The following is a 90,434-nucleotide window of genomic DNA, read 5'->3' on the forward strand; positions in this document are numbered from 1 at the left end:
TGGTGGCCTTGTTGAACAGCTCGTGCAGCTCCGGGTACTTCTCGAAGTGCGGCGGCTTGAAGTAGTCGGTCCACAGCACCCAGAGGTGGTGCTTGACCAGGTCGGAGCGCTGCTCCTTGATCTCGATGGCGCGGGCCCGGAAGTCCGCGTCGTCGTTGCCCTGGTACTTCTCCTGGATGGCCTTGACCGACTCGGCCTCGATCCGGGCCTGGGCCGGGTCGTAGACGCCGCAGGGGAGGTCGCAGTGTGCGGTGGCCTCCAGCCGCGGGCGGAGAATGCGGGACAGCCGCATGAAATCCTCCCTGGTGGGTGATCGTTCTGGCGACGACGACCCTACCCCTGTGACCGGGGCGCAGCAGGGGGCACGTTGAGGAGATCCACTCTGGAGGGAGGCGCGACGTGCGCTGGCGGAGGGTGACCGTGCGGGGCCCGTCGATGTCCCCCGCGCTCGCCGACGGCGACGTCGTGCTGGTCCGGTTCGACGCGCCGGTGCGGCCCGGTGACGTCGTGCTGGTCACCTGGGACGCGCGGCCCGGTCAGCTGTCGGTGAAGCGGGCGGTGCGTCCGGACGACGACGGCTGGCACGTCCGCGGCGACAACCCGTTCGGCTCGACCGACTCGGCCACGCTGGGACCGGCCCGGGTGCGGGCGGTGGCCCGGCTGCGGCTGTGGCCGCGACCCGGCCGGATCCCGCCCGGCCGCCGCTGACCGTCGGCGTCCGGGGCGGGGCCGACCGGCGAGTCCGGGAGCGCGCCCGGTGGGTCCGGGAAGGTCGCTCACCGGAGCGTCCGGAAGAACCCCCGCAGCTCGTCCACGAACGTCTCGGGCTGCTCCAGCGAGGCGAAGTGCCCGCCCACCTCGGGCCGGGTGAACCACCGGAGGTCGGTGTAGCGGCGCTGCAGCCAGTGCCGGGGCAGCTTCACCATCTCGTGCGGGAACTGGGCGATGCCGGTCGGGACGGCGACGTCGTCCATCCGGCGCCGCGCGTAGCTCTCCCAGTAGATCCGCGCCGACGAGGCGCCCGCCCCGTTCAGCCAGTACTGCATCACGTTGTCCAGCAACCGGTCCCGGGTGATCACGTTCTCCGGGTGCCCGGCACAGTCGGTCCAGTCCCAGAACTTCTCGACGATCCACGTGCACTGGGCGACGGGCGAGTCGACCAGCCCGTACCCGATGGTCTGCGGCCGCGTGCGCTGCTCGGTGGAGTACCCGGTGCCGTAGCGCTCGAAGTCCTTGGAGAACGCGATGTCGCGCTTCTCCTGCTCGGACAGCGGCTGGTCGTCGTCGTCCGGCTTCGGCGCGAGCGCCATGGTCAGGTGGATGCCGTGCAGCATCTCCGGCGCCGCCGTCCCGAGCGCCGAGGTGATCATCGATCCCCAGTCGCCGCCCTGCGCGGCGAACCGGTCGTACCCGAGCCGGTCCATCAGCTGGGCCCACGCCACCGCGATCCGCTCCACGCCCCACCCGGCCACGGCGGGCTTGCCGGAGAACCCGAAGCCGGGCAGCGTCGGGACCACCACGTGGAAGGCGTCGGCCGGGTCCTCGGGATCGGTCAGCGCGGGCAGGACGTCGAGGAACTCGACGATCGAGCCCGGCCAGCCGTGGGTGAGCAGCAGCGGCATCGCCCCGGGGTGCCGCGAGCGCGCGTGCAGCAGGTGCACCTCGACCGAGTCGTCGCCGCCGCCGTCGAGGTCGGTGCGGAACTGCGGCCAGGAGTTGATCTCCGCCTCGACCCGGCGCCAGTCGTAGCGGGTCCGCCAGTACTCGCAGAGCTCGCGGGCGTAGTCCAGCGGGAGGCCCTGGGCCCAGCCGTCGACGGTGGCCGGGTCCGGCCAGCGGGTCCGGGCGAGCCGCTCGCGCAGGTCGTCGAGCTCGGCCTCGGGGATCTCGATGCGGAAGTCGCGCACGCCGCCACCGTGGCACGACCGGCGCCACGGCGTCCCGTCCGCCGCCGCATCGGAACGATCACGAAAGTGCTCACTGCGGCGCGAGCGCGCGGCTGATGCCGCGCGCCGCCGCCCGGACGGCGGGGACCCAGGTGTGCGGGTTCGTCCCGACCGCGGGCACGACGATCGACAGCGCCGCGACGACCGGGCCGCTGCCCTGGCTCACCGGTGCCGCCACCGACAGCGAGACCGCCTCGATCTGCCGGTCGGAGATCACGAAGCCACCGGAGCGGACCTGCGCGAGCAGCGACCGGACGCCGCCGGGGTCGCACACCGTGTACGGGGTGAACCGGCGCAGCGGGCGGGCGAGGACCCGCTCGACGTCGTCGGGGTCGGCGTGGGCGAGCAGCACCAGGCCGACCCCGGTGGCGTGCGCCGGCAGCCGCGAGCCGGACCGGGTGACGATCGAGACGGCGTCCCGGCTGGAGAGCCGCTCGACGTAGACCACCTCGCCCGGGTCCTCGGGGTCCAGGACGGCCAGCTGGACGTTGTGCCGGGTCACCTCGTGCAGGTCCTCGAGGAAGGGCATCGCCGCGTCCCGCAGATCGTGGCTGGCCGGTGCCAGGTGGGCGATCTCCCAGAGCCGCAGGCCGATCCGGTAGCGGCCGTCGTCGCCGCGGTGCAGCGCACCGCCGGCGGCGAGCTCGCCGACGATCCGGTGGGCGGTGGTCAGCGGCAGCCCGGTGCGCTTCGCGATCTCGGACAGGCCGAGCACCGGGGCCTCGGCGGTGAACGCGCCGAGGACGTCCAGTACCCGGGCGGTGACCCCCGAACGGACCGGTCGTGACGCCATGACCGGGCATTCTTCCGCACAGTGGAAGCTGGGTCGAGCCGGGGGCCGCGGGTCGGGGACAGTTTTCCGTATGACGGCACGGCAGGAGTCCAGGACGCAGGTCGGCATCGTGGGGGCGGGGCCCGCCGGGCTCGTGCTGGCCACGTTGCTGGCCCGCGCCGGCATCGACTCGGTCGTGCTGGAGGCCCGCAGCCGCGCCTACGTCCAGGCCCGGGTCCGGGCCGGCGTCCTGGAGGCCCCGACCGTCGACCTGCTGCGCGAGGCAGGCGTCGCCGGGCGGCTGGACCGGGAGGGCATGCCGCACACCGGGATCTCGCTGCGCTTCGCCGAGACCCCCGGCGGGCCGGCCGAGGACCACCGGATCGACTTCGCCGACCTCGTCGGCCGGGGGATCACCGTGTACGGCCAGCAGGAGGTGGTCAAGGACCTGCTCGCCGACCGGATCGACGACGCCGGGTTGCCGGTCGAGTTCGAGGTGTCCGGCGTCGAGATCCACGACGTCACCACGGACGCGCCGTCGATCACCTACACCGCCGCGGACGGGACGGCCCACCGGCTGCGCTGCGACGTCGTCGCCGGGTGCGACGGGTTCCACGGCACCGCGCGCTCGGTCGTGGCGCCGGAGATCGTCGAACGCGTCTACCCGTTCGGCTGGCTGGGCGTGCTGGCGCAGGCCGCCCCCACCACCGACGAGCTGGTCTACTCCCACCACGACAACGGCTTCGCGCTGTACTCGATGCGCAGCCCCGAGGTCACCCGGCTCTACCTGCAGGTCCCGCCCGACACCGAGGCGGGCAGCTGGTCGGAGGCCCGGATCTGGGACGAGCTGCAGACCCGGCTGGCCTGCGACGGCTTCACCCTGAACGAGGGGGAGCTGCTCGAGAAGCCGAGCGTGACCGGCATGCGCAGCATGGTCGCCTCGCCGATGCGGCACGGGCGGCTGTTCCTGGCCGGCGACGCCGCGCACATCGTGCCGCCGACCGGCGCCAAGGGGATGAACCTGGCGATCGCCGACGTGCGGGTGCTGGCCGAGGCCGTCGAGCGGTTCTACCGCGACGGCGACGAGCGCGGGTTCGACGACTACTCGGCGACCTGCCTGCGCCGGGTCTGGCGGGCCGAGCACTTCTCCTGGTTCATGACGTCGATGCTGCACCGCTTCGACTCCTCGACCGAGGCCGGTGACCCGTTCGGCGTCGGGCTCCAGCGCTCGCAGCTGCGCTACACGGTGACGTCCCGGGCCGCCGCGACGAGCCTGGCGGAGAACTACGTCGGACTGCCGCACGGGGCCGTCTGACCCACCACCCACGAGAGAGGACGCCGTCGATGGCCCAGCCGGCCGAACGAACCCCGACGCTCCCGCCGTACGCGCCGGTGCCCGAGGGCACCCACGCGCCGCTGGACTTCCCGGGCTACCGGAGCACCGGGCTGCGTGCCCCGGTCCGGCAGCCGGTGATCCTGCCGCACCGGCTCACCGAGGTCACCGGGCCGCTGCTGACCGGGCCGATCCGCCCCGGCGACGACGACCTGACCCTCGGCGAGCACGGGGAGGCCCAGGGCCAGCGGATCATCGTGTTCGGGCGGGTCGCGGACTCCGACGGCCGCCCGGTCCCGGACACCCTCGTCGAGATCTGGCAGGCCAACGCCGCGGGCCGGTACGCGCACCGGTGGGACGACTGGCCCGCCCCGCTCGACCCGAACTTCACCGGCGGCGGGCGGGTGCTCACCGACGCCCACGGCGACTACTCGTTCACCACGATCAAGCCGGGCGCCTACCCGTGGGGCAACCACCACAACGCCTGGCGCCCCGCGCACATCCACTTCTCGCTGTTCGGGCGGGCGTTCACCCAGCGCCTGGTGACCCAGATGTACTTCCCGGACGACCCGCTGTTCGCCCAGGACCCGATCTACAACTCGGTGCCAGAGGGCGCGCGCGAGCGCATGATCTCCACCTTCGACCTGGACGCGACCCGGCCCGAGTGGGCGCTCGCGTTCCGGTTCGACATCGTCCTGCGCGGGCGGGAGCAGACCCCGTTCGAGGAGCCGCACGCATGAGCACCGACCGACCCGGGCAGCTGACCCCCTCCCAGACCGTCGGGCCCTACCTCGCCCTCGGGTTGCCGTGGCCGGACGGCCCGGACGTCGTCCCGGAGGGCACGCCGGGTGCGGTGACGATCGGCGGGACCGTGTACGACGGCGCCGGCGAGCCCGTCGTCGACGCGATGATCGAGACCTGGCAGGCGGACCCGGACGGCCGGTTCGACCATCCCGACGACCCGCGCGGTGCCCGGACACCGGCGGTCGAGGGCTTCCGCGGGTTCGGCCGGGCCGCGACCGACGACCGGGGCCGCTGGAGCGTGCGCACGGTGCTGCCCGGCGCGCTGCCCGTGTTCGACGCGCTGCCCGTGTTCGACGGGGCCGCGGACGTGCGGGAGGCCCCGCACATCGACGTCTCGGTGTTCGCCCGCGGACTGCTCGACCGGCTCGTGACCCGGATCTACCTCCCCGGGAACGCCGAGGCCAACGCCGCCGACCCGCTGCTGTCGTCGGTGCCCGCCGAGCGGCGCGGCACCCTGGTCGCGGTCGCCGAGGCGCCGGACCGCTACCGGTTCGACATCCGGCTGCGCGGCGACGGGGAGACGGTTTTCCTGCAGATCTGAGGGCCGTCCTTGCAGATCCGAGGGCCGTCCTGGCAGATCCGAGGGTCGTCCGGCAGCTCCGGGGGCGGTCCTGCCGAGCTGGGCGTGACGGTGTGACAACGTTCGCGGGCGTCCGCCTCGTCCGTACCGGGGATCCCTGTCAAGATCGGTGGAGGAGGCGGCGGGAGGACCGGTGGACGCAGCACCCACCCCGGAACGGGGACGACGGACGTGGCCGGGTGCCGGCCTGCGCCGGCTGCGTGCGCGGCACCCGCTGGCCGTCCAGCTCGCCCGTTACGCGCTCGTCGGCGGTGCGGCGACCGCGCTGAACGCCGGGCTGTTCCTGCTGTTCCGGCCGCTGCTGCCCGCAGTACCGGCGAACCTGCTCTCGCTCACCGTCACCACCGCGCTCAGCACCGAGCTGAACCGGCGGCTCGCGTTCGGCGGTGCCCGCGCCCACCGGCTCCGGGAATGGGTGCAGGACCTGGGCACGATCGCCTTCTACGCCACCTACAGCTCCGGTGTGCTGCTCGCGCTGCAGTGGCTGGTCGGCGCGCCCACGCCGGGGCAGGAGGCGGCCGCGGTCGCGGTGGCCAGCGTCGGGGGCGGCCTGCTCCGGTTCGCGGTGCTGCGGTTCTGGGTGTTCGATCTGCGGGATCGCCGCTCCCACGTCGCGGGCCCCCACGACGCCGGCCCTGACGACGCCGGCCCTGACGACGACAGCTCCCGCGACGACGTACGACCGGCTGGAGGTCCTCAGCAGTGTTCGGCGACTTCACCACCTTCGACCTGACCGTCGGCCCGGACGCGGTGCCGATCCACGGCGTCCGGGGCGGGGACGGGCCGCCGGTCCTGCTGCTGCACGGGTTCCCGCAGGCCCACGCGATGTGGGCACCGGTGGCCGAGGAGCTGGCCCGCGACCACACCGTCGTCTGCACCGACCTGCGCGGCTACGGGGAGTCCGGCCGCCCGGAGTCCGGCGACGACCACGCGGGCTACTCGTTCCGCGCGATGGCGGCCGACCAGGTCGAGGTGATGTCCCGGCTCGGGTTCGACGGCTTCGCCGTGGCCGGGCACGACCGCGGCGCGCGGGTCACCCACCGGATGCTGCTCGACCACCCCGAGCGGGTCACCCGGGCCGCGCTGCTCGACATCCTGCCCACGGCCTACGTCTACGGCCACGTCGACCGGGCGCTGGCGACCGCGTACTACCACTGGTTCTTCTTCATCCAGCCGGCCGACCTGCCGGAACGGCTCATCTCGGCCGACCCGGTCGGCTACCTGCACACGCTGCTCGGCGGCTGGGGCTCCGGGCTGGACGCGCACCCGCCGCAGGCGCTCGCAGCCTACGAGCGGGCGTTCGCCGACCCCGCGGCGCGGCACGCGATGCTGGAGGACTACCGGGCGGGTGCGTCGATCGACCTGGAGCACGACGCCGCCGCGGACGGCGCCGGGCAGCGGATCTCGGTCCCCACCCTGGTGCTGTGGGGCGGCGCCGGGGTGGTCGGGGCGAACGCGGAGAGCCCGCTGCAGGTGTGGCGGCGCGCGGCGGTGGGCCCGGACCTCGTCACCGGGCGCGCGCTGCCCGGTGCCGGGCACTTCCTCGTCGACGAGCAGCCGGACGTCGTGCTCGGCGAGCTCCGGGACTTCCTGCGCAGCTGAAAGCGGACACGGGTGGAAGAATCGCCCGCATGCGACGAACAACGCTCTCCCGGGCGGCGCTCGGCACCCTCGCCGCGCTCGCCCTCGTGTTCACCACCGCCGGCGCCTGCGGCCCGGCGGAGGAGGCCCCGGCTCCGCCCCAGCAGCAGCAAGAGCAGCAGGGCGGTGACGACGGGGACGACGACCGCGGCGACGATGACCAGCAGGGCGGCGACCAGCAGGGCGGCGACCAGCAGGGCGGCGGGCAGCAGGGCGGCGAGCAGGACGACAGGGACGACGACTGACGGCGGCCGGGCCCGCCGCCTGACACGGCTGTGGCCCGGCACCCCTGACGAGGTGCCGGGCCACGGCTCGTGCGGAAATCAGCCCTTGATCGCGTGCACGACGCCCCAGGTGAGCTTGCCGGCGTTGCCGCCGTCCACCCAGTGCTGCAGGCCCGCCTTCATGTTGGTGATGTAGGTGTCCGAGATCGCCGCGGCCAGCTCCTGCTCCCGCGCGACGAGCTCCTCACGGACGCGCCCGTAGTGCGTCGGCAGCTGGGCGGCGTGGTCGTGGAAGGTGACCGAGGTGAAGCCGCGCTTCTCCAGCCCGCCGGTGTAGAAGCCGGGGGTGGCCATCGTCGCCAGCTGGATCCGGTCCAGGATCGGCTGGATCGACGACTGGTCGAGCCCGTCGACGGCCATCGGGTCGGTGAACACGACCTGCCCGCCCGGCTTCAGCACGCGGGCGGCCTCGTCGAGGACCCGGTCCCGGTCCCCGGAGTGCAGGAACGCGTCCTGGGACCAGACGACGTCGATGGAGGCGTCCTCGACGGGCACGTCCTCGAACGTCCCGGTGGCGACGCTCACCAGCTTCTCGAGCCCCTGCTCGGTGGTGAGCCGGGTGTTGCGCTCGTTCTCCACCGGCGACAGGTTGAGGCAGTGCACCTTCGCGCCGTGGTTGCGGGCGAGCTGGCGGGCGGCGCCGCCGTAGCCCGAACCGAGGTCGAGCACCTGGGTGCCCGCCCCGATGCCGGCGATCTCGGCCATCCGCGCGACGGTGCGGCGGCTCGCGGCCGCGATCTCCTCACCCGGGGTCTCGTAGAGGCCGACGTGGATGTCCTCGCCGCCCCAGACCAGGGAGTAGAAGTTGTCGGCGTCCTCGGAGTCGTAGTAGCTGCGAGCGGTCTTCTCGGCGGCCTGTGCCTGGGTCACGCCTCGTTCTCCTCCTCGTTGTTCTCCTCTTCGAGGTAGGCCTTCTCAGCGATGTGGACGAAGAAGTCCGGCTCGTCGTCGGAGTAGGTCGACTGGAAGTCGCCGAAGGTCTCGATCTTCTGGAAACCGACCTCGTGCATGAGCCGCCGCGTGTAGTCCTTGCGCAGCGGGAACATGTTGAGGTGGTACTCGGAGCCGTCCGAGAACTCGTAGCGGAAGCGCGCGAGCCCGTCGTCGACGTGCTCCGGCTCGGCGACGACGCCGTCGCCGCAGTAGTAGTACTGGTGCTTCGAGCTGAAGCCGTTGTCCAGGATCGAGTCGTAGTTGCGCTGATCCAGGATCAGGACGCCGTCGTGCTTGAGCATCGCGTAGAACTCCGCGAGTGCCTTGCGGCGGTCCTTCTCGGAGAACAGGTGGGTGAACGAGTTCCCGAGGCAGATGATCGCGTCGTACTCACCGTGGACGTCCCGGTTGAGCCAGCGCCAGTCGGCCTGCACGACGCGCAGGATGTGCCCGCCGAACTTCATGCCGTTGTCGAAGGCCTTCGCGAGCATCTCGGCGCTGCCGTCGGCGGAGACGACGGTCTCGAAGCCCTCCTCGAGCAGGCGGACCGAGTGGAAGCCCGTGCCCGTCGCGACGTCGAGGACGCTCTTCACCCCGCGGTCGCGGAGCTGCTGGACGAAGAACTTCCCCTCGCTCTCGTAGCGTGCCCGCCAGTCGATCAGCTCGTCCCACTTGTCGACGAACGTCTGCACGTACTCGTGCTTGTAGTGGGTGGACTCGCGGACCTCGGTGGGGTCGTCACCGAATTCCTGGACTGTCCTGCCCAGCTCGGGCGTCTCGCTGTCGGTGCGATGGTCGGCCGTCATGTACCGCGTCTCCTCGACACAAGTCGGGTGTTTCGGGGTCACCCGACCGTAGATCGGGGGAGCCGCCCGCGTCCCGCCCCGGGGCGGGGGTCTGGATTCGACCGCCGATGTTGTGTTATACGCAACGAGCGATCCGTCGCTGTGGCCCGGACCACGCCACGGGCGGGTGACCCGCGTCTCCGCTCCGTGCGCTGCGTACGCTCCCACCAGTGACGCAGCGTCCGCGTCCGCGGCGTGCGGCGCGTAACCGGTCGTGGCCGCATCCCGCTGCCGCATGCCGGGGGTTTCCGCCACGCGAAAAACCTGCGAATTTTGTGATGTCGGTCACGCAGTGGATTTTCAGTTCACTCGTTCGCGCCAACGGCGCCCCGCCAGAGCGCTGCGAGCGCGCGTTCCCGCTCCTCCCGGCCCAGGCCGCGCAGGTCCGCGCTTCCCCGATCGGTGACGACCACGTCGACATCGTGCGACGGCGTGGTGACCGGCCCGCCGAGCCGCTCCACCAGGGTGGGACGGCCCCGGTGCTCGGACGCCAGCGCGATCACCGACAGCCCGGGCCCGCGCGCCGCCGCGGCCGCGAAGTCCGGGTGCCCGCCGATCATCCCGGCCGCCGAGCCGGCGACGCCCTCGACGTTGACCTGGCCGTGCACGTCGATCTCCAGCGCGGTGTTCAGCGCGATCAGCGGCGACGGCGCCGTGCTCAGCCGGGACAGGTCGTGGGTGTACTCGATCGGCCGGACCACGCCCTGCTCCGTCCGGCCGTCGGCCCAGTCGTAGAGCCGCCGGCTGCCGTGCAGCGCGGTCGCCGACGGCGTGCCCAGCAGCAGCCCGCGCTCGGCCAGGTCCACGACGGGGTCGGCGAGCAGGCCCGAGTCGACGTGCACCCCGACGTCGAGCGCCGCGACCAGCGCGGTGGCCAGCCGGCCGGGACCGAACTGGATCCGCGCGCCCGCGGGCACCAGCGGGGCGACCCGCTCGGCGATGCGCCGGTCGGCCTCGGTCGGGGGCGGGGTGTCGACCGTGAACGGGCGCCCCTCGGTCTCGCCGAGCACGGTGACGTCCGGCAGCGGGGCTCCGCCTTCGGCACCCGGTGCGTCGCGGGCGACGACCGCGGCGACCGGCACGCCGTCCTCGGCGAGCCCGCGCATCCACGAGGACTCCGCGCCGAAGCGGTACCCGTCGGGGTGCTCGACGACCGTGGCCAGCAGCAGGTCCGGGCGCAGCGGCCCGGCGAGCAGCGCCGGCACCGCCGAGAGCCGGGCCGGGACGCGGTGCGCGGCGCGCGACTCGATCAGCCCGCGGGCGCCCGGCCCGCCGACGACCGTGCGGATGTCGGCGAACGCGTCCGGGTCCAGGTCGGGCGCGGGGCCGGGGATCCAGCCGAGCACCAGCCGCACGCCGCCGGCCCGCGCGGCCACCCGGCTCAGCGGGCCGGTGAGCACGTACGGCAGACCGCAGGCGTCGGCCACCGCGACGCGGGAACCGGGCCGGACCAGATCGCCGAGCGCCCGCTCGGCCGTGCTGTCGACGTCGTTCATGCGCTCATCCGATCACGGGCGTGACCTGCGGGGCCGCGCACCCGCCGCTACGGTCGCCGGCATGGGGACCGATCGGGACAGCGGCGAGTTCGTGCGGGAACCGCTCGGCGTGGCCGAGCGCATCACGGCGGACGGGTCGTCGCCGTGGCCGGTCGAGGCGGGCCGGTACCGGCTGGTCGGCGCGCGGGCCTGCCCGTGGGCGAACCGGGTGATCATCACCCGGCGGCTGCTCGGGCTGGAGGACGCGATCTCGCTGGGCATCGCGGGCCCGCTGCACGACGAGCGCAGCTGGCGCTTCCACCTCGACCCCGGCGACGTCGACCCGGTGCTCGGCATCGAGTACCTGCGCGAGGCCTACGAGAAGGCGGTCCCCGGCTACGACGAGGGCGTCACCGTCCCGGCGATGGTCGAGGTGGCCTCGGGCAAGGTCGTCACCAACGAGTACGCCGAGCTCGAGCGCGACCTGTCCACCCAGTGGCGCGGGCTGCACCGGCCGGGCGCGCCGGACCTGTGGCCCGCCGAGCACCGCGACGAGATCACCGCGCTCGGCGAGGGGATCTTCCACGACGTCAACAACGGCGTCTACAAGTGCGGGTTCGCCTCCGGCCAGGCCGCCTACGAGCGGGCCTACGCGGCGCTGTGGGCGCGGCTGGACGCGCTGTCGTCGCACCTGGCGACCCGGCGCTACCTGGTCGGCGACACGATCACCCAGGCCGACATCCGGCTGTGGGTGACCCTGGCCCGCTTCGACGCCGCGTACCACGGCCACTTCAAGGCCAACCGGCACAAGCTCACCGAGCTGCCCGTGCTGTGGGCGTACGCCCGGGACCTGTTCCAGACACCCGGGTTCGGCGACACGATCGACTTCGAGCAGATCAAGCAGCACTACTACGGCGTGCACACCTCCGTGAACCCGACCGGGGTGGTGCCGGTGGGGCCGGACCCGTCGGGCTGGCTGACCCCGCACGGCCGCGAGCAGCTCGGCGGCCGCCCGTTCGGTGACGGCACCCCGCCCGGCCCGCCGCCCGCGGACGAGCAGGTCCCGGCACCGGCCTGACCCCGGTCACCGGGGGTGCGCGGCCGGGCGGCGCGGGTGCTGCCACGATGGTCGGCGATGCGCGGACGAACCCACCCCGTCACCGGCACCGGCAGGCGCCGGGGCGCCGGGTTGCTGACCGCCGCGGTCGTCGGCGCGCTGGTCGCGGGCACCGTGGCCGTCGCCGCCCCGGCGCTCACCACGCACCGGACCCCGGCGGACGGCGCCCCCGCCCCGGCGCAGCCGCAGGCGTCCCCGGCGAGCGTCGAGCAGCCCGTCGACACCTGCGCCCCGATGGTCGCCGCGCTCTCCCCGCGGGACCGCCTGGCGCAGCGGCTGATGGTGGGCGTCGACGCGTCCGACCCGGCCGGCGCGGCACAGATCGTGCGGGACTCGCAGGTCGGTGGGGTGTTCCTGGGCGGCAACGCGACCGCACTGCTGCGGAACGACCGGATGCAGGCGCTGCAGGACGCCTCCCGCACCCCGCTGGCGGTCGCCGTCGACGAGGAGGGCGGCCGCGTCCAGCGGATCGACGAGCTCGACGGCGACATCCCCAGCGCCCGGCAGATGGCCGCCTCGCGCACCCCGGAGCAGGTCCGCGAGATCGCCCGGGAGCGGGCCGGGCAGCTGCGGGCCCGCGGCGTCACCTGGAACCTGGCCCCGTCGGTGGACGTCTCGGACCAGCCCCGGGCCTCGGTGATCGGGGACCGCTCGTTCTCCGACGACCCGGAGACCGCCACCCGCTACGCGCGGGCCTGGGCCGAGGGCCAGCAGGCCGGCGGCGTGTACGGGGTCCTCAAGCACTTCCCGGGGCACGGCAGCGGCTCCGGCGACTCGCACCAGGGATCGGTGAGCACCCCGCCGCTGGCCGAGCTGCAGCAGCGGGACCTGGCGCCGTACGCGGCGCTCGTGGGGCCCGGCAGGCCGCTCGACGGCCGGATCGGCGTGATGCTGGGGCACCTGGAGGTGCCCGGGCTGACCGCCGACGGCAACCCGGCCAGCATCGACCCGGCCGCCTACCGCCTGCTCCGCGAGCAGTACCGCTTCGACGGTGTCGTGATGACCGACGACCTCGGCGCGATGAAGGCGATCACCGACCGGTACGGGCTGGCCGAGGCGACCGTGCGGGCCCTGTCCGCCGGGTCGGACATCGCCCTGTTCTCCAACGTCACCGCGGCCGGGCCGCTGCTCGACTCCGCCGAGCGCGCCCTCGGCGACGGCCGGATCACCCCGGAGGCCAACGACGCCGCCGCGGCGCGGGTCCTCGAGTCCAAGGGGTTGTGCTCCCGCGCCTGACGGGCGTGCCGGCCGGATACGCACGAGGGCCCCGCTCGTCGTCGTACGGGGCCCTCGGCAGGGAAGGGGTCAGGACCCCATGTCGATGCCGCCGTTCACGCTGATCACCGAGCCGGTGACGTAACCGGCGCGGTCGTCGACCAGGAACTGCACGGCGCGGGCGATCTCGTCGGCCTGGCCCAGCCGGCCGACCGGGATCTTCGCCAGGATCTTCTCCATGGCCTTCTCGGGCACCGCGGCGACCATCTCGGTCTCGATGAACCCGGGCGCCACGCAGTTGACGGTGATGCCCTTGCGCGCGACCTCCTGGGCGAGCGACTTCGAGAAGCCGATCAGGCCGGACTTGGAGGAGGCGTAGTTGGCCTGGCCGACCGAGCCGGTCTGGCCGATCACCGAGGAGATGTTCACGATCCGGCCGAACTGGTTCTCGGTCATGTGGTCGAGCACGGCCTTGGTCATGTAGAACGAGCCCGACAGGTTGATCCGCAGCACCGCGTGCCAGTCGTCCACGGTCAGCTTGCGGACGGTCTTGTCGACCGTGATGCCGGCGTTGTTGATCAGGTAGTCGACCCGGCCGCGCTGCTCGAGCACCTCGGAGACGACGCGTTGGCAGTCGTCCGGCGAGCCGACGTTGCCCTGGTGGACCGAGATCGAGGCCCCCTCGGCGCGCAGCTTCTCCTGCAGGTCCTCGGCGGCCTTCGAGTTGGACGAGTACCCGGCGGCGACGTGGACCCCGGAGCGGGCCAGCGCGGTGGTGATGGCGGCGCCGATCCCGCGGGCCCCTCCGGTGACGACGGCGACCCGCGGCTCCGGATGGGTGTCGGTGGCCTGGAAGGTCATGCGTTTCCTCCGATCGTGTCGAGAGTGCGCTTCATGCCTCGCTGGACGGCATCGGCCAGGTAGGGCCGCAGCTGGTCCGGGGAGACGATCCGGTGCACCGAGCCGACGGACTGCGCCCGCTCGATGGAGTGTTTGGTGTCGAACTCGTCGGCGACCTGGCCGAGCTTCTCCGAGCGGACGTCCGGCCGCAGCGTCGTGAGCTCGCCGCGCAGCCGGGCCGCGGTGGCCTCGTCGCCCGCCTCGGTGGCCTCGGCGATCCGGGCCTCCAGGTCGGTGACCCGCGGGTCCTTCGCGGTGCGGTCGTTGACCTCGCTCGCGAAGACGACCGCGGCCGCGGGCGCGCCGCCCAGCACGGAGGCGTAGGAGCCGGTGATCGCGGCGACCTCCATGTTGTCGTTCAGCGTCCCGGAGAACACCACGAACGCGCCGCCGTGGTAGCGGGAGACGACGCAGAAGACGATCGGGCCGTCGAAGTTGACGATGGCCCGGCCGATCTCGGCGCCGTTCTCCAGCTGCAGCCCGCGCAGCGACTCCGGCGAGCCGTCGAAGCCGGACAGGTTGGCCAGCACGATCAGCGGCCGGTTGCCGGACGCCGCGTTGATCGCCCGCGCGCACTTGCGCGAGGACCGCGGGAACAGCGTGCCTGCGGTGAACTGGGCCGGGCCGTCCACCGGGCGCGGGCCGCGGCGCGGGATCGGCCGCGACTCGATGCCGACCATGGCGACCGGCTGCCCGCCGAGGTGGGCATCGAGGGCGACGACCGACTCGGCGTCGTGCATGTCGGCCCACCGCTCCGCGGTGACGTGGTCGGCGTCGGCGACGCCGCGCAGCACCGAGCGGATGTCGAAGGGCTTCTTGCGCTCGCCGTTCGTCGCCGCCGCCCAGATCTCGCCGAGCGTGGCGAACTCGCAGTTCGGGCCGGAGTGCGGGGCCGTCGTGACGTCCCGCGAGACCGGGTCGGTGGTCGGCGCCGGGCGCGGGAACCGCTCGCCGGGCAGCGTCCAGGTGTGCCCGTAGTGGCGCATCAGCACCGACACCGCGCCGGACAGGTCCGGCGCCCAGAACTGGGCCTGGCCGTTCGGGCCCATGATCCGGTCGTAGCCGCCGATGCCGAAGTTGTCCTCGGCGGAGACGCCGCCGGAGTAGTCCAGCGACTGCTTGCCGGTCAGGACCATGGCCGAGTCCGGCGTCATGACCAGGATGCCCTTGGTGTGCATGAGCATCGTGGCCTCGGCGTTCCAGTAGGGCTGGGCGCCGACGTTGATGCCGGTGACGACGACGTTGAGCTCGCCGCCGTCCTGGGTGTACTCGATGATCCCGCGCAGCACCCGCGAGATCCAGTCCATGTTCTCGGTGCCGGAGTCCATCGCGATCTTCGCGCCGGCCGAGACGGCGAACCACTCGATCGGCACGCCCAGCTCGCGGGCGAGGTCGATCCCGGCCAGCACCCGGCGGCACTCGGGCTCGGCGATGGCGCCCAGCGCCCGGGTCGGGTCGCCGAGCAGCACGACCCGCTTCAGCCCCTCCGGGTAGCGGCGGGTCGGGACCGAGACGACGCCGAGCACGATGTTGGCGGTGTTGCCGCCCGGGGCCCGGTCGACCGGGTGCGGCACGCCGGCCTCGTCGAGGTCGTACTCGGTCCAGGTGCCCTCGCCGGCGTCGACCGGCGCGGTGAGCAGCGGGACGATCTCGTAGGGGTAGACCGCGCCGCGGCGGCGGGCCTTGAGCACCTTCTGGTCGTAGGCGTCGAGCTCGCGCATCGGCTGGGTCGGCGGCTCGTCGAGGCGCACGGTGAGGCCGGCGCCGGGCGGGCGCGACATGCGCAGCAGCATCGACCGGGGGATGCCCGCGCCCTCGCCGTCGGCGACGCCGGAGCTGATGCCGGTGCCGCTGACGCTCCGCTCGGGCGTGCGGAACTCGACCAGCACCTGCTCCAGGCCGAGGTTCGCGGTGCGCGGCGCGAGCCGGCGCACGACCGCGTCGAGCTCGGCCAGCGGCACGTCGACCTCGGGCCACACGTAGAGCGCGATCCGGTTCCAGGACGTCCGGGCGAGGGTCCGGTCCCCGGCCCGGGCGGCGCGCAGCGAGTTGATGCAGGCGTCCAGGGCCCGCTCGAACTGCGGCAGCGAGCGGATCCGGCCGGTCTCCTCGTCGCGCAGCACGGTGAGGTCGCGGACGTCGGCCATCGCGACCAGCCGGTCGTCGGCGGCGACCTCGCGGCCGGTGGCCCGGAACAGGTGCACGTCGAGCGCGGCGGGCAGGCGGGTCAGCTCGAAGTTGCGGAACCGCCACAGCCGCAGCCGGTCGGCGACCAGCGGGTGCATGCCGCGCAACGTCCGGTCCTCGACCAGCTCGCCCGACTCGTCCGGGCGGAAGGTGAACCAGGTGGGCGACTCCGCCTCGTCCGTGCCGTCGCCGGTCACCCGCGGGTTCGGGCGCACCGCGACGGCGACCCGGTGCAGGATCCCGCCCGGCACCCGGCCCAGCGCGGCCCGGACCCGCTCGGCGCGGGCGTCGGGGTCGCCGCCGTCGTCGGCCTTGGTGGAGGTGACGTAGAGGTCGACCAGCGCGGTGCGGTTGCCGGGCTCGTCACCGAGCTCGGCGACCCGGCGGCGCAGCTCGGCGGCCACGGCCGTCGCGGCCTCGGGGTCGTTGTTGTCGATCACCGAGGCGAACAGCGTGCGGTCGTTGCCGAGGTGCTGGTAGCGCGCGGTCAGCAGCGGCTTGCCGGCGTGCTCGGTGAGCTCCAGCTCGCGCAGCGGCCGGACCCGGTAGTAGCGCCGGGTCATCACCTCCAGCAGCACGGCGTCGTGCCGCTCGCCGAACACGCCCAGGATCGGCTCCGAGGAGGCGACCAGGGCGTCGATCCGCCGGGCGCGGTCCGGCACGGCGCCGTCCCCGTCCTGGCCCGCGGCGAGCACGTCCAGGCTCTCCCGGACCTCGGCGAGCGCCCGGGACCGCTCGGCGGCGACCACCGGCGCGTCGAACGCGCGGTAGCGGACCAGCCGGGCGGTGTCGCCGACGACCGGGTGCCGCAGCTGGGTGGCGACGACGACGGCGTCGAGGGTCCGCAGGTACTCCTCGTGCACGGCGGTGGGCAGGCCGGCGACCGACTCGGGGTGCTGCAGCCGCCAGTTCAGCAGCTCCAGCACGACCGGCACCTGCTGCGGGGCGCGGCGGTGGGCCAGGAACATCCGGTACAGCGCCGGGCCGAGGTCGCCGAGAGGAGCGTCAGCGGAACGAGACTGGGCGCTGTCGGCGCTCAGGTCGGTGACGCCGTAGTGCGCCAGGGCCGTGCGCAGCTTGGCCTGGAACGACTCGGGCAGCCCCTCGTCCTCCGGGTCGCGGCTGCGCAGGTAGGCGTAGAGGTACTCCTGCGGGTTGCGCTCGGTCTCGCCGGTCTCGTCGTCGGTCTCGGAACGGTTGCGCGACAGGGCGCACAGGTCGGCGAAGATCCGCAGGACGGCCATCTCGCCGGCGAGCACCGCCGGGTCGCCGGTGGCCAGCGCGGCGCGGGCCGCGTCGAGCCGGCGCAGCTGCGGGCGGGCCTGGCGCTCGTCGACGTCGAAGCCCAGGACCTGGTAGCGCAGCGCGGACAGGGCGTCGGCCGCGGTGGCGGCCGGGTCGGCGTCGGTGCCGGTGTCGGCGAACGCGGAGAAGTCCGCGCGGTCGGCGGCCGGCGTGGCGGAGGCGGCCGAGTCCTCGCCCGCGTCCGCGGCGGGCTCGAGGCGGACGAGCTTGGTGCCGCCGTCGACCTGGGTGTTGGCCGGGACGAGCAGCTCGGCGACGGTGCCGTCGAACGGGGCCCGCAGCGAGGTCTCCAGCTTCATCGACTCGACGATCGCGAGCGTGTCGCCCTCGGCGACGACGTCACCCGGGGCGACCGGCAGCGCGACCACCATCGCCGGGGCGGGGGCGCGCACGATGCCGGCCTCGCCGCCGGAGATGCGGTGCACCGCGCCGTCGACCTCGACCAGGTAGTCGGCGTCCTGGGCGACCGACAGCACCGTCCAGGAGCGGTCGCCGACGGTGAGCCGGCGCTCGTAGGCGCCGTTGCGCTCGACGTCGACGTCCACCACCTGGGTGGAGCCGCCGTCCTGGGCGGAGCCGCCCACCAGCTCGACCCGGTAGCGGCCGGCCCGGGTGCGGGCCACGCGCAGCTTGTAGGACTGCCCGGCCGCGGTGACGTCGGTCTGGTGCCAGGTCTCGTAGCCCACCTCGGGGCGCCCCGCCTCGGCCGAGCGGAACAGCCGGTCCTGCTGGCGGGTGACGTGCCCGTCGTGCGACTGGATCGCCGTGGCCAGCAGCGCGACGTCGAGCCGGCGGGGCGGCGCGTAGCCCTGCGCCATCATCGTGTCGAGCCAGGTGGTCTCGAGGTCACCGGAGCGCAGCTCGTCGCGGTCGAGCAGGTCGAGCAGGAACGCCTTGTTCGTCGAGCCGCCGTCGATCACCGCCGCGGTCTGGCGCAGCGCGCGCGAGAGCCGGGCGCGGGCCTCGTCGCGGTCCCGGCCCCAGGCGATCACCTTGGCGATCATCGAGTCGAACTGCGGGGGGATGACGTCGCCCGCGGCGACGCCGGTGTCCACCCGGATGCCCGGGCCGCTGGGCAGGGCCAGGTGCTCGATCCGGCCCGGGGCCGGGGCGAACTCCCGCTCGGGGTCCTCGGCGGTCAGCCGGGCCTCGATCGCCCAGCCGGAGCCGGCCGGGGCGGCGTCGCTCCCGCCCGCTGCGACCTCGGCCAGCGCCCCGCCGGCCGCCACGTGCAACTGCAGCTTGACGATGTCGACGCCGGTGCACGCCTCGGTGACCGGGTGCTCGACCTGCAGCCGGGTGTTGACCTCGAGGAAGGAGAGCAGCTTCTCCTCCGGCTGGTAGAGGAACTCCACGGTGCCCGCGTTGACGTAGCCGGCGGCGCGGGCCAGCTCGGCCGCCGAGTCGCGCAGCAGCTTCTCCTGGTCGGCGTCCAGCGCGGTCGACGCCGACTCCTCGATCACCTTCTGGTTGCGTCGCTGGACCGAGCAGTCGCGCACGCCGAGCGTCCACACGTCCCCGCCGGCATCGGCGACGACCTGCACCTCGACGTGCCGCCCGCCGGAGACCGCGCGCTCGAGGAAGACCGTGGCGTCGCCCGCCGTGCGGGACGCCTCGGACACCGCCCGCTCGAACGCCTCGTCCAGCTGCTCCGGGCCCGCCACGAACCGGATGCCGCGGCCCCCGCCGCCCGCGGTCGCCTTGACCATCAGCGGGTAGCCGACGGTCGCGGCGGCCGCGCGGGCGGCGTCGAGGTCGGCGACCGGGCCACCGGACCAGGGCGCCATCGGCACGCCGACCGACTCGGCCAGCTGCTTGGAGGCGATCTTGTCGCCGAGCCGGCGCATCACCTCGGCCGACGGGCCGACGAAGGTGATCCCGAGCCGTTCGCACAGCTCGGCGAAGTCGGCCTTCTCCGAGACGAAGCCCCAGCCCGGCCACACGGCGTCGGCCCGGGACGCGCGCAGCGCGCGCTCCAGCTCGGCGTGGTCGAGGTAGGGGCTCGCGCCCATGTGGTCGGGGTCGTCCGGCCCGATCAGGACGGCCTCGTCGGCCTCCCGGACGTACATCGCCCGCCGGTCGACGGCGGTGTGGAAGGCGATCGTGCGCAGCCGGCGGTCGGGACCGTTCTCGGCATTCCACTCGCGGACGGCGTTGATCAGACGCATGGCGGGTTCGCCGCGGTTGACGATGGCGATGCGCGAGAACATGTCGGGTATCACTGCTCCTGATGGCTGCGACGGCGGTGCGGATCTGTTCGGGCTGGGCGGGGTGACTCGACTGTCCTACCGGTGAGGACGGCCGCTGTCACTCTGCCGCCTCGTCCCTCACTCGCCGAACGCGATGCGGACGTCGTCGGAGGTGGGCGCGGCGGCGGGTGCGGGTGCCTCCGCGGCGGCCGCCGGGTCGAGGACCACCTCCGGGGCCATCACGGCCGGATCGACCTCGAGCACGGCGTAGCCGCCGACCGCGCCGGCGCCGAAGCCGGGCGCGAACACCCGGGTGCGGCCGGCCACCACACCGTCGGCGACGGCGTCGAACATGGCGATCGGGATCGACGCCGCGGAGACGTTGCCCATCGACCCGATGTTGAAGTACAGCTGCTCGGCCGAGAGCCCGGCCTTCGCCGCGAGCTGCAGGATCATCGTCTTGTTGGCCTGGTGCGGGACGATCACGTCGATCGCCTCGAGCATCGTGCCGGTGCCCTCCGGGCCGGGCTGCTCGCCGAGCTCGGAGATCATCTGGGCGAGGTAGCGCGCGACCAGCGCCTTGACCTCGGGGCCGTAGACGGTGATGTCGTTGTCGAACTCCGGGTTCGGCCAGATGATCGAGTTGACCTGCTCGACGGGGCCGGAGGCGTAGGTCTGCAACAGGTCGACGTCACCGCGCTCGCCCTCGGCGGCCGGGGCGATCACCATCGCCGCCGCGCCGTCCCCGAAGATCATCCGGGAGGTGCGGACGTTGCCGATCTTGTCGGAGAACTTCTCGACGCAGACCAGCAGGACCGGCCGCTGGACCTCCTGCAGCTGGCGGACGGCCTCGGACAGCCCGTAGGGCAGGCCGGCGCAGGCCGCGATGATGTCGGCCGAGCAGTGCGTCTGCAGCAGGCCGAGCTGCCCGGACAGCCACGTGGACAGCGACGGGATCAGCCGCTCGCTGGTGCAGGTCGCGACGAGCACGGCGCCGATCTCGGAGCGGTCGCGCCCGGAGTGCTCGAGCGCGCGGACCGCGGCGGACCAGGCCAGGTCCTCGATGTCCAGCTCGGTGTAGCGGCGCTGCTCGATGCCGGTCTTGGTGGCGATCTCGTCGGCGCTCATCGGCGACCAGGAGAACGCGGAGTTGCGCACGACGTCGTCGTTGGAGCAGACGTGCTCGCCGCGCACGACCGCCAGCGACTCGACCCGGGGCTGGACCCGGAAGGCCTCCCGCACCCGGACCGGGGGCAGCGGGCTCTGCGGCTCCACCGGCTCCGCCTGCGTGGAGATGCGGCCGCGGCGGGCCGGGCGGGTGCCGGTGGCGCGGTCGAGGAACGCCTCGACGTCGCGGTTGCGCGGGTGGAAGGCGATGACGTAGTCGTCGTCGCCGATCTGCTCGGCGGTACGCAGCTCGGTCGCGGCCCGGTCCCAGGGGTACTGGTTGTGCAGCACCATCGCCCACCGGGTCAGCGCCTCGAGCTCCGGGCGGCCGGCGTGCGCGTCGAGGATCTCGTTCCACGAGTACACCGGGGAGTCCGGGTCGTGGTGCGGCACGACGAACGTCTGCGCGCCCGGGGTGGTGAGGAACTCCTGCACGGTCGGCTTGAGCGCCGGCAGCTCGGTGGCGTGGTGGCGGCGATTGCCGAACACGTCGAAGAGCAGGTCGAAGATGCGGCGCTCGGCCGCGGTGTCCCAGGTGGCAGGCAGCGACGCGAAGGCGTCCCGCACCGCGCGGATCTTCTTGTCGGCGTCGCGCCACGGGGTCAGCGTCGGCAGGAAGACGTCGCCGCGGTGCCGGGGCAGGTCGCGCCAGCGGGTGGGGCGCTTCTCGAACATGGTCATCGAGTACCGGTTGACCCAGAACAGGTTCTGGCTCATGTCGCGGAGCAGCCCGAAGCGGCTCTCGTACTTCCCGGCGGTGATGCGCTCGAGGATGTCGGTCCCGGTAGGGGCCTTCGCCTCGAAATCGCGTCCGACGATTGCGGTGAACTGTTCGAGATCGTCGATGACCGAGAAATCGAGTTCGCCCAGAAAATTGGCGGGAAAGACCAGACGGTCGTGGCTGTTTACCACGAACGGCTTCATGTGACGACCTCCAGGGGTGGCGCCGGCCAGGCCGAATCACCTGGCCGAATGCATGTGCGGCCGTGGTGATCGATGTGTGTGCGGTACCCCAGACGGTATCGGTGAACTGTCACGATCGGAATGTGATCCGGGCCGGGAGTGTGCGCCCTCACGGATTGTCGGTCAACTCCGACTGTTACCGGCGAGAATGTTACCCACCGGTTCTACTGGCGGGTTTGCATTCATTTCCCGTTGTCCGTGCAGGTGACCGGCGGGACGCGGTCCACAATGGACGTGTCACGGCCGGTGTCCGGACGGTCTCCCCGCGTGCACATGCACGCCGGTGCGGTGGGCCGGGCGGCGCGGGATCAGGCCGCCGGCCGGGCCTCGCCGTCGGTCCCGGCGCGGCGCGCGACGGTCCCGCGGGGCGCGTCGTGCGGCCGGGCACCGTCCCCCGCCGGGCCGTCCTGTGTGGTGCCGTGCTCCTCGGGGGAGCCCGGTTCCGCGTTGTCGGGGGCGTTGTCGGGCGCGGGGGTGACGGCGACGAGCAGCGTGGCCACCAGCGCGGCCGCCCCGGCCGCGGCGAACGAGACGGAGTAGGCGGTGCTCGCCGGGAACGCGCCGCCGTCGACGACGAACGCCGTCGTCACCGCGGCGACCACGGCGGTGCACGAACTGGTCCCGAGCTGGCGGGCCAGGGTGTTGAGGCTGTTCGCCGCGGCCGTCTCGGCCTCCGGTACCGCCCGCATGATCAGCAGCGGGATCGCGGAGTAGGCCAGCGCCGCACCGATCGCGGTGCCGGTGGTGACCAGCACGAGCAGCCAGACGGTCCCGGGCATCAGCGCGAAGGCCAGGTTCCCGGCGCCGAGCAGCAGCGTGCCCAGCACCAGCGTCGTGCGCGGCCCGCGCAGCCGCGAGATCTGCGCGGACACGGTCGAGAACACGACCATCGCCCCGCCCATCGGCAGCAGCATCAGCCCGGCGGTGACCAGCGAGAGCCCGAAGCCGTACCCGGTCGACGTCGGCGCCTGCAGGATCTGGGTCGCGAGCACGAAGCCGGCGAACATCGCGAAGCCGACCAGGACCGAGGCCAGGTTGGTCAGCAGCACGGCCGGGCGCGCGGACACGCGCAGGTCCACCAGCGGGCTCCCGACGCGCAGCTCGTAGCGGCCGACCGCCAGCGCGAACAGGACGGCCGCACCGAGCAGGCCGAGCACCGGTGCCGAGGCCCAGCCCCAGTCGTTGCCCTTGGAGACCGCGAGCAGCAGGCAGAGCAGCGCGCCACCGATCCCGACCGCGCCGACCGCGTCGAACCGGCCGCCGGTCCGCAGCCGCGACTCCGGCACCAGGCGCAGGACGAGCAGGATCTGCCCGACCGCGACCACCGCGGCGCCGGCGAACAGCCAGCGCCAGTCCGCGAACTGCGCGACGACGCCGGTGATCGGCAGCCCGATCGCGCCGCCGAAGCCGAGCGACGACGACATCAGCGCGACCCCGGACCCGACCCGCTCCTCCGGCAGGACGTCCCGGATCAGGCTCATCCCGAGCGCGATCACCCCGAACGACGCGCCCTGCAGTACCCGTCCGACGAGCAGCAGCTCGATCCCCGGCGCCACCGCGCCGAGCAGCGACCCCGTGCCGACCAGGCCGAGCGCGACCAGCAGCATCCGGCGCTTGCCGTACATGTCGCCGAGCCGGCCGAGTACCGGCGCCGACACCGCACCCGCCACCAGGGTCGCCGTGATCAGCCAGGACGCCGTCGACGGGCTCACCGACAGCAGCTGCGGGAACAGCGGCAGCAACGGCACGACCATCGTCTGCACCAGCGACACGAGCAGGCCGCACGCGGCGAGCACGATGATCGCCACGAGGGGCCGGGCCGCTGCACCGGGCCCGGTCTGCGCTGATCGACGGACCCGGAACACTCGACCTCCGATGGTCGTGACGGCAAGCAAGAGTGCCCGATCAGATGAGCACGACCGTCACGCCCGGGGCAACACGGAAGTTCGCATTGGCAGCATTCTCACGACCGTCCGGTCGACGGGGTACCGGCATCCGGCCCCCACCGGACCGCCGGCCCGGACGCTCCCTGCCCGCACTCCGGACCGCACCGGCGCGCTGACCGCCTCCGGTCCCCTCGAGGTGCACACGTCCGCCCCCGGCAGGGCGGCAGCGCACAGCCCGGCGTCGGCACCGGCCCGAGATGCGCATTTCCGCCCGGTGCAGGGCGAGAACGCGCTGATCGACGCCGCATCGGTCCTCGAGGTGCACGGTCTCGCCCGCGACCGGGCGAGAACGCGCTGATCGATTTCCGGACGCGCGCCGGGGTGCACGGTATTGCCTCGCACGGGGCACGAGGGTGCTGATCGAGAGCGGCTCCACGCTCGACCTGCACGGTGTCGCCCTGTTCGGGGCGGAACCGTGCTGATCGATGCCGGCCGCGGGCTCGAGTTGCACGGCGTCGCCCTGCTCGGGACACCAGCGCGCTGATCGAGACCGGCGTGCGCACGAGGTGCACGACGGCGCCCCGCGGGAGGCAGAACCGTGCTGATCGAGAGCGGCTCCGCGCTCGAGTTGCACGGTGTCGCCCTGTTCGGGACGGCGGCGTGCTGAGCGACACCGGCTCCGGGGACGAGATGCGCGGTGCCGGCGCGGAGGCCGGCGTCGTGCCGGGCACCGGCGGTGGGCCGGGCGGGTGGTGCGGGGCGGCGGGGAGGATGGGGCCATGACCCGACGCCGATCACTCGCCGACGATCTCTCCGACCGGTTCCGCGAGCTCTGGTCGGAGCGCCGCCCGTGCGTCCTGGTGACCCTGCGCCGCAACGGGACCCCGCACGCCGTACCGGTCGGGGTCACCGTGGACGTCGCGGCGCGGACGGCCCGGGTGATGTGCAGCGCGGGCTCGCAGAAGGCCCGCAACGTCGCGGCCGCGGGGCCGGAGGGTGCCCGGGTCACGGTCACGGTGGTCGAGGGCCGGACCTGGTCGACGCTCGAGGGCGTCGCCGTCGTCGACGACGACCCGGAGTCGGTGCGCGACGCCGAGCGCCGCTACGCCCGCGAGTACAAGGAGCCGCGGGTGAACCCGCAGCGGGTGGTGCTGCGGATCGCCGTCGACCGCGTGCTCGGGAACGCCTGAACGCGGGGATACTCGTCGGTGTGGACCTGCCGGAGACGACCTTTCTCGGCCACAGCACGCTGCGGCTGCGGATGGGCGGGCGCACGGTCCTGACCGACCCGGTGCTGACCGCGGCGATCGGACCGCTGCGACGGGTGGTGGGGGCGGTGGACCCCGCCGAGCTCGCCGCCGTCGACCTCGTACTGATCTCGCATCTGCACGCCGACCACCTGCACCTCGCCTCGTTGCGCCGGCTGCCGCGTGACGCGGAGGTCGTGGTGCCCGCCGGGGCGGGGGAGTGGCTGCGCCGCCACGGCGTGCCCCGGGTGTCCGAGCTGCGCGCCGGGCAGCGCCGCACGTTCGGCGGGCTGGGCGTGACCGGCACCCCGGCCGACCACTCCGGGCACCGCTGGGGTCCCCGGCTCACCCACGGGCCGCAGGCCGAGGCGATGGGTCACCTGCTCGAGGCCGACGGCCTGCGGGTCTACCTGGCCGGGGACACCGGCCTGTTCCCCGGGCTCGACGACGTCGCCGGCCAGGGGCCGATCGACCTGGCCGCGCTGCCGGTGTGGGGGTGGGGCCCGAACCTCGGGCCCGGTCACCTCGACCCGGCCGCGGCCGCCGAGGCGGTCCGGCGGCTGGCACCGCGCGTCGCGCTGCCGGTGCACTGGGGCACGCTGGCGGTCGCCGGGCTCCGGTCGGTGCCGCGCGTCGGTGGTCGCATGCGCGAGCTGCTGGTGCGCCCGCCGCACGACTTCGCCGACGCCGTCACCGCCGCCGGGCACGGCACCCGCACCCTGGTGCTGCCGCCCGGTGCCGCCGCCGGGGCAGTGGCGTCGTGAACGCCCTCGCCGCGGTGCTCGCCGCCCCGCCCCCGGCGGGCGTGGAGTGGTTCGAGGCCGAGCTCTCGCCGGAGGCCGGCCGGGTCGCCTACCTCGCCGTGGGTGGCGGGGTGCTGTTCGGCTCGATCCTGCCGGTGGTGCCGACCGGGGCCATCGTCGGTGCCGCCGCGGCGACGGCGATGACCAGCGAGGCGCTGTCCCTGCCGCTGGTGCTGCTGCTCGCCTTCGCCGGGGCGCTGATCGGGGACGCGGTGACCTTCGCCGTCGCCCGCCGGGGGAGTGCCTCGGTGCTCGACGCGGTCGCGGGCGGCCGGTTCGGCGGGGCCCGTACCGGCGAGCGGATCAGCCGGGTGCGCGGCGCGTTCGCCGAACGCGGCTGGCTGCTGGTGCTGGTCGGACGGGTGGCGCCGGCCGGGCGGGTCCCGGCCCTGCTCGCGGCGGCCGCGTCCGGGATGGCCTGGACGAGGCTGCTGCCCGCGGTCGCAGGCGGCGCGGTGCTGTGGACGCTGCTCTACGGCGTCGTCGGCGTGCTCACCGGCAACCTCACCGACTCGCCGCTGGGGGCGGCGGCGCTGGCGGTGGGGCTGGTCGCCGTCGTCGGAGCGGTCACCGCGCTGGTGGGCCGGTGGCGCTCCCGGCTGCGCGCGCGCCGGGACCACCCGGCCGGGCCCGAGGGGGCCCGACGGCCGCGCACCACCGCCGACGGGTAGCCGGGCGGCGGTTCACCCCCGGCGGCCCGCGCGGGCCCGCAGCGACGCGTCGATCTCCTCCAGGCTGCGTCCCTTCGTCTCCGGCATCAGCCAGTACAGCAGGACGAAGCCCGCCGCACCGATCACCGCGAAGATCGCGAACAGCCCGGACTCGCCGAGCGAGGTGATCAGCGTCAGCGTCGTCGCGGCGATCACCAGGTCCAGCCCCCAGTGCGTGGTCGCGCCGAGCCCGGCGGCCTTGCCGCGCACCGCCGTCGGGAAGACCTCGGAGTTCACCAGCCAGATCGCGATGCCCAGGCTGGCGGCGAAGGCGGCGATGTACACGCACAGTGCCACCACGATCAGGACGCCGACCACGCCGTCCCGGGTGGGCAGCAGGAACAGCACCACCAGCGCCACCAGCGCGGCGACGACGACCGCGACCCCGCCGAGCAGCAGCGGGCGCCGGCCCCAGGAGTCGATCCGGGCCAGCGCGATCCCGGTGACGACGGTGTTGACCAGCCCGATCCCGACGGTCGCGAGGATCGCGCCGGTGTCCGAGCCGAAGACGCCCTCGAGGATGGTCGGTGCGTAGTAGATGATCGCGTTGACCCCGACGAGCTGGTTCACCGCGGCCACCCCGATGCCCAGCGTGAGTGCCGGGCGCAGCTGCGGCCGGCGCAGGTCCGCCCAGCTCCAGCGGGCCTCCTCGCGGGCGGCCTCGCGGATCTCGGCGATCTCCGCCTCGGCCTCGGCCGGAGAGCGTCCGGCGAGCGCGGCCCGGGCCTCGTCGTCGCGCCCGCGCAGCACCAGCCAGCGCGGCGACTCGCTCGCCCCGGCGAGCCCGACGAGCATCGCCAGCGCCGGGACGGCGGCCAGCGCCAGCGGCCAGCGCCAGCTCTGCGCCTCGGCGAACAGCGAGTTGACCAGGTAGGACAGCAGGATCCCGACGGTGATCAGGAACTGGTTCATCGAGACCAGCCGGCCGCGGGACTCCTTGGGGGCGATCTCGGCGATGTAGAGCGGCACGCACACCGACGAGACGCCGATCGCCAGGCCGAGCAGGACCCGCGCGGCGAGCAGCGTCCCCGGGCCCGGGGCGAGTCCCGACAGCACGGCGCCGACCAGGAACACCGCCGCGACCCTCAGCAGCGTCCGGCGCCGTCCCAGTGCGTCGGTGATCGCGCCACCGGCGAGCGCCCCGACCAGGGCCCCCGCCAGCAACCCGGAGACGATCAGCTGCCGGCCGCCGTCACCGAGCCCGAACTCCGGCGCGACGAACAGCAGCGCGCCGCTGATCACGCCGGTGTCGTAGCCGAACAGCAGCCCGCCACCCGCGGCGACCGCGGTCGCCACCCCGACCCCGCGGCCCGGCCGGGGAGCCCGCCCGGACCCGTGCTCGCGGTGCCGCGCCCGCCCGGACCCGTGCTGCTGAGCCCGCCCGGACCCGTCTTGTGCCGCCATCCGGTCGCCCCTCCCGATCGGCTCACGCGACGGCTGCGTCGCGCAACGGTCAGCGCCAGGGTCGCCGGAGCGGTCCGCGGATGTCCACTCCGGGCGCGGACACGGAACCGGCCGGGCGCGGCAGGAGGGAGGGCTGCGCCCGGCCGGAGGCCGGAACCGCTGGGGTGCTGCTCGGGAGTGCTGGTCCGGTGGAGGTCAGTCGCCGAACGGGCTGAAGCCGAACGGGAGCGGGCTGCCCCCGCCGCCCGGGCCCCCGCCGTCCGGGGACGTCGAGCCGTTCTGCGCGTTGGCCGCGGCGGTGTCCGGCACGCTGCCCAGCGTCACCGGCACCTCCCGGGCGTCCCCACCACTGCCGACGGTCAGCGTGACCTGCTGGCCCGGGACGAAGTTGCCCACCCGGGCGATGAGGTCGGCGAAGCTGGAGACCGGGTACTCGTTGACCTTGGTGACGACGTCGCCCGCCCGCAGGCCCGCGGTCTCGGCGGGCGACCCCGGCTGCACCGCGGCGATCTGCGCGCCACCTGCTCCGGAGGCCGAGCCGGACGCCGACACCGACCCCTGGACGCCGAGCTGGGGCTTGGTCGCGACGCCGTCGGACATCAGTTCCTGGGCGACCCGCTTCGCGGTGTCGACCGGGATGGCGAAGCCGAGGCCGATCGACCCCGCGTTCTGCCCGCTGGTCGCGATCGCCGAGTTGATGCCGACGACCTGGCCGGACAGGTTCACCAGCGGCCCGCCGGAGTTGCCCTGGTTGATCGGGGCGTCGGTCTGCAGGCCGTTGTAGACGACCGGTGACCCGCCGTCCTCGCCGCCCGCGGCCACGGTTCGGTTCAGGGCGCTGACGATGCCGGCGGTGACCGTGCCGGACAGCCCCTGCGGCGAGCCCGTGGCGACGACCTGCTCACCGACCTGCACGCTCGAGGACTCCCCGAGCGTGGCGGCCTTCAGCCCCGATGCCCCCTCCAGCCGCAGGACCGCGAGGTCGTAGCTGGGGGAGGTGCCGACGACGGTCGCGCGGTACTGGTTGCCGTCGGACGTGGACACCGTGATCTGGGCGCCGTTCCCGGCGCCGGCCACGACGTGGTTGTTGGTGAGGACCTCGCCGTCGGCGGTGAGGACGACCCCGGAGCCCTCGGACGCGCCCTGCGCGGTGCGGACCTGGATGTCGACCGTGCTCGGGGTGATCGCGGCCGCCGCACCGGCGATCGACCCGTCGGCCGGCTCGGCGGGGGCGGGCGGCTCGGCGGCGCTCGCCAGGGCGGGCGGGTTCGCGGAGCCGGAGTCGCCGAGGACGGCGTAGGCGCCACCGAAACCGACACCACCGCCGATCAGCCCCGCGGCGAGGGCCACCGCCACCAGCCCGGCCCCGAACCGGCGCGGCGGCTTCGGCGGGGGAGCCTGCTGCGGGAACGGCGGGTAGACCGCGGTGGGCGGGCTGCCGGCGCCGTGTGCCGGGACGGTCGGGTGGCCGGCGGGGTCCCCGTCCGACGCCCACGGCGGGCGTGGCTGTGCGGACGGGTTCCCGCCCGGCCGGTGGTCGGTGTCGGTCATGCGGGACGTCTCCTGTGCGCGGGTGTCACCGGCGTGCGCGGAACCGTCGCCGGGCGCACGCTGCTCGGACCGGGTGGGTTCCGGGGCGTCGCCGCCGGGGGAGGTCCGTCCGTCGGCGCGCTCGCCGGGACCCGGTCCGTACTCGGTCATGGCACCACTGTGGGATGCGACCCTGAGACGATCCTGTGACCGTGCTGGGAATCCCGCGGGTGTCGCGGGCCGAGGCCGGCCGGTGGGCCGGGGAGCACCGGGCGGCACGGCGCCGGCGGGGTCAGGTGACGGCGCCGGCCACGGCGAGCACGAGCCCGAGCAGCACCGCCGCCGCACCGCCGCGCGCCCACCACCGCTGGCCGGCCCGGGCGGCGGTGGTCAGCTCCTCCTCGGTGCGGGTGGAGAGCACGAACGGGTGCGCACGGTCCTGCGGGCGCCGGATCACCAGCGGGCCGTCCCGGTCGTCGACCTCACCGAGGACGTACATCCGCACCCCGGGGCGCAGCACCCACTCCTGGTGGCGGTAGCCGACGGTCCGGTCCCGGTGACCACCGAGGAAGCCCGAGTCGCCGACCCCGCCGGAGGGCCCGGCGCCCGGCTCGAACCGGTCGAGCACCTGCTCCACCGGGTCCGGCCGCACCCCGCCCGGGTCGACACCGATGCTGTGCCCGTCGCGGACCAGCGGCCACCCGTGCGGCGAGGTCCGCTCGGAGACGGTCTCGGTGTGCGTGCTGGTCCGCATCCGGCCCTCGTCGTCGCGTTCCCGCCGCTCGAAGCGGCGCTCGACGCGGTGCGCGTGCCAGACGCACTCCACGCCGGCCAGCTCGGAGCGCAGGATCCCGACCGGTGCGGGCGCGGTCTCCCCGACGACCTCGCAGACCAGGCGGAACCCGCCGGGCCCACCGCCCAGGTCGGCGGTGATCCGGGCCCGCTCGAGCAGCTCGGGCACCGCCAGCGTCTCCGCCGCCATCATGGCGTGCACCCGTCGCTGGGTGCGCACGGCCATCCAGAAGCAGCCCCCGCCGGCGAGCAGCAGGACGATCCCGATCCACAGCACGGGCGGGAATCTATCCCGCCGGTGCCGTGGATCGGGCGGATCGTGCGAATCAGTGGCCCGGCTGTGACCGGGCGCCGCGCTCTCAGCCGAGCAGCTCGATGATCGTCGCGTTCGCCGTGCCGCCGCCCTCGCACATGGTCTGCAGGCCGTAGCGGATGCCGCGGTCGCGCATGTGGTGCACCAGCCGGGTCAGCAGGATCGTCCCGGACGCCCCCAGCGGGTGGCCGACCGCGATCGCCCCGCCGAGCGGGTTGAGCCGGTCGGTCTCGGCGCCGAGCTCGACCTGCCAGGCCAGCGGCACCGGCGCGAACGCCTCGTTGACCTCGAACGCGCCGATGTCGCCGATCGAGAGCCCGGAGCGCTTGAGCACCTTCTGGGTGGCCGGGATCGGTCCGGTCAGCATCCGCAGCGGGTCGGCACCGGACACCGCCCCGGAGTGGTAGCGGGCGATCGGGGTCAGCCCCAGCTCGGCCGCCCGCTCCGGCGTGGTCACCAGCACCGCCGACGCGCCGTCGGAGATCTGTGAGCTGTTCCCGGCGTGGATCACCCCGGTCTCGGAGAACGACGGCTTGAGCGCGCCCAGGGTGTCCACGCTGGTGCCGCGGCGCAGGCCCTCGTCGGCGGTGAAGCCGGGCGCCCCGGGGATGTCGACGAGCTGGCCGTCGAACGCGCCGGAGTCGATCGCGGCGGCCGCGAGCTCGTGGCTGCGGGAGGCGTACTCGTCGAGCCGGGTGCGCGAGAAGCCCCAGTCACGGGCGATCCGCTCCGCGCCGACGCCCTGGTTGAAGTCGTTGTTCGGGAACTCGCCGGACTCCAGGTCCGCCCGGTAGCGCTCGCGCACCAGCGGACCGTACGGGCGTCCGAGGTCGCGGCCGGCGCCCAGCGGGACCCGGGTCATCGACTCGATCCCGCCCGCGACGACGACGTCGTACTGCCCGGACATCACCATCCCGGCCGCGAAGTCGAACGCCGACTGGCTCGACCCGCAGGCCCGGTTGATCGTGACGCCCGGGACCGTCTCCGGCCAGCCCGCGGCGAGCAGTGCGTACCGGCCGATCTGCGCGGCCTGGTCGCCGACCTGGTTGACACAGCCCCACACGACGTCGTCGACGACCTCGGGGTCGAGCCCGGTGCGCTCGGCCAGCGCGGTGAGCACGGCCGCGGACAGGTCGACCGGGTGGATCTCGGACAGCGACCCCTTCCGCTTGCCGATGGGGGTGCGGACGGCCTCACAGATGACGGCTTCGGGCATGGGACGTTCTCCTCGGTCGGCGGTGACACTCCGGCTCGTTCGCAACGCTAAGCCGTCGCCGGTGCCCCGCACCAGCGACCTCGTGAGAGTGCGGTCACAGCCCGCGCTGCGCGGTCGAGCCTTCTGGATCGGTGAGGTACGGTCCTTGTCGTACGCGAAGGGGAGTAGCTCCCAACGCTGTGCTCGACATACTGGTCCGCGCCACGGAGCCCGGGCCCGGGTGCAGCGGCCTGTCCACCACCAGGCGAGCGAGACCTTCGATCCGCACCGTGCCGGATCGAGGTCGCTTTTCCCCTCGATCCGGCGTGAGATCGAGGGATGGACATGGACGGATTCCTGATCGCGCTCGCGGTCAGCTTCGGTGCTGTCTTCGTGGCCGAGCTCGGTGACAAGTCCCAGCTCATGGCCCTGACGTTCGCGACCCGGTTCCGGGTGCTCCCGGTGCTCACCGGCATCACCGTCGCCGCCGCGGTGACCCACCTGGTGTCGGTGGCCGTCGGCTACGGCCTGGGCGCGTCCCTGCCGACCGGCTGGATCACGCTGGTCGCCGCGGTCGCCTTCATCGGCTTCGGGCTCTGGAGCCTGCGCGGGGAGCAGGAGGACGACGACGAGCCGCCCCGCAGCGGTGGCGGCTCGGCCGTCGTGACGGTGACGGTGACGTTCTTCCTCGCCGAGCTCGGCGACAAGACGATGCTCGCCACCATCGCGCTGGGCGCGCAGTACAACTGGGTCGGTGTCTGGCTCGGCTCGACCGCAGGCATGGTCGCGGCCGGTGGGCTGGCCATCGTCGTCGGCCGCACGCTCGGCAAGCGGCTGCCCGACCGGGTCATCGGGATCGGTGGCGCGCTGCTCTTCCTCGCCTTCGGTGTCTGGATGCTCGTCGAGGCCGTCTCCGAGCTGACCGGCATCGGCGACTGGGGCGCTGCGCTCGACGCGATCGACCACACGGTGTACGGCTGGGCGGCCCTGGTGCTCGGCGTGCTCGCCACCGGCCTCGGACTGTGGGCCCGCAACCGGGCGCACCGGGCCCGCGGTGAGCGCCGCCTCGACGTCGCCCGTGCCCCGGGCAGTGCGGCGTGGTGGGCGCGGGTCACCTTCGCCGTGGCGGCGGTGCTGGGCTTCGGAGCACCGCTGCTGGTCGCCCTCGACGTGCTCGAGCCCATCTCGGTGCTGGCCCGCCCCGGTGTCGCCGTGGTCGGCGCCGGACTGCTGCTGCTCGGCTTCGCCGTGCTCGCGATCGCGATGCTGCAGCTCGGGACGGTGTGGAAGCGGTCGGCGGCCGAGGCCGGTGCGGCTGCCGGGGGCGACCCCGAGCCCGCGCGCCGGCCGGTGCTCGCGACCGGCGGCCTCTACCGCCGGGTCCGCAACCCCGGGCTGACCGGCCTGATCGTCGGATGCGGCGGGATGCTGTGCATGGCGCCGACGGTGCTCGGGGTGCTCGCCGGTGTGCTGATCCTGGTCGCGGTACAGATCCAGGCCCGCGGGGTGTACGAGCCGGGGCTGCGCAGCGCGCTCGGCCCCGAGTACGACGCCTACCGCAGCCGCACCGGCCGGTTCCTGCCCCGGGTGCGCGGGCACCGCCGGGGCGCCGGCGAGGAGGACCGCACCCGCGTCGGCTGATCCGGGAGCTCTTCCGGGCGGCAGCGCTACTCAGTACGGTGTACGGGGACCGTCTGCCGTACGGAGGGGGAGCGCATGACGATCCTGGTCACCGGCGCCACGGGCAACATCGGCCGTCTGGTCGTCGACCACCTGCTGGAGCGCACCGCGGAACCGGTCCGGGCGCTGACCGTGGACCCGGAGCGGGCGGCGTTGCCCGCGGGGGTCGAGGCCGTCCGCGGGTCGGTGCGGCGCCCGTCCGGCCTGGACGGGGTGTTCGACGGCGTGCGCGCCCTGTACCTCGCGCCGGTGGAGGCGACCGCGGCCGAGGTGCTCGCCCGGGCCGCGGACGCGGGCGTGGAGTACGTCGTCGACCTCTCCGGGGAGCCCGAGAGCTGGTGGGGCTCGGTGACCGCGGCCGTGGAGGCGGCCGGGCCGGCCTGGACACACCTGTGGCCCGGGGACTTCGTGGAGAACGTGCGGATGTGGCTGCCGCAGATCCGCGCGCACGGCGTGGTGCGCGAGCCGTGGCCCTGGCTGGCGAGCACGCCGACGGCCATGACCGACATCGCCGAGGTCGCGGCCGTCGCGCTCACCACCGACGGCTACGCGGGCAGGGCCCTGTCCCTGACCGGGCCGGAGGCGGTGACCCGCTGCGAGATGGTGGCCGCGATCGCCGCGGCCACCGGCGTCCCGATCGGGTTCGAGCGGGTCGAGCCCGAGGAGGCCGTCGCGGCGCTGGAGCCGTCGCTGGGCGCCGAGCACGCCGACGTCGTGATCAACACGATCCTCGGGTTCCTGCACGACGCCGAGCCGGTCCCGAACGGCGTGGTCGAGGAGGTCACGGGCCGGCCCGGCACGACGGTCGCGGCCTGGGCCCGCGCCCACGCCGACGAGTTACTGCGCCCGTGAGTGGTTTTCGCGGTCAGGACCGCGAAAACCACTCACGGGGGTCAGGAATACCAGGTCGGTTCGGGCAGCTCGTCCCGCAACAGCCGTGCCCCGACCTCGCGCCGCTTGTAGGCGACGGGGTCGTGCAGGGTGTGGGTGCGGATGTTGCGCCAGAACCGGTCGAAGGCGAGCCCCGCGGCCGTCGCCCGCGCCCCCAGCCCCTCGAAGATCCCGCCGGTGATCTCCAGCGCGACCTCGGTCGCCCGCGCCTTCACCGCCGCGACCCGCACCTCGTGCTCGCCCCGCTGCTGCGCGGTGACGTTCCAGGCGTCCCGGTGCAGCGCGAGCCCCTCGGCGGCGACGGCGTCGGCGAGCGCCTCGGCCGCCCAGAGCTTCGACTGGTAGTCGCCGTAGAGGTCGAGCTGGTACGGCTCGTCGACGGCCCGGTCGTGCCCGCCGTGCAGCCACGGCCGGGTCACCGTGCGGGTGTACTCGGCACCGGTCTCCAGCGCGCCCCGGGCGATGCCGAGGTAGAAGCTGACGAACACCAGCTGGATCGTCGGGACGTTGAGCGTGTTGTAGACCCGCGGCTGGAACACCTTGTCCACGAAGCCCGCCGCCGACGCCCACGGCACCCGCACGTCGGTGATCGTGACGCTGCCGCTCTCGGTGAGCCGCTGGCCGATGTTGTCCCAGTCGTCGTGGAAGACGATGCCGTCCTGGGCGCTGGGGACGATCGCGAACACGTGCGTGTCGGTGCCCTCCAGGACCCCCTCCAGCACGGTCACGTCGGAGACCCGGCTGCCGGTGGAGAACGACTTGCGACCGTCGTAGACGATCTCGTCGCCGTCGTCGCGGATGCGCAGGTCCTGATCACGCGGGTTGACCGCACCGCCGAAGAACCAGCGGTTGCGGGTGGCGTCGGCCTCCACGGCCTCGATCTGTTCGGGGGTGCCGACCAGCCGGGCGGCCCAGAACCACAACAGGTGGTAGCCAAGCAGCTGGCCGATGGAGCCGTCGCCCGCGGCGACCTCGCGGATCACCCGGTAGGCGGTCGGCCACTCCTGGCCCCCGCCGCCGTGCTCGACCGGACCGAGCAGCGTGACCAGGCCGGCCTCCTTGAGCAGGGCGACCTCGTCGTAGGGGGTGGCGCCGGCGCGGTCGCGGGCGGCCGCGTCGCGCTCCAGGATGCGCCGGACCGCACGGGCCCGCTCCAGCCAGCCGGCCTCGTCGGACGGGGTGGGCGCGGCCGACCAGTCGATCACCTCGGTGACGGTGGTGGAGCCGGGACGGTTCTCGGTCGTGGTCATGACAGAACTCCTCGGAGCAGGAGGGCCCACCGGACACGGGAGCGCGGGAACGGCGCGGACGCGGTCCGGCAGGCGGTTCGACGATGCCGGACGATCACCGGTGGACGCGGGCGCCACCGGCCGCGCCACGACCCGGGACGGGCACGTGGCGCGGGGGCCGGTCAGCGACAGCCGGAGGAGTTCACACGGGCCAGGTCGACGTGGCGTCGACGGGTGAGCCAGGTGAACAGCACGAGTCCAGTCTTCGTGGCCCCCGCCGGGCAGTCAACACCGGCGTGGCCGGAGTGGGACGGGTGTGCAGCTGTCCGGACACGCCGGCCCCGGCGCACCCGCATCCGGACGCGAACGGGCCCTCCGTGGGAGCGATCCCACGGAGGGCCCGTTGTGTGCGACGGAGCGGAGGAGCCGTCAGGCGCCGCTGAGCTGGGGCTCGCGCGCGGCCAGCTCGGCCTCCTTCTCCCGGATGATCGGCAGCACGTTCTTGCCGAAGTACTCGACCTCCTCCTGGAAGTGCAGGAAGCCCAGCAGCAGCAGGTTGGCGCCGCGGCGCTTGTACTCGATGGCGCGGTCGGCGATCTGCTCCGGCGTGCCGATGAGCTGGGTCTTGAAGCCGTCGTTGTACTGGACCAGGTCCTCGAACGACGAGTCCGCCCACATGCCGCGCTTGTCACCGGTGGAGTTCCCGGCCTGCTGGACGGCGTTGCGGAAGCCCTCGACGGCCGGCTTGTTGGCCTTCGCGACGATCTCGCGCAGGGTGTCCCGGGCCTCCTTCTCGGAGTCGCGGGCGATCATGAAGCCGTTCAGGCCGAACCGCACCGGGGTCAGGCGCTGGGCGGTCTTGGCGTGGCCCAGGACCTCCTCGACCTGCTCGGAGAAGCCGTCGTAGTCCTTGCCGTTCGAGAAGTACCAGTCCGACACCGTGCCGCCGTTGCGGCGGGCCGCGGTCGAGTTGCCGCCCTGGAAGATCTCCGGGTGCGGGCGGCCGGGCACGTCGACCGGCCTCGGCTTCAGGTCGAACCCGTGCACCCGGTAGAAGTCGCCGCTGAACTCGGCACCGCCCTCGCCCGCGGTCCAGATCTCCCGCAGCACGCGGATGAACTCGTTCGTGCGACGGTAGCGCTCGTCGTGCTCCAGCCACGGCTCACCCATCGCGGTGAACTCGTCCTTCAGCCAGCCGGAGACCACGTTGAGCGCGACCCGCCCGCCGGTGAGGTGGTCGGCGGTGGCGATCCACTTCGAGAGCACGGCCGGCTGCCACAGGCCCGGGTGCACGGCCGCGATCAGCTTGAGCTTCGTGGTGGCCAGCGCCAGGGCCAGCGAGAAGCTGGTCGCCTCGTGCTGGTGGTCGGCGCCGTAGCTGGCCATGTAGCGGATCTGGGACAGCGCGTACTCGAAGCCGTTCTCCTCGGCGGTGCGCGCCAGCTTCACGTTGTAGTCGTAGCCCCAGTCGGTGCGCTGCTCGATGGAGCTGGTGACCAGGCCACCGGACACGTTGGGCACCCAGTAGGCGAACTTGAGCGGCTCGCCGACCTGGGGGTTCACGGTGGCGTCGAGGTTGCCGATGGTGTCGGACACGGGCGGAGCTCCTGGTGGTCGGTGCTGCACACGGCTGCGGGGGTGCGCGGACGGCGCGCACCCCACGTCGGGCGGAGAGGAAAAAGAGAAGACGGACCTGCGGAACGAGTGATCAGCGACAGGCCTGGCTCACGACGACCAGGTGGTCGACGTGACGGCGGCGCGTCAGCAGGAATCCGGTCACGGCCTCCACCGAACTCCGGGCCCGCACGGTTGTCAACCGGACGCGGGCGAGGTCACGCGGAGAAGTGCCCGGCGTGCTCGGCCCGCAGCCGGTACTTGAGCACCTTGCCGCCGACGGTCTCCGGCAGCGTCTCGACGACCAGGACGGCCTTCGGTGTCTCGAAACCGGCCAGCCGCCCGCGGCAGAAGGCGATCACCTCGTCGGGGTCCGGGACGGCGCCGGCGGCCGGCACCACGACCGCGGTCACCGCCTCGCCCCACCGTGCGTGCGGCAGTCCGACGACCGCGGCCTTCGCCACCGCCGGGTGCTCGTGCAGCACCGCTTCGACCCGCATCGAGGCGACGTTCTCCCCACCGGATTTCACGATGTCCTTGTAGCGGTCGACCATGACCCGCAACCCGTCGTCGTCGACGAGGGCCGAGTCACCGGAGTGGAACCAGCCGCCGCGGAACGCCTCCCGGGTCGCGTCCGGGTCCCGGTAGTACCCGGCGGCCATGACCGGGGACCGGTAGACGGCCTCGCCCGGCTCGCCCCGCACCGGGTCGCCCGCCTCGTCGACCACGTCGGAGGCGAGCAGCCCGCTCGGGACGCCGACGTAGTTCATCGACGGTGCCGTCGCCGTGTGCGTGTCCGGCCAGCGGCTCGGCCAGAACCGGTGGCAGGCGATCGCCTCGGTCTGCCCGAAGATCCCGACCGTGACCATGCCGGGTGCGCAGCGGGCCCCGAGCCGCTCGAGCAGCGCCGGGGCGAGCGCGCCCCAGCCGTAGAACAGGGTGGTCACCGACGTCCAGTCGAGCGCCGGGTCCCGGTCCAGCTCGTCGGCGAGCATCCCGACGAACTGCGGCGACCCGGCCCAGAGCGCGCTCACCCGGTGCCGGTCCACGGCCGCGGCGACGTCGGCCGGCACCGGGCGACGGCCCAGCACCACCGCACCGCCCGCCAGCAGCGCGGCGTTCGGGAAGATCACGTCACCGACGTGGTAGATCACCGGCAGGAACGTGCCGACGACCAGGTCGGTGTCGTGCCGCAGGCCGCGCGACAGCGACAGGGCGAAGTTCAGCCCGGCGGTCTGGGCGTACTGGTGCGAGAGCATCACGGCCTTGGGCAGCGCGGTCGTGCCCGAGGTGAACAGCAGCTCGTACACGTCGTCGCCGTGGACCTCGACCTCGGGCTCGTCCGCCGGATGCGACGCCACGAGCTCGCCGAACGACGGCGACCCGGCGACCGGTCCACCGCCGATCGTGACCGTCGCGCCGACGGCCAGGCCGCGGTCGGCGAAGACCGTCGAGACCCGGGGCCACAGCTCGGCGTCGACCAGCGTGAACCGCGGCTCGACCCGTTCGACTAGTGCGGTCAGGACGTCCGGGGCCAGGCCCGGATTGACCGGCGCGGCGACCATCCCGGCCTTCGCGATGCCGATCTTGGCCAGGTAGGCCTCGACCGAGTTCTCGCACACCAGCAGCACCACGTCGCCGGGGGTGAGGCCGGCCGCGAGCAGCGCGTGCGCGAACCGGTTCGCCACGGCGTCGCCCTGCCGGGCGGTGACGGCGGCGAACTGCTCCTCGCCGTGTGCGCCGGGCATCCCGCGCAGCACCACCTGGTCCGGCCGGCTCCAGGTGAGCCGCTCCAGCACGTCGCCGGCGCAGGTGCGTTCCCAGCGCTGGACCGCGCGCCGGCCGCGCAGCGTGGTCACGTCGATCTCGTCCGGAGCCGGGAGCGCCGTGCCGTGCGCGTGTCGCGGGAGTCCGGTGTCGGGCCGTTCGTGCCGGGCCGTGTCGCTCATGCCGCCGGCTCCTTCGCCGTGGGGGATCACGGGACTATGACGTGACCCCGGCCACTCCGGCAAGAGCTGGAGTAAATGTCAGTTCACTCAGCCGAGGTGTCGGGCGGGTCGACGCCGAGGCAGCCGTGCGCGACTCCGGTCAGCAGCGTCGCGAGATGCTCCGGGGCCAGTCCGCTGCGGAAGAACAGCGTCGACTGGATCGCCCCGACGCAGGCGTGCACGAGCACCCGCAGCTCGCCGTCGGACAGGTCGCGGCGCAGCGGGGCGAGCACGTGCACCCAGTCCTCGACGTGGTGCCGCTGGCGCCGGCGCAGCGACCGGCGCGCCTCCTCGGGCAGCGTGTGCACCTCGCGGTGGTAGACGGCGAGCTCGGCACGGTGCTCGATCGCCACCGTGATGTGGTCGCCGACCAGCAGTGACAGTGCGGACCGGTCGGAGGTCGCGGCCTCCAGTGCGGCCGCGGCACCCTGCTCCAGGCGGGTCATGCCGCGCTCGAGCAGGGCGACCAGGATCGCCTCCTTGGAGGCGAAGTGCCGGTAGACCCCGGAGCCGACGATGCCGGCCTCGGCGCCGATCTCGGCCATCCCGACGGCGTGGAAGCCGCGGCTCGCGATCAGCCGGGCCGCCGCGGCGAGGATCCGCTCCCCGCGGGCGGGGTCGCGGCGACGGGGCGCCGCACCCGGTGCGGCGGGGGTCGAGGACGGCGTTCCGGCCGGCATCTGGTCAGCATGGCAGTCGCGCGGTATGGTGCGCCACAAGTGAACGATCGATCACTGGGGAGTCGGCGTGGACTTCACCGAGACAGACGAGGAACGCGACCTCCGGTCCGCCGTGGCGGACATCGCGGGATCCTTCGGCAGCGAGTACTACCTGCGGTGCGCCCGGGAGGGCCGGCACACCCAGGAGCTGTGGGCGGCGCTGGGCGAGGCCGGGTTCCTGGGGGTCAACGTGGCCGAGGCCTACGGCGGCGGGGGCGGCGGGCTGGTGGAGCTGTCCGCGGTCTGCGAGGAGGCGGCCGCGCAGGGGACACCGCTGCTGCTGGTGCTGGTCTCCGCGGCGATCTCGGCCGAGGTGATCGGCGACTTCGGCTCCGAGGAGCTGCGCAAGCGCTGGCTGCCGGGCCTCGCCGACGGCTCCACGAAGGTCGTCTTCGCGATCACCGAGCCGGACGCCGGGTCGAACACCCACCGGATGGCCACCCACGCCGAGCGCGACGGTGACCACTGGGTGCTCAACGGCACCAAGCACTACATCTCCGGCACCGACGACGCCGAGGCTGTGCTGGTGGTCGCGCGTAGCGGGCGCACACCCGACGCGCGGGCGCTGCTGTCGCTGTTCGTCGTGCCGGTCGACTCGCCGGGCCTGGTCCGCACCCCGCTCCCGGTCGACCTGATCGCGCCGGACAAGCAGCACGTCCTGCATTTCGACGATGTCCGCGTCCCGGCGGCGAACCTGGTCGGCGCGGAGGGCGACGGTTTCCGCCAGGTCTTCCGCGGCCTGAACCCGGAGCGGATCACCGGGGCGGCGCTCGGTGTCGGCATCGCCCGGTTCGCGCTGGCCAGGGCCGCCGAGTACGCCCGTACGCGTCAGGTGTGGGACACCCCGATCGGGGCCCACCAGGGTGTCTCGCACCCGCTGGCGAAGGCCCGGATCGAGACCGAGCTCGCGGCGCTGATGACCCGCAAGGCGGCCTGGTTGCACGACCGCGGGCTGCCGGCGGGCGAGGAGTCCAACATGGCCAAGTACGCCGCCGCGGAGGCCGCGATGCACGCGCTCGACGCGGCCATGCAGACCCACGGCGGCAACGGCCTGGCCAGCGAGTACGGGTTCATCCCGTACTGGGGGATGGCCCGGCTGATGCAGGTCGCGCCGGTGAACCGGGAGATGATCCTCAACCACGTCGCCCAGCACGGCCTGGGCCTTCCGAGGTCGTATTGATGGACCGCGCGCTGGAGCGGAACCTGATCCAGCGGGTCGCCGTGGCGGATTCGCTGACCCGCAGCGCGGCCGCCCGGCCGGACCAGGTCGCCGTCGTGGACGGCGACCGCAGCTGGACCTATGCCGCGTTCGACGCCTGGGTCTCCCGACTCGCCCGCGGCCTGGACCGGCGGGGGTACGCCCGCGGTGACGTGCTCGCGCTGGCGGCGGGCAACAGCGCCGAGTTCCTGACCGTCTACTACGCCTGTGCCCGGCTCGGTGTGGTCTGCGTGCCGATCAACCTCGGCTGGCGGACCGATGAGGTCGCCTACGTCCTGGGCCATTCGAAGGCCCGCGGCATCGTGGTGGAGACCCAGTTGGTGGACGGCCTGGCCGAGGCCGTCACGAAGGCCGTCGACGTGGCGGACGTGATCGTCGCGCCCGGCCTCGGGGCAGGGCACGGCACCGGGCCGGCGGACCGTGCCTGGTCCACGATGGACGCGCTGGAGGTGGCGGGCGACGGCCCGGTCGAGGCGCTCGTGGAGGACCGCGACCCGTTGAGCTACCTCTACACCTCGGGGACGACGTCGTTCCCGAAGGGCGTCGCCGCCTCGCATCTCGCGATCACGATGGAGTCGATGTCGGCTGCACTGGACTCGGGGTGGCACGCCGGTGACCGCTTCCTGGCGATGATGCCGATGTTCCACACCGCGCAGCTCAACGCGTTCTGCACGCCGGCGATCCTGGTGGGGGCCACGATTCACGTGGTGCGCGGGTTCGAGCCGGCGGCGTTCCTGGACACGATCGAACGCGAGGGCATCACCCAGGTGTTCGGGCTGCCGATGATGTACCGGGCCGCTCTGGAGCACCCGTCGTTCGCCGGCCGTGACCTGTCCTCGCTGCGCCGGGCGGTGTACGCGATGGCGCCGATGCCCGAACCGTTGATCCGTGCCTGCCTGGAGGGGTACGGCTGTGCGTTCGCGCTGCTGTTCGGCCAGACCGAGATGAGCCCGTGCACCACGCTGTTCCGGCCCGAGCACCAGCTGAGCCACGTCGGTGCGGTCGGCACCCCGATCACCGGCGTCCAGGTCGCGATCATGGGGCCGGACGGGGCGCTGCTGGGGCCCGGGGAGGTGGGCGAGATCGTCTACCGCGGGCCGTCGACCATGAACGGCTATCTCGACGACGACGAGGCCACCGACGAGGTGTTCCGGCACGGTTGGTTCCACTCGGGGGACGCCGGATCGTTCGGTGCGGACGGCGTGCTCTGGTTCGCCGACCGCTACAAGGACGTGATCAAGACCGGTGGCGAGAACGTGGCGTCGCTGGAGGTCGAGCGCGCCGTCTACGCCACCGATCCGCAGATCGCCGAGGTGGTCGTCGTCGGGCTGCCGCACGAGCGTTGGAGCGAGGCGATCACCGCCGTCGTCGTCCCCGCACCCGGTGCGTCGATCGACCCGGACGCGTTGCTGACCGGGCTGAGGCAGCGCCTCGACGGGTTCAAGGTGCCCAAGGCGGTGCTGGTCGTCGACGAGCTGCCGAAGACGTCCACCGGCAAGATCCGGAAGAACGTCGTCCGGGACCGGTACGCCGGCCACTACGCGGAGGAGGAGGGGCGCTGATGGCGGTGCTGCGATCCATGCTGGACACCGGCTCCGAGCAGTACCGGGTCAACCGGGAGGCGCAGCTCGCCGCGATCGCCGAGCTGGACGCCGAGCTCGAGAAGGTGGTCGCCGGCGGGGGCGAGCGCTACGTGCAGCGGCACCGGGACCGGGGGAAGCTGCCGGTCCGCGAGCGGCTCGAGCTGCTGCTGGACCCGGACTCGCCGTTCCTGGAACTCTCCGCACTGGCTGCGTGGGGCACCGAGTTCACCGTCGGCGCCTCGATCCTGACCGGCATCGGTGTGGTGTCCGGTGTGGAGTGCATGGTGATCGGGCACGACCCGACGGTGCGCGGTGGGGCGATGAACCCGTACTCGCTGCGCAAGACGCTGCGCGCGCTGGAGGTCGCCCGCCTCAACCGGCTCCCGGTGATCAACCTCGTCGAGTCGGGCGGCGCGGACCTGCCGACCCAGGCCGAGCTGTTCGTCCCGGCCGGGCGGATCTTCCACGAGCTGACCGAGCTGTCCTCGCTGGGCATCCCGACGGTCGCGCTGGTGTTCGGCAACTCCACCGCCGGCGGGGCGTACGTGCCCGGCATGTGCGACCACGCGGTGCTGGTCGACAAGGGCGCGAAGGTGTTCCTCGGCGGCCCGCCGCTGGTCAGGATGGCCACCGGCGAGGACGCCGACGACGAGTCGCTCGGCGGCGCCGAGATGCACAGCCGCGTCTCGGGACTCAGCGACCATTTCGCCGTCGACGAGCCGGACGCGATCCGGATCGGCCGCGAGATCGTCGGCCGGTTCAACTGGCGCAAGCTCGGCCCGGCGCCGGCGGGGAAGCCCGCCGAGCCGCTGTACGACCCGGAGGAGATCCTCGGGCTGCTGCCACCGGAGTCGAAGATCCCGTTCGATCCGCGGGAGGTGCTGGCCCGGGTGGTCGACGGCTCCGAGTTCGACGAGTACAAGCCGCTCTACGGGACGTCGCTGGTCACCGGCTGGGCGAGCGTCCACGGCTATCCGGTCGGGGTGCTGGCCAACCACCGCGGCGTGCTGTTCAGCGAGGAGGCGAAGAAGGCGACCGAGTTCATCCTGCTCGCCAACCAGACCGACACCCCGCTGGTGTTCCTGCAGAACACCACCGGCTACATGGTCGGCGCCGACTACGAGCAGGGCGGGATCATCAAGGACGGCGCCAAGATGATCAATGCCGTCACGAACTCCACCGTGCCGCACCTGACGATCAACATGGCGTCGTCGTTCGGGGCGGGGAACTACGGCATGTCCGGGCGCGCCTACGACCCGCGGCTGATGTTCGCCTGGCCCAGCGCGAAGCTCGCGGTGATGGGGGCGACGCAGCTCGCCGGGGTCATGTCGATCGTCGGGCGGGCCTCGGCCGAGTCGCAGGGCAAGCCGTTCGACACCGAGGCCGACGCGGCGCGGACCGCGGCGATCGAGGCGCAGATCGAGCAGGAGTCGCACGCGTTCTACGTGACCGCGCGGCTCTACGACGACGGCATCGTCGACCCCCGCGACACCCGCACGGTGCTGGGGATGTCGTTGTCGGCGGTGCACAACCAGCGGATCGAGGGGCGCCGGGGCTTCGGTGTCTTCCGGATGTGACCTGATGATCTCCAAGCTCCTGATCGCCAACCGCGGCGAGATCGCCTCCCGGGTGCAGCGCACCGCGCACCGGCTGGGCATCGCGACCGTCGCCGTGTTCTCCGACGCCGACGCGGGTGCCCCGTTCGTCCGTGACGCGGACGAGGCGGTCCGGCTGCCCGGCACCGCGCCGTCGGACACCTACCTGCGCGGCGACCTCGTGATCGCGGCCGCCCGGGCGACCGGCGCCGATGCCGTCCACCCCGGGTACGGGTTCCTCTCCGAGAACGCCGCGTTCGCCCGGGACTGCGCGGCCGCGGGCCTGGCGTTCGTCGGGCCGTCCCCGGAGGCGATCGCCTCGATGGGGTCCAAGGTGGAGGCCAAGGCGCTGATGGCCGCGGCCGGGGTGCCGGTGCTGCCGGGCGTGACCGTCGACGACGGCACCGATCTCGCCGAGGCCGGCCGGACCGTCGGTTTCCCGTTGCTGGTCAAGGCCGCCTACGGCGGTGGTGGGCGCGGCATGCGGGTCGTCGCTGCTCCGGGCGAGCTGGCCGGCGCGGTGGACAGCGCGCGGCGCGAGGCCGCCTCGGCGTTCGGCGACGGCCTGGTGTTCCTGGAGCGCTACCTGGTCGACCCGCGGCACGTCGAGGTGCAGATCCTCGGCGACGCCCACGGTGAGGTGGTGCACCTGTTCGAGCGGGAGTGCTCGATCCAGCGGCGGCACCAGAAGATCGTCGAGGAGTGCCCGTCGCCCGCGGTGTCCGACGCGCTGCGGGCCGAGCTGGGCAAGGCAGCCGTCGCGGCGGGCGAGGCGATCGGCTACTCCGGCGCGGGGACGGTCGAGTTCGTGCTGGCGGGTGGCGAGTTCTTCTTCCTCGAGGTCAACACCCGGCTGCAGGTCGAGCACCCGGTCACCGAGCTCGTCACCGGGCTGGACCTGGTCGAGCAGCAGATCCGGATCGCCGAGGGCGCGCCGCTGGGGCCCGAGGTGCGCGACGCCACGATCACCGGGCACGCGATCGAGGCCCGCCTCTACGCCGAGCAGGTCAGCGCCATCGCCGAGGCCGGGGCCGGTGCCGGCGACGCAGACACAGACGCAGACGCAGACGATCCCCAGCGCGAACGCTCACCGAACCCGGCGGCGCTCACCCGATCGGAAGAGCGTTCTCCGGTTCCGCGAGCGTCCGCGCCGGGCGAGCACGGTGGGACCGATGTCGCCTACCTGCCGGTGACCGGGACCCTGCACCGGTTCGCCGTCCCGGACGGCGTGCGGGTCGACAGCGGAGTGGAGGACGGCTCGGTCGTGTCCCCGCACTACGACCCGATGCTGGCCAAGGTGATCGCACACGCACCCACCCGGGCCGAGGCGGCCCGGGTGCTCGCCCGGTCGCTGGCGGGCGCTGCGCTGCACGGCGTCACCACCAACCGGGACCTGCTGGTCGGGATCCTGCGCTCGCCGGGGTTCCTGGCCGGGGACACCGACACCGGGTTCCTGGTCCGGCACGACCCGGTCGCCCTCGGCGCCGGCACGCTCGCCGATCACGGGCGCCGGCACGCCGCCGCCGCGGCCCTGGCCGCCCAGGCCGCGCACCGGGCCGGTGCCCGGGTGCTGGCCGGGATGCCGTCCGGCTGGCGCAACGTCGGTGGGGCCTTCCAGCAGGCCGGCTACCTGCTGGACGACCGGGAGCTGACGGTCGCCTACCGGTTCCGGCGCGGCGGGCTGGACCTGCGCGTGGGCGGGGAGCCGCTCGCGGCGTCGCCGGTGTCGGTCACCCCGGACCGGGTCGTGCTCGAGATCGACGGCGTGCGCCGCTCCTACGCCGTGCACCGGGCCGACGGTGTGCCCTACGTCGACGGTGCCGACGGCGCGGTCGCGCTGGTCGAGGTGCCCCGGTTCGCCGATCCGAACGAGGTCACCCACGCGGGCTCGCTGCTCGCGCCGATGCCGGGTTCGGTGGTGCGGGTGCACGCGGCCGAGGGTGACCCGGTCCGCGCCGGGCAGGCGCTCGTGGTGCTGGAGGCGATGAAGATGGAGCACACGGTCGCCGCGCCCGGGGACGGGGTGCTCGGCGAGCTGCGGGTCGCGGCGGGGGACCAGGTCGAGACCGGGCAGGTGCTCGCGGTCGTGGAGGCGGAGTCGTGACCGTCGAGGGGAGCACGTCGTGAACATCGCGACCCTGCTGCGCCGCGCCGCGGCCGACCACCCGTCGGCGGTGGCGCTGGCGCTCGACGAGGCCGAGACCGGCTACGCGGCGTTCGCCGACCGGGCCGCCCGGTTCGCCGCGCACCTGCTGCGCCGCGGGACGGTCCCCGGTGACCGGGTGGGGTTCTTCCTGCCGAACCATCCCGACTACCTCGTGGGACTGCTGGGCACGTGGCAGGCGGGCGCCGTCGCGGTCCCGCTGAACGCGCTGTTCCCGGACGCCGCGCTGCGGCACGCGATCGCCGACTCCTCCCCGGCCCTGCTGGTGGTCCCGGAGTCCGAGGCCGAGCGGGTCCGCGGCCTCGCCCCCGACGGAACCGCCCTGCTGGGCCTGGGCGCGGAGTTCGACGCCGCCGTCGCCGCGGAGCAGCCGGCGCCCGGTGTCGTTCCCCGGCTCGACGGCGACGACGCACTGATCATGTACACCTCCGGTTCCACCGGGCCGCCCAAGGGCGTCCGGCAGACCCACCGGAACACGTTCGCCCAGGTCGAGGCCGTGATCGATCTTTACGGAATCACCGCTGACGACCATGTCCTCAACTGCCTGCCGCTGTTCCACGTCGGCGGGCTGCAGCTCGCGAGCCTGCCGGTACTGGCCCGTGGCGGCCGGGTCACGTTCATGCCGCGCTGGGACGCCGTGGCCTGGCTGGACCTGGCGCAGCGGCTGCGTCCCACCTACGGCGGGCTGATCTCCACGATGATGATCGACGTCGGGAACCGCACCGTCGACGCGCCCGTGGTGCTGGATTCGTTCCGGATCTGCATGTTCGGCGGGTCGCGTACCCCGACCGCGGCGATCGACCGGCTCGCCGCGGGCACCGGGATCGCCGGTACCGAGATCTACGGCCAGACCGAGCAGAGCGGGCTGGTCGTGTCCTATGCACCCGGCGAGCAACGCACGCCCGGGGCAATGGGCCGGCCGCTGGCGCAGATCGTCGCCACCCGGCTGGTGTCCCCGTCGACCGGCGCCGACGTCACCGGCCCCGGAGAGGTCGGGGAGCTGTGGGTGCGCGGCGACGCCGTCACCCCCGGCTACCGGAACCTGCCGGAGCTCACCGCCGCGCGCTTCACCGACGGCTGGTTCCGTACCGGGGACCTCGTCTCCGCCGACGACGAGGGCTACCTGTACTACACGGACCGGATCGACGACATGATCGTCACCGGTGGGGAGAACGTCTTCCCGCAGATGGTCGAGGAGCACCTGGCCGGGCACCCGGACCTGGCCGAGGTCGCGGTCATCGGTACCCCGCACGAGCGCTGGGTCGAGCAGGTGACCGCCGTCGTCGTTGCGAACCGGCCCGGGGTGAGCGCCGAGGACGTCGCGGCCTGGTGCGCGACCCATCCCGACCTGCGCGGGGTCGCGCGCCCCCGTCGCATCGAGATCGTCGAGGAGCTGCCGCGCACCGGTAGCGGCAAGCTCGACCGGCCGTCGTTGCGGAGGTGGTTCTGAGTGAGCGGTTCCGGAACCGGCGTCGTGCGCTACGAGGTCCACGACGGGGTCGCCTGGCTGACCATCGACCGGCCCGAGGCCCGCAACGCGCTGTCGAGGGACGTCCGCGAGGGGCTGTGGGCGGGCACCCGCCGGTTCGTCGACGACGAGTCCGCGGCGGTGCTGGTCCTCACCGGCGCGGGGGAGAAGGCGTTCTGCGCCGGCGGCGACCTGAAGGAGATGGCCGAGGACGCGCTGACGGTCCCGCCGCCGGACTTCCTGCCCCAGTTCGGGCGCAACATCGACGTGCCGAAGCCGACGATCGCGGCCGTCAACGGCGTCGCCTACGCCGGCGGGTTCCTGCTCGCCCAGCAGTGCGACCTCGTCGTCGCCGCGGAGCACGCGCGGTTCGCCGTCACCGAGGTGAAGGTCGGGCGCGGGTCGCCGTGGGCGGCGCCGCTGTCGTGGCTGGTCCCGCCCCGGGTGGCGATGGAGATCCTGCTGACCGGCGACCCGGTGGACGCGCACCGGGCCCGCGAGGTGGGCCTGGTCAACGACGTCGTCCCGGCCGCGCAGCTGCGGCAGCGCGCCCAGGAGCTGGCGAGCAGGATCGCGGGGAACGCGCCGCTGTCGGTGGCCGCGGCCAAACGCACCGCGTACCTGTCCGCGTCGTGCCCGCGGGAGGACGCCTACGACCGGGCCGAGGAGATCTGGGCGCCGGTCTACGCCTCGGCCGACGCGCAGGAGGGGCCCGCCGCGTTCCGCGAGAAGCGGGCCCCGGTCTGGAAGGGGATCTGAACCGGATGCCGGTCTCGATGGAATCTCTCGCCGCGGACCTCGCCGACGAGTCCGCGGAGCTGCGCGGGCTGCTCGCTCCGCTGTCCGAATCAGACTGGAAACGGTCCACACCGGCTCCCGGGTGGACGATCGCGGACCAGGTGTCGCACCTGGCGCACTTCGACGACGTCGCGGTGCGCTCGGGGACCGATCCGGAGGGGTTCGCCGCGGAGCTGGAGCGGATCGACGCGGCCGGCGGGATCGACCCGGACGCGGTCGCCGCGTCGTACCGGCACCTGTCCGGCGCGGACCTGCTGAGGTGGTACGACGACGCCCGCGCCCGGCTCGTCGAGGTGTTCGCCCGGCTCGACCCGTCGCTGCGGGTGCCGTGGTTCGGTCCGTCGATGAGCGCGGCGTCCTCGCTCACCGCGCGGATCATGGAGACCTGGGCGCACGGGCAGGACGTCGCCGACACCCTCGGCGTCGCCCGCGTCCCCACCGCGCGGCTGCGGCACGTGGCGCACATCGGGGTCGGGGCCCGGCCGTTCAGCTTCACCGCGCACGGCCGCGACCTCCCGGACGCCCCGATCCGGGTGGAGCTCGCGGCCCCGGACGGCGGCACCTGGACCTGGGGCCCCGCCGACGCCGCCGACCGCGTCACCGGCCCGGCACCGGACTTCTGCCTGGCCGTCACCCAGCGTCGGCACCGTGACGACGTCGACCTGACGGTCACCGGGGCCGCTGCGACGGCCTGGATGGAGATCGCCCAGGCGTTCGCCGGGGAGCCCGGCGCCGGACGCCGGCCGGGGGAGTTCGCGTGAGCCGCCCGGTGCGCATCGGCAACATCTCCGGCTTCTACGGCGACCGCATCGACGCCGCCCGGGAGATGGTCGAGCAGGGTGCGGTCGACGTCGTCTGCGGCGACTACCTCGCCGAGCTCACCATGCTCATCCTCGCCAAGGCCCAGGCCCGCGACGGCGGTGTCGGCTACGCCCGCACCTTCCTCACCCAGGTCGAGCAGATCCTCCCGGCCTGCGTCGAGCGGGGCATCCGGATCGTCGCGAACGCGGGCGGGCTCGACCCGGCCGGGCTCGCCGACGCCGTCCGTGCCGTCGCCGACGAGCAGGGGCTCGGCGTGCGGGTCGCGCACGTCGAGGGCGACGACCTCCGCGGCGACCTCGCCGCGATCACGCCGCCGGTCGGCGGGACCCCGGTCTCGGCGAACGCCTACCTGGGTGGCTGGGGGATCGCGCAGGCGCTCGCCGCGGGCGCCGACGTCGTCGTCACCGGGCGGGTCACCGACGCCTCACTGGTCCTCGGGCCCGCGGCCTGGTGGCACGGCTGGGCCCACGACGACTGGGACCCCCTGGCCGGCGCCGTCGTCGCCGGGCACGTGATCGAGTGCGGGCCGCAGGCCACCGGCGGCAACTACCCGTTCCTCGACGAGATCACCGACCGTCGCTACCCGGGTTTCCCGATCGCCGAGGTCGCCGCCGACGGATCGAGCGTGATCACCAAGCCGGAGGGGACCGGCGGGCTGGTGAGCGTCGGGACCGTCACCGCGCAGCTGCTCTACGAGCTCGGCCCGCCCGCCTACCTGGGCCCGGACGTGACCACGCACTTCGACACGATCCGGCTCGAGCAGACCGGTGCGCACCGGGTCGCGGTCACCGGGGTGCGCGGGAGCCCGCCGCCGGACACGCTCAAGGTCGCCCTCAACGACGTCGGTGGCTACCGGAACACGATGACGCTCGTGCTCACCGGGCTCGACATCGAGGCGAAGGCCGCCCACGCCGAGGAGCTGCTGTTCGGCATCCTCGACCGGGACTCCTTCGACGAGGTCGACGTCCGCCTGCTGCGCTTCGACCACCCGGACGCCGCGGCGAACCCGGAGGCCACCGCGCACCTGCGGATCACCGTGAAGAGCGCCGACCGCCGCGTCGCCGGGCGGGCGTTCTCGAACGCGACCATGCAGCTGGCGCTCGGCGGGTACGCCGGGTTCCACACCACGACCCCGCCGACCGACGCGTCGCTGTTCGGGATCTACCGGCCCGCCGCCGTGCCGCGGTCGGCGGTCACGCACACCGTGGTGCTGCCCGACGGCGAGCGGTGCACGGTCGCCGACCCACCGGAGTTCGCCACGGAGAAACCGCAGGTCACACCCCCGGTGCGTAGAGGTGAGCAGAGCAAGGGCCCGAGCAGGACGGTCCCGCTCGGCACCGTCGCCGGGACGCGCTCGGGCGACAAGGGCGGCGACGCCAACATCGGCGTCTGGGCCCGCGACGACGCCGGGCACGCCTGGCTGGCCGGATTCCTCACCCCGCAGCGGGTCCGCGCACTGCTCGGGCCCGAGACCGCGGACCTCGACGTCGAGGTGTTCGACCTGCCGAACCTGCGCGCGGTCAACGTCGTCGTGCACGGCCTGCTCGGCGACGGCGTCGCCTCCGCCACCCGGCCCGACCCGCAGGCGAAGGGGCTCGGGGAGTACCTGCGCAGCCGGCTGGTCGAGATCCCCGAGGAGCTGCTGCCGTAACGCGGGCACGGGCACGGACCGCGCCCGGTGGCCGTCACACCAGCCCGAGCCTGCGCAGGATCCGCTCCACGCGGTCGTTCTCCGACCGCAGGAACGTGCCGAACTCCGGGCCGGGCAGGTAGGCGTCCTGCCAGCCGTTGCGCCGCAACGTCTCCTGCCACTCCGGGGTGCGGACGAGCTCGGCGTGGACCCGCTCCAGCTCCGCACGGCCCTCGTCGGACAGTCCCGGCGGGGCGACGACGCCGCGCCAGTTCGCGAACTCGACGTCCACACCGGACTCGCGCAGGGTGGGTGCGTCGACGCCCGGGACCCGCTGCCCGGCGGTCACCGCCAGCACCCGCAGATCGCCCGACCCGACCTGGTCGGCGAACTCGCCGAGCCCGGACACGCCGAACGCGACCTCACCGCCGAGCACCGAGGCGAGCAGCTCACCGCCGCCGTCGTGGCCGACGTAGTCGACGCGGGCCGGGTCCAGCCTGATCGCCTCGGCCATCAGCATCGGTGCCAGGTGGTCCGGGCCGCCGGGCGACGAGCCGCCCCCGACCGCCGTGCCCGCCGGGTCGCGCCGCCAGGCCTCGAGGAGCCCGCCGATGTCGCGGTACGGCGAGTCCGCCGGGACGACGACGATCTCGGACTCCTCGGTGAGCCGCGCGATCGGTGTCGTGCCGGCCAGGGTGGCGGGCGCGTCGTTCGAGTAGACGCTGCCGACCACGCCCAGCCCCATGCTCATCGTCAGCCGGTCGTTGCCGGCCTCGGCGACCGTGCGCCCCAGCCCCACGGTGCCGGCACCACCGGGCAGGTTGAACACCTCGACCGGTCCGGTGGTGCCGGACTCCTCCATCGCCTTCGCGGCGCTGCGGGCGGTCACGTCGTAGCCGCCACCGGGTGTGTTCGGGACGAGCATGCGCAGGCCGCGCAGCGGGGGCTCCTCCCCGCCCGCGCCGAGACCCCCGAGCGCGGGCGGTACGAGCAGCACCGCGGCGAGCACCAGCAGCACGGCACCGAGCAGCAGCCCGGTGCGCCGTCGCGAGGGCGGAGCACCGGGCGGGCCCGGGCCGGGCCGGGCCGTCGACCGGTTCATGCGCGCATGACACCACGGCCGCCGTGGTCCTGTCGTCCGTGTGCCGGACGGTGCTCGGCGCCGCACTAGCCTGGGCACCATGCGACGTCGCGCCGGCCACCGCGGACGCTCCGGCCGGCCCCTCGCCCGGCAGTTCCTCGTCTGGCAGCTGATCGTGGTCGTGGTGCTGCTCGCCGCGGTCGCGGCGCTGGCGGCGGTGCAGTCCGGCGAGTCGTTCCGGGAGACCCAGGGCCGGCGGATGCTCTCGGTCGCCGAGGACGTCGCGTCCGTCCCGACCGTGCGCCAGGCGCTCCAGCGGCCCCGCTATGACCTGCTCCCGGCCTTCGCGCGCAGCGCGGAGAACCTCTCCGGTGCCGACGAGATCGAGATCGTCGACGCGGGCCTGACGGTGCGGACCTCGCCGGACCCGGACCGGGTCCGGGAGCGCTTCGACCCCGGCACGAGCACCGCGCCGGCCGGGCGGGCCTGGGTGGGTGCCCCGGACGGGCGCACGGTCGTCGCGCAGGTGCCGGTGATCGGCGACCGCGGGGAGGTCGTGGGGCTGGTCTCCGCCGGGATCCGGGCACCGTCGTTCCTCGGGTCGCTGTTCACCGTCGCCCCGGAGTCGCTGGCCCTGCTCGGGCTGGCACTGGGTGTCGGTGTCGCCGGGTCGCTGCTGCTGGCCCGCCGCGTCCGGCGGCAGACCCTCGGCCTGGAACCCGACGAGATCGTCGAGCTGGTGCAGCGCCGTGAGGCGATGCTGCTGGGCATCAAGGAGGGCGTCGTCGGGCTGGACACCGCCGACCGGATCACCCTGCTCAACCCGGTGGCCCGCGATCTGCTGGAGCTGCCCGATGTCCGGCCGGGCGACCACATCGACGACCTCGGGCTCGACGACCGGTTGCGCGAGGTGCTCACCGGCGCGGCCGAGGGCGAGGACCAGCTCGTGCTGCGCGACACCCGGGCGCTGGTGCTCAACCGGATGCCGGTGCGGATGGGTGGACGCGACGGCAGCGGGGCCGGCGCGGTCGTCGGTGCCGTCGTGACGCTGCGCGACCGCACGGAGCTGACCACGCTCCGGCACCGGCTCGACGCCTCGCACACCGTCACCGACACCCTGCGCGCCCAGGCCCACGAGTTCTCCAACCGGCTGCACACCATCGCCGGGCTCACCGAGCTCGGCGAGCACGACGAGGTGCGCCGGTTCGTCTCCGGCATCGTCGCCGCCTCCGAGGGCTGGCGGCGCACGGTCTCGGCCCGGGTCGGGGACGCGGCGGCCGCCGCCCTGCTGGTCGCGAAGAACAGCCGGGCCGGCGAGCGCGGGGTCGAGCTCGAGCTGGACCCGGGGTCGCAGCTCGCCCCGACCGGCCCGGAGCGGGACCCGGAGCTGTCCGCGGACCTCGTCACGGTGCTGGGCAACCTGGTCGACAACGCGATCGACGCCACCGCGGGGCAGGACGGTCCGCGGCGGGTCGGGATCGGGCTGACCGGGGGTGGCGACGACGAGGTGCGCGTCACGGTCCGCGACTCCGGGCCGGGCGTGGCCTCCGAGCTCGCCGAGGAGGTGTTCCGGGCCGGGTTCAGCACGAAGGCCGCCGAGATCGGTGGTCGCGGGCTCGGGCTGGCGCTGGCCCGGCAGGCGTGCCTGCGCCGGGGTGGCACGATCACCGTGCGCACCGCGGCCGGCGCCGGCGCGGTCTTCGAGGCGACGTTGCCGCTGGTCGCGGCGGAGGTACGGGCATGAGGGTGCTGGTGGTCGACGACGACTTCATGGTCGCCAAGGTCCACTCCGGGTACGTGGAGCGGATCGAGGGATGCACTGTCGTCGGCGTCGCGCACCGCGGTGCCGAGGCCCTCGAGCTCGCCGGGCGGCTACGCCCGGACCTGGTGCTGCTCGACGTCTACCTGCCCGACCTCTCCGGCCTCGAGGTCCTCTCGCGGCTGCGCACCGGTGTGGCCGACGATCCGTTCGTGCTCGTGGTGACCGCCGCCGACGACCCGGACACGATCGCCGCGGCACTGCACGGCGGGGCGCTGCACTACCTGGTCAAGCCGTTCGACTCGGCCGCGCTCGCCGCACAGGTGCACCGGGCGTCACGGACCCGTCGCGAGCTCGGCCGGGTCCGCGACCAGTCCGACATCGACCGGCTCTTCGGCACTGCGGCCGCGCCGACCTCCGGCGGCGCGGGCACGCCCGAACGGATGCCGAAGGGACTCACCACCCCGACCGCGGACCTGGTCGTCCGGGCCCTGCGGGCCGCCGCCGCGGACGGGGCCGAGGACCTCTCGGCGTCCGAGTGCGCCCAGGCCACGGAGCTCTCGCGGGTCAGCGCACGCCGCTACCTGGAGCACTTCGTCGCGACCGGCGTGGTGGCCGTGCGGCTGCGCTACGGCGGCACGGGCCGCCCGGAGCGCCGCTACCGCTGGGTGGGCTGAGCACCCCCGTAGCCGGCGGCGGGCGCCGCCGCGGCGGCGTGCGCAGCCTCGTCCTCGGCGTCGGCGGCGTGCTCCAGCAGCTCCGCGGCCAGCGGTTCCAGTACCGCGGTGGGCAGGGTGTGCCCCATCCCGTCGATCGTGACCAGCGTGACGGGGGAACCGGCCCGCCCGCCCCCGATCCGCTCGGCCAGGAAGTACGCGTGCGGCGGCGGGTGCACCGGGTCCTCGGGCGACTCGACGACCAGCGTCGGCACCGTGATCGAACCGAGCTCGTCCCCGCGGTCGAGGCCGTCGACGTCGGCGAGGGAGTGCGCGGTCGCCGGCTCCACCCGCCCCGCATGGGCCATCACGCGCCGCTCCCGCTCCTCGACCTCGTGTGGGTCGAACGGCAGCACCGAGCCGGCGAGCCGCCGCTGGTGCTCGATGCGCCAGGCCAGCTCACCCTGCTCGTCGCGCACGTCGTGGATCTCCTGCCACATCCGCAGCAGGTCCAGCGGCGGGCCGGGCAGCCCGGCGAAGCCGGCGCCGAGCGCGGTCGTGCACAGCAGGGCCGCGCTCGCCAGCCGCTCCGGCGCGTCCAGCGCGAGCAGCTGCACGAGCAGCCCGCCCATCGACATGCCGACCAGGTGGGCACGCTCGACACCACAGGCGTCGAGCACCGTGCACGCGTCGCCCGCCAGGTCGGCGATGGCATAGGGGTGCTCCTCGAACGTCCGCGACGAGCGCCCGGTGTCGCGGTGGTCGTAGCGGATCACCCGGTGCCGCTCGCGCAGCGCGGTGAGCAGCCCCTCCGGCCAGGCCATCCCGCTCTCGTTCGCCCCCATGACGAGCAGGACCGGGGCTGTACGGACCTCCCGGTGGGCGGGCAGGTCCTCGACCCAGAGGGTCACGCCCGGCTCGACCTCGACCTCGCGTTCCATGCCGGACAATCTGTCAGGTCCCCCGGACACACCACGGCCCGGCCCGCGGGAGGCGGGCCGGGCCGTGGTGCGGTGCTCGGAGACTCAGTGTCGAGGTTCGCTCCGCACGCTGCGCTCAGTGTCGAGGTTCGCTCCGCACGCTGCGCGCATGCCGAGGGTCGCTCCGCACGCTGCGCTCAGCCGACCTCGTCGATGAGCGCCTGGCGCTGACGGTCGCCGAGACCGGCGGCCCGGCGCGACGCGTCGATGCCGGCCTTCTCCATCACCTTCGAGACCTTGGCCGGGCCCCAGCCCGGGACGCTCTTGAGCAGGTCGGCGACCTTGGTCTTCCCGACGATCTGGTCGGACTTCGCACGCCCCAGCACCGCGGGGATGGTCTCCTCGCCGCTGGCGATCTTGTCGCGGAGCTCCTTGCGGGCGGTGCGCGCGGCCGCCGCCTTCTTGAGCGCCTCGGCACGCTGTTCCGGGGTCAGGGTGGGCAGGGCCATCGCTGACGCCTCCTCTCGGTTCCACGCACCCCGTTTCGGGGCGGATGAGTATCGCGGATCGCGGTACAGACTCCCAGAGTCCCCCCTGCGACCTGCGGGAACCCCCTCCACGGGGCGTGTCGTCCCCGGATCGGGGCCCGATCGGGACTGCTCGGCGCAACCGGACCACCGCCCATCGCACCACCGCGCGTCGAACCTGTCGTCGCAGGTCAGGGGCGTGCAGTGGGGCCGGTCACCGGTTCCGCCGGGACCGTGCGCGCCCCCGCGACGTCCCACAGCGTGCGCACCTCGTCGATCCGGCCCTGCCGGACCCGCACCAGCTGCACCGCCAGCAGCTCCGTGCGCTGTCCGGTCGGTGCCGTACCGGGCAGCAGCCACGGCAGCGGGCGGTCGTGCACGAAGCCGAAGCGGACCTCGTCGACGACCCGGCGCACGTCGAGCGTGCGGGAAAGGCGGGTCCGGGTGAGCCCGCCCGGCAGGTTCGCGGCCACCTCCGTGAGGTGCGAGACGACGGCGTCGCGCCCGGAGCCGCCGGCACCCGTCGGCAGCTCGGTCCACACGACGTCGTCGGCCAGCGCGGCGACCACCGGGCCGACGTCGCCGGCGCCGTAGAGGCCGGTGACGGCACCGTCCCAGAGCCGCGCGATGTCGCGCATCAACGTCTGCATCGCCGGGGTCACGCGGTACACGCTGCCACGGCCGGGCACGATCTCCGAACGGGCGCGCGCCCGGGTGGCCGGTCGGCTACCCGGGCGCGTTCTCCGGACAGGCGGGCGCGGAGCCTCAGGCCGAGGCGGCGGGGCTGTCCTGCGGTGGTGCCGGGGTACCGGGCGCCGTGCGCGGGTCGAGGGCGCCGCGGTGCTCGACGTTCTCGTCCGGGTGCGCCGAGACCACCGACGACTCGTCGTCGTGCGCGTTCTCCGACATGTCGTACGAGGCGGTGACGCTGATCAGGCGGTGTCCGCGGTAACGGGCGTAGCGCAGCGAGCGGACCCAGTTGAACAGCGTGCCCAGCCGGTTGCCCCAGCCGATCAGGAACATCATGTGGACGTAGCACCACATGACGTAACCGAGCCAGCCGGTGAACTTGACGCCGCGGACGTCGGCGACGGCCTCGCGGGCGCCGATGGTGGCCATCGAGCCCTTGTCGAAGTACTTGAACGGCGCCGGCGTGGTGTCGTCGCCCTTCGCCCGGGCCTTGATCAGCTTGCCCACGTAGGTGCCCTGCTGCATCGCGACCTGCGCGACGCCGGGGAGCCGGTCGATGGTCGAGACCATGTCGCCGATCGCGAACACGTCGCGCCGTTCCGGCAGGCTGAGGTCCGGGTCGACGGCCAGGCGCCCGGCCCGGTCCACCTCGCCGCCGGAGGCCTTGCCCAGCAGCTCGGCCAGCGGGGAGGCCTGGACACCCGCCGCCCACACCTTGGTGCGGGCGGTGATCCGCTCCAGGCCGTGCGGGCTCTTGACGGTGATGGAGTCGGCATCCATGTCGGTCGCCATCGTGTTCAGGCGGACCTCGATGCCCTTCTCCTCGAGGGTCTTCTTCGTGTACTTCTGCAGCTTCTTCGCGAACGGCGGCAGCACGGCCGGCGCGGCGTCGAGCAGGATGATCCGCGCCTTGCGGGTGTCGATCGCCCGGTACTCGCGGGGGAGCACGTGGCGGGCGAGCTCGGAGAGCTGCCCGGCCAGCTCGACCCCGGTCGGGCCGGCGCCGACGACGACGAACGTCATCCAGGCCTGCTGCTCGGCCGGGTCCTCGGCGACCTCGGCCAGCTCGTAGGCGCCGAGGATGCGCGAACGCAGCAGCCGGGCGTCCTCGATGGACTTCATCCCGGGGGCGTGCTCGGCCCACTCCGGGTGCCCGAAGTAGGCGTGCGTGGCGCCGGCGGCCACGACGAGGGTGTCGTAGGCCAGGTCGATGTGCTTCCCGTCCGGGGCGGCCGCGTGCACGATCTTGGCGTCGAGGTCGATGTCGCCGACCTCGGCGAGCAGGGTCCGGACGTTGCGCTGCTTCTTCAGCACCCGGCGCAGTGCCGGGGCGATGAGGCCGGGGGAGAGGATGCCGGTCGCCACCTGGTAGAGCAGCGGCTGGAAGAGATGGTGGTTCGTGCGGTCGACGATGGTGACGTCGACGTCCGCCCCACTGAGCGCCTTGGCGGCCTGGACGCCGCCGAATCCGCCGCCGACGATCACGACCTTGTGCCGGCCCGTACGGTCGTCGTGCGCTGCCGTGCTCACCTGAGTCCGCCCCTCGTCGGTGGGTCCTGGCGCGGGGTCGCCGCGCTGCTGCACGGCCGGGATGGTCCTCGACGACGGCAGTCAGGTGGGCGGCCGACGACGGCCGTTCCGGCCGGTGCCCTCGACCGTATTGACCGCCGGGGGCGGGGGCAAACCCGACGGGCCCGGAAATGCCTTTCAGAGTCCGAACTCACACGTCGATCAAGCACAAGCCGGGCGCGGACCCACCCGGACGTGGGACGATGGTCACCATGTGCGGGATCGTGGCCGCGTTCGGCGGGACATCGGCAGGGGCACCGGAAGACACCGACAAGTACGAGCGGATGCTCGCCAGGCTGGCGCACCGCGGGCCGGACGACACCGGGGTGCAGGCCGTCGGGAACGCCTGGCTCGGCCACCAGCGTCTGTCCATCATGGATGTCAGCGGCGGGCACCAGCCGATGTCCGACGCCGCCGGGACGACGTGGATCGTCGCGAACGGCGAGATCTACAACCACGAGCGGATCAGCAAGGCGTTCCCGGACGGCACCGTGCGCACCAAGTCCGACACCGAGGCGGCGCTGCACGCGGTCATGTGGGACGGGCAGGTCGCGGTCGCGTCGCTGAACGGCATGTTCGCCGTCGCGATGGGACGGGAGGACGGTTCGGGACTGGTCGCCCGGGACCCGTTCGGCGTCAAGCCGCTGTACTGGCTGCCCCCGGCCGACCTCGCCGACGGGGCCGACGACTCGGTGCCCTACTCCGCGCCCGACCCCGAGGCGACGGTGCTGTTCGCGAGCGAGCTGCGGGCGTTCGACCCCGAGGATCGGCCCTTCGTCGAGTCCTTCCCGCCCGGCTGCCTGTGGAGCCCGGCCTCCGGCCTGGTCCGCTACGCCGAGGCGGTCCCGGTCGAGGTCCGGCCGGCCCGGCGGGCGATCCGCCCCGGCTGGGACGACGCCGACCTGTCGCGGGTCCGGGAGGCCGTCATCACCGCGGTGCGCCGCCGGATGATGTCCGACGTCGGCGTCGGCGTGTTCCTCTCCGGCGGCCTGGACTCGGCGCTGGTCGCGGCGATCGCCGCCCAGGAGGCCCGCTCCCGGGGCGAGCAGCTGCCGACCTTCGCCGTGGGCACCGAGGAGTCCGGGGACCTGATCGCGGCCCGCAAGGTCGCCGCGCACATCGGGTCGGACCACCACGAGATCATCGTGACCGCCGAGGACATCGGCGAGGCGCTCGACCACGCCGTCGAGGTCATCGAGCACTACGACCCGGCGCTGGTGCGCAGCTCGGTGCCGAACCTGATCCTGGCCCGCGAAGCGGCGAAGAAGGTCAAGGTCGTGCTCACCGGGGAGGGCGCCGACGAGCTGTTCGCCGGCTACTCCTACCTGCACGGCGAGGAGTTCGCCGAGCCGGAGGCCCTGCACGCCGAGCTGGTCCGCTCGCTCGAGCAGCTGCACCACCTCAACCTGCAGCGCTGTGACCGCACGACGATGAACTTCGGTCTGGAGGCCCGCGAGCCGTTCCTGGACTCCGGCCTGGTGCGGACCGCGCTGTCGCTGCCCGCCGAGTGGAAGCAGCGCGTGGACGGCCGCCCGGAGAAGGCGATCCTGCGCGAGGCGTTCGAGGGGTGGCTGCCCGAGGACCTGCTGTGGCGGGGCAAGGAGCAGTTCGGCGACGGTTCCGGGGCCGGGACCGTGCTCGCCGCGCTGGCCGCGGACAAGGCCGAGGCGGCCCGCCTCCCGGGTGGTGCCCGGGCCGTGCCCGAGCACCCGGACGGCTCCTGGGCGCTGCGCAGCGACGAGGAGTTCCTCTACTACGAGATCTGGCAGAAGCACTTCGCGGGCGTGCGCGCGGACCGGGTGCTGGGCGCGTTCGCCGAGGCCTGATCGTCCCGGCCCCGGGGCGTCGCTCAGCCGTCCTCGCGGCGCAGGCCCGGCACGGGGCCGAGGCCGTTCGCGGTCGTCGAGCTGCCGGTCGACGAGCTGCTGGTGGACGAGCTGGACGTGCTCGAGCTGGAGGACGAGCCGCCGGTGGACGAGCCGGTCCCGCCGCCCTCCTCCTCGTCGGCCGGGACATCGGCGGCGCCACCGGTCGCGCACGCGTCGGCGACGGACTGCGGGGCGGCCGCGGCCGGGTCCGGCTCGGTCGAGCCCGAACCCGATCCGGAGTCCGGGGACGCGCTCGCCCCTGCCCCCGACGACCCTGGATCCGGCGACCCTGTCTCCGATGACGGGGACTCCGACGGAGACGGCTCGGGCGGTGCCGGTACCGGGGCGGCGAGCGCCGGGTCCGGCGGGGGCGGCGGGTCGGCGATCGCGTTGCGCACGACCTCCTGCATGTACTCGACGTCCGGATCGGCGGTGACGAAGAACCCGGTGGACGAGTTCGGGTCCGGCAGCGACGGGTCGAAGGCGACGCTCTCCAGCTGGAAGCCCTCGTCGGCCAGCACGGCCATCGACGGCAGCACCTGCTGCGGCATGTCGGTGGCGACGTTCTCCCGGGTGACCGCGGCGATGCTCTGGAACCGGGTGATCAGCTCGGTCGCGCTGGTCTCGGTCACCACCGCCTGGATCAGGCAGCGTTGCCGGCCCATCCGCTGGTAGTCGGTGCCGTCGCGGCGGGAGCGCGCGAACCAGAGCGCGTCCTCGCCGTTGAGGGTCTGGACGCCGGGCGGGATGTAGTAGTCCGGCGTGGTGTGGCGGCCGAACGCGGTGACCCCACCGACCGGGATCGGCTCCGGGCCGACGTTCAGCGTGACGCCGCCGACCGCGTCGATCATCGACGAGAACCCGGCCATGTTGACCTCGAGGTAGTAGTCGATCGGGAGGCCGGTCATGTACGAGATCGTCGACTGCAGCAGGTTGATCCCGGAGAACGCCGTCGGTCCCGGCGGCGCGATCTGCGGGTGCTGCTCCCCGTAGGCGTAGACGCCGTTGAGCAGGTAGTCCCCGGAGGATCCGGAGGAGTCGTGGAAGCCGTCCGGGAACTCCTCGGCGGCCGGTGACCCGGGTGGGAACTCGGCCCGCTGGATGTTGCGGGGAAGGCTGAACAGCGTGGTCCGGCCGGAGTTGGTGTCGATGCTCGCGACCATCATCGTGTCGGTCCGCGTGCCGGTGCGGTCGTCGCCGGCGTCGCTGCCGAGCAGCAGCACGTTGAGGCGGGGTTTGCCGAGCGCCTCGGCCGCGGACATCCCGCCGCCCTGGAACAGCGAGTTGAGCAGGCCGCGCTGGGAGTTCAGCAGCTCGACGCCGTAGCCGAACGGCACGGCGACGGTGAGACACAGCAGTGCCGCGGTCCCGGTACCGACGATCTTCTTGCCGAGCGGCATGGTCCGCGGTCTCGCGAGGGCGTAGGTCCGCGCGATCTGGGCGATCCAGCCGATGCCACCGAGCACGAGCGTGCCCGCGATGACGGTCAGCGTGGTCGTGGACAGCAGGTTCTGCAGCAGGGTCGAGCGACGGGTGAGCAGCACCAGCAGCGCGAGCCCACCGATGATCGCGACGAGCGTGCCAAGGATCAGGCCGCCGGTGCGCCGGCGGCGCAGGGCCAGGTGGCCGGACCCGGGCAGCACCGTGGACGCGGCCGTGAGGCCGAGCGCCGCACCGAGACCGGCCCGGGCGGTGTCCGACGGGCGCCGCTTCGCTGTGCCCGTGCCACTGCTCCGGCGCGCGGCCGGGCTGCTGCTCCGGTCCCCGGCGGGGGAGCCGCCGTCCGGTCCGACCACGGTGGTCGGCGCGTCCGCGCCGTCCGCGGCGGCTGCCGCCCGCACCCCGGGGGCGCGGGGTGGCCGGGCGGGCGCGGGTCGGCCGGGACGTGCGGGCGCGGCACCGGAGGGCCGGCGCTCGCCCGGGGCCGCACGGTCGGGGGCGCCCGGCGCGGCCGCGGCACGCGGGGAGCGCTCGCCGGGTCGTGCGGCGTGCGGGTCCTCGGGGCCCGGTGCGGCGTCCCCGGGGCGGGCGGGCCCGCCGGGGGGTGGTGGGCCGGCGCCTGCCGGGCCGGGAGTGGCGTTCCCGGGGCGTGCGGGGGTGCCCGGTTCGCCCGGGGCGCGTCCCGCCGCGGGCGGGGCACCGGCAGCGGTGGCCGCCGCGCCGGCGGCTGCGGCCGCGGCACCGGCAGCACCGGCTGCCGCGCCCCGGCCGGTGCGGTCCGGCCGCTCGCGGGTGCCGCGGGGCCCGTCCGGGGGCGTGCCCGGTCCGCGGGAGGGGGCCGGTGGTACGCCGGGGCCGCGGGAACCGTCGGCTGGTGCGGCGGGCCCGCGGGAGCCCTCCGGCGGCATGCCGGGGCCGCGGGAGCCGTCGGGTGGCACGGCCGGGCCGCGGGAGCCATCGGGTCGTGCAGCCGGGCCGCGGGCGCCCTCCGGTGCTGCGGACGGACCGCGGGAGCCCTCCGGTGGCGCGGCCGGGCCGCGGGGGCCCTCCGGCGGTGCGCCGGCCCCGCGGGGCCGGTCACCCGGTGCGGCGGGCCGGTGGTCCGGACGGGCGGCCGGGCCCGAGGTTCCGGGGGGCGGCCCACCGGCGGGCCCGGGCGGGCCGGGTACGGCACCCGGGCGTCCGGGAGCTGCGCCCGGCGTTCCGGGGGCCGGGTCCGCGCCTCCGGGGGGTCCCCCGGGCCGGTGCGGGACGACCGGGAGCTCACCGCTCAGCCGCGCCGCGCGGTCGCGTTCCTCCGGCGGAGCGTCCGGCTCGGTGGCGCGGTGGCGCCGGTGCTCGGCGGCCGTGTCCGGCCGACCGGCCCGCATCGTCTCGCCGATCCCGCGGCGGGACGCGCCGATCGACCGGATGTCGGTGGGCCGGCTGTCGCTGTGCCCGCCGCTCGTACGGGAGGTGCGTCCGGACCAGGCGGCGGCGCGCTCGGCCTCGGCCGCGGCCTCGCGGTCGCGGCGGCGCAGCCAGGGGCCGCCACGGTCCTCGCCGGGCTGCTCGCGGTCGTCGGGGTGTGCGGGTCCGCGACGGGCCCCGTGCCGGCCGGGCGGGCCGGGCTGCTGGGCTCCCGATCGCGGTGTCTCCGGGTGCTGGGCTCCCGACTGCTGGGCTCCCGGCTGGGGGGCCTCCGACTGCGGCGTCCCCGGCTGCTGGGACCCCGACCGGGGTGTCCCCGACCGGGGCGGGCCCGACGGCGCCGGGCCGGACCGGGGCGCCCCGGGGTCTGGCGGGCCCGCCGGCGGGGCGGACGGTGGCGGCGCGGCCGGTCGCCGGGCGTCCTGCGGCGTTCCCGGAGCCGGCGCCCCGGGCGGCCGGGAGGCGGGCGGCGGGGGACCGGGGCGCTGCTCGGGGCCCGATGCTGCCGAGGGCCTGCCGGGACCACCGGCCGCGGGCCGGCCGGGGCCGGCGCCCGCCGGGCGGTCGCCCCGCGGATCCTGACCGGCGGGCGGGCGTCCCCCGCCGGGCGGCGGCGTGTTCGGTGCAGCGCCACCCGGTGCTGCGGGCGGCGGGCCGGACGGGGGCCCCGGGGCACCGCCGTCCTGCTCGCCGCGGCAGTCCGCGCGCAGGTGCGGGCGGTCGTCGCGGCGGGGGCGGCGCCCGTCCCGCGGGCGCTCGGGGCGCTGGGGTTCGTCGTCCGGGTGGGTGCCCTCACGGGGTCGGTCGTCCATCCCGGGCACCCCCTTCACAGGTCGACTGGCCGATACCGGGTCCACCGTGCCGGGCTCGGCGACCGCGGCACGGGCATCCGGCGACGGCTCCGGCGCGCGGGCCTCCCGAGAGTACTTGCCGTGATCACGATCTCGGTGGCCGCCCACCCACCCGGGTGGGGGCTTCGGACAGGCCGGACATAGCCGTCACTGATACGAGACGAAGACGGGGGATTCCGGGCGGACGTCGTAGGTCCGGCGAGGGGTGAACATCGGCGAGTCCTCGTCGAGGAAGTTCTTCCAGCCCCACCACAGGCCCTGCGGGCGCGGCGCGGAGTGGAGGGCGTTCCAGGTCTCGAACTTCTCCTGCGGGGTGCCGAAACCGTCGGCGTGCAACACGGTCGCGAGCTCCGGGTGCGTGGTGACGAGGTGCTGCCGATCGGTGATCATCGCGACGCGGAACTGGTGCAGCAGGAACACCTTCTGCGGCAGCCCCCGCTCCCGCACCAGCCCGGCCAGCCAGTCTGCCGTCGCGTTCACCTCGGCCGCGTCCACCGAACCCACCTGGACGCCGTGCCGCTGCCCGTCCGCCAGCCGCCACTCCGGATCCAGCGCCAGACCGACGTGCGGGAGGGTCAGCAGCTCGGCGTAGCGCTTCGCCTGGTCGGGGAAGCTCGCCCGCCCCGGCTGCAGGTCCAGCACGACGTACACGCCGGCCCGGCCCGCCTCCTCGACCCACGGGCGCAGCTCCTCGACGCTCATCTCGGCGGAGTAGTCACCGTCCGGGCCGGGCGCGCTGTCGGCGACGGTCGTGATGATCTCGAATCCCGGTACCACCGGCTCGGGCACGAGCGGCTGGAAGTCGGCCGCGAGGTCGTGGGCCCGGGCGATCGACCGGGGCAGGTCCTGCTCGCCGAGCACCCCCATCGCCGGGGTGCCGGGGTGGCCGTACAGCGCAGCGATCCGGCGTCCGGGGAACACCTCGGTGCCACCGCCCGGGAGTTCGGGCACGGCCGGCACAGCGGGATCGGCGGCCGGGGCCGGGGCCGGATCCGGCGGGGGAGCCGCGTCGGCGGCCGGGCCGGCCGAGCATCCGGCGAGGAGCGCACAGGCGGCGACGAGCGCGGCGAGCAGCGCGCCGGGTCGTACGCGGCGGAGGAGTCGGTGACGGGGCGTGGACGACTGGGGTACACCGTGGAGAGACACCGGTCACCAGGTTAGGTGATCGGGGCCGCCCGGGCTGTGCAGAACGTGTCGACGGCGTGCCGCAGGGTCACCGCGGCAGGATCGGCCCGTCCGGACCGTCCTCCGGGCCGCGCTGTGGACGCGGCGGGCGCCCGCGCAGGATCCGCTTCAGGCCCGCGGTGTGCCGGCGGCTGACCGGCAGCTCGACGGCGTTCGGGCCGTTGCCGAGCCGCACGACGTAGCCGGAGCCCGCCATCCGCAGCTCGGTGATCAACGGGAGCGCCACCAGGTACGCACGGTGGATCCGGACGAACCCGGCATCGCCCCAGCGGTCCTCGAGCACCGAGACCGGGATCCGCACGAGGTGGCTGCCGTCGGTGGTGTGCAGCCGGGCGTAGTCGCCCTGCGCCTCGACGAACCGGATCGACGAGCGCGGGATCAGCTTGGTCGTGCCGGCCAGTTCGACCGGGACGACCTCGTCGTCGGCGACGGCGGCCGGCGCGCTGCGGCGCCCGGCGGGAGCGGGTGGGGTCGCCGGTGCCCCGGCGGGCGGGTGGCCGGGCTCGGCCGGGCGCGCGGCGCGCAGCGCGACGGTGCGGTCCAGCGATCCGGCCAGGCGCTCGCTGCGCAGCGGCTTGAGGAGGTAGTCGACGGCGCCGACCTCGTAGGCGTCGACGGCGCGGTCGTCGTGCGCGGTCACGAACACGACCGGCGGCGGGGCGGCCATCGCGTTGAGCACCCGGGCGAGTTCCAGTCCGTCGAGCCCGGGCATCCGGATGTCGAGGAACACCACGTCGACGGCCGGGGTGGACGCGTCGGCCTGTGAGCCGTGCAGGATGCGCAGCGCCTCGGTGGCGTCCGGTGCGGTGAGCACGGTGTCGACCCGCGGGTCCTCACCGAGCAGGTGGGCGAGCTCGAGCAGTGCCGGTTCCTCGTCGTCGACCGCGAGCACGGTCAGTGATGACCCGGCCGGGGCCGGTGAGGGCTGCGGGGGCTCGGGCGCGCGGGCCTGGCCCGGCAGGCCGATCGGCCGGTGGTTGCCCGCTCCGTAGCCGGGTTGCGCCCCGTATCCGGCCGGGCCGGTCGAGCCGGTGACGACCGGCGTCGCGCCGGAAGCGTGTCCACCGCGCGCGTGGCTGTACACGGCTCCTCCTTGCCGCGGGCACACCGCCCGCTGACCGGTGACTGCCGGCACACCGTATCGAGGCTGCGGAGCGTCACCGACGGCCGGGCCTCCGCGCAGGCTCGCACGATCCGGGGTGGGCCGTCGGGGTGGGCGCCGTGGCGCAGGGTGAGAGCGGCGTGCGGCTGCTCGGGGGATGCCGGGTCGGCGGCCCGCTCCGGGCGCCGGTCGGCGTCACGGTCGCGTGTCGTGACGCGGACGGGTGGCACGTCCGGACCGGCCGGGTGGAGGGGGCGCCCCCGCCCGATCGGGCGGGCGTGGCCCCCACCGCATTGTGGCACTCGGTGCCGAAACGCTAGCCTGCCGTGAAGTCCGCCACGTGGCAGCGTCACGTGGGAACGTCACGTGGCGACAGCACCGGCGACGACAGCACGTGGCAACAGCACGTGGCGACGGCACGGCACGACGCCACGTCGTGCCGGGATGGCACTCCCGACCCGCGAGTGAGCACCGCGACCGACTGCGAAGGGGCAGGAATGGCGAGCACGAAGGACTGGTTCGAGAGCGTCGCGGAGGCGCAGCGGCGGGCGCGCAGGCGGCTGCCGAAGTCGGTCTACTACGCGCTGGTGGGCGGCGCCGAACAGGGCATCACGCTGTCGGACAACGTGGCCGCGTTCGACGAGATCGGGTTCCGGCCGCACATCGCGGACCTGCCGCCGCAGCGCGACCAGTCCACGACGGTGCTGGGCCAGCAGATCGACCTGCCGGTGCTGATCTCCCCGACCGGGGTGCAGGCCGTCGACCCCGAGGGCGAGGTCGCCGTCGCGCGGGCCGCCGCCAGCTCCAACATCCAGAACCCGCTGAACCCCGAGCAGACGGTCTCGACCGGGATGGGGCTCTCGTCGTTCGCGTCCCGGTCGGTCGAGGACGTCTGCGCGGTGAACGACAAGGTCTTCTTCCAGGTGTACTGGGCCGGTTCCCGGGAGGACATCCTGGCCCGTGCCATGCGGGCGAAGGAGGCCGGTGCCAAGGGCCTGATCGTCACCCTGGACTGGACCTTCGCGACCCGCCGGGACTGGGGCAGCCCGCCCATCCCGGAGAAGATGGACCTCAAGGCGATGATGCAGTTCGCCCCCGAGGTCGTGACCAAGCCGCGCTACCTGCTGGACTGGGTGCGCTCGGGCGCGCTGCCCGACCTCACGGTCCCGAACATGACCCCGCCGGGCGGCGGGGACGCGCCGACGTTCTTCGGCGCCTACGGCATCTGGTGGACCAGCCCGCTGCCGACCTGGGACGACATCGCCTGGCTGCGCGAGCAGTGGGGCGGGCCGTTCATGGTCAAGGGGATCATGCACCCGGACGACGCCCGGCGCGCCGTCGACGCCGGTGCCACCGCGATCTCGGTGTCCAACCACGGCGGCAACAACCTCGACGGCACCCCGGCGGCGATCCGGGCGCTGCCGGCCGTCGTCGACGCCGTCGGCGAGCAGGTCGAGATCGTGATGGACGGGGGCGTGCGCCGTGGCGCCGACGTCGTGAAGGCGCTCGCCCTCGGCGCCCGCGCCTGCCTGATCGGCCGGGCCTACCTGTGGGGCATGGGCGCGCAGGGCGAGCGCGGGGTCACCAACGTGCTGTCGATCCTCTACAAGGGCATCGACGAGGCACTGCTCGGGCTGGGCAAGAACTCCATCCACGAGCTGACCCGCGACGACCTGATCATCCCGGAGGGTTTCAGCCGCACCGCGAAGCTGTAGGCACCGGCCGCCCGCCCCGCCGCCGGACGGTCAGCCGCCCGCCATCGCCCCCACCACGAGCAACGGCTCGTCACCCCGGGCGACGGCGGGCGGCAGCTCGGTCCCGGCCGCGGAGTGCGAGAGGTCCTCCTCACAGGCGAAGAAGCGCACGAACGCCCGGCGGGCCCCGGTGTCCCGGTCGCGGATCGCCCCGCACAGCACGGGATGGCGGTGCTCGAGGGCGTCGAGCACCGCGTCGAGCCGGACCGGCGGCCCGGCGACGTCGAGGCGGAGCTCGCCGTCGACCCGGGCCAGCCTGCGCAGCTGGGCGGGCAGCACGACCCGGACCGTGCACCGGGTGCTCACAGCGTCTGCACCTCCAGCGACAGCACGGCCGGCAGGTCGCGCACGATCGGTGCCCAGGTGTCCCCGGCGTCGGGGGAGGCGTAGACCTGCCCGCCGGTGGTGCCGACGTAGACCCCGCACTCGTCGAGCCGGTCGACCGCCATCGCGTCGCGCAGCACGTCGACGTAGCAGTGCTCCTGCGGCAGCCCGGTGCTCAGCGGTTCCCAGTCCTTCCCGCCGGAGCGGCTGCGGTAGACCCGCAACCGGCCCTCGGGCGGGTAGTGCTCGGCGTCGCTGGTGATCGGGACGACGTAGACGGTGTCCGGCTCGTGCGCGTGCACGTCCACGACGAAACCGAAGTCGCTGGGCAGCCCCTCGCCGATGTCGTACCAGTGTGAGCCGCCGTCGTCGGAACGCATGACGTCCCAGTGCTTCTGCATGTAGACGGTGTCCGGCCGGGCCGGGTGCCGGGCGAGCTTGTGCACGCAGTGGCCCACCTCGGCGTCCGGGTCGGCGATGCCCTCGCTGAGCAGCCCGCTGTTGGACGCCTGCCAGGTCGCGCCGCCGTCGCCGGTGCGGAACACCCCGGCCGCGGAGATCGCGACGAGCATCGCGTCGGTGTCGCGCGGGTCGGGGCAGATCGTGTGCAGGCACATCCCGCCCGCGCCCGGCTGCCAGTGCGGGCCGGAGCCGTGCTCGCGCAGCCCGCGGACCTCCGACCAGCTCGTGCCGCCGTCGGTGGAGCGGAACAGCGCGGCGTCCTCGACCCCGGCGAGCACGTCGTCCGGGTCGGTCGCGGACGGCCGCAGGTGCCAGACCCGGGTGAACTCCCAGGGGTGTGGCGTGCCGTCGTACCACTGGTGGGTGCCGGGGACCCCGGCGTAGCCGAAGTCGTTGCCGACCGCCTCCCAGCTGCGCCCGCCGTCGTCGGAGCGCTGGACCTGCTGGCCGAACCAGCCCAGCGACAGCGCCGCCCAGATCCGGTCGGGATCGGCCGGCGAGCCCGTCACGTGGTACGCCCCCCAGCCGCCGAACAGCGGCCCGGTCACCTCCCAGTCCCGGCGTGTGCCGTCCGCGGTCAGCACGAACACACCCTTGCGCGTCCCGACGAGTACCCGTACCCCGCTCATGCGGACCTCCCTCACGTCGCCTCGTGCAGGGGTGGACCGGTGCCGGCGCGGGATCTCATCGCCCGCGGGGCAACGCGTCCGGGAATCTGCGGTCCCGCAGGGCGCGGGGTTACAGCGGGACCGTGACCCCGGTGAGCTCCTCGGCGCGCTCCCACAGGCCCCGCTGGACGCGCCGGTCGTGCGAGGCGGCCGTCGAGCCGACCGGTCGCGGGGCCCCGCGCATCTCGCCGATGCCGCCCGGTCCGACGTAGGTGCCGCCCGGCAGGTCCGCGACGGTGGCCGCGTAGAGGGTCGGCAGGGCACCGGCCGTGCCGGACTGGGCGATCGTCCGGTTGAGCACGCCCATCAGCGCGTCCTGGAACGACTCGGTGCGCGACTGCAGGTTCGTCGCCGCGTAGCCGGGGTGCGCGGCCATCGACCGCAGCCGCGACCCGGCCGCGACGAACCGGTGCTGCAGGTCGTAGGCGAACATCAGGCAGGCCAGCTTGGACTGCCCGTAGGCGGTCCAGCGCTCGTAGCGGCGACGGTCGGTGTTCAGGTCGTCGAGGTCGATGCGGCCGATCCGGTGCGCCACGCTGGAGAGCGTGACGACCCGGTCGGTGATCCGGTCGAGCAGCAGCCCGGTCAGCGCGAAGTGGCCGAGGAAGTTCACGCCGAGCTGGGTCTCGAAGCCGTCGGCGGTGCGGCCCTGCGGGACCGCCATCAGGCCGGCGTTGTTGACCAGGACGTCGACCGGCCCCTCGACCCCGGCGGCGAACGCGCGCACCGAGGTGAGGTCGGCCAGGTCCAGGTGGGCCACGCTCGCCGCGCCGCCCAGCTCGGCGGCGACGGCGTCGCCCCGGGCGGTGTCGCGCACCGCCAGCACGACGCGGGCACCGGCCTCCACCAGCATGCGGGCGGTCTCGTACCCGAGGCCGCTGGTCGCCCCCGTGACGATCACGGTGCGACCGTGCTGGGGCGGGATGTCGGCGGTCGTCCAGGGCGCGGGTGCGGACGAGAACACGGGAGCGGCTCCTTCGCGGGGGACGGGGGTGTCGTCCCCCGGGTCTACCCGGTCCCGGCGTCCTCCGCCCGACGCGCCCTCGGTGCGGGGGGCCGGGACCGGGCACCGGACAGCGCCGCGTCCAGCAGCAGGAAGGCCAGCAGCGAGACCCCGAGCACCGGCAGCACCAGTCCGGCGAGCACAGCGGTCAGTGCGACCACCCCCACCGCCGCGGGTGCCGGCCGTTGCCGGGACCCGGGCGGGCCGGCGACGGCGCGGTGCCCCCCGGGCAGCGGCGGGCGCCGCAGCCACCACATCCGGTAGCCCCACACCACGAGCACGATCACCGCGGACGCGAGCGCGGCCAGCGCGACCAGGTTGACGGTGCCGAACAGCAGGCCCATGTGGGCGTCGATGCCCCACCGGGCCAGCTTCGCCGCGACCGGCCAGTCGTCGAAGGCGAGCCGGTCGGTGATCACACCCGTCGCCGGGTCGACCGCGACCGAGTCCTGCTGCGAGGGCCAGCTGCGCACGGTCTGCGCGACCGTCCAGGCCTCACCGGGGTCACCCGGGGTGATCTCCACCGGGCCGTCGAGCCCGTCGGCGCGGGCCGCGGCGAGCACCCGCTCCGCGGTGCCGGCGGCTGTGTCACCGGTCGCCGGTCCGGCGGTGCCATCGGTCGCCGGGCCGGCGGTGTCACCGGTCGCCGGGCCGGCGGTGTCACCGGTCGCCGGGCCGGCGGTGTCACCGGTCGCCGGGTCGGCGGGGCCGCCGGTGGCCGGCGCCGCGTCACCCCCGGCGGCCGGCAGCGCGGTGGCCACCGACGGCGTCGTCCAGTCCAGTGCCGAGCGCAACGCGCCCACGTTCGCCCCCGCGAACTGCGACCAGGTCAGCCCGGTCGTGGCCAGGAACAGCAGCCCGACCGAGGCCCAGACGCCGACGGCCCCGTGCCAGGACCGCAGCCGGGCCCGGGACGAACCGTCCGTGCGGGGCAGGAGGCGTTCGCGGCGCGCCCGGACCCGCCGGGTGAGCTGGACGACCAGACCGGACACCGCCAGCACCGCCAGCCAGGACGCCGCCAGCTCCGAGTAGACCTGGCCCGGCGGGCCGAGCAGCAGCGACCGGTGCAGGTTGTCGATCACCCCGCGCACCGGGAGCCACTCGGCGTAGGTGTCCAGGATGGTCCGCGGCTCGGCGGTGTAGGGGTCGACGAACACGGTCCGGTGGTAGCTCTCCGGGAGCCCGGCGTCGAACGACACCCGGGTGGTGCCCCCGGGTTCCGCGGACGGCCGGACCTCGGCGACCGGCAGCCCCGGCTGGGTCGCGACCGCCGCCCCGACCTGCTCGGACAGCGGTGCCGCCGGTCCGGTCACCGGGACCTGCAGGGCGTCGGCGTGCACCCAGCGCTCGAGTGTCGGGGCGAGCGTGTACAGCAGGCCGGTGACGGCCGCGACGAGCAGGAACGGCCCCACGAACAGCCCGGCGTAGAAGTGGATGCGGGTGATCAGCGGCTTCAGCCCGCGGAAGGTCCCGGCGCCCCGCGGCGGCGGGACCGGTGTGCCGGGGCGGGTGGTCAGGCCGGTGCTCACCAGCCCGCCACCATCGCGGCGAGCATCAGCACCATGCCGAGGCTCATGATCGCGTGACAGCCGGCGTCCTCGCGGGCCCCGAGCCGCGGGGTGGCGGGGGCCACCGGCCGGTCCGCGGGCGCCACCGGGGCATCCGCCCGGTCGGCCTGACCGCCGGCCGGGGTGGCCCGGCCCTCCGCCGGGACGGGCTCCTCCGCGAGGGCGGTCGCCGCGGCACCGGAGGCCCGGGCGGCTCCGGTGTGCGCGATCCGGGTGGACGCGTCGTCGGCGTCCTGCGTCCCGGGGGCGAGCCCGCCGGAACCGCTGGGCTCCCCGGAACCGGTGGCCGCGGCGGCTCCGGTGCCCGGGTCGTCGGGGGCGAACGGGTCCCCCGCGCGTCCGCCGCCGCTCACCGCCCGCACCGCCCAGAACCCGGCCGCGACCAGCAGCACCCCGCACAGCACGACGGTCACCGCGACCGCCCAGCCCGCCTGACCGGCGTGCATCGCGTGGTCGGCCCCGCCCGAACCGCCGTGCCCCTCGTGCCCGCCGTGGGCCCCGTGCCCGCCGTCGGAGGCGGACACCGCCATCGGCATGATCAGAGGCATCGCGGCCAGCATCCAGACCATCGCCGCGGCCATCAGCGCGTGCGCGGCACCGGCGAGACGCCCGGGGTAGCCGCAGTGGATCCCGCGCACCGCGGTGACGACGAAGAACCCGCCGAACACCGCGAACAGCGCGATCTGCACCGTCAGCCCGGTGGTGCCGAACCAGGTCCACGTCATGACGACCATGGCCACGCTCATCACCAGGTGTGCCAGCTCCGCGGTGCGGTGCGCCGCCGGTCGCCCGGCGGACACCGCCGTCGACCAGCGGACCAGCGCGTAACAGCCGGTGAGGGTGAACAGGGCGGTGAGTGTCCAGGCGAGCGGCGCGGACGAGATCACGGGGGTCTCCTCGGTCGTTCGGGGCGCGAGGGAGTCGTTCGGGAAGCGAGGGGCGGACGGGTGACTGTCGGGTTGGTCGTCCGGGAGGCCCGCCCGGTTCCCGGGTGGGACGGCGGTCACGTCGATCGCCTCCCGGCGCGCCGTCCGGGCCGCGGTGGGGGCGGGATCAGTACTGCGCGGAGCGGACGGCCCGCCCCGCGGCGGGCCCGCTGTCGGCGCCGAGCGCGCGGATCAGGTCCTCGCGGGCCCGCGCGACCCGCGAGCGGATCGTGCCGATCGGGCACCCGCAGACGTCGGCGGCCTCGGCGTAGCCCAGGTCCAGCACCTGGGTCAGCACGAACGCCTCACGACGGTCCGGGGCGAGGTCGTCGATCAGCGCACGCAGCAGTACCGCCTCCTGCGCGCGGCTGCGCGGCGCCGCGCGCTCCAGCACCTCCTGGGTGTCCTCGCCCAGGTCCCGGATCCGCGGCCGGCGCACCGCGGTGCGGACCGCGTCGGCGGCCACCCGCCGCGCGATCGACAGCAGCCAGGTGCGCGCGCTCGAGCGCGCCGCGAACGCCGGCAGGGTGCGCAGTGCCCGCAGGTAGGTCTCCTGGGCGAGGTCCTCGGCCTCGGCCGGGCCGTTGAGGTGCACCAGGAAGCGGTGCACGTCGGCCTGTGTCGCGCGCACGAACGACGCCAGCGCGGCCTGGTCACCGGCCCCGGCGGCCAGCGCCCATGCCGTCACCGCGGCATCGTCGTGACGTTCGGACACGGCACCCACGGTAGCCGCCCCGCGCGGTGCCGCGGACCGCGCCCACCTGCCGTTCCGCGGGCCGGGACCGGGGTGTGCGCGGGGCATCGACTGTCCGGACAGCGGTGGTTCCGCCGTCCCACTCACCGGAGGTTGCGCCGTTCCACCCACGGCGGAGCCGGCCCCGGGGCGCCCTGACGGCGGAACCTGCCCGGGGAGTCCGGGCCGGGCGTCGTGGTGACGGGCCGGCCGCGGGCTACCGTCCGGGCCGTGGACGACGTCTGGGTGAGCTGGTCCGGGGGCAAGGACGCGGCGGCGGCGCTGGTCGCCGCGCGGGCGGCGGGGCTGCGGGTGACCGGGCTGCTCAGCACGCAGACCGCGACCGGCGCCGGGACGCCCGGGATCCCGGTGCACGGCGTGCCGCACGCGCTGGTCGCGGCGCAGGCCGACGCGCTCGGACTGCCGTTGCACACCGTGACGCTGCCGGTCCCGTGTTCGAACGAGGAGTACCTCGCGCACGTGCGGGCGGGCCTCGCCGGCGCCGACGGGGTGAGCCGGCTGGTCGGCGGCGACATCGCGCTCGCCGACGTGCGGGCGTTCCGCGAGGCGGTGCTGGAGGGCACCGGGATCGCCGGGTACTTCCCGCTGTGGGGACGCGACACCGCGGAGCTGGCCGCGGAGACGATCGACGCCGGGCTGCGCGCCGTCGTCGTCGCCGTGGACCCGGCCCGGGTCCCGGCCGGCCTGGTGGGCAGGCCGTTCGACGCCGCGTTCCTGGCCGAGCTCCCCGCCGCGGTCGACCCGTGCGGGGAGAACGGGGAGTTCCACACCTTCGTCACCGGTGGCCCGGGCTTCGCCCGCGAGGTGCCGCTGACGATCACCGGCACCGTCGAGCGGGACGGTCACGTGCAGGCGGTGCCGGCACCACGCAGTCCGGACACCCCGGGCTGACTCACCCCGGGCTGAACCGCCCCGGGCCGAGCCACACCGGGCTGAGCCGCCCCGGGCTGGGCCGCCCCGGGGCGCGCTGCCGTGCGCCGGGCCAGCAGCCGGAACGCCGGGGTCAGCAGCTCCGGGGCCAGGTCGATCGCGCAGGTCCGGGCCAGGATCTCCAGGGTCCGCGGGCAGGCGTCCGGACCGTGGTCGACCTCGCGGTCCACCGCCGCGTACGGGTCCCGGGCCGGGTGCAGCGGGTTGCGGGCCTGCAGCGAACGCCAGTTGGTGTAGACGTGGCGCCCGGAGTCGGCCAGCCGGTGCACGCCCCGCCCCGCGGCGAAGCAGACCGCGGCCTGCGCGGAGCCGAACCCGACCGCCAGCCCGGCGGCCCGCGCCGGGTCCTGGTGCGGCACCGGGGCCAGGTCCCGCCCGACCCGCGCGGCCAGTGCCTCCAGCATGATCCCGCGGTGCCGGTGGCGGCGGGCGATCTGGGCGTCGAGGCGGGCCAGCTGCGGGCGCAGCACGGCCGCGGAGAGCTCCGGCATCCGCAGGTTCACCCCGACGATCAGGTCGGTGTCGGCGCCGCGGAAACCGGGCCGCTCGTAGCTGCCGACGTCGTGGTACATCGCCGCCCGGTCGAACAGCGCGGTGTCGCCGGTGACCAGGGCGCCGCCCTCACCGGCGCGGATGTTCTTGTGCTGGTTGAAGCTGAAGCAGCCGGCGTGCCCGATCGAGCCCACCTGCCGGCCACGGTAGGTCGCCCCGATCGCCTGACAGGCGTCCTCGATCACCACGAGGTCGTGCGCGGCGGCCACCTCCATGATCCGGTCCATGTCGGCGACGTGGTTGCCCATGTGGACCGGCAGCACCGCCCGGCTGCGCGGGGTGATCCGCTCGGCGAGGTCGGCCGGGTCCATCGTCAGCGACCCGTCGATCTCGACCAGCACCGGAACGGCGCCGACGGCGAGCGCCGCGGCCGCGGTCGACACCCACGTGTAGGCGGGGACCAGGACCTCGTCGCCCGGGCCGACGCCGGCCCCGACGAGCGCGGCGACCAGCGCGCTGGTGCCGCTGTTCACAGCCAGCGCGTGCCGGGCGCCGACGTAGCCGGCGAGCTCGGTCTCGAAGCGGGCCGACCTCCGAGCGGTCACCCCCGGTGAACCGGCCCAGCTCCCCGCGTCCGAGCACCCGGACGGTCGCGGCCATACCCCGCGCGGTCGTCGCCATCGCGGCGAGCCCCATACTTGTCCTCCCCGCCCGGCGCACCGGGGTTCCCGGGACGGGCGACCACAACGAACGACACCGACAGCGGTTCGTGTAGACCGGGCGAACCGGACACGGAACCGGACACAACGGTACCGATCGTCATACCGGTACGTTCCACCCCCGAGGGACACCGATGACGACACCGCGTCACCGCGTCACATTTCGGAAGGATCCGCGCCGATGCTCATCGACACCCGGCGAGCGCTTCCCGGTTCCTGGTTCGAGGCCGAGGTCTGCGTGATCGGGAGTGGCCCGGCCGGCGCGGCCGTGGCCGCGGAACTGGCCGACCGCGGCCTGCGCGTCGTCGTCCTGGAGGGCGGGGGCCCCGGCCTCGGCCGCACCGCGCGCGACACCTACCGGGGGGTCACCGGGCGCGGCGCGCACGATCCGGTCGACGCCGTCCGGCAGAAGCGCCTCGGCGGGACCTCGCTCGTGTGGGGCGGGCGGTGCGCCCCGCTCGACGACGTCGACTTCGCCGACCGCGACTGGATGCCCGGCACCGCCTGGCCCATCGCCCACGACGAGCTGCGCCGCTGGTACGCGGTCGCGCAGCGGCACCTCGACGCCGGGGCCTGCGAGTACTCCGCCGCCGCCTCGGGCTTCCCGGCGACCCCGGCCGGGGTGTCCTCCGAGGCGCTGCGCTGGGACGACCTGTGGCGCTGGAGCCCGCCGACGTCGTTCGCCCCGCGGGTGGAGGCGATGGCCGAGGCCGGGCGCATCCGGCTGTTCCTGCACGCGACCGTGGCCCGGCTGGAACGCGACCCGGTGTCCGGGGCGGTGACCGAGGCCGTCGTCGTCCCGCGGCCGGGCCTGGACGTGCGGGTCCGGGCGAAGCACTTCGTGATCGCCGCGGGTGGCCTGGAGTCGACCCGGCTGCTGCTGGCCTCCGACGGGTACGGCGGCACCGGGATGGGCGCGGGCATCGGCGACGAGTACGGCCAGGTCGGCCGACACTACATGACCCACCCGGTCGGCGAGGTCGGCCGGCTGCGGCTCACCCGGGCCGGGCGCGAGCTGGGGCTGGGCTACCTGCCGACCGACGACGGCGTGTACGCCCGCCGGATGCTGACGCTGTCCGGGCGGGCCCAGGCCGACCAGCGGCTCGGCAACCTCAAGGCCGCCCTGTGGTTCGCCGACCCGAAGGACCCCGACCACGGCGACGCGCTGCTGTCGACGTTCGCGCTGACCTACTGGGGGATGGGCCGGCTCCGCGCCGGGTTCAAGACGGCCGGCACCCACGCGGAGTACACCCGGACCACCGGCATCGGGCAGCACGTCCGCAACGTCGTGTCTGACCCGCGCCGCGTCGCCCGGTTCGCCCGCGGCTGGGCCCGGCCGCGGATCACCGGGGAGCGGCGGGTGCCGTCGTTCATGCCGCTGGACTCCGAGCACTGCCGGCTGCGCTTCGACGCCGAGCAGACCCCGGACCCGGCCAACCGGGTCACCCTGGACCGCGACCGGGACGCGCTCGGCCAGCACCGGCTGCGCGTCGACTACAAGGTCTCGGCGGGCGACCGGGAGTCGATCGCGACCTCGCTGACGCTGATCGGCAAGGAGATGGAGCGGGCCGGGCTGGCGCACGTCGACCTGTCCGACGTCGAGCGGGTGCACGACATGGACATGACCGACGGCACCCACCAGATGGGGCTGCTGCGGATGTCCGAGTCGCCGCGGACCGGTGTCGTCGGACCCGACTGCCGGGTGCACGGGACGCCGAACGTGCACGTCGCCTCGAGCGCGGTCTTCCCGTCGGCGGGGTCGGTCGGGCCGACCCTGGCCCTGGTCGCGCTCGCCTGCCGGACGGCGGACCTGATCGCCCGGGAGGGCTGACGCGGGCACGCGCACCGCACGCGGCCCGGAGGCCGGTGGCGGGACCGGCCGGCTCGCGGCGGCTCAGCTCCCGGCGGTGACGCGCCGGCCGGCCGCGGCGAGCCGCCCGGCGAGGGTCGCGGCCGCCGGCTCGTCGACCCGGCCCACGCTCACCCGCAGCATCCGCCGGTCGTCGGGCAGGAACGCCGTCCCCGGGATGACCAGGGTGTCGTGCTCGAGGACCAGGTCGCGGACGACGTCGAGCGTCGGGCGCCCCTCGAACGGGTGCCGCACCCAGGCGAAGAACGCCCCCAGCGAGACGACCTCGAACCCGCCCGGCCGCTCGGCGAGCGCCGCGCCGAGCCACTGCCGCCGCCGGGCGATCTCGGTGACCCGGGCGTCCCGCCATTCGCGGGCCCGGGTCAGCCCGGTCAGCGCTGCCTCCTGCCCGAGCCGGGGCGCGCAGATCGCGACGCAGTCCAGCAGCTTGAGCACCTGGCGGATCAGCTCCGGCGCGGCGACCACCGAGCCGACCCGGTGACCGGGCAGCGCCAGGTCCTTCGAGTACGAGTGCAGGCTGACCAGCGTGGACCGCCAGGCGGGGTCGGCGAACAGCGGGTGCGGCGGCTCGGTGCCGGCGTCGCGGAACGACCGGTAGGTCTCGTCGACGATCAGCGCGATGTCGTGGCGCCGGGCGAGCTCGGCGAACGCGACGATCTCGGTGGGCGGGACGACGACACCGCTCGGGTTGCCCGGGGTGACCAGCACGATCGCCCGGGTCCGCGGCGTGATCAGGGCCTCGGCGTCGGCCGCGCGGGGGACCAGGTCCGCGTCGGGCTCGAGATAGACGGGTGCGACCCCGCGCATCCGCAGCCACATGTCGTGGTTGAAGTAGTACGGCAGCGGCAGCACGACCTCATCGCCCGGCCCGGCGAGGGCGTCGGCGACGACGGCGAAGGCCTGGTTGCAGCCCGCGGTGACCGCGACGTCGTCCGGGGCGATCCCGCCGGCGTAGTCGCGGCACAGCTCCTCGGCGATCGCCCGGCGCAGCGGCGCGATCCCGGGCACCGGGGCGTACCCGGAGGCGGCCGGGTCCCGGGCGACCTCGACGAGCCGCTCGACGACCTCCGGGGCCGGCGGGTACGGCGGCGCCGCCTGGGAGAGGTCGAGCAACGGATGGTCGGCGTCGCGGGCGGGATCGCGCTGCGCGGCCAGTGCCAGCGCCGCGCCGATCGGGGAGTCGATCCCCGCGGCCGTCGTGGGGTCGAGTCGCACCGTCGCCCTCCGCCCTTCGTGCTCTGTCGCGTTGCGCTGTGTTGCGCGCAGTGTAGACAGTCCGCCCGGGCGGACGGCCCGTCCGGCCCGGGCGTGCGGCCGCCGCCCCCGGCGGGGCATCGTTGCACCGTGGACCTCCGTCGTCGCGTGCTGCTGGTGCTCTGCCTGACCGAGATCACCAGCTGGGGCGTCCTGTACTACGCGTTCCCGGTGCTGGCGCCGGCGATCTCGGCCGACACCGGCTGGTCGCTGTCCGCGGTGACCGGGGCGTTCTCGGCGGGGCTGGTGGTCTCGGCGCTGGCCGGCATCCCGGTCGGGCGGCTGCTGGACCGGTGGGGGCCGCGGTGGCCGATGACGGCCGGGTCGGTCCTCGGCGTCCCCGCGGTCGTCGCGATCGCCTGGGCGGGCTCGTGGTGGTGGTTCCTGGCGGCGTGGCTGCTCGCCGGGCTCGCGCAGTCGGCGACGCTGTACCCGCCCGCGTTCGCGGCGCTGACCCGCTGGTGGGGCGGCGACCGGGTGCGGGCCCTGACCGGGCTGACCCTGGTCGCCGGGCTGGCCAGCACGGTGTTCGCCCCGCTGACGGCCGCGCTGCTGGAACCGCACGGCTGGCGGGGGACCTACCTGGTGCTGGCCGTCGTGCTCGGGGTGGTCACGATCCCGGCGCACCTGTTCGGGCTGCGCGGCCCGTGGCCGGACGCCCCGCCGCCCCCGCGCGGCGCGGACGCGGGCACGATCGCCCGCAGCCCGGCGTTCGTGCTGACGACGGCCGCGGTGTTCCTCGGCGCGTTCTGCGGGTTCGCGGTGGCGGTGAACCAGGTGCCGCTGCTGATCGAGCGCGGCCTCGACGTGGGGACGGCGGCCTGGGCGCTCGGCCTCGGCGGTCTCGGCCAGGTGCTGGGCCGGGCCCTCTACACCCGGGCGGTGGGCCGGCTCGGTGCGCGGGCCCGCGCCGTCGTGGTCCTGATGGGACTGGCGGCGACGACCGCGCTGCTCGGCCTGCTGCCCGGGCCGGCGTGGGTGCTGGTGGCGGCGGCGATGCTCACCGGTGCGGCCCGCGGGATCACCACGCTGCTGCAGGCCACGGCGGTGTCGGACCGGTGGCCGTCGCAGTACTACGGCCGGCTCAACGGCCTGCTCTCGGCGCCCGCGACCGTCGCGGTGGCCGTGTCGCCGTGGGCGGGCGCCGCCCTGGCCGGGCCGCTCGGCGGGTACCCGATGCTGTTCGTGGTGCTCGCCGGCGCCGCCGCGCTCGGTGCGGTACTGGCGCTGGGCAGCCGTCCGCGTGTCTACTGCGGATAGCCGGTGACGGTCAGGAAGACGACGGGCAGCGTGATCAGCGACTCCGGCCCGTGCGGACCCTCCCCGTCGAAGATCAGCGAGTCGCCCGGGCGCATCTCGTAGCGGGCCTCGCCGTGCACGTAGACCATCACGCCCTCGAGCATGTAGAGGAACTCCGTGCCGGCGTGCTGGAACACCGGGAAGACCTCGCTGGCCTCGGTCAGCGTGCACAGCAACGGCTCGAGTCGCTTGTGCTCCCCGCGCAGGGCGCCCAGCAGCCGGTACAGGTGACCGACGTGGCTCCCGCGCCGGATGATCAGCGCGCCCTGGCCGGCCGGGGTGAAGACGGCCTCCCGGTCGGCGTCGGCCCCGCGGAACAGGGCCGTCACCGGGATCTCCAGGGCCGCCGCCAGCCGCTTGAGGATCGACAGGCTGCACGAGGTCTGGGCGTGCTCGATCTTGGAGAGCATCGCCTTGGAGATCCCGACGTCCCGGGCGAGGGCGCTGATCGTGAGGCCCTTGAGCAGCCGGTGCTCCCGTGCCCGGGCGGCGATGATCTGCTCGAGGTCGTTGGTGTCGGCCTCGCGCGCGCCGGGCTGCGCCGCCCCCTGTCCCGGGTCGACGGAGCCGACGTGTCCTGGCCTCACCCCGGCGAGCCTACCCGTCACCCCGTTCGTGGCCGGTCCGGCGCTGTCCGTGCCGGGAGCTGGGCCGTCCGTGCCGGGAGCAGTGCCATTCGTGCCGGGGGCGGGGCCGTCCGTGCCGGCAGCTGGGCCGCCCACGACCGGTACGGCGCCGTCCCCGGCCGTGTCGTCCTCAGCCACCGTCGTCCTCAGCCACTGAGGCCGGCCAGGATCTGACCGATCACGATCATCGCGATCCCGCCGCCGAGCACCAGGTACGGCAGCATCCCGGCGCGCCGGACGAGCGCGCCACCCGGTCCCCGCTCGGAGGCGGGCAGGTCCTCGTACATCGTGTCCGGGAAGACGCCGCGGTCCTGGTAGAAGTGCCGGAAGGCGAACACCGGCAGGATCAGCGCCGCGCCGACCAGCCCGAAGATCAGCGCGCCGCCGCCCCACACGCTCGAGCCCCAGCCGAGCAGCAGCGCGTTGACGAACGCCAGGATCGTGCCGAGCGCCACCAGCACCGTCGGGGCACGGTAGGGCCGCGGGGTGGTGGGGTTGTCGATGCGGTGCATCCAGCCCGCGTTGAGGTTGAGGAAGTTGAAGATCATGTAGCAGACGGTGGACGCGGCCAGCACGAACACCGTGTCGCTGAGCAGCAACAGCACGAGGTTGAACACGAGGTCGGTCCACATCGCCCGGGTCGGCGCCCCGTGCCGGTTGGTGGTGCCCAGGAAGCGGGGCAGCCAGCCGTCCCGGGCGCCCTGGTAGAGCGTCCGCGACGACCCGGCCATCGTGGTCATGATCGTGAGCAGCAGCGCGAGCACCAGCATCACGATCAGCAGGTTGGCCACGACCGGCCCGCCGCCGACGATCTCGGTCATCGCCTGGCCCACACCGTCGCCGTCGACGATGCCGGGCTCGGCGAGCCGCTCCGGGCCGAGCGCGCCCTGGAACGCGATCGGGACCAGCAGGTAGATGACCAGGCAGGCCAGCCCGGCCGCGAGGATGGCACGCACCGTGTCCCGGCCGGGGTCGCGGAACTCGGCCGTGTAGCAGATCGAGGTCTCGAACGCGTAGGCCGACCAGGCGGCGATGAACAGCCCGCCGGCGAGCAGCGTCCACCCGGACAGGTCCCACGCGCCGTTGAGCGGCACGAACGGCGAGAAGTTCTCCGCGAGGACGTCACCGGTGATCAGCGGGACGATCCCGACGATCAGCAGCGGCACCAGCACGGCGATGCCGATGATCGTCTGCACCCGGGCGGCCCGCAGGATGCCGCCGTGCTGGAGCCCGAAGACCAGCAGCAGGAACAGTGCGGCGACCACGAAGGTCGAGTTGATCCGCAGCGCGAGGTCCTCCTGCAGGAAGTCCAGCGGGAGCAGCGTCAGCGACCAGGTGTTGATCACGGCGTCCGCCGGGAACAGTGCGGTGAGCACGTACCCGGCCGCCAGGCTGGACCCGATCATCAGCACCGGGGACCAGGCGAGCCAGTTGCACCAGACCGACAGCGGTGCGACGAGCTTGGAGTAGCGGACCCACGCCATGGCCCCGTAGACCGAGGCGCCGCCGGACTTGCGCGGGAACAGGCCGGCGATCTCGGCCCAGATGAACGACTGGATCAGTCCGAACGAGATGGAGACGCCCCACACCAGCACCGACGGCGCACCGATGGTGGCCGCGATGGTGCCGATGGAGAACAGGACCAGGGCCGGGACGCCACTGGCGATCCAGAACCCGCCCTTCCAGTCCAGGGTGCGGTGCAGGCGGTCGTCGTCAGCGGCGGCCGTCGGTGCTGTCGTACGTTCCGGGTCGGGTGCGATACCGGCCATCTCGAGTTCCTCTCAGATGATGTCGCGCCCCTCCCGGCGTGCCTCACGCCATTCGGCGAAGAAAGCCCGGGAGATGACGTACAGGATTCCGGCGACGACCGCCGGCCATACCAGGACGTAGATGGTCAACCAGATGACGTCCACACCTCCACTCGGTCGTGGTGCTCGGATCGTTGCGGGCGAAACGGGGACCAGGGGTCGGGTCAGGGGTCGGATCAGGGATCGGGCAACGGGTCCTCGCGGGGTTCGAGGGCCTCCTTCTCGTCGAAGTTGCCGGTGCGCTGCCGGATGACCGAGAAGTCGAACGTGCGCCCGGAGTTCACCGACATGGCGAAGCAGATCAGCGTGCTCACCGAGTAGGCGATCAGCGATGCGGACAGCACGGCGTAGGAGTGGACCGCGCCGAACGCGAACGGCGTGACGACGACCGCCGCCACCACCCCGACGATCCGGCCGGTGCGCAGCCCGAAGAACCCGAACGCCATCAGCCCGGCGATGACGCCCACGCCGAGGATGGCGAGCACGTCGACGGCGTAGGCGAGCGGTCCGACCAGGTCGACGAGCTCGAACCGGACCGGGATGAACAGCGCCAGCGCCGCGACGACGGAGGTGGTGAAGGCCGCGTTGGTGACCTTCTCCCAGTAGAAGCTGGCGATCACCGGGAAGACCAGGGCGCCCCACAGCGCGCCGACGAACACCAGCAGGTCGAGGATGTCGAGCCGCATGCTCGCCAGCACCAGTGCCGCCGCGGTCGCCGCCACCATCGTCAGCCGGCCGATCAGCAGCATCACCCGCGGGTCGGCCTTCTCCTTGCCGGCGATGTTCTGCCCGTAGATGTCGGCCATCGCGATCGAGGACAGGGCCGACAGGTCGGAGTCCCCGGTCGAGCACAGCGAGCCGATGATCAGCACGAAGAAGCCGATCAGGAGCGCGGTCGGCAGGTAGGTCGCCGCGAGCTGCGGGATCAGGTTGTTCGGGTCGCCGTCGAGCGGCTCCATCCCCAGGTAGAGGGCCAGTACCCCGAACATGCCCATCCCGATCACGGTCCCGCCGTAGCCGAGGGTGGCCGTCACGAAGGTCTTGCGGATCAGGTCCTCGCGGACGGCGAAGAGGCGCTGCGCGATCGTCTGGTTGCCGATCGCGTAGGCGAGCACTGCGGCGATGTAGGGCGCACCCTGGTTGAGGAAGGCCTCGCTGGAGAAGAAGTTGCTCTGCTCCGGGGTCAGGTTCGCGGCGCCGGTGGTGAAGGCCTCCGGGAACCCGGCGAGGAAGAACAGCGCCGGGATGAGCACGATGACCACGCCGAGCATCGCGACGACCTGGATGAAGTCGGTGAGCACGGAGGCGCGGAAGCCCGACCAGACGGTGTAGACGAGCAGGCCCACCGCGATCGCCACGACGCCGTGGGTGAAGCCCAGCGGCGTGAGCAGGGCGATCAGCACACCGCCGGCGATCAGGTTCGACGTCAGGCTGATGACGCTCCCGACCACGTTGGACACCGCGAGCATCAGCTGGCTCGACCGGCCGTGCCGGACGTACAGCACCTCGGCCAGCGTGTGCGCCTTCGGTGCGATCGACCGGATCCGGCGCCCGAACGGGTAGATGAACAGGATCATCAACGCGCCCCACAACCCGTAGTGGATCGGGCCCGAGATCCCGTAGAGGTATCCGGAGGTCGCCGAGGCGTACATCGACGAGGCCCAGATCCAGGTCGCGGTCATGCTCCCGGCCGAGATGCCGAACCCGACGCTGTTGCCGGCCGTCATGTAGGCGTCCGCGTCCTCCTGCTTCTTGGCGATCGTCCGGACGATGTAGAGCATCACCCCGAAGAAGATCACCAGGATCAGGACGGTGGTCACCCCGTCGAACCTCACGAGGTCCATGTCGGTCCCCCAGACTCCACGCCGAGTCCCTTCCGTGCTCGTCCGGCAGTCGCGCGCTGTCGGCACGCTGATCGGTGTCCGGGCACGTGTCCGGGGCGGCCGGGGTGGCCTCGTCGCCACCCCGGCCGTACCCCGGTGGTGCCCCTGGTCAGTGCCCCTGGTCGTGTCCGGTCAGTGGCCGGCCGGCGGCTCCCAGCCCTCGAGCACCGGGGGCCGCCAGTTCTCACCGACGGTCGGCGAGCCGGCCAGCCACGAGCCCAGCTCGGGCTGGGCGAACTTGGCGTGCCGGTACTTGAGCCAGATCCCGTACGAGTTGCCCTCCTGCAGGTGCTTGATCAGCACCTTGCGGGCGTACTCGTCCTCCCGGCCCTCGGGGATCGGGAAATGGATCTTCAGGAACGCGTTGGTGTACCGGTCGAAGACGGCCGGGATGCCGTCCTCGGACATCAGGTGGACGTCCTCCAGCCAGTTGATGTCGTCGCCGGGTGTGGCGGCGTCGAGATCGACGTCGTCGACCAGCGTGGCGTCGAACTGGTAGGGGAAGGTCTTGCCGGTCAGTTCCTCGGTGTCGATTCCCTGCCGGGTGCTCAGCTTGCGGTCGGACAGGTCGAACAGATCAGACATCGCGGTTGCCCCCGGTGTCGTTGGCGATGTGCTTGGCCAGCAGGTCCCGGATCTCGGTGAGGGTCTTCTCCTCGGTGACACCCGGGATGTACTTGGTGCCCGCGAGCGGGACGCGGGCCATCGCGGCGGCCTCGGTGGTGAGCGCGTTGAGGTCCTCGGGCTCGAGACTGTGCACGTCGGTCTTCCCGCAGGCACGGGCGAGCATCTGGACCTCGAGCGTCAGGGTGTGTAGGAAGTTGTAGACCCGCACCGCGGCCTCGTCGACGTTGAGCCGCTTGCGCAGCTCCGGGTCCTGGGTGGTGATGCCGGCCGGGTCCTTACCGGTGTGCCAGTGGTAGAAGTCGCTCGCCGGCACGCCGAAGGTGCCCTCGTAGTCGGCGCCCGCGACGTCCTTGTTGGAGCCCAGTGCCATCAGTGCGGCGCTGCCGATCGCCACGGCCTTGGCACCGAGCGCGATGCACTTCGCGATATCGGCACCGTTGCGGATCCCGCCCGCCACCACGAGGTCGATCTCGTCGGCGAGACCGACGTCCTCCAGCGCCCGTCGCGCCTCGGGAATGGCCGCCATCAGCGGGATGCCGGTCTCCTCGGTACCGATGTGCGGTCCGGCACCGGTCCCGCCCTCCGCGCCGTCGAGGTAGATGACGTCCGGTCCGCACTTGGCGGCCATCCGGACGTCGTCGTAGACCCGGGCGGCACCGAGCTTGAGCTGGATCGGGACCTGGTAGTCGGTCGCCTCCCGGACCTCCTGGATCTTCAGCGACAGGTCGTCCGGGCCCAGCCAGTCCGGATGCCGGGCCGGGCTGCGCTGGTCGATGCCGGCCGGGAGCGAGCGCATCTCGGCGACCTGTTCGGTCACCTTCTGGCCCATGAGGTGGCCGCCCATGCCGACCTTGCAGCCCTGTCCGATGAAGAACTCGACCGCGTCGGCCAGCATGAGGTGGTGCGGGTTGAACCCGTACCGGCTCTGGATGACCTGGTAGTACCACTTCGTCGACAGGTCGCGCTCCGGCGGGATCATCCCGCCCTCGCCCGAACAGGTCGCCGTACCGGCCATCGACGCGCCCTTGGCGAGCGCCATCTTGGCCTCGAGCGAGAGCGCGCCGAAGCTCATGCCCGTGATGTAGACGGGGATGTCGAGCTCGAGCGGCTTCTTCGCGAAACGCCCGCCCAGCACGGTCTTCGTCTCGCACTTCTCCCGGTAGCCCTCGATCACGAAGCGGGTGAGCGTGCCGGGCAGGAACACCAGCTCGTCCCAGTGCGGGATCTTCTTGAAGATCCCACCGCCGCGCATCCGGTAGCGGCCGAGCTCGGCCTTCATGTGGATGTCGTTGACGACCTCCGGGGTGAAGATCTGGCTCCTGCCGAGGACCGTGTTCTCCGAGGGTGCTGTCTCGTCTGCCATGTGACTCTCCTAGAGGACGAGCTTGCGCTCGGAGGGCTCGAGGGTGTCGTAGTTGTAGAGCTGCTTGCCGCAGACGAACTTCCGGAAGCGCTCCGGCCGGTCCATGCGGTAGATCCGGAACTTCCGGTCGAGGAGCTCGTCGTCGCGCGGCGTCATCTCCTCCTCGACGCAGTCGACACCGAGCGAGGCGACGGTCCCGGCGACGTAGATCTCGCCGTCGTACATCGAGTCGCCGAGCCCCGGGCCCGCGTTCCCGCAGATGATCTGGCGGCCGCGCTGCATCATGAACCCGGTCATCGACCCGGTGTTGCCGCCGACCAGGATCGTCCCGCCCTTCTGGTCGATTCCGGTCCGGGCGCCGACGTGCCCGCGGACGACGAGATCGCCACCGCGCATGGCCGCGCCGGTCAGCGACCCGGCGTTCTTGTCGACGACCACGACGCCGGACATCATGTTCTCCGCGAGCGACCAGCCGACGCGGCCGGTCACGTGGATCTCCGGGCCGTCGCCGAGGGTGCAGGCGAAATAGCCGAGGCTGCCGTCGACGGTGATCCGGCAGCGGGTCAGCAACCCGACGGCGATCGAGTGCTTCGCCCCCGGGTTGGTGACGGTGACCTCGGAGATGCCCTCGCCGTAGACCAGGCGACGCAGTTCCAGGTTGATCTGGCGCGTGCTCAGGTCGGCGGCGTCGACCACGGCCGAGTCGCCGTCGATCCGGGCGGTCTTCGGGGCCTCGGCGTCGGGCTCGGCGAGCCCGCGCACGTCGTAGCGCCCCGTGCGCGACGTCTCGTTCACCGCGACCACACCAGCACCTCCTTCTCGTAGGGGTCGTAGGAGTCGATCTCCTGGGGCAGGACGGCGCGGATCGCGCCCTCCTCGGAGGCCATCGCGACCAGGTTGTCGCCCTGGTGCAGGACCAGCGGCTTGGCCGCCATCTCGTCCTTGGCCATGCCGAGGCTGGTCTCGGTCACGACCATGTAGGTGAAGACGCCGTCGAGGTCGTCGAGGCTCTGCTTCATCGCGGTCTCGAGGTCGAGGCCGTCGGCGAGGCGCTCGGCCAGGTACACGGCGATGATCTCCGAGTCGCACTCGGACTGGAACCGGTGCCCGGAGCGCTCGAGCCGCCGCCGCCACTGGTGGTAGTTCGTCAGCTGCCCGTTGTGCACCACGGCGACGTCGGAGAACGGGTAGGCCCAGTAGGGGTGCGCCCCGGCGATGTCGACGTCGGACTCGGTCGCCATCCGGACGTGGCCGATGGCGTGGGTCCCGCGGAACGCGTCGAGCTTGTACTGGCCGGCGACGGTCTCGGCGTCACCCAGGTCCTTGACGATCTCGAGCGAGTGCCCGAGCGAGAGGACCTCGCACCCGGGGATGTTCTCGACGTAGTCGGCGAGCGGCTTGAGCTCGCCCTCGTAGCGGAACTCGGCCCGGTAGGCGTAGGCCGACTCGCCGTCCACCCGGTCGACCGTCGCCCCGATCTTGGACAGCCGCGACTCCACCTCGCGGCGGTTGCGTTCGAGGCGTTCGGCGAAGTCGAACTCGCCGGTCTCGTTCGGGTCGGCGAGCTTGAACCTCATGACCAGGCTGTCCTGCGGCTCGCCGTAGAGCGCGTAGCCGGAGGAGTCCGGACCGCGATGCTTCATCGACTGCAGCATCTTGGTCATCTCGAGGCCGACGTCGCCCGGCCCGTCCAGATGGATGATTCCAGCGATCCCACACATCGTGCGCAGTTCCCTTCGTGCGGAGTGTCAGGGAAGGATGTCCAGGTACTCCTTGATGTCCCATTCGGTGACGGTGGCGCAGAACCGCTCCCACTCGTCCCGCTTGTAGTGCTCGAACACCCGGTACATGTCGCCCGGGAGCGCGCTCTGGATCACCTCGTTCCGCCGCAGGGCCTCCAGCGCGTCCCCCAGGTTCATCGGGATCTTCTGGGTGGCGGTGCCCGAGGACACCTCGTAGCTGTTGCGGTTCTCCGGCGGTCCGGGGTCGAGGTTGCGGGCGAGGCCGTCGGCCATCGCCTTGATCAGCGCGGCGGAGGCGAGGTACGGGTTGACCGAGGAGTCGGTGGCCTTGTACTCGAATCGGCCCGGTGCGCTGACCCGGACGGTGGTCGTCCGGTTCTGGAAGCCCCAGTTCGCATAGACCGGCGCCCAGAACCCGGTGTCCCACAGCCGCCGGTAGGAGTTGACCGTGGGCGCCGTGACGCAGGTCAGGGCGTCGAGGTGCTCGAGGATGCCGCCGAGCGCGCTCAGCCCGACCTTGCCGGGCATCCGCGGGTTGTCCCCGTCGGGCATGAACATGTTCTTGTCGCCCTGCCACAGCGAGATGTTGTGGTGGCAGCTGTTGGCCGAGACGCCCATGAACGGCTTGGGCATGAAGCAGGGGAAGGCGCCCATCTCGCGCCCGACCTGCCTGCAGATCTGGCGGTAGGTGGTCAGCCGGTCCGCGTTGATCTCGGCCCGGTCGAACATCCAGTTCAGCTCGAGCTGGCCCGGGGCGTCCTCGTGGTCGCCCTGGATCATCTCCAGGTCCATCGCCTTGCAGTACTGCTGCACGCGGCGGATCAGCGGCTGCAGCTCGGAGAACTGGTCGATGTGATAGCAGTACGGCTTGGTCATGCCCTCGACCGAGGGGCTGCCGTCCGGGTTGAGCTTGAGCCACATCATCTCGGGCTCGGTGCCCACGCGCAGGTGCATGCCGGTCTCGCGTTCGAGCTCGGCCTGGATCCGCTTGAGGTTGCCGCGACAGTCCGCGCTCAGGTAGGCGCCGGGATCCTCTTCCTCCTCCCGGCCACGGAACAGGGTGCAGTACACGCGGGCGGTCTGGGGGTCCCAGGGGAGTGGCTGGAACGTCTCGACGTCCGGCAGGCCGACCAGCTCCCAGGCGTCGGCTCCGTAGCCGATGTAGTCGCCCCCGCGGTCGATGAACAGGTTCGCGGTGGACCCGTAGACGAGCTGGAAGCCCTTCTCGGCCATGCGTTCCCACTGGTCGGCCGGTGCCGCCTTGCCCATGATCCGGCCGGTGACGGAGACGAACTGGTAGTAGATGTAGTCGACGCCGGTCTCGTCGATCTTTCTCCGGACCTCGCGAACCGCTTCGTCGCGTCCTGGCTGGTTGAGGAAGTCGTGAAGATCGGTCGACATTCTGGACCTCCGAAGGTCTCGGGTGTCGGATCCCGACGTGAGCGCGACCACATCGGGTACAGCCCGCCTGAGTAGACCTCGTTTACCCACAGGTGACAACCCTCTGGTGTGAGTTTCTGGTGGCCGGCCGCCGTCGAGCTGCCGCCCTCGGGGCTTGATCGCCTGGTGGTGGCGTCGTGGATGCCGGTGCTCCGGATGCCGTAACCCGATGCACCACAAGAGCAGAAGATCGATCGTCTACTACGGGTGGACGTCGTTTCCGCCAGGTCCTATGCTCCGGGTCACACTCGATCGACACCACCACGAGAGCCTGGAGGCAACGCGTGGACGGATCGACCAACGGCGCCCGCGATGGCAGCGGAGCGCCGACGGGGAACGGGCGGGGTGAGGCCGGCAGGGCCGGCCTGTCGCTCAGACGGATCGGTGGCCTCTCCGGCAAGGCCGGTCACAACGGCAGTCGCAACGGCGTGAACGGCGACGGCAAGGTCCGCGGGTATTCCGCGTGGAGTCTGTTCCAGAAGGGGCTGACCGACGGGGAGTGGCCGCGGGCGTGGCGTGAGCACGAGATCGCCGGCAGTTATGACGTGGTGATCATTGGTGGTGGGGTGCACGGGCTGGCGACGGCGTACTACCTGGCCACGAATCATGGGATCACGAATGTGGCGGTGGTGGAGAAGTCGTATATCGGTAGTGGTGGTTCGGGGCGGAACACGGCGATTCTGCGGTCGAATTATCTGACGCCGGAGGGCGTGCGGTTCTATGACCGTTCGGTGAAGTTGTACGAGCATTTGGCTGCGGATCTGAATTTCAATGTGATGTTCTCGCAGCGGGGGCACATGACGTTGGCGCACAATGATGCGTCGTTGCGGACGATGCGGTGGCGGGCCGAGGTCAACAAGGTGCAGGGGGTCGATTCGGATGTGATCGACCCGGGTGAGGTGAAGAAGCTCGTCCCGTACATGGATGT

73 protein-coding genes (1 of these 73 cut by a window edge) are annotated in these 90,434 nt (G+C 73.8%); 30 read left to right on the top strand and 43 right to left on the bottom strand.

Translation table 11 applies throughout. The features are described from left to right. Positions 1–292, bottom strand: the 5' portion of a protein-coding gene (sodN, locus tag BM093_RS09410) for a superoxide dismutase, Ni (protein ID WP_093340403.1). Its footprint begins 116 nt before the window's first position; the window shows 292 of its 408 coding nt (coding positions 1–292); it begins with the start codon at positions 290–292; its stop codon lies off the left edge, out of view. Between the two features lie 107 nt (positions 293–399). On the opposite strand from sodN, the gene BM093_RS09415 reads away from it, so the two are divergent. After that, positions 400–708: a S24/S26 family peptidase gene (locus BM093_RS09415; protein ID WP_281248698.1), complete on the top strand. Its 309-nt coding sequence runs from the start codon at positions 400–402 to the stop codon at positions 706–708. A 68-nt stretch (positions 709–776) separates the two neighbouring features. Here BM093_RS09415 and BM093_RS09420 read toward each other — a convergent pair whose 3' ends face one another. Together BM093_RS09420 and BM093_RS09425 are read right to left on the bottom strand one after the other, a co-directional pair. After that, positions 777–1,907: an epoxide hydrolase family protein gene (locus tag BM093_RS09420; RefSeq protein WP_093340408.1), complete on the bottom strand. Its 1,131-nt coding sequence runs from the start codon at positions 1,905–1,907 to the stop codon at positions 777–779. Between the two features lie 70 nt (positions 1,908–1,977). Beyond that, positions 1,978–2,739 (bottom strand): IclR family transcriptional regulator, encoded by a 762-nt coding sequence (locus tag BM093_RS09425; protein ID WP_093340411.1) that lies wholly within the window; start codon positions 2,737–2,739, stop codon positions 1,978–1,980. A gap of 70 nt (positions 2,740–2,809) precedes the next feature. Between BM093_RS09425 and BM093_RS09430 the strand changes: the two genes are divergently transcribed. The 6 genes from BM093_RS09430 (at position 2,810) to BM093_RS09455 (ending at position 7,321) form a co-directional block, all read left to right on the top strand. Then, entirely contained in the window at positions 2,810–4,033 is a 1,224-nt protein-coding gene (locus tag BM093_RS09430; protein WP_093340413.1) for a 4-hydroxybenzoate 3-monooxygenase, read from the top strand. Between the two features lie 29 nt (positions 4,034–4,062). Continuing rightward, on the top strand, positions 4,063–4,791 hold the full coding sequence (pcaH, locus tag BM093_RS09435) for a protocatechuate 3,4-dioxygenase subunit beta (RefSeq protein WP_093340415.1): 729 nt from the start codon (positions 4,063–4,065) through the stop codon (positions 4,789–4,791). Beyond that, complete coding sequence (pcaG, locus tag BM093_RS09440) at positions 4,788–5,396, top strand: protocatechuate 3,4-dioxygenase subunit alpha (protein WP_093340418.1); 609 nt, start codon at positions 4,788–4,790, stop codon at positions 5,394–5,396. Before pcaH ends, pcaG begins: the two co-directional genes overlap by 4 nt. 172 nt (positions 5,397–5,568) lie before the next feature. Beyond that, complete coding sequence (locus BM093_RS09445) at positions 5,569–6,168, top strand: GtrA family protein (RefSeq protein ID WP_177238358.1); 600 nt, start codon at positions 5,569–5,571, stop codon at positions 6,166–6,168. Further along, positions 6,138–7,037 (top strand): alpha/beta fold hydrolase, encoded by a 900-nt coding sequence (locus tag BM093_RS09450; protein ID WP_093340423.1) that lies wholly within the window; start codon positions 6,138–6,140, stop codon positions 7,035–7,037. Before BM093_RS09445 ends, BM093_RS09450 begins: the two co-directional genes overlap by 31 nt. Before the next feature lie 29 nt (positions 7,038–7,066). Continuing rightward, positions 7,067–7,321, top strand: a complete 255-nt coding sequence (locus BM093_RS09455; protein WP_093340426.1) for a hypothetical protein — start codon at positions 7,067–7,069, stop codon at positions 7,319–7,321. A gap of 78 nt (positions 7,322–7,399) precedes the next feature. Here the strand turns inward: BM093_RS09455 and BM093_RS38145 are convergent, their stop codons facing one another. The 3 genes from BM093_RS38145 to BM093_RS09470 form a co-directional block, all read right to left on the bottom strand. Beyond that, positions 7,400–8,230, bottom strand: coding sequence for a methyltransferase domain-containing protein (locus tag BM093_RS38145; RefSeq protein ID WP_093340428.1), 831 nt, complete (start codon positions 8,228–8,230; stop codon positions 7,400–7,402). Then, positions 8,227–9,099 carry a glycine/sarcosine N-methyltransferase gene (locus tag BM093_RS38150; protein ID WP_093340430.1) on the bottom strand — a complete coding sequence of 291 codons (873 nt, stop codon included), beginning with the start codon at positions 9,097–9,099 and terminating at the stop codon, positions 8,227–8,229. The genes BM093_RS38145 and BM093_RS38150 overlap by 4 nt, the downstream gene beginning before the upstream one ends. Before the next feature lie 344 nt (positions 9,100–9,443). After that, entirely contained in the window at positions 9,444–10,634 is a 1,191-nt protein-coding gene (locus BM093_RS09470; protein WP_093340432.1) for an acetyl-CoA hydrolase/transferase C-terminal domain-containing protein, read from the bottom strand. A gap of 61 nt (positions 10,635–10,695) precedes the next feature. On the opposite strand from BM093_RS09470, the gene BM093_RS09475 reads away from it, so the two are divergent. Then, a complete protein-coding gene (locus tag BM093_RS09475) occupies positions 10,696–11,691 on the top strand; it encodes a glutathione S-transferase family protein (RefSeq protein WP_093340434.1) in 996 nt (331 codons plus the stop codon). Positions 11,692–11,748: 57 nt separating this feature from the next. Next, a complete protein-coding gene (locus BM093_RS09480; RefSeq protein ID WP_093340436.1) occupies positions 11,749–12,966 on the top strand; it encodes a glycoside hydrolase family 3 N-terminal domain-containing protein in 1,218 nt (405 codons plus the stop codon). Between the two features lie 69 nt (positions 12,967–13,035). Here the strand turns inward: BM093_RS09480 and BM093_RS09485 are convergent, their stop codons facing one another. The 4 genes from BM093_RS09485 to BM093_RS09500 all read right to left on the bottom strand — a co-directional run bounded on the left by BM093_RS09485 (position 13,036) and on the right by BM093_RS09500 (position 23,464). After that, positions 13,036–13,806, bottom strand: coding sequence for a beta-ketoacyl-ACP reductase (locus tag BM093_RS09485; RefSeq protein WP_093340439.1), 771 nt, complete (start codon positions 13,804–13,806; stop codon positions 13,036–13,038). Continuing rightward, the gene (locus BM093_RS09490; protein WP_093340441.1) at positions 13,803–19,547 is read right to left on the bottom strand and encodes an ATP-binding protein; all 5,745 of its coding nucleotides are present in this window, start codon (positions 19,545–19,547) and stop codon (positions 13,803–13,805) included. The genes BM093_RS09485 and BM093_RS09490 overlap by 4 nt, the downstream gene beginning before the upstream one ends. 117 nt (positions 19,548–19,664) lie before the next feature. Further along, positions 19,665–21,617 carry a 3-oxoacyl-[acyl-carrier-protein] synthase III C-terminal domain-containing protein gene (locus BM093_RS09495; protein ID WP_093340443.1) on the bottom strand — a complete coding sequence of 651 codons (1,953 nt, stop codon included), beginning with the start codon at positions 21,615–21,617 and terminating at the stop codon, positions 19,665–19,667. Between the two features lie 347 nt (positions 21,618–21,964). Further along, positions 21,965–23,464: an MFS transporter gene (locus tag BM093_RS09500; RefSeq protein WP_093340445.1), complete on the bottom strand. Its 1,500-nt coding sequence runs from the start codon at positions 23,462–23,464 to the stop codon at positions 21,965–21,967. An 857-nt stretch (positions 23,465–24,321) separates the two neighbouring features. Between BM093_RS09500 and BM093_RS09505 the strand changes: the two genes are divergently transcribed. The 3 genes from BM093_RS09505 to BM093_RS09515 are packed head-to-tail and all read left to right on the top strand — an operon-like array spanning position 24,322 to position 26,263. Next, entirely contained in the window at positions 24,322–24,732 is a 411-nt protein-coding gene (locus BM093_RS09505; RefSeq protein ID WP_093340448.1) for a TIGR03618 family F420-dependent PPOX class oxidoreductase, read from the top strand. 20 nt (positions 24,733–24,752) lie between these two features. Further along, positions 24,753–25,553, top strand: coding sequence for an MBL fold metallo-hydrolase (locus tag BM093_RS09510; protein ID WP_281248699.1), 801 nt, complete (start codon positions 24,753–24,755; stop codon positions 25,551–25,553). Then, positions 25,550–26,263 (top strand): DedA family protein, encoded by a 714-nt coding sequence (locus tag BM093_RS09515; RefSeq protein ID WP_245773412.1) that lies wholly within the window; start codon positions 25,550–25,552, stop codon positions 26,261–26,263. Before BM093_RS09510 ends, BM093_RS09515 begins: the two co-directional genes overlap by 4 nt. Positions 26,264–26,275: 12 nt before the next feature. Here BM093_RS09515 and BM093_RS09520 read toward each other — a convergent pair whose 3' ends face one another. The 4 genes from BM093_RS09520 to BM093_RS09535 form a co-directional block, all read right to left on the bottom strand. Beyond that, positions 26,276–27,706: a sugar porter family MFS transporter gene (locus BM093_RS09520; RefSeq protein WP_093340451.1), complete on the bottom strand. Its 1,431-nt coding sequence runs from the start codon at positions 27,704–27,706 to the stop codon at positions 26,276–26,278. Between the two features lie 195 nt (positions 27,707–27,901). Then, positions 27,902–29,407: a S1C family serine protease gene (locus tag BM093_RS09525; RefSeq protein ID WP_093340454.1), complete on the bottom strand. Its 1,506-nt coding sequence runs from the start codon at positions 29,405–29,407 to the stop codon at positions 27,902–27,904. Between the two features lie 121 nt (positions 29,408–29,528). Continuing rightward, positions 29,529–30,305, bottom strand: a complete 777-nt coding sequence (locus BM093_RS09530) for an E3 ubiquitin ligase family protein (protein ID WP_093340456.1) — start codon at positions 30,303–30,305, stop codon at positions 29,529–29,531. A gap of 82 nt (positions 30,306–30,387) precedes the next feature. After that, positions 30,388–31,557, bottom strand: a complete 1,170-nt coding sequence (locus BM093_RS09535; protein WP_093340458.1) for a thiolase family protein — start codon at positions 31,555–31,557, stop codon at positions 30,388–30,390. A 318-nt stretch (positions 31,558–31,875) separates the two neighbouring features. Between BM093_RS09535 and BM093_RS09540 the strand changes: the two genes are divergently transcribed. Both BM093_RS09540 and BM093_RS09545 read left to right on the top strand, forming a co-directional pair. Beyond that, positions 31,876–33,177 carry a TMEM165/GDT1 family protein gene (locus BM093_RS09540; RefSeq protein ID WP_218162718.1) on the top strand — a complete coding sequence of 434 codons (1,302 nt, stop codon included), beginning with the start codon at positions 31,876–31,878 and terminating at the stop codon, positions 33,175–33,177. Positions 33,178–33,252: 75 nt separating this feature from the next. Then, positions 33,253–34,068, top strand: coding sequence for an SDR family oxidoreductase (locus tag BM093_RS09545; protein ID WP_093340461.1), 816 nt, complete (start codon positions 33,253–33,255; stop codon positions 34,066–34,068). 41 nt (positions 34,069–34,109) lie between these two features. On the opposite strand, the gene BM093_RS09550 is transcribed toward BM093_RS09545, so the two are convergent. The 4 genes from BM093_RS09550 to BM093_RS09565 all read right to left on the bottom strand — a co-directional run bounded on the left by BM093_RS09550 (position 34,110) and on the right by BM093_RS09565 (position 39,618). After that, entirely contained in the window at positions 34,110–35,357 is a 1,248-nt protein-coding gene (locus BM093_RS09550; RefSeq protein WP_177238359.1) for an acyl-CoA dehydrogenase family protein, read from the bottom strand. Positions 35,358–35,765: 408 nt separating this feature from the next. Further along, positions 35,766–36,932, bottom strand: a complete 1,167-nt coding sequence (sfnG, locus tag BM093_RS09555) for a dimethylsulfone monooxygenase SfnG (protein ID WP_093340463.1) — start codon at positions 36,930–36,932, stop codon at positions 35,766–35,768. A 236-nt stretch (positions 36,933–37,168) separates the two neighbouring features. Continuing rightward, the gene (locus tag BM093_RS09560; RefSeq protein WP_093340465.1) at positions 37,169–38,899 is read right to left on the bottom strand and encodes an AMP-binding protein; all 1,731 of its coding nucleotides are present in this window, start codon (positions 38,897–38,899) and stop codon (positions 37,169–37,171) included. A gap of 83 nt (positions 38,900–38,982) precedes the next feature. Next, positions 38,983–39,618 carry a TetR/AcrR family transcriptional regulator gene (locus BM093_RS09565; protein WP_093340467.1) on the bottom strand — a complete coding sequence of 212 codons (636 nt, stop codon included), beginning with the start codon at positions 39,616–39,618 and terminating at the stop codon, positions 38,983–38,985. 67 nt (positions 39,619–39,685) lie between these two features. Here BM093_RS09565 and BM093_RS09570 point away from each other — a divergent pair, with 67 nt between their 5' ends. From BM093_RS09570 to BM093_RS09605, 8 genes are all read left to right on the top strand, one after another. Next, a complete protein-coding gene (locus BM093_RS09570; RefSeq protein WP_093340469.1) occupies positions 39,686–40,837 on the top strand; it encodes an acyl-CoA dehydrogenase family protein in 1,152 nt (383 codons plus the stop codon). Continuing rightward, positions 40,837–42,438, top strand: a complete 1,602-nt coding sequence (locus tag BM093_RS09575; RefSeq protein ID WP_093340471.1) for an AMP-binding protein — start codon at positions 40,837–40,839, stop codon at positions 42,436–42,438. Before BM093_RS09570 ends, BM093_RS09575 begins: the two co-directional genes overlap by 1 nt. Further along, positions 42,438–44,036: an acyl-CoA carboxylase subunit beta gene (locus BM093_RS09580; protein ID WP_093340473.1), complete on the top strand. Its 1,599-nt coding sequence runs from the start codon at positions 42,438–42,440 to the stop codon at positions 44,034–44,036. The genes BM093_RS09575 and BM093_RS09580 overlap by 1 nt, the downstream gene beginning before the upstream one ends. 4 nt (positions 44,037–44,040) lie before the next feature. Continuing rightward, the gene (locus tag BM093_RS37120; RefSeq protein WP_245773413.1) at positions 44,041–46,158 is read left to right on the top strand and encodes an ATP-binding protein; all 2,118 of its coding nucleotides are present in this window, start codon (positions 44,041–44,043) and stop codon (positions 46,156–46,158) included. 19 nt (positions 46,159–46,177) lie between these two features. Beyond that, entirely contained in the window at positions 46,178–47,668 is a 1,491-nt protein-coding gene (locus BM093_RS09590; RefSeq protein ID WP_093340475.1) for a class I adenylate-forming enzyme family protein, read from the top strand. Beyond that, positions 47,669–48,445 carry an enoyl-CoA hydratase/isomerase family protein gene (locus BM093_RS09595; RefSeq protein ID WP_218162719.1) on the top strand — a complete coding sequence of 259 codons (777 nt, stop codon included), beginning with the start codon at positions 47,669–47,671 and terminating at the stop codon, positions 48,443–48,445. 17 nt (positions 48,446–48,462) lie between these two features. Beyond that, positions 48,463–49,245: a TIGR03084 family metal-binding protein gene (locus BM093_RS09600; RefSeq protein ID WP_245773414.1), complete on the top strand. Its 783-nt coding sequence runs from the start codon at positions 48,463–48,465 to the stop codon at positions 49,243–49,245. Between the two features lie 65 nt (positions 49,246–49,310). Then, positions 49,311–50,957 carry an acyclic terpene utilization AtuA family protein gene (locus BM093_RS09605; protein ID WP_245773425.1) on the top strand — a complete coding sequence of 549 codons (1,647 nt, stop codon included), beginning with the start codon at positions 49,311–49,313 and terminating at the stop codon, positions 50,955–50,957. 34 nt (positions 50,958–50,991) lie between these two features. Here BM093_RS09605 and BM093_RS09610 read toward each other — a convergent pair whose 3' ends face one another. Next, positions 50,992–52,038: a Bug family tripartite tricarboxylate transporter substrate binding protein gene (locus tag BM093_RS09610; RefSeq protein ID WP_093340481.1), complete on the bottom strand. Its 1,047-nt coding sequence runs from the start codon at positions 52,036–52,038 to the stop codon at positions 50,992–50,994. 79 nt (positions 52,039–52,117) lie between these two features. Here BM093_RS09610 and BM093_RS09615 point away from each other — a divergent pair, with 79 nt between their 5' ends. Both BM093_RS09615 and BM093_RS09620 read left to right on the top strand, forming a co-directional pair. Then, positions 52,118–53,761: a sensor histidine kinase gene (locus BM093_RS09615; protein ID WP_093340483.1), complete on the top strand. Its 1,644-nt coding sequence runs from the start codon at positions 52,118–52,120 to the stop codon at positions 53,759–53,761. Continuing rightward, entirely contained in the window at positions 53,758–54,453 is a 696-nt protein-coding gene (locus BM093_RS09620) for a response regulator (protein WP_093340485.1), read from the top strand. The genes BM093_RS09615 and BM093_RS09620 overlap by 4 nt, the downstream gene beginning before the upstream one ends. Here the strand turns inward: BM093_RS09620 and BM093_RS09625 are convergent. From BM093_RS09625 to BM093_RS09640, 4 genes are all read right to left on the bottom strand, one after another. After that, positions 54,435–55,373, bottom strand: a complete 939-nt coding sequence (locus BM093_RS09625) for an alpha/beta fold hydrolase (protein ID WP_093340487.1) — start codon at positions 55,371–55,373, stop codon at positions 54,435–54,437. The genes BM093_RS09620 and BM093_RS09625 overlap by 19 nt on opposite strands. Before the next feature lie 176 nt (positions 55,374–55,549). Then, positions 55,550–55,861, bottom strand: coding sequence for an integration host factor, actinobacterial type (gene mihF, locus BM093_RS09630; protein WP_093340489.1), 312 nt, complete (start codon positions 55,859–55,861; stop codon positions 55,550–55,552). A 209-nt stretch (positions 55,862–56,070) separates the two neighbouring features. Next, positions 56,071–56,541 carry a nuclear transport factor 2 family protein gene (locus tag BM093_RS09635; protein WP_143105318.1) on the bottom strand — a complete coding sequence of 157 codons (471 nt, stop codon included), beginning with the start codon at positions 56,539–56,541 and terminating at the stop codon, positions 56,071–56,073. 103 nt (positions 56,542–56,644) lie between these two features. Beyond that, a complete protein-coding gene (locus BM093_RS09640; protein ID WP_093340493.1) occupies positions 56,645–58,099 on the bottom strand; it encodes an NAD(P)/FAD-dependent oxidoreductase in 1,455 nt (484 codons plus the stop codon). Between the two features lie 242 nt (positions 58,100–58,341). Between BM093_RS09640 and BM093_RS09645 the strand changes: the two genes are divergently transcribed. Next, positions 58,342–59,964 carry an asparagine synthase-related protein gene (locus BM093_RS09645; RefSeq protein ID WP_245773415.1) on the top strand — a complete coding sequence of 541 codons (1,623 nt, stop codon included), beginning with the start codon at positions 58,342–58,344 and terminating at the stop codon, positions 59,962–59,964. Positions 59,965–59,987: 23 nt separating this feature from the next. Here BM093_RS09645 and BM093_RS09650 read toward each other — a convergent pair whose 3' ends face one another. From BM093_RS09650 to BM093_RS09660, 3 genes are all read right to left on the bottom strand, one after another. Continuing rightward, positions 59,988–61,847: an LCP family protein gene (locus tag BM093_RS09650; RefSeq protein ID WP_177238360.1), complete on the bottom strand. Its 1,860-nt coding sequence runs from the start codon at positions 61,845–61,847 to the stop codon at positions 59,988–59,990. Positions 61,848–63,854: 2,007 nt separating this feature from the next. Next, positions 63,855–64,658, bottom strand: coding sequence for a hypothetical protein (locus tag BM093_RS09655; RefSeq protein ID WP_245773416.1), 804 nt, complete (start codon positions 64,656–64,658; stop codon positions 63,855–63,857). A gap of 262 nt (positions 64,659–64,920) precedes the next feature. Then, on the bottom strand, positions 64,921–65,790 hold the full coding sequence (locus BM093_RS09660; RefSeq protein ID WP_218162726.1) for a LytR/AlgR family response regulator transcription factor: 870 nt from the start codon (positions 65,788–65,790) through the stop codon (positions 64,921–64,923). 701 nt (positions 65,791–66,491) lie between these two features. On the opposite strand from BM093_RS09660, the gene mftD reads away from it, so the two are divergent. After that, on the top strand, positions 66,492–67,709 hold the full coding sequence (gene mftD, locus BM093_RS09670; protein WP_093340499.1) for a pre-mycofactocin synthase MftD: 1,218 nt from the start codon (positions 66,492–66,494) through the stop codon (positions 67,707–67,709). 30 nt (positions 67,710–67,739) lie between these two features. Here mftD and BM093_RS09675 read toward each other — a convergent pair whose 3' ends face one another. The 6 genes from BM093_RS09675 to BM093_RS09700 all read right to left on the bottom strand — a co-directional run bounded on the left by BM093_RS09675 (position 67,740) and on the right by BM093_RS09700 (position 73,414). Continuing rightward, positions 67,740–68,054 (bottom strand): MoaD/ThiS family protein, encoded by a 315-nt coding sequence (locus BM093_RS09675; protein WP_093340502.1) that lies wholly within the window; start codon positions 68,052–68,054, stop codon positions 67,740–67,742. Then, positions 68,051–69,163: a WD40/YVTN/BNR-like repeat-containing protein gene (locus BM093_RS09680; protein ID WP_093340504.1), complete on the bottom strand. Its 1,113-nt coding sequence runs from the start codon at positions 69,161–69,163 to the stop codon at positions 68,051–68,053. Before BM093_RS09680 ends, BM093_RS09675 begins: the two co-directional genes overlap by 4 nt. 109 nt (positions 69,164–69,272) lie before the next feature. Beyond that, positions 69,273–70,166 (bottom strand): oxidoreductase, encoded by an 894-nt coding sequence (locus tag BM093_RS09685; RefSeq protein WP_093340506.1) that lies wholly within the window; start codon positions 70,164–70,166, stop codon positions 69,273–69,275. Positions 70,167–70,210: 44 nt separating this feature from the next. After that, complete coding sequence (locus tag BM093_RS09690; RefSeq protein ID WP_245773417.1) at positions 70,211–71,734, bottom strand: PepSY-associated TM helix domain-containing protein; 1,524 nt, start codon at positions 71,732–71,734, stop codon at positions 70,211–70,213. Next, the gene (locus tag BM093_RS09695; protein WP_177238361.1) at positions 71,731–72,660 is read right to left on the bottom strand and encodes a DUF5134 domain-containing protein; all 930 of its coding nucleotides are present in this window, start codon (positions 72,658–72,660) and stop codon (positions 71,731–71,733) included. Before BM093_RS09695 ends, BM093_RS09690 begins: the two co-directional genes overlap by 4 nt. A gap of 166 nt (positions 72,661–72,826) precedes the next feature. Beyond that, positions 72,827–73,414 (bottom strand): sigma-70 family RNA polymerase sigma factor, encoded by a 588-nt coding sequence (locus BM093_RS09700; protein WP_245773418.1) that lies wholly within the window; start codon positions 73,412–73,414, stop codon positions 72,827–72,829. Between the two features lie 249 nt (positions 73,415–73,663). Here BM093_RS09700 and BM093_RS09705 point away from each other — a divergent pair, with 249 nt between their 5' ends. Beyond that, entirely contained in the window at positions 73,664–74,344 is a 681-nt protein-coding gene (locus BM093_RS09705) for a Dph6-related ATP pyrophosphatase (protein WP_218162720.1), read from the top strand. On the opposite strand, the gene BM093_RS09710 is transcribed toward BM093_RS09705, so the two are convergent. Then, positions 74,296–75,480, bottom strand: coding sequence for a DegT/DnrJ/EryC1/StrS family aminotransferase (locus tag BM093_RS09710; RefSeq protein WP_177238362.1), 1,185 nt, complete (start codon positions 75,478–75,480; stop codon positions 74,296–74,298). The genes BM093_RS09705 and BM093_RS09710 overlap by 49 nt on opposite strands. A gap of 295 nt (positions 75,481–75,775) precedes the next feature. Here BM093_RS09710 and BM093_RS09715 point away from each other — a divergent pair, with 295 nt between their 5' ends. Then, positions 75,776–77,425, top strand: a complete 1,650-nt coding sequence (locus BM093_RS09715; RefSeq protein ID WP_093340515.1) for an FAD-dependent oxidoreductase — start codon at positions 75,776–75,778, stop codon at positions 77,423–77,425. 63 nt (positions 77,426–77,488) lie between these two features. On the opposite strand, the gene BM093_RS09720 is transcribed toward BM093_RS09715, so the two are convergent. After that, positions 77,489–78,679, bottom strand: a complete 1,191-nt coding sequence (locus BM093_RS09720) for an aminotransferase (RefSeq protein WP_245773419.1) — start codon at positions 78,677–78,679, stop codon at positions 77,489–77,491. A gap of 129 nt (positions 78,680–78,808) precedes the next feature. Between BM093_RS09720 and BM093_RS09725 the strand changes: the two genes are divergently transcribed. After that, the gene (locus BM093_RS09725; RefSeq protein WP_245773420.1) at positions 78,809–79,978 is read left to right on the top strand and encodes an MFS transporter; all 1,170 of its coding nucleotides are present in this window, start codon (positions 78,809–78,811) and stop codon (positions 79,976–79,978) included. Here BM093_RS09725 and BM093_RS09730 read toward each other — a convergent pair. From BM093_RS09730 to BM093_RS09765, 9 genes are all read right to left on the bottom strand, one after another. Then, positions 79,966–80,604, bottom strand: a complete 639-nt coding sequence (locus tag BM093_RS09730; protein WP_093340519.1) for a helix-turn-helix domain-containing protein — start codon at positions 80,602–80,604, stop codon at positions 79,966–79,968. The two genes, BM093_RS09725 and BM093_RS09730, sit on opposite strands and share 13 nt — an antisense overlap. Before the next feature lie 185 nt (positions 80,605–80,789). Continuing rightward, positions 80,790–82,412: a trimethylamine N-oxide permease gene (locus BM093_RS09735; RefSeq protein ID WP_093340521.1), complete on the bottom strand. Its 1,623-nt coding sequence runs from the start codon at positions 82,410–82,412 to the stop codon at positions 80,790–80,792. Positions 82,413–82,424: 12 nt separating this feature from the next. After that, positions 82,425–82,556, bottom strand: a complete 132-nt coding sequence (locus tag BM093_RS36575; protein ID WP_218162722.1) for a putative transporter small subunit — start codon at positions 82,554–82,556, stop codon at positions 82,425–82,427. A gap of 71 nt (positions 82,557–82,627) precedes the next feature. After that, entirely contained in the window at positions 82,628–84,295 is a 1,668-nt protein-coding gene (locus tag BM093_RS09740) for a sodium:solute symporter family protein (RefSeq protein WP_093340523.1), read from the bottom strand. A gap of 171 nt (positions 84,296–84,466) precedes the next feature. Then, positions 84,467–84,919 (bottom strand): hypothetical protein, encoded by a 453-nt coding sequence (locus BM093_RS09745; RefSeq protein WP_093340526.1) that lies wholly within the window; start codon positions 84,917–84,919, stop codon positions 84,467–84,469. Continuing rightward, positions 84,912–86,324, bottom strand: coding sequence for an FMN-binding glutamate synthase family protein (locus BM093_RS09750; RefSeq protein ID WP_093340528.1), 1,413 nt, complete (start codon positions 86,322–86,324; stop codon positions 84,912–84,914). The genes BM093_RS09745 and BM093_RS09750 overlap by 8 nt, the downstream gene beginning before the upstream one ends. 9 nt (positions 86,325–86,333) lie before the next feature. Beyond that, entirely contained in the window at positions 86,334–87,128 is a 795-nt protein-coding gene (locus tag BM093_RS09755; RefSeq protein ID WP_093340530.1) for a GltB/FmdC/FwdC-like GXGXG domain-containing protein, read from the bottom strand. Next, positions 87,116–88,045 (bottom strand): class II glutamine amidotransferase, encoded by a 930-nt coding sequence (locus tag BM093_RS09760; protein ID WP_093340532.1) that lies wholly within the window; start codon positions 88,043–88,045, stop codon positions 87,116–87,118. The genes BM093_RS09755 and BM093_RS09760 overlap by 13 nt, the downstream gene beginning before the upstream one ends. Before the next feature lie 27 nt (positions 88,046–88,072). Beyond that, entirely contained in the window at positions 88,073–89,467 is a 1,395-nt protein-coding gene (locus tag BM093_RS09765) for a glutamine synthetase family protein (protein WP_093340534.1), read from the bottom strand. Positions 89,468–89,790: 323 nt separating this feature from the next. Between BM093_RS09765 and BM093_RS09770 the strand changes: the two genes are divergently transcribed. Further along, positions 89,791–90,434, top strand: a 644-nt coding sequence (locus tag BM093_RS09770; RefSeq protein WP_245773421.1) for an FAD-dependent oxidoreductase, incomplete at its 3' end; no start/stop codon positions are given.

It is taken from the genome of Pseudonocardia ammonioxydans, from assembly GCF_900115005.1.
GTDB classification, from domain to species: domain Bacteria; phylum Actinomycetota; class Actinomycetes; order Mycobacteriales; family Pseudonocardiaceae; genus Pseudonocardia; species Pseudonocardia ammonioxydans.

Excerpts from the sequence above, each read along its gene's own strand:
- BM093_RS09760 (WP_093340532.1), bottom strand. The coding sequence starts at position 88,045 with ATGTGTGGGATCGCTGGAATCATCCATCTGGACGGGCCGGGCGACGTC.
- BM093_RS09735 (WP_093340521.1), bottom strand. The coding sequence starts at position 82,412 with ATGGCCGGTATCGCACCCGACCCGGAACGTACGACAGCACCGACGGCC.
- BM093_RS09745 (WP_093340526.1), bottom strand. The coding sequence starts at position 84,919 with ATGTCTGATCTGTTCGACCTGTCCGACCGCAAGCTGAGCACCCGGCAG.
- BM093_RS09470 (WP_093340432.1), bottom strand. The coding sequence starts at position 10,634 with ATGAACGACGTCGACAGCACGGCCGAGCGGGCGCTCGGCGATCTGGTC.
- BM093_RS09620 (WP_093340485.1), top strand. The coding sequence starts at position 53,758 with ATGAGGGTGCTGGTGGTCGACGACGACTTCATGGTCGCCAAGGTCCAC.
- BM093_RS09520 (WP_093340451.1), bottom strand. The coding sequence starts at position 27,706 with ATGGCGGCACAAGACGGGTCCGGGCGGGCTCAGCAGCACGGGTCCGGG.
- BM093_RS09565 (WP_093340467.1), bottom strand. The coding sequence starts at position 39,618 with ATGCCGGCCGGAACGCCGTCCTCGACCCCCGCCGCACCGGGTGCGGCG.
- BM093_RS09490 (WP_093340441.1), bottom strand. The coding sequence starts at position 19,547 with ATGTTCTCGCGCATCGCCATCGTCAACCGCGGCGAACCCGCCATGCGT.
- BM093_RS09600 (WP_245773414.1), top strand. The coding sequence starts at position 48,463 with ATGGAATCTCTCGCCGCGGACCTCGCCGACGAGTCCGCGGAGCTGCGC.
- BM093_RS09560 (WP_093340465.1), bottom strand. The coding sequence starts at position 38,899 with ATGAGCGACACGGCCCGGCACGAACGGCCCGACACCGGACTCCCGCGA.
- BM093_RS09480 (WP_093340436.1), top strand. The coding sequence starts at position 11,749 with ATGCGCGGACGAACCCACCCCGTCACCGGCACCGGCAGGCGCCGGGGC.
- BM093_RS09615 (WP_093340483.1), top strand. The coding sequence starts at position 52,118 with ATGCGACGTCGCGCCGGCCACCGCGGACGCTCCGGCCGGCCCCTCGCC.
- pcaG (WP_093340418.1), top strand. The coding sequence starts at position 4,788 with ATGAGCACCGACCGACCCGGGCAGCTGACCCCCTCCCAGACCGTCGGG.
- BM093_RS09680 (WP_093340504.1), bottom strand. The coding sequence starts at position 69,163 with ATGAGCGGGGTACGGGTACTCGTCGGGACGCGCAAGGGTGTGTTCGTG.
- BM093_RS38150 (WP_093340430.1), bottom strand. The coding sequence starts at position 9,099 with ATGACGGCCGACCATCGCACCGACAGCGAGACGCCCGAGCTGGGCAGG.
- BM093_RS09540 (WP_218162718.1), top strand. The coding sequence starts at position 31,876 with ATGGACATGGACGGATTCCTGATCGCGCTCGCGGTCAGCTTCGGTGCT.
- mftD (WP_093340499.1), top strand. The coding sequence starts at position 66,492 with ATGGCGAGCACGAAGGACTGGTTCGAGAGCGTCGCGGAGGCGCAGCGG.
- BM093_RS09505 (WP_093340448.1), top strand. The coding sequence starts at position 24,322 with ATGACCCGACGCCGATCACTCGCCGACGATCTCTCCGACCGGTTCCGC.
- BM093_RS09765 (WP_093340534.1), bottom strand. The coding sequence starts at position 89,467 with ATGTCGACCGATCTTCACGACTTCCTCAACCAGCCAGGACGCGACGAA.
- BM093_RS09455 (WP_093340426.1), top strand. The coding sequence starts at position 7,067 with ATGCGACGAACAACGCTCTCCCGGGCGGCGCTCGGCACCCTCGCCGCG.
- BM093_RS09740 (WP_093340523.1), bottom strand. The coding sequence starts at position 84,295 with ATGGACCTCGTGAGGTTCGACGGGGTGACCACCGTCCTGATCCTGGTG.
- BM093_RS09750 (WP_093340528.1), bottom strand. The coding sequence starts at position 86,324 with ATGGCAGACGAGACAGCACCCTCGGAGAACACGGTCCTCGGCAGGAGC.
- BM093_RS09430 (WP_093340413.1), top strand. The coding sequence starts at position 2,810 with ATGACGGCACGGCAGGAGTCCAGGACGCAGGTCGGCATCGTGGGGGCG.
- BM093_RS09580 (WP_093340473.1), top strand. The coding sequence starts at position 42,438 with ATGGCGGTGCTGCGATCCATGCTGGACACCGGCTCCGAGCAGTACCGG.
- BM093_RS09525 (WP_093340454.1), bottom strand. The coding sequence starts at position 29,407 with ATGACCGAGTACGGACCGGGTCCCGGCGAGCGCGCCGACGGACGGACC.
- mihF (WP_093340489.1), bottom strand. The coding sequence starts at position 55,861 with ATGGCCCTGCCCACCCTGACCCCGGAACAGCGTGCCGAGGCGCTCAAG.
- BM093_RS09715 (WP_093340515.1), top strand. The coding sequence starts at position 75,776 with ATGCTCATCGACACCCGGCGAGCGCTTCCCGGTTCCTGGTTCGAGGCC.
- BM093_RS09425 (WP_093340411.1), bottom strand. The coding sequence starts at position 2,739 with ATGGCGTCACGACCGGTCCGTTCGGGGGTCACCGCCCGGGTACTGGAC.
- BM093_RS09625 (WP_093340487.1), bottom strand. The coding sequence starts at position 55,373 with ATGGAACGCGAGGTCGAGGTCGAGCCGGGCGTGACCCTCTGGGTCGAG.
- BM093_RS09645 (WP_245773415.1), top strand. The coding sequence starts at position 58,342 with ATGGTCACCATGTGCGGGATCGTGGCCGCGTTCGGCGGGACATCGGCA.
- BM093_RS09535 (WP_093340458.1), bottom strand. The coding sequence starts at position 31,557 with ATGCCCGAAGCCGTCATCTGTGAGGCCGTCCGCACCCCCATCGGCAAG.
- BM093_RS09610 (WP_093340481.1), bottom strand. The coding sequence starts at position 52,038 with ATGAACCGGTCGACGGCCCGGCCCGGCCCGGGCCCGCCCGGTGCTCCG.
- BM093_RS37120 (WP_245773413.1), top strand. The coding sequence starts at position 44,041 with ATGATCTCCAAGCTCCTGATCGCCAACCGCGGCGAGATCGCCTCCCGG.
- BM093_RS09485 (WP_093340439.1), bottom strand. The coding sequence starts at position 13,806 with ATGACCTTCCAGGCCACCGACACCCATCCGGAGCCGCGGGTCGCCGTC.
- BM093_RS09605 (WP_245773425.1), top strand. The coding sequence starts at position 49,311 with ATGGTCGAGCAGGGTGCGGTCGACGTCGTCTGCGGCGACTACCTCGCC.
- BM093_RS09575 (WP_093340471.1), top strand. The coding sequence starts at position 40,837 with ATGGACCGCGCGCTGGAGCGGAACCTGATCCAGCGGGTCGCCGTGGCG.
- BM093_RS09495 (WP_093340443.1), bottom strand. The coding sequence starts at position 21,617 with ATGAAGCCGTTCGTGGTAAACAGCCACGACCGTCTGGTCTTTCCCGCC.
- BM093_RS09550 (WP_177238359.1), bottom strand. The coding sequence starts at position 35,357 with ATGACCACGACCGAGAACCGTCCCGGCTCCACCACCGTCACCGAGGTG.
- BM093_RS09545 (WP_093340461.1), top strand. The coding sequence starts at position 33,253 with ATGACGATCCTGGTCACCGGCGCCACGGGCAACATCGGCCGTCTGGTC.
- pcaH (WP_093340415.1), top strand. The coding sequence starts at position 4,063 with ATGGCCCAGCCGGCCGAACGAACCCCGACGCTCCCGCCGTACGCGCCG.
- BM093_RS09475 (WP_093340434.1), top strand. The coding sequence starts at position 10,696 with ATGGGGACCGATCGGGACAGCGGCGAGTTCGTGCGGGAACCGCTCGGC.